The following is a 113545-nucleotide window of genomic DNA, read 5'->3' as shown; positions in this document are numbered from 1 at the left end:
ACACCTGCGGTGCGACCTTCTGCGGCACCACCGATCAGCAACCCGCGCCCGCCGCGCTCTGGGATCCCTGTGGGATATCCGACGCCGATATCAGCGCGCAGGGATTCCGCGCCGACAGCAAGACGGCGCTGAGCGGATCCGATGGCGTGAAGGACAAGAACTGCCGCTGGCAGTCCGCCACGGGCAAGCTCGAATTGACGGTCGTCTCGACCCGGATGACCCTGTATGGATTCCAAGAGGTCGGGAAGTACGTGGATTTCAGCACGCTGACGGTCGGTGGTCGAGCGGCTCACCAATTCCGTGCGAGCCAGGACAGCAACAAGATCGGATGCTATGTCGGCTTCGAGGTGTCAGGGGGCTTCGTCGCGTTCGTCACGCGAAATCTACAGCCCGACGCACCCGAGGAACCGTGCGCCGCGGCGCGGCGTATCAGCGGTGCTCTGGTCGGGTACGTGCCCTGAGCACCGTGCCGGAGAGCGGTCGACGCTGACTGGAATACGTTGCGCGGCAACGGCAGTCTGCTGACCTCCTGCGGAGGCCGCGCCGCGGAACGCGTTCGATGATGCTCGGCTGCGGACAAGGAACGCAGCCGAGCGTCATCGCGTAGTGTCGCGGTCGAACCGAACTGCCCTGCCGGACCGGCGGGCAGTGCCCTCGAACCGAGATCGAGGCGGTGTACGCGGCTCAGGCCACCGCGGCGCCGAACCACTTCGGGAGTACGCCGAGCAACTCGCGCTGGTCGGCGCCGACCCACGCCACGTGACCGTCCGGGCGCAACAGCGCCGCGGGCACGTCGAGTTCGGCACTGACGTCCACGAGATGGTCCACCCGATCGGCCCACCCCGCCACCGAGAGCATGCCGGTCCGGTCGAGCAGCAGACCGCGGCCGTGCCGCACGGCCTCGTAGAGCCGACCATGTTTCAGGTCCAGATCCCGCAGATGCCGTCCGACCATCGGGTGCTCGTCGCCGAAGTCGTACCGGACCCCGATCGCGGTGATCTTCTCGATCAGGTACCTATTGACCTCCTCGAAGTCCATCAGTTCCGCCAGCAGACGGCGCAGCGCGCGCACGCCCGGTCCGGCGGACAGCAGTTCCATCTGCGCCCGGGTGTTGTCCAGCACGTCGGCGGCCACCGGACGGCGTTCGGCGTCATAGCTGTCGAGCAGGCCCTCGGGCGCCCATCCATCGAGTTCGGCGGCGAGCTTCCAGCCGAGGTTGAACGCGTCCTGGATGCCCAGGTTCAGCCCTTGGCCCCCGGTCGGCGGATGGACGTGCGCCGCGTCGCCCGCCAACAGCACCCGGCCGACCCGATAGCGTTCGGCCAGTCGCGTGGCATCACCGAACCGCGACAGCCAGCGCGGCGAATGCGCACCGAAATCGGTGCCCGCGTACGCCCGCAGCTGTTGTCGGAACTCCTCGAGGGTCGGCGGCGTGCGGTCCTCGGTCACGCCCTCGGCCGGCACGATCACCCGGTACATCCCGTTGCCGAGATGGCCAACCCCGAAGCGCTTCTGGGTCTGACGGACCTCACCCACCACGGCGGCCACCGTCTCCGGGGACTCGGTCAGCGCCATCTCTCCCAACAGCGTCTGAACCCTGGTCGGTTCACCCGGAAAGGCGATGCCCGCGAGTTTGCGCACCGTGCTGCGCCCGCCGTCGCACCCGACCAGATAGCGCGAACGCAGCCGAGTGCCGTCGGCCGACTCCACACTCACCCCGTCGTCGTCCTGACTCAGGCCGACCACCTCGCAGCCGCGCCGAATCTCCACCCCCGCCTCGGTCGCATGCTCTGTCAACAGGCGCTCGGTGACGGTCTGCGGGATGCCGAGCACGTAGTCGTGCGCGCTGTCCAACCCCTGCGGCCACGGCTTGTCCACGGCCGCGAAGAACCCGCCCACTCGGAACTGCTTCCCCGACTCGAGGAACCGCTCCAGCAACCCGCGCTGATCCATGATCTCGATACTGCGCATATGCAGACCGAGCGCCCGAACGTACTCGGTCGGCTCCGCGTCCCGCTCCATCACGAGCACCCGCACCCCGTGTAACCGCAATTCCGACGCCAACATCAATCCCGTCGGTCCGCCGCCGGCAATGATCACATCGAGCATGAAACCCCAATCCGACACAGTTGTTCTCCACCGCGGCCGCGCACACGCGATCTCACGCAGAATCCCGCGAGACCCGTCCACGCGTTTCCGCGGGTTCTGGTTACGGCAGGAGATTGTGCAGCACGCCCGGGGTCTTGCCGCAAGGCCCCGTATGCGTTATAAGTTGAAGTGGGAGGGAATGCATCACCGCTTTTCAGGGAGTCTGGCAGCTTTTTCAGGGAGTCTGGCAAGTTGACGGTCGGGCCACCCGACCAAGCCAACGGTGTAAATGGTTGGTTTGTAGTTACTTTCGGGCTGCCGGACAAGCGTCCGTCGAAGGTGATCTCGAAGGCGTTCATGGCGGCCTTTCACCCTTTGGACCAGCGTTTCCGAGGCGTGCCTTTGCCTCGGCCACGTTACGGGCGGATCGGTCGAACTTCGGCAGGGTCGTGGTCAGCACGACCATGCCGATCGGTGACCGCGGCGAGCGCGTCGTCCAGGCCGGTGCGGTTCTTCCGGGTGGTGCCGGAGAACCCTTTGTCGATGAAGATCCGCTGGCGCGGCATCCCAAGGGCCGGCAGCTGGTCGGTCTGGATCTCGACATCCTGCTCGTCGGTGGAACAGCGGCGATATCCGACGCGGAATGGCTCGCCCATACCCAGGGTGTTCAATATAAGGAGAGTGCACCGTTCCCGGAACACTCTTTCGGAACACCGGTGACCTGGGCGGGAATCGCGCATCGTGGTGTTCCGGTGGCGGATCGGCCTACGGAACACCTCCGAGGACTGCACCTACTGAGCACGGCGCTGTTGACCGCGAACGCATACCGGGCAAATGGCGGACGCGGTGTGGTCAGCGGCTTCGTCGTGCGGTGTGTGCTGCGGCAGGGACGATCGCCAAGGCGAGCACACCGCCGGCGAGCGCCAGCGTGGGGTAGCTGGTGGCGGCGACCATGAGTCCGGACCCCATGCCGCCGGTGGCGCCGGCGATAGCGATGGAGACGTCCACCGCCCCTTGGGTTCTGGCTCGCGTGGCCAGGGGCACGGTGTCGGTGATGATGGCGGTCCCCGCGACGAGACCGAGGTTCCAGCCCATCCCGAGCAGCGCCAGCGCCAGCGCGAGCAGGGCAATGGAGTCACCGGGCGCGAGGCCCGCGAGCACTCCGGCGGCCAGCAGTGTCACTCCGGAGGAGGCGGCGACGGGCAGGCGGCCGTAGCGGTCGACGAGCCAGCCGGTCAGCGGGGAGGGGAGATACATGGCGCCGACGTGGACGGCGATCACCAGCCCGGCAGCGGCGGTGCCGTGCCCATGGTGGAGCATGTGGACCGGTGTCATGGTCATGATCGCCACCATGACCAACTGCGTCAGCGCCATCACGAACCCGCCCACGGCGATGCCCGTGCTCGACATCTCGGTCTCCGGGAGCTCGGTCGTGGCTGAGGTGGCAACGGGATCGGTCGAGCCCAGCTCGCGCGCCAGGAGCAGCGGGTCCGGGCGTAGCCACACCGCCAGCACCAGCGCCGCCAGGGCGTAGGCCGCTGCGGCGAGCAGGAACGGCCCGGCCAGGTAGGGGATGCCAAGGACGTGAGCGAGGCTGCCCGTCGGCGCGGCGAGGTTGGGGCCCACGACACCGCCGAGGGTGGTGGCCACCAGGACGATGGACACGGCGCGGCCGCGATGGGAGGCGGTGGCCAGATCGGCCCCGGCATAACGGGCTTGCAGATTCGTGGCGGTGCCGGCGCCGTAGACGAACAACGCGATGAACAGCAGGATCGGGTTGTCGGCGACGGCGGCGGCGATGACGCCGAGACTGCCGACCGCGCCGGTGAGGTATCCGGCGGCCAGCCCGGGGCGACGGCCCCGAGACTGCGACAGCCGGCCCACGGCGACGGCCGCGAGCGCGGAGCCGGCGGTGAACAGCGCGCTGGGCAGCCCGGCCAGGCTGGTGGAGCCGAGCATGTCCTGGGCGAGCAGCGCGCCGACGGTGATCCCGGCGGCCAGTCCCGCGCCGCTGAGGATCTGTGCGGACATCAGCACGGTCAGGACGCGGCGCTGCGCGTGTGCGATATCGGGGAAAGAGGAGTCGGCGATGCTGGAGGCGCTATGGGTCACGGAGGCGTTCTTTCCTGGCAGAGAGGAGCCCGGGCGCACCCCTCGCGGGGCGGCCCGGATGGTTGATCACGAGCGAACGTTCCAGCGGGCCAACCAGTCTCGCTCCTGTTGCTGTTTCTCCTGGTGGTAGGCGGGTGACGGTTCACGCAGGCTCACCTGCGGCGCGGGCGGGGCCAGGAAGTTGCCTTCGCCCTTGGCCGCGAGGCCGCCGCCGAGTTCCACGTAGCAGGCGCCCTCACCGGTGAAGCGAGTTTCGGGGGCGTCGTAGCCGAGATAGCGGGCCACCTGGTGCGCGGCCACCTCGCCTTCGGCTTCGGCGAAGACCGCCGCCTTGGGCAGCGGTTTGCCGTTGGGCAACAGCAGCGCGGTGCTGTCCCCGACGGCGAACACCCCCGGCGAGGTGGCGGCCAGGGTCGCGGGATCGACGGGAATCCAGCCGCCCGGGCCGAGCCCTGTCGAGGCGACGGCCGCGCCCGGCGCGTGGGGCGGCACGACCGCGAGCAGATCGAAGGATTCGAGGGTGCCATCGGCGAATTCGACCGACCGCGCCTGCGCGTCGATGCCGGTGGCGGACTTGCCGCCGTGGAATCCGATGCCCTGGGCGGCCATCATGTCCACCAGCGCGGTGCCGACCGCTGGACCGGCCACTGGCATCGGCAGCGGATCCGGGGTGAAGACGTCGACGCGCACCGCGCCGCCGGTGAACTTCTCCCCGAGCTGGTCGGCGATCAGGAATGCCGCTTCGAACGGCGCGGCCGGGCACTTGAACGGGACCGCCGCCACCAGCACCAGTACCCGACCGGACGTGAGTTCCTCGACCTGGCGGTGCAGGGCGGCAGCACCGTCGACACTGTAGAACTGGCCCGCCACCCTGGCGTCGAGTGCCTGGATCAGGCCCGGCAAGCGGGAGGTGTCCAGGCTCGCACCCAGGGCGATCACGAGGGCATCGTAGCCGAGGGTTCCGGCCTGCCCGCAGTCGATGGTCCGGGCTTGCAGGTCGATGCGTTCGACATCGCCCGTGAGCAGGTCGACACCGAGCAGGGCGGCCGCGGTGGGGCGCACGGTGGTCTGCTCGGGGGTGCGCCGGCCACGCAGCACCCACAGCAACGACAACCCGAGGCTGCCGGTGAAGGAGCGGTCGACCAGGACGATCCGATCGTCGGCGGGAAGGACTTTGCGCAGTTCGGCGGCGGCGGTCAATCCACCCACACCCGCGCCGAGCACGGCGACGGTTTTGCTCATGGCTTCTGGTTTCCTCTGCTGCTCGAAGGAGGTTGTCAGACGTTGATGACCTGGTCGGCCCAGGCGGTCCATTCGGCCAGCTCCACCATCGAGGAGCGGTGCGCGCCGTCGATGAGCTGGTCGGAACTCATGCCGCGAGCGTCCATGCACGCGCCGCAGTTGCCGATCTCGCCACCGTTCTTGGTGAGCGCGGTGGTCATCTTGGCCAGGTTGTAGAAGCCGTTGGGCACCTTCTGCCCGGCGGTGACGGAGATGACCGCGTCGGCGAAGTTGAACACCTTCACCGCGTGCCCGGCGTCGAGCATCTGCCGGGCCCAGCGGATGCCGTTGTAGGTGCGTTCGGTGCCGTAGGGCGGGTCGTGCAGGACGAAGAGGTAGTTCACGTGTTCTCCCTGATCGGTTGCCACCATTGGGGGCGGGCAAGCGGGCGGCGAATACAATCGCCGGATCTAACGTTGTTCTAAGGAACTATGGAATAAGCTATTCCAAAGAGTATTGGAGAAGCAAGCGTGAGTGAGCCGACCGGCCGCAAGGCGGCCCTATTCGACGAGATCGCCCGCGTCGGCAAGGCGTTGGGCAACGGGCGCAGGTTGCAGATCCTCGACCTGCTCGCCCAAGGTGAGCGCACCGTCGAGGCCATCGCCACCGCGACCGGCATGAACCTGACCACCGCGTCAGCGAACCTGCAATCGCTCAAGTCCGGCGGCCTGGTGGAAGCCCGCCGCGAGGGCACCCGCCAGATCTATCGCCTTGCCGGAACCGATGTCGCTCGCCTGTTCGCGCTGGTGCAGACCGTCGCCGAAGCACACCTGGCCGATGTCGCCGTGGTCGCGGCGGCCGTGCTGGGTGCACCCGAGGACGCCATCACCCGCGACGAGCTCATCCGCCGTCGCGACGCCGGACAGATCACCCTCATCGACGTACGCCCCCACGAGGAGTACGAGGCCGGCCACATCCCCGGCGCCATCAGCATTCCGCTCGCCGAACTGGCTACCCGGCTCACCGAGCTGCCCGCCGACCGCGACATCGTCGCCTACTGTCGCGGCGCCTACTGCGTGATGGCACCCGACGCGATCCACATCGCCCAGCAGTCGGGGCGAGAGGTCAAACGCCTCGACGAAGGCATGCTGGAATGGTCCTTGGCCGGTCTGCCCGTGGAGCGGGTCTCGCAAGGCGCTTCCCCCGCGATCCCATAAGCCGTGTGGGACGGGGCATCACCGCTTTTCAGGGTCGACAGGTGCGCGGTGTCTATCGCGCTGTTGTCGAAAATCGTTGAATCCGGCCTGTACCGGGAGGCGGGGGTTTCGGCGAGATCGTCACGCCCTCGGGTCAGCTCGCCGGGGTTGTGACAAGCGGTGCGATCACGCGACGAGCCAAGTCGCGGGCCACGGAGTCGTCATCGAGATCGGTTGTGGGCAGCAGCATGTAGCCGACTGTGAGGCGGATGATCGCGTCGGCTCGCAGGTCCGGGTCGCCGGGCGGCAGTGTGCCCTCTTCCTGGCCTGCCCGAATGCGTGCGGCGATGAACCGGCGGCCGATTTCGAGGGCGGAGGGGGTGCCCGCGGTGAGCATGTCGAGGAATTCGGCACTGCGGACGGAGTCGGGTTCGTCGGTGAGCAGTCGCCGGCGCAAACGCAGGCAGGCGACGAACGCCTCGGCGATGCGTTCGGTGGGATCGGTGACGGTCAGGAACGTCGTGGTGATCTCGGCGAGGAAGGTGCGCAGCGTATAGGCGACGGCGGCCTCGAACAGCGCGTCCTTTCCGCCGTACTTGCGGAAGAGGGTGGCGCGGCTGACGCCCGACGAGGTGGCCACATCGTCCATGGTCGCGGCGCGGGTACCGCGTTCGCTCAGTACGCGCAGCGCTGATTCGTAGATCCGGGCGACATCGGGTCCGACGGTCGCGGGTGCGACGACCTTCGCCACCGCGCGTCCGAAAATGCTCGTCATCGTGGCGGAAGGGCGCGGCATCCGACCATTGTGGCACTTGAGACTCATTTGTTACTAATAGTCTCATGGATGAGGGAGGCAGCACCCGGCCACGGTCGGCGCCGAGCGAGCCGGAGACCGTTCCCCTCGGGCCGGACTCGGTGGCCTGGAAGGTTTTCGGAGACCTGACGTTCGTACTCGGCGCTTCTCGCAGGTTGTTGATCGATGTGGCGCACCCGGTGGTCGCGGCGGGAGTGCGCGAGCACTCGGTGTTCGAAGCCGATCCGTACGGTCGTGCCGAGCGCACTCTGGACATGATCATGGGCGTCGTTTACGGCAGACGGGAAGCCTTGGTCACCGCCCGGCGGTTGCGTGAACTACACAAGCCCTTCCAAGGTCGCCATCCCGACGGATCGCGTTGGAGCGCACTGAATCCGGCGGCGTTCCACTGGGTGCACGCGAGCCTGGTGCACGGTGTCTACACCCAGCAGCAGGTACTCGGGCGCGGCTGGCGGTCCGGTGAGGCCGAACAGTTCTACCGGGAGATGCGCGGGGTGGGGCGGCTCTACGGTGTGCGCGAGCAGGATATGCCCGCCGACTGGGCCGCATTTCGCGAATGGTTCGAGCGGATGAGCGCCACGACGCTGGAACGTTCCGACATCACCGATCGGGTACTCGCCGTGGTCGCGAAGCCGAAACCGCCACCGATGATCCCCGTCCTCAACCGGCCTCTCATCTGGAACCACACGTTCGGTCCGGTCGCCGGTGCGGTGCTGACGCTGATCACCGCCGGTCTGCTGCCGCCGGACCTGCGCGATCTGCTGGGAGTGCGATGGGGCCGCGGCCGCCGGATTGCGTTCGGCGCGGTGGCCGCGTTGTCGCGCACCGTGATACCGCGCCTACCGAGATTCGCGCGATTGGTCCCGCAAGCGCGTCGAGCCGTGCGCCAGGCAGAGCGCGACGCCGGCCCGACAGGCGTTCGCGCCGGCACGGAGCACAGGTGAGCGGCAGGCAGGTCGCCTCGGGATTTGTCGAGGAACTGACCGTCATCAGCGTCGACGGCACTCGGCTGCACGTGGAGATCCACGGCCGCGCGGACGCGCCGACGATCGTGCTCACCCACGGCGTGCTGTGCGCGCTCGGCTTCTGGCGCCATCAGATCGCCGCGCTGAGCACCGACTACCGCGTGGTGGCATTCGATCATCGCGGACACGGGCGTCGGTGACGTCGCGCGGAACTCGCGGCCGGTCCCGCTGGGATCCGCAGCGAGTGGACCGGGGCAGCGGAGCCCGCGGCTACGGCCGCGGAGGGAATCGCGTGATCGGTGTCGGTCGGGCTGACAGGCTGCGGAGTGGTTTTGTCCTGTTCGTCTGGCTGAGGTTCGCCGACGGTGGCGGAGCGGGCGTGCATCAAAGCCCATAGCGCGACCCGGCCCCGGAATCCTGAAGCTGGCCCCAGCCCCAAAGTAAGGCCGCCTCAAGCCATCCAGGTTCGTGGCTACCTGGCTGAACAGGGCTTCATGTACCAGGTGACACGACCGTCAACGGCACTCGTATCAGGTCGATTCGGCCGCGCGGGTGCGGGTGGCGGTCGGTGTCTCGCCGGTGTGCCTGCGGTAGATGCGCCGGAAGGCCGCCGGATCGGCGTAACCCACCGCGCCCGCGATCACGTCGACGGGTTCGCGCGTGGTCGTGAGTAGGGTGGCCGCCTGCCCGACCCGGAGGCGATGAACGTACTGGGTGGGTGAGACGCCCACGCGGTCGCGGATGCGGCGGGTCAGAGTGCGCGGAGAAACCGCTGCGACACTGGCCAATTCGTCCAGCGATAGTTGCCGGTGCAGATTGGCGTGCACGTGCTGTTGCACGGCGCGCAGCACCGGGTCGGTGGCCCGTAGATGCTCGAGCACCATGTAGCGCGACTGCGACATGCGGGCATCGAGCACCAGGTAGTGAGCTACCTGCTCGGTCAGTGCACCGCCGCCGAGGCGGGCGACCAGCGCCAGCAGCAGATCTGTGTGGGCGAAAGCCGCACCGGCGGTGAGTATTGCGCCGCTGTCGACCACCATGCGATCGGAGTGCACGGTGACATCGGGGAAGCGGCGGGCCAACAGCGGCGCCAGCCACCAAGTAGTGGTGGCGGCCCGGCCCGAGAGCAGCCCCGAGGCCGCGAGCACGAAGACAGCCGAGCAGGAGGCAGCTACCGTAGCGCCGGAATCAGCGGCTCGCCGGATGATTTCGACGGCCTGCATGGTCTGGGGTCGGGTCAGCAGTTCCTCGACACGCGCTTCGCTGGACGCGGACGGCCCCGGCAGCACCAGAATATCGCCGGGTTCGAACTCCGCCGCGCCGAGCGGGGTTTCGGTATCGACGCTGATCAGCCGCCCACCGCTGGATCGGACCGGCAGCCCATCGAGTGATGCGACGCGCTGCCGCAGCCGCCCGCCCGTCGTGTCGCCGGCGATCCCGGCTGCCGTGTCGACGATGTCGATACCGAGGCCGAGTGCACCTTCGAGCACACCGTCCAGCGCGAGGTGGGTAATCATGTGGCGATATTAGACCGAAGAGTGGCGATCTTGCCAATGGCGGTGTGCTGACCTGCTGCGGCAGGGTTTGGGGTGTGCAGCAATCTCTCCCGCAGGATTCTCTCGACGACGACCTCGCCGATTTCGCACCCCGGTCGATCACGCTCGACGGAGTAGCCCGTACGGTGTACGTCAGCGGCATCGGACCGGCGGTCATCGTCATGGCGGAAATGCCCGGCATCAGTCCCGATGTGGCTCGCTTCGCCCGCTGGGTGCGCGACGCCGGGCTCACCGTCTACCTGCCGTCACTGTTCGGCCGCGACGGTGCCTATCCGGAGGCAGAGGCCGGCGTGGAAGTCTTCGAACGAGCCTGTGTCAGCGCGGAATTCCGGGCCTTCGGCGCGGGCAAGTCCAGCCCGGTCGCGGTGTGGCTGCGTGCGCTGGCAGCCCTGGCCCATCGCGAATGCGGCGGTCTCGGCGTCGGCGCGCTGGGTATGTGCTTCACCGGGAATTTCGCGCTCACCATGATGCTCGAGCCCGCGATGCTGGCGCCGGTGCTGTGCCAGCCGTCGCTGCCACTGGATGAGCCTGGCGGACTAGAGATTTCGCCTGGTGAGCTCGCGGCCGTGCGGGAGCGACTCGATCGCGATGATCTCGTGGTGCGCGCCTATCGCTTCGAGGGCGACCGCTTCTGCACCGCGCAGCGTTTCGCCGCCTACGCCGCAGCGCTGGGTCCGCGTTTCGAGCCGCGAGTGCTGCCAGCCGACGCGGCGAATCCCTCTCCGCCGCCGTTTTTCTCGCAGATCGTCGGCTGCCCGCACAGTGTGGTCACCGCGCATCTGGTCGATACGGCGGGGGAGCCGACCGCCGCGGCCCGCGACGAGATCCTGGCCTTTCTCGTGGACCGGCTGACTGCGGACGTCCCGTTGCAGTGACATAGCGTCCACTGCTGGTCCAGCTTCGCGGCCACTTCCGACGTACAGGAATTCTCTAGCCCGCAACACGTTCTCGGCTCAGGTCCAGGCGTGTTGTCCATGTCGAGCCGGAATCGGCCATAAGGGTTGATACTCGACCAGAACAACGGCGACATCGCCCGGCGTTCGTTGTCGCCGATCAGGTCGTGGAATTCCGGATTCTTCAGGACGGCTTGGAGCAGAAGGGTATTGATGTGCACCATCGCCGATTGCAGCAGGTGCAGCGCCGGCATCGAGACCTCGGCGTGTTCGCGGTCGGCGCCGGTGAGCTGGGAGTCCTTGCCGTAGAACACGACGGTGTTGGCGGAGTTCCAGTTCTCCACCACCTGCAACCCGCTGTTGATCTCCCGTCTGAGCTCTTCCGATGCGAGGAAGGCCAGCTTCAGGATTCCCGGGCCCAACCGCGGCAATCGCGACTTCAGACGGATGCGGCCGCTCTGCGGAGGGCGTCGAGACTGTTCTCGGGTGAGGTGTTGAAGCAGAACCGGATTCCCGGCGCCGCGCCGATGATGACATTGACAATGCGCTCGAACAGCAGGGTGTGCTCGGGGAAGGCCCGCACCGCGCCGCCCACCATGACGAGGTCGAACGGCTGGTTCGCCAGCAGATCGCGGATTTCGGTTTCGGCCTCCGCGGGCGACGCGTGGACCATACACGTCGTGACATCGAATTCGGTGTTCTGTAGAGCGGCGTTGGCGACCTCGACTCTGGCGGTGAGTCGTGCCTCGTCCAGATCGGGAAAACGGCTGTAGTCCATGGCTTGTGGATGCAATCCGATGGTCAGTGCCCGCAGGCGTGCGGCTGGACGGAGGACGGTCTATCCCTCGACGACAGTGTTCGAGCCATGGTGCTGCTCATGCCGCGGCTGGTCGGCCGCGCGAAACGCCTGCCGGTCCCCGAAGCGCTGCGTTCGTTCGATTTGGCGCCGCGCCACCTGTCGTTGTTGACGTACGTGCTGCTCGACGGACCGCTCACGGTGAACGAGCTGGCGAGGCGACTGGAGGTGGCGCCCACCACCGTGAGCCTGATGATCGGCGACCTCAGCCGACAAGGAGTACTCGACCGCCGGACCGACGACAGCGACCGGCGGCGAACCCTCGTCGCTATCGCCGATTCACAACGAACGGCGGTAGCGGCCTGGCTCGGCGGCGCGGATCGGGGATGGCGCGCCGCGCTGGGCCCGCTGACCGCCGAGCAGCGCGCCTTGGTCATAACAACACTTCGCGCCTATGAGGAAGCCGTCTCTACCCGCTGAGGTCGGCCGTTGCGCCATCCACCGCGTCGTCACCAATAGGGGTAACCGACTGGCAGGGGCCGGTATTCAGGTAGTCGGTGTAGGGGTGCGGCCAGTCGGGCAGGATCGTGTCATGGGGATGGACAAAACGCGCATGCTTCGGGGCGCGGAGTTGCTCGGCGCCATCGGCGAGGGCTCGTGGATCATGCCGAGGTTCCAGTGTGACTACGGCCATCTGATCAGGATGGGCCGCAACAGTTTCCTGAACTACGACGCGATCGTGATGGACTGCGCTCCTGTCGTCATCGGCCGATGATGTGTCGATCGGTCCGCGTGCGCAGTTGCTGACCGCTCTGCATCCGATGGATAAACGCAGGCTCAACTCGGCGATACTTCTCAATTGGACGCCAACCCCCGGAACTCCGACAGCAGCCCCAGTGTGAAGCCGATGAGCACCGTCAAGCCAGTGAGGGCCAGGCCGACGATATTGCCGCGCTTGACCCGCTCGATACGTCCGGCCTGGTCGAGCCCCTCCTCCTTCGCCGACGGCATGAGGAACAGCACGATCAGGCCGAGGCAGCCGCCCGCGAGGATCCAGGCGAACACCGAGAAGCCGCGCTGGTAGGCCAGCACGCCCATGATCACCATGATTACGATCGGAATGACAATAGACACCGGAGTTTCCCTCTGACAACACAATCCGGTCCGAATCGCCGGATTTCCCGGCCAAGCTTAGCCGGCACCTCGTACCCGAGTTTTCGGGTACGAAAGCTCTTCGGTTGTCTCGGTAATGATCATTACTGAGACACTGCCAAGCTCGTTCGGCTCGGACTGTTCAGCGCACGAAGGTGGAGGAGTGGTCGGCGAGGTCGAGCAGGGGTTGGGGGAGGATGCCGAGGACTACGGTGGCGGCGGCGGTGCCCGCGACGACCATCGAGGTGAGGATGGGGGTGCGGACGGTGGGAGCGTCGGCCGGGGGATCGGTGAAGAACATCAGGACTATCACGCGGATGTAGAAGAACGCGGCGATGGCACTACAGATCACACCGACGATCACCAGGTAGGCGACGCCGGCATGCGCCGCGGCCTCGAATACGGCGAATTTGGCGACGAAGCCGCCTGTGAGCGGTATTCCGGCGAAGGAGAGCAGGAAGAGGGCGAACAAGGTCGCGAGCAGGGGGTTGGTGCGGCCGAGGCCGGCCAAGTCGGCGAGGCCGGTGGCTTCGCCGCCGTCGGCGGAGCGGACAAGTGACACCGCGGCGAAGGCGCCGACGGTGCCGAGGCCGTAGATGACGAGGTAGAACAGGACCGCGCCCACGCTCGAATCGTCGGCCGCGGTCAAGCCGGTGAGCAGGAAGCCCGCGTGGGCCACCGAGGAATACGCGAGCATGCGTTTCACGTCGGTCTGGGTGACCGCCATGACCGCGCCTGCCACCATGGTGGCGATGGCGATGGCGGCGAGGACGGGCCGCCAGTCGTCGCGCAATCCGGGGACGGCGACGTGCAGCACGCGCAACAGTGCGCCGACCGCCGCTATCTTGGTGGCCGCGGCCATGAACGCGGTCACCGATGTCGGCGCGCCCTGGTAGACGTCCGGCACCCAGGATTGGAACGGCACCGCTCCGATCTTGAACAGCAGACCGACCGCGAGCATGGCGACCCCGAGCAGTCCGAGGGTGGAATCGGTGGGCCGGTCGGTGATAGCGGCGCCGATTCCGCCGAGCGCCACGGTGCCCGCCTGACCGTAGAGCAGGGCGACGCCGTAGAGGAAGAACGCCGAGGAGAACGCGCCGAGCAGGAAGTATTTCAGCGCCGCCTCCTGGGACAGCAGCCGCTTGCGGCGCGCGAGTCCGCACAGCAGGTACAGCGGCAGCGACAGCACCTCGAGCGCGACGAACATCGTCAGCAGATCGTTGGAGGCCGGGAACAGCAGCAGTCCGCCGACCGCGAGCATGGTCAGCGGGAAGACCTCGGTGGTGGCGACGCCGGCGCGCACCGCGGCGGCTTCGTCGGCGCTGCCGGGCACGGCCGCGGCCTGCGGGGTGAACGCGTCCACACCGCGTCCGACGGTCGCGGCGGCCAGACTCCACGTGCCGGGCCCGGACCGCGCCTGCGGGCGAGGCTCCACACCGCGTTCGGCCATGAACAGCAGGGCCAGAATAGTGACGACCAGGATGGCGCCCTGGAGGAACAGCGTCACACCGTCCACGGCCACGGCACCGGAGACCGCGCTCGCCGACGTGCCCGCCAACGAGATGACCGCCACCAGCGCCGCTGCCGAGCCGAGCAGCGCAAGCAGCACCTGCACGCCGTAACGCGGTCCCTTCGGCACGAACGCCTCGACCAGCACACCGGCCACGGCCACGCCGAAGACGATGAGCAGGGGGGAGAGGATGCCGTATTCGATACTCGGCGCGGGTACGGCGGCGGCGAGTACGGTCCCGTGTTCGGAGAGAAGGGAATTCACTTATGCCGTCCTTGTCGGAGTGACCCGGGTCGTGTCGCCCGGCAGCGGGTGGCGAATCATCGGTTTCCCTGCCTTTCGGCCGCGCCCGCCTCGGGCAGGGTCGGCACCGACGGTTCGGGATCGTGTTTTCCGATGGTGGTGAGGGTCTGGCCAACGGCCGGATCGATGAGGTCAAGCACGGGTTTCGGATAGACGCCGAGGAAGATCAGCGCGCCGATGAGCGGGACGACCACCGCCAACTCGCGCGGCACCAGATCGTAGAGGCGGTCGTTGCCCTCGCGCACGGGTCCGGTCATCATCCGCTGGTACAGCCACAGCACATACAGCGCCGCGAGGACCAAGGCGACCACGGCGATGGCCGCGGCCCACCGGTAGCGGGTGAATGTGCCGATCAGAACGAGGAATTCGCTGACGAAGGGCGCGAGTCCGGGCAGTGACAGCGTGGCCAGGCCCGCGATGAGGAAGGTGCCCGCCAGCACCGGCGCGACCTTCTGCACCCCGCCGTATTCGGCGATCATCCGCGTGCCGCGGCGCGAGACCAGGAATCCGGCGACCAGGAACAGCGCGGCGGTGGAGATGCCGTGGTTGACCATGTAGAGGGTCGCGCCGGTCTGGCCCTGACTGGTCATCGCGAAGATGCCGAGGATGATGAATCCGAAGTGCGAGATCGAGGTGTAGGCGATGAGCCGCATGACGTCGGTCTGGCCGATCGCCAGCAGCGCGCCGTAGACGATGCCGATGACCGCGAGCGTCACGACCAGGGGCGCGTAGGTGCTCGACGCGTCCGGGAACAGCAGCAGACAGTAGCGCAGCATGCCGAAGGTGCCGACCTTGTCGACCACCGCCATCATCAGCACCGCACTCGCCGGGGTCGCGGCGACGGCGGCATCGGGCAGCCAGGTGTGCAGCGGCCACAGCGGCGCTTTCACCGCGAAGGCGAACATGAACCCGAGGAACAGGGCGTTGAGTACCGCCGGGGCCGCGCCGAGTTGACCGGAGTTGGCCGCGACCATGACCGTGCGCAGGTCGAATGTGCCGCTGCCGTGCGCGCCGAGTTCCTCGCGCGCGGTGAGCACGTACAGGCCGATGACCGCCGCCAACATGATGAGACCGCCGAACAGGTTGTACAGCAGGAATTTCACCGCGGCGCGTGAGCGTTGCCTGCGCAGTGCCGCGTCGCCGACGCGGGGGCCGAATCCGCCGATGAGGAAGTACATCGGGATCAGCATCGCCTCGAAGAACACGTAGAACAGCAGGATGTCGAGTGAGACGAACGAGATCAGCACCATCGCCTCTACCAGCAGGATCAGCGCGACGTAGACGTGGGCGTGCCGGGTGGGGCGCGCACCGGGGACGGTGAAGGTCGGCCGTTCGTCGTGCCAGCCCGCCAGGATGAGCAGCGGCGTCAGCGCCGCGGTGAGCAGCACAAGGACCAGCGCGATGCCGTCGACGCCGAGGGTGTAGCCGGCACCGAAAGCCGGTATCCACGAACGGGATTCGATGAATTGGAACTGGTCGCCGCCGGGCTGGAAGCGCACCGCGATGACGATGCCGACCACCAGCACCGCCGCCGCGAAGCCGAGGGCCACCGCCCGCGCCACTGTGCGCTGCCTGGCCGGCACCAGCATGACGGCCACCGCGCCCGCCACCGGCAGCGCCCACAGCATCGTCAACCAGGGAAAGTCACTCACCAGAGCCTCACTGCCAGCAGGGCGGCGACCACCAGGGCCGCGCCGGTCAACATGGACAGGGCGTAGGACCGCACGAATCCGGTCTGAACCCGGCGGATGCGGGCCGATAGCCCGCCGATCAGTGCCGCGGTGCCGTTGACGACGCCGTCGATACCGCGGTTGTCCAGGAATACCAGCGAACGGGTCAGGTGCTGCCCGGGTCGCATGAACACGCCCTCGTTGACCGCGTCGCCGTAGAGGTCGCGCCGGGCCGCCGCGGTCAGCGGACGCACCGATTGTGGTGCGGTCTCCGGTATGTCGCGCTGCGCGTACTGGTAGTAGGCGACCGCGACGCCGACCGCGACCACGAGCAACGCGAGTGCGGTGACCACGCCCGCGGGCAGCACCTCCTCGGCGTGGTGCTCGCCGACGACCGGCGCCAGCCAGTTCACCAGCGAGGAGCCGAGTACGAACAGCAGCCCGGAGGCGACCGACCCGATGGCGAGCAGGATCATCGGGCCCGTCATGATCGCGGGCGCCTCGTGCGGGTGGGCGTCGTCCTTCCAGCGGCGACGGCCGAAGAAGGTCATCAGCATGACCCGTGTCATGTAGAAGGCGGTGAGACCCGCGCCGAACAGGGTCACCGCGCCGAGTGCGACACCGGCGCCGCCGCCCTGGTCGAAGGCCGTCTCGATGATCTTGTCCTTGGAGAAGAATCCGGCGAACGGCGGGACGCCGATGATGGCGAGATACCCCAGACCGAAGGTGATGTAGGTCAGGGGCAGTACCGTGCGCAGTCCGCCGTAGCGGCGCATATCGGTCTCCTCGTCCATGGCGTGCATGACCGAGCCCGCGCCGAGGAACAGCCCGGCCTTGAAGAAACCGTGCGTGAGCAGGTGCATGATCGCGAAGGCGTAGCCGGCCGGGCCGAGTCCAGCGGCGAGCACCATGTAGCCGATCTGGCTCATGGTGGAGGCGGCTAGCGCCTTCTTGATGTCGTCCTTGGCGCAGCCGATGATCGCGCCGAACAGCAGTGTCACCGCGCCGACCAGCACCACCGCGAAACGGGCGTCGGGCGCGAGGTCGAAGATCGGATTCGAGCGGGCGATGAGGTAGACGCCCGCGGTGACCATGGTGGCCGCGTGGATGAGGGCCGACACCGGTGTCGGGCCCTCCATCGCGTCCCCGAGCCAGGATTGCAGCGGCACCTGGGCGGATTTGCCGCACGCGGCCAACAGCAGCAGCAGTCCGATCGCGGTGAGCGTGCCCTCGCCCGCGCGCGGCGCGGCGTCGAAGACCGGACCGAAGCCGACGGAACCGAAGGTGGCGAACATGACCATCATGGCCAGCGCCAGACCCATATCGCCTACGCGGTTGACGACGAACGCCTTCTTCGCCGCCGTGGCCGCCGACGGCTTGTGGTACCAGAAGCCGATGAGCAGGTAGGAGGCGAGACCCACGCCCTCCCAGCCCAGATACAGCACCAGGTAGTTGTTGGCCAGGACCAGCAGCAGCATGGCGGCGAGGAACAGGTTGAGGTAGGCGAAGAAGCGCCGCCGGGCCGGGTCGTCGGCCATGTAGCCGACCGAATAGATATGGATGAGCGTGCCGACGCCGGTGATCAGCAGCGCGAAACAGACGGACAGCTGGTCGAGTTGGAGGCCGAAGTCCACCCGCAGGCCCGCGACCGGCACCCAGCCGAACATGTCCAGGTGCACCGCGCGTCGGTCCTCGGCGCGCGCGAGCATGGCGGCGAACGCCCACACCGCGACCCCGAAGGAGGCCAGCGCCATCAGGCAGCCCAGCCAGTGACCCCAGCGGTCTCCGACGCGCCCGACCAACATCAGCACGACCGCGCCCGCGAGCGGAAGGGCGGGCAGCAGCCACAGCGTTGCGGTATCCACGTCAGAACTTCAGCAGGTTGGCGTCGTCGACCGAGGTCGAGCGGCGGGCACGGAAGATGGTCATGATGATGGCCAGACCGACCACGACCTCGGCCGCGGCGACCACCATGGTGAAGAAGGCGAAGACCTGACCGTCCAGATTCGCGTGCATCCTGGCGAAGGTGACGAAGGCGAGGTTCACCGCGTTGAGCATCAACTCGATGCACATGAACACCACGATGGCGTTGCGGCGCAACAGCACTCCCGCCGCCCCGATGGTGAAGAGCAGGGCGGACAGGAACAGGTAGTTCTCGGGATTCACCGGTTGCCTTCCTCGTCGGTGGATTCGGGGGCCTCGGTCGCGGAACGGACCGAGATGACGGCCGCCTCGGTCAGCGCCCGGTTGCGGCGGTGGCGCAGGATGGTGCTCACCGACAGCTCCTCGAACGATCCGTCGGGCAGGCGCGCCGGGATGTCGACCGCGTTGTGGCGCGCGTAGACGCCGGGGGTGGGCAGCGGGGTGGCGCGGCCGCCGCCTTCGCGGAATCGGCGCCGCGACATCTCCCGCTGATCCACCCGTGACCCGAACCGTTCGCGGTGCGCGAGCACCATCGCGCCGATGGTGGCGGTGATGAGCAGCGCGCCGGTGAGTTCGAAGGCCCACACGTAGCGGACGAAGATCAGCTCGGCCAGCTCGCCTATGACGTCGCGGCCGGGGAATCCGGTGGCGGGGAAGGTGATCGCGGAGTCGCGCACGCCGTTGGCGATTCCGGTCATGAGCAGCAGTCCGAACCCGACGCCGATGGCGCACGCGGCAGACCGCTGGCCGCGCAGAGTCTCCTTCAGCGACTCGGCGGAGTCGACGCCGACGAGCATGAGGACGAACAGGAACAACATCATGACCGCGCCGGTGTAGACGACGATCTGTACGACGCCGAGGAACAGCGCGTCCTGGGCGATGTAGAACGCGGCGAGGGTGATCATGGTGGCGGCCAGGCACAGCGCCGAATGCACGGCCTTGGGGGCGAAGACCATACCGAGCGCGCCGAGCACGGCGACCGGGGCGAGTATCCAGAACTGCACGGCCTCGGCGGTGGAGGTCGACATCAGCGGCTCGGCGGCGAGGAGTGCGGTCACCGGGCACCTCCTTCGGAGCCCGCGGTCGCAGGCTGTCTGCCGGTGTCCGCGGTGATCGTGCCGCGGTAGTAGTCGCCTTCGCTGGTGCCGGGGATCATGGCGTGCGGCGGTGGTGTCATACCGGATTCCAGCGGGGCGAGCAGGCGGTCCTTCTCGTAGATGAGGTCGGCGCGGTTGTCGTCGGTGAGTTCGTAGTCGTTGGTCATGGTCAGCGCCCTGGTGGGGCACGCCTCGATGCACAGGCCGCAGCCGATGCAGCGCAGGTAGTTGATCTGGTAGACCCGGCCGTAGCGTTCACCGGGGGAGAAGCGCTCCTCCTCGGTGTTGTCCGCGCCTTCGACGAAGATGGCGTCGGCGGGACAGGCCCACGCGCACAGTTCGCAGCCGATGCACTTCTCGAGGCCGTCCGGGTAGCGGTTGAGCTGATGACGGCCGTGGTAGCGGGCGGCCGTCGGCACCTTCTGTTCAGGATAGGACTCGGTGTTGGGCTTCTTGAACATGGTCAGCGCGGTGACCGCGAAACCGGACAGCGGTTCCAGCAGCCCGGACCGCGCGGCGCGGTCGGGGCGGTGTTCGGGCAGCGGCGGGGTCGGGAATCCGAGGAAGACCGGCGAGGACGAGGGCGCCGCCGCGGTCTCCTCGACCGGCGGTGGCGCGCCGGTGGCGCGTCCCGCGCGCAGGAACCGCCACAGCAGCAGCCCGGACAGCAGCAGACCGCCGACGACCAGCGCGGGGGTCTCGATGCGCACACCCTCGGCGTCGAGCACGCGGGCGCCCGCGACCAGCATCACCCACAGCAGCGATACCGGGATCAGCACCTTCCAGCCCAGCGCCATGAACTGGTCGTAGCGCAGGCGGGGCAGGGTGCCGCGCAGCCAGATGAACACGAACAGGAACATCCACACCTTGGCGATGAACCACAGCAGGCCCCACCAGCCGGTATTGGCGCCCGACCACATGTTGATCGGCCACGGCGCGTGCCAGCCGCCGAGGAACAGGGTGGTGGCGAGCGCGGAAACCGTTGCCATGTTGATGTATTCGGCGAGCATGAACATGGCGAACTTCAGCGAGGAGTACTCGGTGTGGAAGCCGCCGACGAGTTCGCCTTCGGCCTCGGGCAGGTCGAACGGGGCGCGGTTGGTCTCGCCGACCATGGACACGCAGTAGATGAGGAACGAGGGCAGCAGCAGGAAGACGAACCAGGTGCCGTACTGGGCCGAGACGATGCCAGAGGTCGCCATGGTGCCCGCGTGCAGGAAGACCGCGGCGAAGCACAGGGCCATGGCGATCTCGTAGGAGATGACCTGCGCGGTCGAGCGCAGGCCGCCCAGCAGCGGATAGGTGGATCCGGAGGCCCAGCCCGCCAGCACGATGCCGTAGACGCCGATGGAGGTGATGGCGAGGATGTAGAGCACCGCGACCGGCAGATCGGTGAGTTGGAGCGCGGTGGTGTGCCCGGCGATGGAGACCGCACCGCCGAACGGGATGACCGCGAAGGCCATATAGGCCGGGATGACCGCGATGACCGGGGCCATGATGTAGATCGGCTTGTCGACGATCGCGGGGACGATGTCCTCCTTGAGCGCCATCTTCACACCGTCGGCGACCGCCTGCAGCGACCCGCGCGGCCCGACCCGGTTGGGGCCGATGCGCATCTGCATGCGCGCCACGATCTTTCGTTCCGCCACCACCGCTACCATCGGGGTGATCAGCAGGAATACGAAGATCGCCAGGGCTTTGACGACGACGAGCCACAGCGGATCGTGTCCGAACAGGGCCAGCGGGTCGGCGCCGGAATTCGTCTGCGCCAGGGTCACGGCGAGCTCATTCATGGCGATGCTCCTTCATCCTCTCGTCGGCGCGCCGGATACGGACGACGCCGCCGGGCTGGACGGCGAGTTGTTCGAGGACGGCGCAGTCGGGGGAGTTCAGCGGCAGCCACACGACCCGATCGGGCATATCGGTGATCATGAGCGGCAATGTGATCGAACCGCGCCGGGTGGCGACGGTGATGGCGTCGTTGTCGTCGGCCCCGATCTCGGCGGCGGTGTGCACCGAAAGGCGCACCACCGGCGGGCGCGCCACTCCCGCGAGGTTGGGTTCCCCGTCCTGCATGCGCCCGCGGTCGAGCAGCATCCGCCACGATGCCAGCAGCGCGGTGCCCTGTTCGGGTCGGGGCACGGGATGGGCGCGGTGGTCGGGGGTTTCGGCGCGTCGTCCCTTCCAGATGCCGAGTTCGGCGAGTTCCGCGCGCGCGGCGGCGGCGTCGGGCAGGCCGAGACGGATGTCCATCTCCTCCGAGATGGCGTGCAGGACACGGTGATCGGAGAGTTTGGCGGCTTCGCGGCGAACCGTGGACGCACCGAGTGCGGCGGCGAAGCGTCGCGGTCTGCCCTCCCAGGTGCGGAAGGTGCCTTCCTTCTCCATGGCCGAGGCGACCGGAAACACGACATCGGCGCGTTCGGTGACCGGACTGCGGCGCAGTTCGAGTCCGACGACGAAGCGGGCGGCGTCGATGGCCGACAGCGCGGCGCCGGGGTCGGGCAGGTCGGCGAGGTCGACGCCGCCGATGACCAGGGCCCCGAGCCCGGGTGCGGCGTCGAGGATGGCACCGGTGTCGCGGCCCGCCGTGCCGGGCAGTTCGGGCACGTTCCACAGGGTGCGGACCTCATGGCGGGCCGAGGCGTCATCGATGGGACGTCCGCCCGGCAACAGTCCGGGCAGCGCGCCCGCCTCGATCGCCCCGCGCTCACCGGCCCGGCGCGGCACCCACACCAGTTCCGCGCCGGTGGCGTCGGCCAGCCGGGCGGCCGCGGCCAGTGCGCCCGGGATGCCCGCGAGTCGTTCGCCGACCATGATCACCGCGCCCGGCCGCCGCAGCAGCCGGGCGGCGGTGGCGGCGCCGCCGGTGTCCGGCGGCACGTCGGTGTTGAGCGCCTCGAGGACATAGGGTTCGGCGCCCGGCACCGCGGTCAGCAGGTGACCCGACATTCGTTCCAGGCCGCGGGTGGCGAAGGGCGCGATGGAGTAGACCGGCACACGGTGTTTGCGGGCGGCCTTGCGCAACCGCAGGTAGACGATCGGCGACTCCTCCTCCGGTTCGAATCCGGCGAGCAGCACGATCGGGGAGTGGTCGAGCGCGTCGTAGTCGACGGTGACGCCGCGGCCCGCCACCCGCGCGGCCAGGAATTCGGCCTCCTCGGCGGAGTGGATACGGGCGCGGAAGTCGACGTCGTTGGTGCCGAGCGCGACTCGCGCGAACTTGGCGTAGGCGTAGGCGTCCTCCTCGGTGACCCGTCCGCCGACCAGTACGCCCGCGTTACCGAAGGCCGCGGCCAGTCCCTCGGCGGCGGCGGCCAGCGCCTCCGACCACGAGGCCGGATGCAGTGTGCCGTCCCAGCCGCGCACCAGCGGGGTGGTGATGCGGTCGGGTTCGGTGGCGTAGGCGAAGGCCAAGCGCCCCTTGTCACAGTTCCATTCCTCGTTGACCTGCGGATCGTCGCCTGCCAAGCGCCGCAACACCTTTCCGCGGCGGTGGTCGGTGCGCTGGGCGCAGCCCGATGCGCAGTGCTCGCAGACGCCGGGACTCGAGACCAGGTCGAACGGGCGGGCGCGGAACCGGTAGCTGGTGCTGGTGAGCGCGCCCACCGGGCAGATCTGCACGGCATTGCCGGAGAAGTAGGAGTCGAAGGGTTCGGCCTGTGCGGTGCCGACCTGTTCCAGGGCGCCGCGGTCCATCAATTCGATGAACGGGTCACCGGCGACCTGCTGGGAGAACCGGGTGCACCGCGCGCACAGCACACACCGTTCCCGGTCCAGCAGCACGGCCGTTGACAGCGGAATCGGTTTCGGATAAGTGCGTTTCACGCCCTCGAAGCGGGTCTCCGGGCGGCCGGAGGACATGGCCTGGTTCTGGAGCGGACATTCGCCGCCCTTGTCGCAGACCGGGCAGTCCAGTGGGTGGTTGATGAGTAGCAACTCCATCACCCCCTCCTGTGCGCGTTCGGCGACCGCGGAGGTCAGCTGGGTCCGCACCACCATGCCCTCGGCGACGGTCTGGGTGCAGGAGGCGACCGGTTTGCGCTGACCCTCGATATCGACCAGACACTGGCGGCAGGCGCCGACCGGATCGAGCAGTGGATGGTCGCAGAAGCGCGGGATCTGGATACCGACGAGTTCGGCGGCGCGGATGACGAGGGTGCCCGGGGGCACGCTCACCTCGGCGCCGTCGATGGTGAGCGTCACCATGTCGGACGGGACGGCCGTGCGCGCCGCGGGTTCGTCCGACGCCGGTCGGGAGTCGCTGCGCGGTACGGGATTCATCGTGCGCCTCCTACTGTCTGCGCCGGTTGCCGCGGTTCGGCCCACGCGGTCGACTTCGCGGGATCGAAGGGACAGCCCCCCAACCGCAGATGATCGAGGTACTCCTCGCGGAAGTACTTCAGTGAGGACAGGATCGGGCTGGCCGCGCCGTCGCCGAGCGCGCAGAACGACTTGCCGTTGATGCTGTCGCTGATGTCGAGCAGTTTGTCCGTATCCGATTCGGTGCCGCGCCCGGCCTCGATCCGCTTCAGCAGCTGGACGAGCCAGTAGGTGCCTTCGCGACACGGCGTGCATTTGCCGCAGGATTCGTGGGCGTAGAACTCGGTCCAGCGCAGGACCGCGCGCACGACGCAGGTGGTCTCGTCGAAGATCTGCAAAGCCTTGGTGCCCAACATGGAACCCGCGGCGGCGACGCCCTCGTAGTCGAGTGGGACATCGAGGTGTTCCTCGGTGAACAGTGGTGTGGACGATCCGCCCGGGGTCCAGAACTTCACCCGGTGACCCGCGCGCACGCCTCCCGCGTAACCGAGCAGTTCGCGCAGGGTGACCCCGAGCGGCGCCTCGTACTGGCCAGGTCGGGTCACGTGCCCGGACAGCGAATACAGTGTGAAGCCCGGCGACTTCTCACTGCCCATGCCGCGGAACCAATCCGTGCCGTTGCGGATGATCGGCCCGACGCTGGCGATGGATTCGACATTGTTCACCACCGTCGGGCACGCGTAGAGTCCGGCGACGGCCGGGAACGGCGGACGCAGTCGCGGCTGACCGCGCCTGCCCTCGAGCGAGTCGAGCAGCGCGGTCTCCTCGCCGCAGATATAGGCGCCCGCGCCCGCGTGCACGATGAGTTCGAGGTCGTATCCGTAGCCGAGGATGTCGCGTCCGAGCAGTCCGGCCTCGTAGGCTTGGGCGACCGCGGCCTGCATGCGCCGCAGCACCGGTACGACCTCACCGCGCAGATAGATGAACGCCGTCTCGGCGCGAATGGCGTACGCCGCGATGATCACGCCCTCGATGAGGGTGTGCGGGCTGGCCAGCATGAGCGGAATGTCCTTGCAGGTCCCTGGTTCCGACTCGTCGGCGTTGACCACCAGGTAGTGCGGTTTCACGCTGCCGTCGGGTCCCGGACCCTGCGGAATGAATCCCCACTTCATGCCGGTGGGGAAGCCCGCGCCGCCGCGACCGCGCAATCCTGCGTCCTTGATCAGCTGGATGATCCGGTCCGGTTCCATGCGCAGCGCGGTGCGCACCGCGAGATAACCGTTGCGGCGGCGATAGCTGTCGATCGTCCAGGACTGCGGATCGTCCCAGTGTTCGGTGAGTACTGGTGTGAGTGTCATCGCGTCACCTCCGCGTCCGGGTCGGGGGCCGACATACCGAGTTCGCGCGCGACGTGCAGTCCGGCCAATGACGCCGGACCGGCGGCCCCGTCCAACGCGCCGGGGCGTTCGTCCGGGAACCCGGCGAGGATGCGCGCGGTCTCCTTGAACGTGCACAGCGGCGCGCCGCGCGTCGGGCTCACCCGCTGACCCGCCCGCAGCGCGTCGACGACGGCGCGAATGGATTCGGGGGTCTGATTGTCGAAGAACTCCCAATTGATCATGACGACCGGCGCGAAATCGCACGCCGCGTTGCATTCGACGTGTTCGAGGGTGATCGAACCGTCGGCCGTGGTCTCACCGTGCCGGATGCCGAGATGTTCCTCGAGCGCGGCCAGAATGGCGTCGCCGCCCATGACCGCGCACAAGGTATTGGTGCAGACCCCGACGTGGTAGTCGCCGGTCGGGGTGCGACGGAACATGGAGTAGAAGGTGGCGACCGCGGTCACCTCCGCGCCGGTCAGCTCGAGCAGATCCGCGCAGAATTCGATGCCGGTGCCGGTGACGTGCCCCTCCTCGGCCTGCACCAGGTGCAGCAGCGGCAGCAGCGCCGAACGCGGATGCGGGTAGCGCGCGATGATCCGCTCGGCATCGGCCTCGAGGCGGGCGCGCACGAACGGCGGATACGGTTCGGGCCGCGCGCTGAGTTTGAGCAGGATCTCGGTCACCGGTCGACACCACCCATCACCGGGTCGATGCTGGCGACGGAGGCGATGACGTCGGCGACCATGCCGCCCTCGCACATCGCCGCCACCGCTTGCAGATTCGTGAACGAAGGGTCGCGATAGTGCACGCGGAACGGCCGGGTGCCGCCGTCGCTCACCATATGGACGCCGAGCTCGCCGCGCGGAGACTCCACCGCCGTGTACACCTGTCCCGCGGGCACCCTGATGCCCTCGGTGACCAGCTTGAAGTGGTGGATCAGGCCCTCCATCGAAGTGCCCATGATGCGGCCGATATGGGCGGGGGAGTTGCCCAGGCCGTCGGGGCCCAGCCGCAGGTCCGCGGGCCAGGCGATCTTCTTGTCGTCGATCATGACCGGACCCGGGCGCAGCTTGTCCAGGCATTGCTCGACGATCTTGAGCGATTCCTTCATCTCCTCCACTCGGATCAGATAGCGGCCGTAGCAGTCGCAGCCCTCGGTGGTGGGAATGTCGAATTCGTAGCTCTCGTAACCGCAATACGGCTGCGCCTTGCGCAAGTCGTGCGGCAGACCGGTGGCGCGCAGCACCGGTCCGGTGATGCCGAGCGCCATGCAACCGGTGAGGTCCAGATAGCCGACGTCCTGGGTGCGCGCCTTCCATATGGGGTTCTGGGAGAGCAGATGTTCCATGTCGCGCAGCCGTTTCGGCATGAGCGCGAGCAGTTCGCGCACCTTCGGCACGCCGTCGTCGGGCAGGTCCTGGGCCAGTCCGCCGGGGCGAACGAAGGCGTGGTTCATGCGCAGGCCGGTGATGGTCTCGAAGACGTCGAGAATCAGCTCCCGTTCCCGGAATCCGAACAGCATCGGGGTGAGCGCGCCCATCTCCATGCCGCCGGTGGCCAGCGCCACCAGATGCGAGGAGATACGGTTGAGCTCCATGAGCATGACGCGGATGACGGTGGCGCGCTCCGGAATCCGGTCGGTGATGTCGAGCAGCTTCTCGACCCCGAGGCAGTATGCGGTCTCGTTGAAGAACGGCGAGAGGTAGTCCATGCGGGTCACGAAGGTGACCCCCTGCATCCAGGTGCGGAATTCGAGATTCTTCTCGATGCCGGTGTGCAGGTAGCCGATGCCGCAGCGGGCCTCGGTCACGGTCTCGCCCTCGATCTCGAGGATGAGCCGCAGCACGCCGTGCGTGGACGGGTGTTGCGGACCCATATTGACGACGATGCGTTCCTCGCCCGCGCCGCCGAGCACCTCGCTCACCTGGTCCCAGTCCTGTCCGGCGACGGTGACCACAAGGGGTTCGGACCCGGAATCACGCACGCCGGGCCTGGTGTGGATGTCGTTCACTAGCTGTACGCCCTCCGCTCGTCGGGCGGCGGAATGCGCGCGCCCTTGTATTCGACCGGGATCCCGCCGAGCGGGTAGTCCTTGCGCTGGGGATGGCCGCGCCAGTCGTCGGGCATCGTGATGCGCGTCAGCGACGGGTGTCCGTCGAAGAGGATGCCGAAGAAGTCGTAGGTCTCGCGTTCGTGCCAATCGGTGGTCGGGTACACGGCATACAACGACGGGATGTGCGGATCGTCGTCGGGCGCGCAGACCTCGAGGCGCAGTCTGCGATTGTGTGTGATGGACATCAACGGATACACCGCGTGCAGTTCGCGGCCCGCGTCGTCGGGATAGTGCACCCCGCTCACGCCGAGGCACAGTTCGAAGCGCAGCGCCGGATCGTCGCGCAGGGCGCGGGCCACCGCGACCAGATGTTCGCGACGCACATGCAGGGTGAGTTCGCCTCGGAACACGACGACCTTCTCGATCGCCCGCGCGAGGGTGATGGCCTGGGCGGTCAGTGCCGCGCGCAATGCTTCGGCGATCGCGTCGAAGTAGCCGCCGTAGGGGGCCGGGGCGCCGCCGGGCATGGTGACCGGGCGGACGAGTCTGCCGTAGCCGGAGGTGTCGCCGGTGCCGGAGATGCCGAACATGCCGCGCCGGACGCCGATGATCTCGTCACCGTGTTCGCCGGGGTGGTCGGGCGGCAGCGTGCCTTCCGGTCCCGCGGTCGCCGCGGCGTCGATCTCCGAGTCCGAGGGTCGGGTGTCGGTATTGTCGGGGGTGTCGAAGGTCATCGCAGCAGACCCTCCATCCTGATGGTCGGCGTCGCGGCGAGGGCGGCCTGTTCCGCGGCGCGCACGGCCTGTTCGCGGTTGACGCCGAGCGGCATCTCCTGAATCTTCGCGTGCAGTGCCAGAATCGCGTGGAGCAGCATCTCCGGTCGCGGCGGACAGCCGGGCAGGTAGATGTCAACGGGCACGACGTGGTCGACGCCCTGGACGATGGCGTAGTTGTTGAACATGCCGCCCGAGGAGGCGCACACGCCCATCGCCAGCACCCATTTGGGCTCGGTCATCTGGTCGTAGACCTGGCGCAGTACCGGTGCCATCTTCTGGCTGACCCGTCCGGCGACGATCATCAGATCCGCCTGGCGCGGTGAGGCGCGGAACGCCTCCATGCCGAAGCGCGCGATGTCGAAACGGCCCGCGCCGGTGGCCATCATCTCGATGGCGCAGCAGGCGAGACCGAATGTCGCGGGCCACAGCGAGCCTTTGCGCAGATATCCGGCGAAATCCTCCACCGTGCTCAGCAGGAAGCCACTGGGCAATTTTTCTTCGAGACCCATCCGTCTACTTCTCACTCTCGAAACGTGGGGCCGGGGAACCGATTCGGATATCAGTCCCAGCTGAGACCGCCCCGGCGCCATTCATAGGCGTAGGCCACCGAGACGTTGAAGATGAACAGGGCCATCGCCGCGAAACCGAACACACCGAGCGAATCGAAATGCACCGCCCACGGGTAGAGGAACACGATCTCGATATCGAAGATGATGAACAGCATCGCGGTGAGGTAGTACTTCACCGGAAAACGTTGTCCGGTAACGTTTCCCGGTCCGCCGGCCACGGCGTGCGGTGTCGGCTCGATACCGCATTCGTATGCCTCGAGCTTGGCGCGGTTGAAGCGCTTCGGGCCGATCAGCGAGGCCATGAGCACCGAGAACACGGCGAATGCGGCGGCGATCGCACCGAGGACGAGAGTGGGGAACTCCATGTTCACAACTGCGCTTGCCTCCTTACGAGCGAACCCCTCGTGCGCCGGGGGGCGGCTGACGGCTGATGCGACTTCGAGGCCGTTGTCCGCCTTGGCCGGACGCGCCCCTCGGCCTCGCTCCGCGCGGCGTGAGTCAGCGGAATCCGGGCATGCGAATTCATACCGGGCTCGCACTCGTGTGAGCTACAGCACAGCTTACCGCCGACCTTGTGACCGGAGACTTCTTTCACCGGTGGTCTTTGATCGAATTCGCGACTGAGATTCATGACTGAAACGTGGGTAATCGCTCATCGTCGTCACGTGACGGACATGGGCGTACCCGGCGGACGATCCGTTCCGATCATTCCTGATATGAGATACCGATCGGCTATCAACGAGGGTGGACTCGCGACGACTCGGCACACTCCCGATGCGCACCGCGCGAGCATTCGTGACAAGTTCTCATCGGTCGGCCGCGCGCGATCGACGCAACGCCAAGCCGTCGGTAATGCGCAATCGCTATTGATCAGGCGGCTATGTGGGAGCGCAGAAGATCGACCACCGCGGCGGTGAGCCGGATCGGATCGATGGGATGGGCCACCGCGGCCTCGGCGCGCGACCAGTTCGCCAGCCAGGCGTCGTCGGGACGACCGGTCAGCACCAGCACGGGCGGGCACTCGGCGATCTCGTCCTTGAGCTGCTTGGCGATTCCGAGTCCGCCCGCGGGCGTCGACTCGCCGTCGAGGATCGCCAGATCGATACCGCCCGAGTCCATGTGCTCGATCACGACCGGGGCCGTGGCGACTTCGACGTATTCCAGCGCCGGTAGTTCGGGATGCGGGTGTTTGCCCAACGCCAGTATCACCTGACGCCGGGTATCGGCGTCATTGCTGTAGACCAGCACCCGCAGCGCGGTGGAACGATTCGACTCGGCCACGGTGGGATGGTACGTCGGAGATGCGCCGGCCCGTGGCATGTTGGCGCAGAACCATTCGCGCGTCGGCCGCGCCGGACCTCCTCGGCGACGTCACGGTGTCCACCGTCGACCGGCGCGCAAGTGGCGAAACCTCAAGTCGATGCCGCCTCCGAAACACGAAGCCCGCCAATCCTTCCGAAGCCGGCGGGGGATCGTCTCGGCTGGGTGGGCGAGTGAGTGTCACGCCGACGGTGTGCTGTCGCCGGCGGACAGGGTGTGCCGGGCGGCCTCCACGGCGTTGTCGGCGAAGCGTTCGTAGTAGCGGCCGAGCAGGGTGGCGTCCACGGCGATCGCGATGTCCTGATCGCGATCGGTGGCGAGGATGGTGGCGAGGAGTTGTTCGTGGAGGCGGTCGACGGTGTCGTCCTGTGCGTCGAGGGCGCCGGCGGCGCCGGTGTCGTGGGACTCCAGCACCTCGGCGGCGCTGGTGGCGATCGCGACCGTGGCGGCGCCGAGGCGTTCGATCAGCGGCCGAGCCGCTTCGGGGACGGCGGCGGCGGGGTGCCTGCGGCGGGCGAGCTCGGCGATATGGGCGGCCAGCGCGGCCATGCGACGCAGGTTCGCGACCACTCGCAGAGCGGTCACGATCTCGCGGAGTTCGGCGGCGACGGGGAATTGCAGCGCCAGCAGTCGCAGGGCTTCCTGTTCGCATTCATAGCTCATGGCCTCGACGTCGCGGCCGATATCGATCGCCCGTTCGGCCTGCTCGAGGTCGGTGTCCAGCAGTGATCGGGTGGCGGTGGCGATCACGGCCCGGTCGCGCAGACATATCGTGTGCAACATCGCGACCAGTTGCGCGACCTCGTCCCGGTACCGGCCGCGCAACCGGCGCACGCGCCGCCCTTCGGGTTCATCGGGGTGCGAATACGGTTCCCGGGGGCGGTCGTGGTCCTGCCACGACAGGTCGCGCCAGGACTCGGTGATCGGCATGCCGCCGTCGAGCAGACGTTCCCGGACCCGGGCCAGGTCGGTTTCACGGGGCAGCTCGTGGGTGATGTGGGCGATCGCGACCGCGGCGTCGACCCGATTCGCGGGCAGGACACCGTGGGCGGCCAGTTCGGTGACCACCTGCTCGACCTCCGCCGGCGTGAGCCGACGGCCGAGGACCGCGAGCAAGGGCAGATAATCCTGGTCGGGAACACCGGCCGGGTAGCCGGCGCGCAACCAGGCGGCGATACGCGCCACGAACCGCGACAGCGCCATCCGCGCTACTCGGTTCCCGGTCGACCAGCCGCGGCACGCCGCGAGGTGATCACCTCAGCCATACCTGAGAGCGTATGCCGGAAGCACGCGCGACGCAGCCCAGGGACACGCCGGCGGATGACGCGCCGGATCCAGGGGGTCGCCGAAGGGGCCATTGGGATACCCGGCGACAGATCGGGGCGCGATTCACCCGGAACGGATGACGCTGCGTCGATCGCGCGATTCGTACTCTGATAACCCCGTCACAGCACGACCACTGTCCGACGGCAAGGCTTTGTTCGACAACCCCGCACGCATCCGCGAGCAGCCCCGGACGCCCTGGTCCACCTGGACGTCGACGGTGCCGTAACCGCCTGCTAGGCCAGCTCTGGCCCGGATCGAGAACGCAACACACATCGCAACGGCGACCGTCCGCGGTCGACCACCTCGACCACCAGACCGGAAAGACATCACGATGAATCGACAACTCCGCACCGCCATCGCCATCGATGACCGGCCCGCGCAGGTGGACGAATACGCCGCCGACCGTCTCGTCCGAATCCCGGCCCGCGACCGCGCCGCGGGCACTCAGATCTACTTCCGCGGCCCCGACAACGAGAAACTTCCCCTCGAATACGACATGACATTCCTGCTGTACTGGAACCCGAGCGGCAGCGGCTGGTTCCACCCCGTCGGTCTCTGGGACAACAGGGACGCGGGTCCGCACGACGACCTCACCAAGGACGCCATCCTCCAGTGGCGCATCCGCCCGCCCCGGCACGTGGGCGATCCCGCGCACACCGACAGCTACATGTACTTTCCCCTGCAAACCGGACTCGCCACCTGGTCGTGGCGCACGGTGACCCAGCGCAGAGGCGCCGACTACTACCTGTCGGTGGTTCCGGCCGATACTTCGAACTCCTGGCGAACCCGCGGCATCCGCCTGGCCGAGCGCTACGACGACGAGATCCGCTTCGCCCTCTATCTCGATTTCGCCGACAAGATCAACTCCTGGATTTCCGACGAGCACAACACCGGCAGTATTCGCATGGAGAACTCCCTCGACCACCGTGCCTCGCTGGTCGCGGTCCGCTACGGAACCGACCCCGACGATCCGTTCGGACCGCGGACCCGGTTCCTGAAACGCGGCTGGGACGACCTCCTCGGATGAATCCGAATTCGCCGGCGAACCACGAATACCGATCGGCCACGGCCGACGGCACCGCACCGGACAGTGTGCGGCGGTCCGGGCCGCGTTCAGGTCGGCGGACGCTGGAAAGCGTCGTCACCGACGACCGCGGCATCGAGCAGGTGGGTGAGGAACAGCCGGGTCGTCGGCGTTGGCGTCCTGGTGGTGATGGCATGCCAGGGTCGGTCGAGCGGCGTCCCGTCCACCTCGAGTAGGCACAGGGCCCCGGAGTCGAGGTCACCGACGATGGCGTCGCTGTGGATGAGGGTGATCCCGAGTCCGGCGCGGGCGGCGGCGAGTACCGCGCCGTGCGAGCCGAGGGTGAGGGTCGGCGGCGTGATGTCCAAGTGGTCCAACAGATCAAGAGTCGCATCACGGGTACCCGAGCCGCGACCTCGCAGCAACCACGTGCTGTGCAGCGGATCGCGGCCGTGACCGGGCGCGCCGACCACCACCAGGCGGCTCGGTCGCCGCGCCATGGTGACCAGGCCCGCGTCGCGCGGAGGACGCCCGGCGATGACGAGATCCGTTTCGTGGTGCTGCAATTCGAGGAACAGTGCGTCGCGGGGATGTACCGACAGGCTCAGCTCGACATCGGGATACCGCTCCCGGAACGAGGCCAGCGGCCGTAGGAGTACGTATTCGCCCGCGGTGGCGACCACGCCGATGCGTAGGCGCCCGGTTTCGGCGCGGCGCACGGCGGCCCGCGCCTCCTGCATCAACCCGAGGATGCTGCGGCAGTACTCGGCGTAGACGCGCCCCGCTTCGGTGAGGGTGATCCCGCGACCCGCCTTGGCGATGAGTTTCGCGCCGAGCTGACGCTCGATATGCGCCACGGCCGCCGAGACCGCGGCCTCGGTGACGTGCAATCGAGTCGCGGCGCGACGGATGCTGCCCTGGCGGGCGACGACCAGGAACGTTTCCATCCGAGTGGCGCTCACGTTACCCATTACTCGACGGTAACAAACTTGACGAAATGGTTGAGCTTCGCCAGGAACAATCAAATTGTTTGTGCTGGTGGAGCCCGTCATCCTGGAAATCCCAAGGCGCACAACGGCGCCCGGTGGGCTACCGCCAGGAGGAACGATGGCCGAAGAGAACGGACGCGACCGGTGGGATCCGGGTGTCCAGTCCTACGCGTCGATGGGCTACTACGCGCCGGATTATCGCCCCTCCGACACCGACGTGCTGGCCGTGTTCCGGGTCACCCCGCAACCTGGGGTCGACCCCATCGAGGCCGCCGCGGCGGTCGCGGGTGAATCCTCCACCGCCACTTGGACGGTGGTGTGGACCGACCGGCTCACGGCGCATTCGCGGTATCAGGCCAAGTGTTATCGGATCGACGAGGTGCCCGGCAGGCCGGGGGAGTACTTCGCCTACATCGCCTACGACCTCGACCTGTTCGAGGAGGGGTCGATCACCAATCTGACCTCCTCGGTCATCGGCAACGTCTTCGGCTTCAAACCGCTGCTGGCGCTGCGGCTCGAGGATATGCGCATTCCGGTGGCATATGTGAAGACCTTCCAAGGCCCGCCGCACGGCACGGTCATGGAGCGCGAGTACCTCAACAAGTACGGCAGGCCGCTGCTCGGCGCGACGATCAAGCCGAAACTGGGTCTGTCGGCGCGCAACTACGGTCGCGTGGTCTACGAGGCGTGCAGGGGCGGACTCGATTTCACCAAGGACGACGAGAACATCAATTCCCAGCCGTTCATGCGCTGGCGCGACCGATATCTGTTCGCGATGGAGGGCGTGAACCGGGCGATGGCGGAAACCGGTGAGATCAAGGGGCACTACCTCAATGTCACCGCCGCCTCGATGGAGGACATGTACGAACGGGCCGAATTCGCCAGAGAACTCGGCAGTGTCGTGATCATGATGGACCTCACCGTCGGCTACACCGCCATGCAGTCCATGTCGCACTGGGCGCGGCGCAACGGCGTCCTGCTGCATCTGCACCGCGCGGGGCATTCGACCTTCACCCGGCAGAAGACACACGGGGTGAGTTTCCGCGTGCTGGCCAAATGGTGCCGCCTGATCGGCGTCGACCATCTGCACGCGGGCACCGTGGTCGGCAAGCTCGAGGGCGATCCGGCGACCACCCGCGGGTTCTACGACACGTTGCGCGAGAACCACATACCGGTCAATCCGGCCAACGGCATCTTCTTCGACCAGGACTGGGCGAGTCTGCCGGGCGTCATGCCGGTCGCCTCGGGCGGTATCCACGCCGGGCAGATGCACCAACTGCTCGACCTGTTCGGCGACGACGTCATCCTGCAATTCGGCGGCGGCACCATCGGGCATCCGCTCGGCATAGCGGCGGGGGCCGAGGCGAATCGGGTCGCGCTCGAGGCGGTGGTCAAGGCGCGCAACGAAGGTCGGGATCTGCTGCGGGAGGGGCCGGATGTGCTGCGGCAGGCCGCGACACTGTCCCGTCCGCTCGACCTCGCCCTGTCCACCTGGGGCGATGTGACCTTCGACTACACCTCCACCGACGCACCCGACGCGGTGCCCACCGCGACCCGCTGACAGGACCCGCCATGTATCTGCGCCACGGAACCTTCTCCTACCTGCCGGATCTCACCGACGCCGAGATCGCCGCCCAGGTGCGCTACGCCCTGCTCAACAGCTGGCCGGTCTCCATCGAGTACACCGACGACCCACACCCCCGCAACGCCTACTGGGAGATGTGGGGCCTGCCGTTGTTCGACCTGGACGAACCCGACGGCGTACTCGCCGAGATCAATGGTTGCCGCGCCGCGTTCCCGCGGCATTACGTGCGGGTGCTGGCATACGACGCCCGCTACGGTCGCCAGAGCACCGCGTTGAGTTTCCTGGTCCAGCGCCCCGCCGACGAGCCGGGATTCCTGCTGGTGCGGACCGAGGGATCGGACCGGCGGCAGAGCTACGGCCTGCATGCCTATGCCACCGATCTACGCCAGGGATTACGGTATGACCGCTGAGCACAATGGATTCCGCCTGTATCGGCCCGGCGCCGACGCGCCTCGGCCGGTGCGGGTCGAGGAGGAACGCGCACCGGAGATCCTCGACGCGGACGCGGTGCTCGACCTGTCCACCGATATCGCCGGTGCCGACGTCGCAGGCACACTGACCCGGCTGGACTCCGAACTCGTCGGCCTGGCGAACGTCAAACGGCGAGTGCGCGAGATCGCCGCACTGCTCCTGGTCGACCGGGCGCGCGAACGGTTCGGCCTGGCCGCCGCGCGCCCCACCATGCACATGAGTTTCACCGGCGGCCCCGGCACCGGCAAGACGACTGTCGCGCTGCGGATGGCCCAGATGCTGCACGCGCTCGGCTACATTCGCAAACCCAAGGTGCACACGGTGACCCGCGACGATCTGGTCGGCCAGTACATCGGGCACACCGCGCCCAAGACCAAGGAGGCGCTGGCCCGCGCGGCGGGCGGGGTGCTGTTCATCGACGAGGCGTACTACCTGTTCCGGCCGGAGAACGAGCGCGACTACGGCCAGGAGGTCATCGAGATCCTGTTGCAGGAGATGGAAAGCGAACGCGCCAGTCTGGTGGTGATCTTCGCGGGCTACCCGGATCGCATGGACCGGTTCTTCTCCGCGAATCCGGGCCTGTCCTCGCGGGTGGCGCACCACCTGGAGTTCGACGACTACACCCACGCCGAACTGCTCGCCATCGCCGAACTCATGGTGGCCGAACAGAACTACAGATTCGACGACGAGGCGCGGACGGCGTTCTCCGACTACCTGACCCTGCGCATGGCCCGGCCGCGGTTCTCCAATGCCCGCAGCGTGCGCAACGCCATCGAGCGGTGCAGGCTGCGGCAGGCCAAACGGCTGGTCGACCTCGGCCGTCCGCTCGGTCGCGACGATCTGATCACGTTGACCGCGAGCGATATTCGTGGCAGCACCGTCTTCACCGACCGCGGCTCGGACGCGGAGGCCGCCGCGCCGGCCTGAGGAGATCGAGACATATGCCGCTGGGAATCAAGACCCTCACCCGCTACACGATCGAGGAAGAACACCGCCACCCCGGCTCATCCGGCGAGTTCTCGGCGCTGGTGAACGTGCTCGCGACGGCGACGAAGATCATCGCCAACCGGGTCACCCGCGGAGCCATCGTCGGGTCCTACGATCCGGACGAATCCGAGGCCGAGGCGGACCCGACCGCCCATCGCAGACTCGACGCGGTCGCCAACGAGGTGATGCTGTCGCAGACCCGCTGGACCGGACATCTCGCGGGTCTGCTGTCGGAGCAGATGCCCGCGGTGACACCGGTACCCGAGACTCATCGGCGCGGCAAGTATCTGCTGGCCTTCGACCCGCTCGACGGGTCGAGCAATATCGACGTCAACCTGCCCGTCGGCACCATCTTCAGTGTGCTGCGGGCGGGCGCGGCGGCGGGTCGCGAACTCGTCGACACGGACTTCCTACAACCCGGCGTCGAGCAGGTGTGCGCGGGTTTCACCCTCTACGGACCCGCCACCATGCTGGTGCTCACCACCGGCGACGGTGTCGACGGATTCACCCTCGATCGTGAGATCGGCGCGTTCGTGCTCACCCATCCGCGTATGCGGATTCCGCAGGACACTTCGGGTTTCGCCATCAACGCCGCCAACGACCGGTTCTGGGACCGTCCGGTGCGGCGCTACGTCCACGAATGTCTGGACGGCGTCGACGGCCCGCGCGGGCGCTATTTCAATATGCGCTGGGTCGCGTCACTGGTCGCCGACACCTTCCACATCCTGACCCGGGGCGGGGTGTACCTGTACCCGTACGACAGCCGCCCACCCACGCGACAGGGTCGGGTGGCGTTGCTGTACGGGGCCAATCCGATCGCCTTCATCGTGGAACAGGCGGGCGGGGCGGCCACCACCGGCACCGAGCGGGTACTCGACCTGACGCCGGATTCGGTGCACCAGCGGGTCCCGTTGATCTTCGGATCGCGCACCGAGGTCGAGCGCATAGAGCGCTATCACCGGGAACCCGAGGAGGGCCCGGGATTCGACCGGTCGCTGTTCGGCAGTCGATCGCTGTTCCGGCCCGCGGGCCACTGAGGAGATGTCATGTCGGTGAAACATCCCGTCGTCGCGATCACCGGGTCCTCCGGCGCCGGAACGACCAGTGTCACCCGCACATTCCAGGAGATCTTCCGCCGCGAAGGCATCAATGCCGCCATCGTCGAGGGCGATTCCTTCCACCGCTACGACCGCGACGCGATGAAACTCGCGCTGGCCGAGGCCGAGCAGAGCAACAATCGCACCTTCTCCCATTTCGGCGAGGAGGCGAATCTGCTGAAAGAATTGGAGAACCTGTTCCGCGACTACGGCGAGACCGGCGTGGGATCGGTGCGCAAATATCTGCACAACGAGGCCGAGGCCGAACGCTACGGGCAGCGCGCGGGCACCTTCACCCCGTGGGAGGATCTCGCGCCCGGCAGCGATCTGCTGTTCTACGAGGGACTGCACGGCGCGGCGATCACCGAAAGCGTGAATGTCGCGCAGCACGCCGATCTGCTGGTCGGCGTGGTGCCGATCGTGAATCTGGAGTGGATTCAGAAGGTCATCCGCGACAAGACTGAACGCGGGTATTCCAGTGAGGCCGTGATCGATACGATCCTGCGGCGTATGCCGGACTACGTGAAATACATCTGCCCGCAGTTCTCGCACACCTATGTCAATTTCCAGCGGGTGCCGACCGTGGATACCTCCAATCCGTTCATCGCCCGGTCGATTCCGACCGCGGACGAGAGTTTCGTGGTCATCCGTTTCGCCGATCCGAAGGTGATCGATTTCCCCTATCTGCTGTCGATGCTGCACGACTCGTTCATGTCACGGCCCAATTGCATCGTGGTGCCGGGCGGGAAGATGGATCTGGCCATGCAGCTCATCTTCACGCCGTTGATCCTGCGGCTGATGGACAAGCGTCCCGCGCGCTCGCGCTGACGTGACCGGGGCAACGTCGCGATGGCGGAGCGGCTCGGCGTACAGTGACCTAAGTTAATCGTCATTCGCATGACGATCTCCGGTACGGCAAAGGAGAACCCATGACTTCCGCGGTCATCGTCGACGCCATTCGAACCCCTTCCGGCAAGGGCAAACCCGGTGGCGGACTGTCCGATGTACATCCGGCGACGTTGCTGTCCGGTGTGCTGAAGGCGCTGGTCGAGCGCAACGACCTGGATCCGGCGCTGGTCGACGATGTGATCGGCGGCTGCGTCACCCAGAGCGGTGAGCAGGCGCACAACATCTCCCGCACCGCCGTCCTCGCGGCGGGTTTCCCGGATTCGGTGCCCGCCACCACGGTCGACCGCCAGTGCGGATCCAGCCAGCAGGCCGCGCATTTCGCCGCGCAGGGTGTCCTCTCGGGCGCCTACGACATCGCCATCGCCTGCGGCGTCGAGTCCATGAGCCGCACGCCGATGTTCTCCAACGCCCAGGGCAAGGACGCCAACCGCGCACCGCTCGCGCACCGCTTCCCGGACGGTCTCATCGGTCAGGGCATCGCCGCCGAGATCATCACCCAGCGGTGGAAGCTGGACCGCGAGACTCTCGACGCCTTCGCCGCGCGCTCGCACCGGCTGGCCGCCGAGACCGCGGCCGCGGGCGGTTTCGACGGCGAACTCGTCGCGGCGGGCGCCCTGACCGCCGACGAGACCATCCGACCGACGACCACCCCCGGGGGTCTGGCCGGATTGCGTCCCGCCTTCGCCGACGACGAGATCAAGGCCCGCTTCCCCGAGATCGAATGGTCCATCACGCCGGGCAATTCCTCGCCGCTGACCGACGGCGCGTCCGCGGCGCTCATCATGAGCGAGGAGAAGGCGAACCAGCTCGGTCTGCGTCCCCGCGCGCGATTCCACTCCTTCGCGGTGACCGGTGACGATCCGCTGCTGATGTTGACCGCCGTCATCCCCGCGACCCGCAAGGCGCTGACGCGGGTCGGGCTGTCCATCGAGGATATCGACGCCTACGAAGTGAACGAGGCATTCGCTCCGGTGCCGCTGGTGTGGCAGCGGGATCTCAATGCCGATCCGGCCAAACTCAATCCGCGCGGCGGCGCGATCGCACTCGGGCATCCGCTCGGCGCGTCCGGCACCCGCATTCTGGCGACCCTCGTCAACCACCTCGAGCAGACCGGAGGGCGGTTCGGCTTGCAGACCATGTGCGAGGCGGGCGGTCTGGCCAACGCCACCATCATCGAACGGCTGTGAACCTCCCGGCGCCGGTCAATCCGGCAGCAGGGGCACCGAAAGGCCCTCGCCGCGATTGATCAGCGCGGCCCGGGTGACCGCGCCGGAACCGAAGCGGCGGCGCAGGTCGTCGAGGGTGGCGTGCGCGCGATGCCGACCGAGATGGGCAGTCCCACCTGCGCGCGGACCTCGGCGCGCAGTCGCCGGGCGATGTCGATGGGCTCGCCTGCCAACCGTCGCAGGCCGCCGACATCGAGGAATGCCTCATCGATGGAGATGCCCTCGACCACGGGCGTCGTGTCGTGGAAAACCTCGAACACCGCCTTGCTGGCCTCGGAGTAGGCCGACATGCGCGGCGGCACCGCGATGGCGTGCGGGCACAGGCGCAGTGCGCGCGCACCGTTCATGGGGGTGCGGATGCCGTATGCCTTGGCCTCGTAGCTGGCCGCGAGCACGACCCCGCCGCCGACGATTACGGGACGACCGCGTAGCCGCGGATCGTCACGCTCCTCGACCGAGGCGTAGAAGGAGTCCGGATCGGCGTGCAGGATCGACGCCTCCTCTCGCATGGTGATCCGAGCGCGTTCGCGGCGTTCGGTGCGATCCGGCCCGGAGGGCGGCCGATCGGAGTCGCTAGCCTGGTCGGCCGGTGCGCCGAACCGCGCGGCGGCGGTCTGGCGGCGGCTATCGGACACGAACATATGTTCGCATAGCTCGCCGACAAGTGCCCGCGAACGAAGAATCTACGAGGTGACTACGTAGCAATCCGTGCCAACCGGTACCCTGGAACGCCAGAGTCGGACCAGTGGTGAGGGAGTCGGGACGGTGCGTGGATTCGGAGACCTGGAGGCGGTCATCATGGACCGCATCTGGGATCGGGACGCGGAGACCACGTCGGTCCGCGAAATCTTCGAAGAACTCTCGGCCGAGCGTGACATCGCGTACACGACGGTGATGTCGACCATGGACAATCTGCACCGCAAGGGCTGGCTGGCGCGGGAACGCGCGGGCAAGGCATACCGCTACTGGCCCACCCTCACCCGCGAGGAACACAGCGCGCGGCTCATGCTCGAAGCGCTCGGGTCCGGTGGACGTTCGGATCTGGTGCTGAGTCACTTCGTCGACCGGATCAGCGCCGAGGAATCGGCCGGATTGCGCGCGGCGCTGCGCAGGCTCACCGCACGCAAGACCCCCGAGGCGCCGTGAACGTCGCCCTCGGCCTCATGGTGTATGGCACCGTGCTCGCTGTTTTCGGCCCGGCGGTGCTGCGGCGGCTGACCCGACGCGGTGTCGCACCCCGTCTCGGAGTGGCCGCGTGGCTGGTCGCCATCGCGGGCGCGCTCGGCGGTTGGGGTCTGGCCGCGGGCATGCTCGTGACCGAATTCGCCGCTGTCCGACGCCATCCCAGCGACGCGACCGAGGTGGTGACCTTCGTCGTCTCCGCGCTGGTCACCGTCGGCGTCGTGGCGGTGGTACTGCACATCGCGCGGGTCGCGGTCCACCTGCGCCGTCACACCCACGCGCACGGCAGGGCGGTCCGCATGGTCGGGCGACAGGTTCCCGGCCTGGGCGCGGTGGTGCTGGACTCGCCGGAACCGCAGGCGTACTGCGTATCGGGACGGCCCGACACGATCGTCGTCACCAGCGCGGCGCTGCGGGTGCTTACCCGCGAACAACTCGACTCCGTGCTTGCCCACGAACGCGCGCACCTGCGCGGTCGGCACGCACTGCTGACCGGCATGCTGCGCAGTGTGGCGACCGCGTTGCCCGGGGTGCCGCTGCTCGCCGAAGGCGAAGTCGAGGTCGCGCGGCTGCTCGAGATGTGCGCCGACGACCGCGCCGCGCGCGCCCACGGTTGCGCACCGCTGTTGGGCGGACTGCTCGCCCTGCTCGGCGCGGGTGCACCCGCTCCCGCCGGAGTGTTGAGCGCCGCGGGCACCGCCGTGCTTGCCCGCGCGGAACGGCTCGTGGAACCGGTCGGACCGGTGCGGCGGGTCACCAATCGGACGGCCCTGATCGGGGTGATCGCGGCGACGGTGATCGGGCTGTCCGAGATCACCCTCGGCATCCTGTTCTGTAGCGCGTCTGCGCGCTGACCGGAAGGTTCGACGGTTGCGACTCACCTGGGACCAGGTCCTCGCCTGGCGACTCGACCGCCATTTCGTGAGCACACCCGCGGCCTCCGTCGTCGACGTCGCGGCCCGGCTGTGCGGTGTGCAGGCACAGGTCACGTCCGCGGCCGAGACCGCCGTCGCGCTGCGCAGCGCCGCACCGGAATCCGGTGCCCTGGTCCGTGAGCTGGCCGCCGGGACGCTGGTGAAGACCTGGTCGATGCGCGGAACCCTGCACGCGCTCACGCCCGCGGCGGCGGCCGCGTTCCTGCCGCTCATCGCCTCCGCGCGCATCTGGGAGAAGGCGGTCTGGCAGCGCAATTTCGGTGCGACGCCGCAAGAGGTCGCCGCACTGGCCGAGGCCGTATCCGAACTGCTGGCCGAGGCGGTGCTGACCCGAGACGAACTGGTCGAGGCCCTGGCCGCGGACAGTCGATTCCACGGCATGGGCGAACAACTGCGCTCGGGATGGGGCGCGTTGCTGAAGCCGCTGGCGTGGCAGGGGGTTCTGTGTCACGGTCCGGCGCAAGGCAATCGGGCGACCTTCACGAGTCCGGCGCATCTGGTCCCCGGCTGGCGCGAACTACCCGACGCCGAATCCGCCGCGCGGCCTGCGATCATGGCCTATCTGGCCGCGTACGGCCCGGCCACCCCGGAAGCCTTCGACAACTGGCTCAGCCGCAAGAGCCTGCGTGCAACCCAGGTTCGCCGGTGGTTCGCCGACATCGGCGACGAACTCACCGAAGTCGATATCGAAGGCCGCCGCGCGCGCATCGCCACCGCGCACGCCGACGAACTCGCCGCGACACCGGCGCGCCCGTCGGTCCACCTCCTCGGCCCCTTCGACCAATACATCCTCGGCCCCGGCACTTCCGACACCGCCCTACTCCCCACCGCCCACCGCTCGAAAGTGAGCCGCACCGCCGGTTGGATATCCCCGCTGGTCCTGCTCGACGGCCGCGTCGCGGGCACCTGGGAATTGGCCGACAACGAAGTCGTCGTCACCGCATTCGACGACACGAAGATCCCCACGGACCTGCTCGACAGCGCGGTCGCCCGAGTCGCGGGCGCACTGCACATGCCCGATCTCGCCGTTCGCATCGCTTGAACCGCGCCGCGCTCCGGTGCCGGTGGGCGCGGTCACGTGACCGGAATTCGCCGGGGCGCGGACGAATGCGTGTGCCCCGCCGACGAGACGGCGCTTCCGTTCGACGACCGGAAGCGCCGCGAGTTGGGGGTAGTGGTGTATCCGGCCGGGATCCGGCGCTAACGCGGTGATTAAGAGATAACCCCTGAGTTCAGGGGTTATCTCTTACTGGGCCCTCGCTGTCCGGGCGCGGGCGAGCCTGCCAGTCCGGACCCCTATGCCGACACCGCCGTAGTGTCCTCGACCCTTGCAGCCGCGCAGCCGACTGCCCCACCGAAGTCGTGTTTCCCGTTCAACTCCTGACCGCAACACCGAGCGCGAGTCAGTACGCCGTGATGCCGTGGTTGGTCTTGCTCTACGCAGAGCCGGATCATTCGCGAGTTTCTCGTGGCGGGATGATCGCGACCACGATCCGGTTACCGATGGGGTAGGTGTGCTGTTCACGCCACCGGTCGGAATCGAGGAAGACGTCGAGTCGGGTGATAAGGGCATCGGATCCGGTTGTCGTATCCGCTTCCATCGTCGTCATGGGCAGCAGATAGGTCGGCGCGGTAGCCGGTTCGTCCAGCTTCCACTGAAACGTGAGAACTACCGCTGCCCCCACGCATGTGACGGATACATCGGTCATGTGGATCCATGGCGTGCGCCCGGCCGCAGGGCTTCCTGGTGGTTGCGTATACCAGCCTGCCGAAGAGGCTTCCTCGGCCACCGTGGCATCCGGGGACGGCAGCGCAGCCGCCTCCCGCAGATAGCCTTTCAAGGCCTGAGCGATCCCTTGCACCCACGCTGGCGATTCGTCGGGTCGCAGTGACATCAGCCCAGTGTCTCATTGACCCAGTCAGGGCAGAATCCTTCGCCTGCCTCGCTTCCGGTTTTGCAGTAGGCAGTGATCAAGCCCATCGCGTACTCGTCGAGGTGGCCCTCCTCGGCCTGTGGGCTTTCCTGGGTTCGCACGAACGCCCGAATGTAGGGCTGGCCGTTGACCTTGAATTGCGCTTGGTACTCGAAACGCCCGGCGATCGGAGTTTTCACCGAGACGTTGACGATTTTGCCGATAGCGTCGAGATCCATGTGATGGTCGATGAGTGCGTGCATCCATCCGAATGCGCCATGGCCGGGCGTCGCGGCCGAGTCGGAGCGTCCTGTCCGCGCCACCACAACCTTGCCGTAGGCGTCACGCCAGGCATCTTCGCAGTGGAATGGCGAACCTGGGTGCACGGTTTCCGGCGGGCAGTCTGTGGTGACCGCGGGACCGGGGGTGATGTTGACTTCGCCTGGTCCAGGACCGGAGGTGGGCACGACGAACCACTGGCCTTCGCTGGTCCCTTGTGCAGGCCCCCAGAAGATGATTCCGCCCTCGAACCTGTTCATGCGCGTGCCGTGGACAGCGAGTTCGGGTGGTGTATCGATTTCGTCGGAAAGTGGGTAGCCGAAGGATCCTGCTTCGGCACCCAGCTGGTTCCAACGATCGCGGATCGCGCCGGAGACGTAGTAGGCCTCGTTGAAGTGCCAATAGATGGCGCCGTGATCGAACTCCTGACGACGCCCGGCATTGGCGCTGGGGATCTCGTCGGTCGTCGGATATCCGAGCACACCGGCTTCCCAGCCGTTGCGCTGCCACGCGGCGAAGAAGTGGTTCACCACTGGGTGCGCTCCACCCCACGAGGACCAATAGATCGGCCCGTTTTGGAATACAGAGCGTTTGCCGATGCCATCAGGGTTGGTCAGTTCGTCGCTGGTCGGCCACAGCAGGAAGCTGTTCGGCCCACCCAACTCGTTGTATTTGTCGCGGATCGCCCCGCACACCTCGTACGGTGCCGGCCAGTACACCTGACAATCGGCTGCGGCGAAGGACGACACCCGCGGCTGCGCCTCGGTTCCCTCGGCCAGGAGCGTGGCTTCCATCGTCTCGGCCTTGTCGGCCTGCTCTTTGGTGAAGCCCTGCGGGACCTCTTCGCAGTCCGACCGCATCTGTCCCGGTATGACCGACTTCCTCGGGTTCTTCGTCGGTGTCCACCGATCCGGTTTCGCCTTACGATCCACGGGCCGAATACTTCTGGCACGTCTGAGCTGTGTCCGGATCGCGTCGATCCCGACACCGATGTCGTTCATCGAGGCCGCCAACGCGCGCAGTTCTGCGGGAGCTACCTGCACTTCTGTCCCCTCTCGCCGATTCGGGAAACAACAGCCGGTCTAAAGGAATCGAAAACTACTGTTCATCAGCAGATTTCGGAATCATCATCGACTCGGGAACCCCTCGGTCACACTGTTGCTCATGAAGGGTTGGACGCGACCCCGACCTGATCGGTTCCCCGCAATGATTCCCTTTAGCTATGACATGGAGCACATGGGAGTAGGTGGAACCGAATCGTGCCCACCACCGTCGAAGGGTGGTGAAAGGTTCAATCTCGGACCTCTCGCTACAGCGGAGCATGCCGCCGAACCATGGGGGGATTCATTGAGGAGATCCGTAATTCTTGCTGCCCTGGCACTGGCCGCGATGACCCCGACGGTCGCCGCGGGAGCCGCCCAGGCGGCGCCGAAGGTCGACTGCGTCTACAGCGAACACATCGTCGGGCAACCGAACATGCACTACATCTGCACCACCTATTACGACGACGGCACGGTGGAGGTCTTCTACGCACCGGGCCCCGCCGGCGAGCGCTGATCCTAGACGCCGCCTGGTGGCGAGGGGGAGTCCGACCTCGACGGACTCTCCCCCCAGGAGCTGCGCGAACAACGCGGCTGAACAAGGTCGTTCCACGGCGCGAGAACTCCGGTGCGAACGCCGAGTACGACCTCGACCAGACCTGAGGTCGGGAGGGGGCAACTCCCGACCTCAGGAGCTGCGCGAACTGCGTGGCCGAACAGTTTCAACAACTGACGATTGGAGCTCAACATGACTCTTCGCAAGCTGATCTCTGCCAGCGCGATTCTACTGGCCGTCGGCGGTGCGGGCCTGACGACTTTCGGCGTCGGCGTCGCGCAGGCGAGTCCGGCGGTCCATACGCAGCTGCCCTGCGTGGCAGTCGGTGTCGAGACCTACTCCGACGGCTCGGTCTGGGCCGTGGAGGACTGCGGCGGGCTCATCATCCGCACCCAGGTGGGCTAGTCTCGGCCTGATCACCCGATGAACAGCCTCCGCGTATCGACTCGCGCGCAACGCGGAGGCTGTTCGTCGGATCGACACCAGCTTTGTTCTCGTCCGCTATCGAAGGGCCGACCGGTGATTACCAAAATCCAAGTCATTGGCGAAGCGACCGATGAAGCGTCCATGAGTCGCTACAGCCAGCTCGTCGACGACGCTCATAAACCCCCCACCCTGGGCAGCCTCCTCGAGAAGTACGGTGTGGAAGGCAGCGAGGGCATGGAGATCGAACTCCTCGACGGCTTCCAGGTGAAACAGCGGTTCTCGCTGGCGCCGTTTGCTCACCTCGACCCGAGCGCCTACATCAAGATCCAGTTCATCAGCGGCCCGGTCGAGCGCGAGTTCCCCGATCTCAACCCCGGCGCCTTCCTGCTGAAGGAGTACCTGGTCGCCGGACCCGAAGACTGAACACCGGCCGCGAACCAAGGATGACCGCGGTGGAAACCCCTCCCAGAGCACTCCTTCTCCGACCGGCGTCGCCGGGGGATGGAAGCCGAACGCGCCCGCTCTGACCAGCAGCTACGCCATAAACGCCCCGAAATTCGGCCGATACTACGGCGGCCCCGATGGCCGCTGGGGCCGAACATGACTGTGCGGCGCGCCCTCATCGGGTACACGCCGCACAGTCATCCGCGGTTGGGACTATCCCTTGCCAGCCCCGTTGTTCGTCGGGTCGACGAGGATGTAGCCGTTGCCCGGCTTGCTGGTCGGGGGCAGCTTGCGGCCCTTGACACCGGTGACTTCGTCACCGGTGTGTCCGCCGCGCGGACCGACCTCTTCGTACTGTCCGGAGTGCGGCGCCTTGTTTCCGGGCTTGAGCGGGGTGTTCGAGGAAATCCTGTGCCGCCTTTGCTTGATTTCGGCCAGATCCGACCGCGGTCGGTCCTCTGGCCCAGTTGGCGCAGGGCGGAGACCCGGCCAGTGATGGTGTGGCTGGGCGGCGGCGTCATCGTCTTCCCTGCACGCTGCATCAGCTACGCCATTCCCGGCTCACGCACGCTGCGGAGCAGGGTGCGTCGACCCCGGTGCTGATGAAGTTGTCCGGGCACACCTCGGTGCGCAGCCCGACCTGCCGAAATACTTCGGATTCGGGCGGGCGTGGTGGGTCCGGACCGGCACCACGAACCGGATCCCGTCCACCGAGGCGACCAAGCCGCCGCCCCACAACCGCGCCAGGCCGATGTCGGCCTGGGCGTCCACGAGCACGGCGTTGGCCGCGGCGAGGGTGTCGAACCGCAGATCATGCTGGTCGACGTGGTGGAGTCGGTCGCGGGTCAGCGCCTCCACTCCGGGGGAGGCAACCGGTTTGAAGCCGACGTTCATCGCGTGCGCGCACAGCACCGCGGCCACCGACAACCCCAGATCACCGACGCGGGCCGGGTTGCCCGACACGTGGGTGAACGCCTCGATGAACCCCAGGTGCCACGACATCACCTCCAACACCAGCTCCGGCAGATCCAGCCGCGGCAGCATCGCCTCCACCCGTACCCGCAGGTCGATCAGCGACGGCGGATCCGGGGTCGCGGTCAACGCGGCGACATGCAGTTTCCCGTCGGCGTCCACGCTGGCCGGGACATCATCACCGAGGCCGGCGGCCAGCTCGCGGTAGGCGGCGTCGAGCGCGGCGGCGTGACCGGCCAGCAGCGGGTGCGGGTTGTCGGGCAGCCCGAGCGCGTTCATGCCCGCCTCGCGGGCCTGCTCCCACACCACCCCCGACAGCAGATGCGCTCGCGGATCCCGCCACTTCGACGAATGCTCGGCGAAGATGTTGCGGTGCTTGAGATTCCGATGGAACTGCTCCAGCAGGCACAGGGTGTAGGCGGCGCGGTCCACCGTTTCGGCGGGGCGATCGGGCGGGTAGACCAGGCGCTGCCAGCCACCAGAGACCAGGTCGTGGTTCACCCGGCGCGCGTCCAGCCACCGAGCGGGCACCCCACGCGGGCGGGACTCGGTCAAAAGGTCCGCCAGCGTGTACATCGCCGCGAGCAGCGGGCGGGCGTCACTGATAGCACCGAACTCGACCGCACGCATCAACGAGGGCAAAAACGTCCGCACTGTGGCCACCCGACCAGCCAACTCCTCAAGCTTCTGCCCGTCCAGTTGCGCATCCGCCGCCAGCACCAGGTCATCGACGGTGGACAACGCCGCCCGCTGCTCGGCGCGGGTGACGGTGTTCTCGATCAGGTTCCACACCAGCTCCAGCGACAATCCCGGTGACGTGTCGGTCATCTCCAGCAGCACCCGCACCGCCGCCGCGAGCTTGCCCGCGCTCTTCGACACCCGCGGATACCGGCGCAGTTTCTCCTCAGCCGCCTGCCGCTCCGCCTTCGACATCAGATCGTGACCATCACCTGGTCGAATCCAGCACGTCATCGGTGGCACGAGCCCGCAAGGTGAACACCGTCGCGATCAGAACCGCCAGCAAATGCTCACGCTGCATCCGCCGCAACTGCCCGATCCGCCCCGACATCCCATGCGCGGCCAACCCCAGAACACGACGCGGCGGGACCGCGGCCACATCCACCGTGACTGGCACCAACGCGTTCACATCCCGCAACCGGCCGACCGCGGACAGCAGCCCCTCGGACGACACCTTGAACACCCCGCGCCGCAGGCGTTCCAGGTCGATCACCCTGCGCCGGCCCTCCTCACGCGCAGTCAATATCCCGGTCAGAGCGCGGGCGGTGACCAGGTCCAGCTGGCCTGCCAGCTGCGCCCACAATCGTTCGTCGGCCCCCTGACGGCCTTGCGCGACAAGACGTTCCAGGGTCGTCACACCCTGCGGCAGCAAGGCGCGCCGGTTCCGCAGCCAGGCCACCGCACCGTCGAAAATCGCTTTCGGGCCATCCCCGGTCATCCATGCCTGGTCCGAGATCCACGCCGCGAGTTCACCTTCGACCTCGCCGAAGGCGACCAGCCCGCACTCGCGCCCGATCTCCCAGGCATGCTCGAGGCGGGTCTTGTCCCGGTCGGTGAAGGACTTCACGCACGCCGGATCGGCGATATCGAGCTGCTCGGCGAGATACGCCACCAGCTCGGCGGGAACCTCCAGCGGGTCCGGCAGGAACATGCCCAGGTGACGGACAGTGACCAGTTGGAGCGCGAACCCCAACCGGTTCGAATCGCGCCGGCGGGCCGCGATCAGCCGGCGGTCCTCTTCATCCAGGTGGAAGAACCGTTCCAGCTCGACCCGAGACAACAACCCGAACCAGCCATACCCGCCGCTCACCGCACCCTCATCACGCACAGGTGCACATGAAACCACCAGCGCCGCAGCACCGCTCACGGTTCCGGCCAACCTGTCCGAATCGTCTTAGCGCCGGATCCCGGGCGGTTACACCACTACCCCCGAGTTCCCGCGTCAGACGGTGGCCGGATCCGGTTGAGGTGCGTCGTGTCTCGGCATGCGCGCACCGAGTCCGACGAGTCCGGCGACCACGGCGACGGCGGCCGCGACATACCAGGTGCGTTGGAAGGCGCTGAGCGTTTCGTCCGGGCCGGCGGGGGAGCCGAGCGTGGCCACCACGACGGCGACGCCGATGGCGAGACCGATCTGCCGGGTCATGCTCAGCACGGCCGATCCGGTGGCGAAGCGTTGCGGCGGCAGCCCGCTGGTGCCCGCGGCGAAGGCGGTCGGCAGGGTGAGCCCGACACCGAGTCCGGTGACGAGCATGCCGCCGAGGATGCCCCCGAGGTAGTCGGGTCGCAGGGTGACGGCGGTGGCCCACCACACCACACCCGCGGCGAAGGCGATACCGCCCGCGGCGATGACCGAGCCCGCGCCGATCCGGGCGATGAGCCGTCCGGCCAGTACCGCGACGACCGGCACGACCAGCGGGCCCGGTGCGATGGCGAGTCCGGTGCGCAGGGCCGACCAGCCCCACACGTCCTGACCCCACAGCACGATCGTCAGCAGCATGCCCGCGAAGGCGATCTGGAAGAACACCGAATTGGCCGCCATGAGACCGAAATTCGGGGCGCGCAGCAGCGCCGGGTCGAGAACGGGGCTGTGGTGGCGAGCCGAGGAGATCGCGAAGCCGATCGCGCAGATCACCGCGGCCGCGAACGAGACGAGCACCCCGGCGGAGGTCCATCCCCAGTCCGAACCCTTGACGAGTCCGAGGACGAGAGCGGCGACCGAGCCGATGAACAATGCCGTGCCGAACAGGTCCGGCAGCGGGCCGCCGTCACCGCGTGGATCGGGCAGTCGCCGCAGTCCGATCACGGCGGCGACCAGGCCGATGGGCACGTTGACCAAGAACACCCACCGCCAGTCGATGCTGACCAGCAGACCTCCGATGACCGGCCCGAGGGCGGCGCCGAGTCCGCCGAAGGCGACCCACAAGCGCACCGCGGCGTCGCGGGGGCGTCGCGGTGAGGACGAGGCCGAGTGAGGCCGGGGTAAGCATGGCGGCACCGATGGCCTGCACCACTCGGAAGCCGACCAGCGACAGCACATTCCACGCGAGCGCGCACAGCGCGGAACCGACGACGAAGGCGATGAGCCCGAGCAGGAACATGGTGCGATTGCCCGCCCGGTCGCCGAGTCGGCCCGCCGGGACCAACAGTGCGGCGAAGACGATGGCGTATGCATTGAGCACCCAGGACAGCGCGGACAGGTCGGCGGCCCCGAAGTCGCGCGCCACCTGCGGCAGCGCGACATTGACGATGAACAGGTCGAGGCTCGACAGCAGCACCCCGACCGAGACGATGGCGAGCACGACCCGGTGGTCGACGGACTTCGCCCGCGCTGCGACAACGGTATTCACGATGACTTCTCCGTATCAGCCGAGAACTCGGCGGCTCTGACGGGCTGTGGCGAGTAGACGGCCTCGCTCGTCCCAGATATCGGTCTCGTCCACCGACCAGCCGGAGGCGGTGCCGATATTGGCCGTGCGGACCAGGGCGCGGCGACCGAGCGGGTCGAAGTCGTCGCGGTGCAGATACATCGACAGGTTCACGGTCGGCACCGCGACGGGGGCGGTGAGGGTCGGGAAGATCGCGGGCGGCAGCGCGTCAGCGAGGACGGCCAGTGCCGGTGCGTCGACGGGCAGAGCGGGGACCAAGCCGATCCACGCGGTCATCCACGGTTCCGCGGAACCGGTCAGCGGCAGCGGCCCGGCCGCCGGGCGGATCTCGAAGTGCGCTCCCACCGGCACGATCTGCGGCGGGAGCTGGAAGGTCTCGCAACCTTCGGGTGCGGGCACCGCGGGCGCGAGCCGGGCGGAACGGTCCGGGACGACGGTGGCGGCGGTACGGCCGAGTGTGACCGCGGCGGTGGCGATCGCCTGCTCGTCCTGGGTGAGGCGCACGTCCACCACGTGGGTGGAGCGCCCGACCGGATGGTGCTCGGCACGCAAGGTGACCGCTCCGTCGCGCGGTCGCCCTAGGAAACGCAGGTCGAGGGCGCGCACCGGCACGTCGCTGACGGTGCGCGCGGCGACCTCGACGGCCAGCGCGGCGATAACCCCGCCGTGCGGACCGGTCCAACCGCGCCAGGTGTGATCCACCGTCGCCCGCCAGTGGTGCGCGCCGACCTCGGCGAGATCGAAGACCGCCGCGAACGACGTAGTGAGTTGCATCATGAAACGCACTGTAGCCGAGTGAGTTTTTTCAAGCAACCTACTAGTCTGGAGTTATGCGACGGACCAGCTTCGAGGACATGAACTGCTCGCTTGCCCAATGCCTGGAGGTGGTCGGGGAGTGGTGGACGCTGTTGATCGTGCGCGACGCCCTCTTCGGCGTGACCCGCTTCGACGACTTCCGCGAGCGCTTGGGCATCGCACGCAATGTGCTCACCCAGCGCCTGGAGAGCCTCGTCGAGCATGGCGTCATGACCAAGGAGCCCTACCAGGGCAATCCGGTGCGTTACGACTACCGACTCACAGCCAAGGGGCGGTCGCTGTGGGAAGTGGTCACGGTCATGCGCCAGTGGGGTGATCGCTGGGCCGCGCCCGACGGCCCGCCCGTGCAGACCGTGCATGGCCGGTGCGGCCAGATCGCGACCATCGAACCGGTCTGCTCGGCCTGCGGTGAGCGTGTACGCGGCGGTGATCTGATGCCCGTGTACGGCCCGGGGGCCAAGAGCGACAAGCTCATTCCCGAACGGACGCCCGGCGCGCGGTCGCGATAGGCTGCGCCGGTGGCACAGCAGCGGGTTCTCATCGACACGGTCGCGTGGGTGCGCGTCGAGGACGGCCGGATACTCTGCGCTCGCCCGCGCGGCAAGGACGTCTTCTACATACCCGGCGGGAAACGCGAAGGTGCCGAGACGGATCTGGAGACCCTGCTGCGCGAGGTCACCGAGGAACTCACCGTGACCCTGCGTACGGACACCGTCGCCCATGTCGGCACCTACGAGGCCGAGGAGGCCGCGACGGGACCGACGGTCCGCATGAGCTGCTACACCGCCGAATACGACGGAACCCTGACCGCGAGCAGCGAGATCGACGAGGTCGCGTGGTTCACCTACGCCGATCGCGACGCCGTGCCGCCGGTGGACCGCCTGCTGTTCGACGACCTCGCCGCCGCCGGTGTGCTGCGCTGACCTGACCGTCCGGCGGTCTGTTGTAACCATCCAGTAGCGACACGCCGAATCCCGCACTGCGCGCGCGCCGATTTGTTGCAGACTGTGTAGCGGCCCGCCGCCGCGTCGTGTTGTGAGAGCGCGCCGCGACGGGCCGACATCCGAAACGAGGAGGATCGATGACCGCGGGTGGCTACGAACCGGTTCCTGGACAGACGACGAGCGCGCGAGCGGCGGGGATCGGAGGGCGGGCCGTCGCCCGATTCATCGACTGGATCATCGCCGGCATCGTCGGCGCGATCCTGTTCTGGCTGCTGAACAAGGGAACGGATCTGCCCGACTGGGTCTCGGTCCTGCCCGGCGCCGGATTCGGATTCCTGTACTTCGTGTTCTTCGAGGTGCTGACAGGTTCGACACCGGGCAAGAAGATCCTCGACCTGCACGTGCTGGGTTCCGACGGCTCCGGGAAGCCGAACATCAAGGATTCGGCGTTTCGCAACGCCTACATGCTGCTGAACCTGATTCCCTGGGTAGGCGGCCTGCTGTGGTTCATCGCCGCCATCGCCATCGCGGTCACCGTGAGCTCGAGCCCCACCAAACAGGGTTGGCACGACCGGTTCGCGGGCGGCACCCAGGTCGTCAAGGACTGACCCACCGCGCGAGCCGAGTCGCTCGCCGTCGCAATGAGACTGACCGCGGGCTGTCCGGTGTATTCGGGGCCCGCGGTGTCCTGCGGTGTCCTGCGCCGAGGTGTATGGCGTCGAAATCCGGGGCTGTCGCTGGAGGTGGTGGACGTTCGGCCGGACCGACGGCCCGTCCTGACCCGCACAGAGACCCGCGAGCCCTCATCGACCACTTCGCGGCGACAACCCCGAAAACACCGCAGCAGCGGGCACATTCACCGGACAGACCCTGGCGGCGCGATCGCTGTCAGACGTAGGTGTAGGGCAGCGCGTTGCTGGTGCCGTCCAACTCCACGGTGACGGTGACGTCCACCGTGCCCGTCCCCGTCGGGGAGATGGCCGTGATCTGGGTGTCGGAATCGATGGTGAATGTGGTCGCCTGGGTACCGAACCGCACGGTCAACGGACCGACGTTGCTGAACCCGGAGCCGGTGATCACCACGGAGGTGAAGACCGTCGCGGGGCCGGAAGAAGGTGTGAGGGAGGTGAGTACAGCTGCCATGGCGGACTCCGAGCCGAAGAAGAGTTGAAAGGGTTACCGTGCAACGGATGTCGATAATGCTGCGGCAACCGCTACTTATCCAGTAAGCCTCCGGTGGCGGTACTTCGGCAACGGATCCACAGTCCGTTTTCGTCCGGTTTCGACCACCGATGTCCCGGCCCGGCCGAGGGGATCGCGGTCACTGATGGTTTCCTTTCGTTCGGTTGCCTGCCCGATGGATCGTTGTCGACAACGCCGCGACCGCGGCGAGCTGGATCATCGCGACCACGACGATCAGCGCGGGGATCGAGAGTTGATACAGCAGCCCGGTCAACGCGCCGCCGAGCGCGGTGGCGGCACCGATGATCGCGGCGTAGAGGCCGTAGGCGGTGGCGCGGCGCGCCGGTGCGACGAGGTCGGCGACCACGGCTTTGAGTGTGGATTCCTGTACCCCGACCGCCGCGCCCCACACCAGGGCGCCGAGCACCGCCAACATCGGAGTGTCGGTGAATGCCAGCGCCGGGACGAGTGCGGACAGGATCGGCAGGGCGAGCAGGACTTTCGCGCCGATTCGGTCGTAGGCCCAGCCGATGGTCAGTGCCGCGGCCGCGTCGGCCGCCATCGCGGCCGCGTAGATCACCGGCACCGCGGCCGCGGGCGTCAGTTCGCGAGTGACGAGGTGGAACGAGAGGACACCGAAGGTGGCGAAACCGACCATCGTGGCCGCGGAGAACCCGGCATAAACCCAAAACGACGACGGCAGCGACCGCAACCACCGGCCGGCGCCGCCGGTATCGCCGCGTGGCGACCGATCGGCGGGGAGCGGGTCGGGTTCGTAGCGGGCGGGGTCGGGTACGCGCGCACGCAGCCACACCAGCATCGCGATCACCAGCGCGCCGGGCAGGGCCAGGATGCCGAGGGCAGGTCCGAAGTTCCCGCCGGTCACGGCCAGGACCCCGGCGACGGCCAGCGGGCCGATCAGGGCACCGATCTGATCGAGGGCCTCGTGCACGGCGAACCCGCGACCGCGCCCGGTGGCCGCGGTCGCATGGGAGAGCAGAGTGTCTTTGGCGGGGCTGCGCACGGCTTTGCCGACGCGTTCGGCGATCACCAGCGTGCACGCGACCCACAATGTGGCGGCGATGCCGAGCAGCGGCACCGTGATCACGGTCAACGCGTATCCGGCGATGGTCCATGCCCAGAACCTGCGGGTGCGGTCGGCCATCGGACCCGAGACCAGGCGCAGGGTCAGCGCGGCGGCCTCGCCGATGCCGGTGACGACACCGATGACGAACGCGCTCGCGCCCAGAGACGCCAGCAGCGGCCCGGTGATCGAGCGTGCGCCTTCGTAGACGACGTCGGCGAGCAGGCTGATCGCGCCGAACGCGAACACGAACCGCCACGCGGTCATCGGCGGCCGGAGATGGGTATCGCTCATCGCCTTTCCTCACCATGCGGCCGCGGACGGCCGCTAGTACGGTCGATGCCAAGGTGCTCAACGCGTTGGCATCGGCGGCCCGCGACAGCGACCCTGTCGCGGTGATCAGCACCGTCACCCAAGGGAACTGCGAGACCCGCGCGACCGGGTCAACCCGTCGGCGACGTAACGTGCCGCCGCACCGACACTACCGGCCATCGCGACCACAACACCGTCGTCGCGGTCTCTCCCCGCGCCGCGACACCGGCGCCGATACCAGCCGCGGTCGCGACAATGCCCGCGATGACCCCGCCCAGGGCATAGCCGATCGCCGAGCACGGGTGATGGGCCGGCAGCAGGTCGGGTCCATCGCCACGTTCCCCGAACCCGGGTCGGCGGCACGATCGACATCCGCCGCAAGACGAACCCGGCCACGTACGCGGTCGCGTACGTGGCCGGGTTCGGCGTCGCGCGTCAGGTTGTGACGGGTTCGCGTCCGGCGCGCTCGATGAGGTGCTGGACGAGGACCAGCAGCACGTTCTTGCAGGACTCGCGGCTGCGGGCGTCGCAGAGCAGCACCGGGGTGATGGGGTCGAGGTCGAGCGCCTCGCGGACCTCGTCGATGGTGTAGCGCGGGGCGCCGTCGAAGCAGTTCACACCGACCATGAAGGGCAGTCCGCGACGCTCGAAGAAATCCACCGCGGCAAAGGAATTGGTCAGGCGCCTGGTGTCGGCGAGTACCACCGCCCCCAGCGCGCCGCGGGACAGTTCGTCCCACAGGAACCAGAATCGGTCCTGGCCGGGGGTGCCGAACAGGTAGAGCACCAGGTCGCGGTCGATGGTGATGCGACCGAAATCCAGTGCCACCGTGGTGGTGTGCTTCTGCTCGACGCCGGACAGGTCATCGACGCCGGTGCTGACCTCGGTGATGAGTTCCTCGGTTCGCAGCGGCGCGATCTCGCTTATCGCCGAGACCATCGTGGTCTTGCCGACGCCGAAGCCGCCCGCGATGAGGATCTTGACCGAGGCGGCCAAGTGCGGTCCGCCGTTCGGGTCGTGGGCCGGGTCAAAGTTTTCTGATGCCATCCAGTACCGCTCGCAATACGTTGAGATCACCGGGTCCTGCGTCCGACTGAACCGGTGATCGGAAAATCAAATGGCCCCCGCCGATCAGGTCGCCGACGAGGATCTTGGTCACTGCCAAGGGGAGTTTCAGGTTGGCGGCCACCTCGGCGACCGTCTGGGGTACGGTACACAGCCGCACGATCTCCGCGTACTCGGGCTCGGTGCGCCGCAGGGCCGGTGCGTTGTCCGCGAGGACGACCACCGTCAGGATGTCCAGGTCCTGTCCGGCGCCCATCGTGCGGCCCCGGGTCAGCGCGTACGGCCGGACCAGAGGTCCCGCCGCCTCATCGAACCATGGCTCACCCCGACGTGTCATGGCAGTCGCGCGGGAGTGGAGAGGTAGGTACCGACGCGCTGCACGGTGACATTCATTTCGTAGGCGACCATCCCGAGGTTGGCCGTTTCCGATGCCTGCAACGCGATGCAGGCGTTGTCGCCGGCCGAGGTCACGAACAACACGGCGCGATCGAGTTCGATCACCGCCTGACGGACGCCGCCGCCGTCGAATCGACTGCCTGCGCTGCGCGCGAGACCGTACAGCGTGGAGGACATGGCTGCGAAATGCTCGGCGTCCTCGCGGCTCATCGCGGTGGAACGGCCGAGTAGCAGGCCGTCGGTGGACAACACCACAGCGTGGCGAACCCCGGCAAGCCGGTCTACCAAGTCGTCCAACAGCCAGTTGAGATCACCGGTTTTGGGAGCGGTCACCGTCGCCTTCCTGTTCCTGTTCGTCGGAGAGCTGCGCGCGGCGGCCCTGCCGGGTTCCATTCTCGATGGCGGACATCAAATCTCGGGCCTGTTCGGCGGAACGTTCTCGCTCGGTGATCTTTTCGCTGCCCGTCGAGTCCTTCGCCAACTCCGGCGCGAGGTTGGCCTGTCGCCTGCGGCGGGGCAGCAGCGGTCTGCCGTCGGGACCGGTCGTCGGCTCGGCGGGGGCCACCGCGGTCTCGGCGGCCCGGGTTGGGGCGGGTCCCGGCTCCTGGTACCGCGGACGTGTCACCGGCGGTGCGATGTGGTCGATGGGCACGACGGCGGGCGGCGCCTCGAGCGCGGGCGGCGACGCGGTGAGCACCGCCGAGGTCGTCTCGGTCGCGGCCGACGGCGCGGAGGAGCTGTCCAGGGGCAGAGCCGACTGGCCGTTCTGCCCGCGGGACAGTTGTGTTGGCTCGGCGCCGGTGGTGTTCGCCAGCAGCGCGGTCGGCAGCAGGACGATGGCGCGGACGCCGCCGTAGTCGGAGTCGGTCAGTCGGACCGAGACGTTGTTGCGCAGTGCCAGCTGCGCGACGACGAAAATACCGAGGCGGGAATCCTCGGAGAGGGTGGCGACACCGAAATCCGGCGGATTGCGCAGCATCTCGTTGGTGCGGGCCAGCTCGTCGGCGGACATCCCCATACCCTGATCGGTGATTTCGATGACCACGCCCTTGCCTACCACATTGCCCGAGACCTCGACCTTCGACTGTGGCGGAGAGAACGAGCTGGCATTGTCGACCAATTCCGCGAGCAGGTGCACGAGGTCGGCGACAACGGTGCCGATGATATAGGCCTCGGGCACCCGGCCGACCCGGACCCGCGCGTAGTCGAGGGTTTCGCCGACCGCGGAGCGAACCAGGTCGAGCAGCGGCACCGGCAACCGCCACTGCCTGCCCGGCCGTCCACCGCCGAGGATGATGAGGTTCTCGGCATTGCGGCGCTCGCGGGTGGCCAGATGGTCGAGGCGGAACAGGGTTTCGAGCAGGGCCGGATCCTCCTGCCTGCTCTCGGCCTCGTCGAGGATCTCGAGCTGGCGGTGCACCACGATCTGGCTGCGATGGGCGATATTGAGGAAGACCGCCTTGACGCCTTCGCGAGTCCTGGCCTCACGGACGGCGCCTTCCACGGCTGCGGTGTGCGCGCGCTGAAATGCCCTGGCCACCTGGCCGATCTCGTCGCGGCCGTAGTCGAGCTGCGGGGATTCCGCGGCGGGATCGACGGTCTCGCCTTCGCGCAGTCGCCGCATCATGTCGGGCAGCCGTTCGTCGGCCAGCGCCAGCGTCTCGCGACGCAAGCGCCGCAGCCTTCGGATGACCCGGTTGGCCAGCAGTACGGCGACGACGAACGCGGCGATGCTGACCAACAGCACCGCCGCGCCCGCCCACGCGGAGTTGTCGGCATTGCGACTGCCGATGGACTTCGCGAGATGGTGGGCGTCGACGTTCTGGACGGTCCAGACGTCGAGGACGGTGTCGTTGAGCTGAGTGACGGCCTGCTGCCATTCGGCGGTGCCGAGGGGCAGCGGCGGCAGCGCGGACTGTCGCGCGCCCGCTGCGGTGCCCGCGACCCGCTGCACGATGGCGGTCTCCATGCCGCTGACCTGTTGCCAGGCCGGACCGCGCATGAGCGCTTCCAGGCGGGCGTGCTGACCGAATTCGGTGTCGCCGGCCAGATTGGCGATTTGGGCGTGGTATAGGCCCATCTGGTACTGGAACTCTTCGATCGGCACGGGGAACGGCGCCTCGGTGGCGATCATGGCCCGCGCGATCGCATTGCTGCGGGAGAGCGCTTCGCTGGCGTAGAGCAGGGTGCGCGCGTCACCGAGTTGGACCGACGCCTCGGAATCGGGCGCGGTCCGCTGGGTCAGGCGCCCGCCGGAGAGCGCGACGTCGGCGAGGCGGTTGTAGAGCTGATACGCCTCGTTGGCGCCGAGGACGCCCGCGTCGATCGCGGCCCTGGCCTTGGCCATGTCGTCGAGCAGGTTCACGTTGACGTCGTAGTCGGGTTGGATGTCGACCAGGCCGAGGTCGATCAGCGGCTTGGAGGCCGAGGTGATCGTGCGCAGCGCCGTGTCCAGTCGGGTGCGCGCGGCACCCAGCGCGGAATTGACGGTGTCGTCGCCCGCGTATCGGATGAGGGTGAGTTGCCGCTCGAGTTGGAGGGCGCGCACCATCTCGGCGGAGGGGTCGATGAGCTGCTGCATTGCCGCGGCCCAGTTCTCGGCGTGCTTACCGCGCTTGACCAATAGGCCCGAGGCGCCGACGCCCACGACGAGGAGAACCAGGCTCGGGACCAGCGCGATCGCGAGTATTCGGGCACGGACACCGGGCCTCGCTGTGAACATCGGACCAAAATATCGTATGAAGTCCCGGTTTGCGGCACTGTTTCGGGGAATAGTTCCGAATTGACAACGCGCGTAACAATATGCAGTCTGTAAACCCCTACGGCCGGCCGGCTCGGTCTGCGTCGAGCCGGCCGGCCCGGGGAGACGATGAAGTCGAACAACGCAGCGAATTCGACTCATCGCCGGGCCTCAGGTGAGCGGATCCGCTCCGGTGCGCGGCGGGGGCGCCGCGTCGAGTACCGCGTTCTCCTCGTCGGTCAGCAGTCGCGACCGGATGAGGAATCGGACACCGTCGGGCGCCTCCAGCGAGAAACCGCTGCCGCGCCCTTCGACGACATCCACCGTGAGGTGTGTATGTTTCCACCACCGGAACTGTTCGCCGTCCATCCAGAATTCGGTGTGCCACGGCAGGTGACCGAGCAGCACATCGCCGCCGCCGACGCGGAACTCCCCGGTCGGGAAGCACATCGGGGAACTGCCGTCACAGCAGCCGCCGGATTGGTGGAACAGGACGGGGCCGTTGTCTTCGATGAGGCGGCGTAGCACCGCCCGTGCCGCGTCGGTCATGTCGACGCGACCGACTCTGTTACGCATCAGAACGCTCCGCGTCTGCATCAGAAGAATCCGAGCTTGTTCGGGGAATAGCTGACGAGCAGATTCTTGGTCTGCTGATAGTGGTCGAGCATCATCTTGTGGTTCTCGCGGCCGATGCCGGATTTCTTGTATCCGCCGAACGCGGCGTGCGCGGGATAGGCGTGATAGCAGTTGGTCCAGACCCGGCCCGCCTTGATGGCCCGGCCGAGACGATAGGCGGTGTTCACGTCCCGCGTCCACACGCCCGCGCCGAGTCCGTAGAGGGTGTCGTTGGCGATACGGACCGCTTCCTCGACGGTGTCGAATCGGGTCACCGACACCACCGGCCCGAATATCTCCTCCTGGAATATCCGCATCGTATTGGCGCCCTCGAAGATCGTGGGCTGGATGTAGTAGCCGCCCGGCAGTCCGTCCACCTTGCGTACTTCCCCTCCGGTGAGCACGCGGGCGCCTTCCTGTCTGCCGAGATCGATGTAGGACAGGATCTTCTCGTATTGGTCGTTGCTCGCCTGCGCTCCGATCATGGTCGTGTCGTCGAGTGGGTTCCCGCCTCTGATGGCCTTGGTGCGTTCCACGCAGCGGGCCATGAATTCGTCGTAGATGGCGGAGTGGACGAGGGCGCGGGAGGGGCAGGTGCAGACTTCGCCTTGGTTGAGGGCGAACATGACGAAGCCCTCGATGGCCTTGTCGAGGTATTCGTCGTCGTGTGCGGTGATGTCGGGCAGGAAGATATTGGGGCTCTTGCCGCCGAGTTCGAGGGTGACCGGGATGATGTTCTCGCCTGCGTATTGCATGATCAGTCGGCCGGTGGTGGTTTCGCCGGTGAAGGCGATCTTGGCGACCCGGGGGCTGGAGGCGAGGGGTTTGCCCGCTTCGATGCCGAATCCGTTGACGATGTTCAGGACGCCGGGTGGCAGCAGGTCGGCGATGAGTTCGACGACGAGGAGTATGGAGGCGGGGGTTTGTTCGGCGGGTTTGAGGACGACGCAATTGCCCGCGGCGAGGGCGGGGGCGAGTTTCCAGGCCGCCATGAGGATAGGGAAGTTCCAGGGGATGATCTGGCCGACGACGCCGAGTGGTTCGTGGAAGTGGTAGGCGACGGTATCCGCGTCGATCTGTGAGATGCCGCCCTCCTGCGCGCGGATGGCGCCGGCGAAGTAGCGGAAGTGATCGACGGCCAAGGGCAGGTCCGCGGCGAGGGTTTCCCGGATCGGTTTGCCGTTGTCCCAGGTCTCGGCGACGGCAAGCGGCTCGAGGCTGTTCTCGATGCGATCGGCGATCTTGTTGAGTATGTTGGCGCGTTCGGTGGTGGAGGTGCGACCCCAGGAGTCGGCGGCGCGGTGCGCGGCCTCGAGGGCCATGTCGATGTCGGCGGCGGTGGAACGAGCCACCGCGCAGAAGGTCTCGCCGTCCACGGGGGAGGGATTGTCGAAGTAGCGTCCTTCGATGGGAGCCGCCCAGTCGCCGCCGATGAAATTGTCGTACCGCGCCGCGAAGGCGACGATGGCCGAATCCGACCCTGGTTTGGCGTAGATCATGGGGCTGGCTCCTCGCGGAATCTCCTGTCGGGGGCAACTATCGCCGCCGAAGGTTGGCGCGAGGTAGGTGTGGGGCCGGGTGATGGGCCCGCGGTCCGCCATCAGGTCCGCAGCGCGGCGTGCAATCGCGCGGCGACCATCGCCCTGCGCGAATCCTCGGGCGGCAGCAAACGCAGGGCGTGTTCGTGGACCGCCACATCACCGGGCGCCTTCTCCCCGAAGGTCACCGCGTGTTCGGGGCGGTCGCTGGCCAGCACCGCGGTGCGCACTCCGACATCGAGGTAGTCGCGCCACTCGGCGACTCCCGGCGTATCCGAATCGGGCAGCAGCGGCCCGCGATACAGCCACACCGCCGAACTCGTGTCACCGGATTCGATGGCGGCCAACAGTTCCACCGCGTCACAGGCCAGCGGTCCGGTGAGGGCGTAGCGGCGGTTGGCGATCTCGCCGCCGGTGGCCCGGCGCAGATGGGAGACATCGGCTTTGAGGGTGCTCGGCGACACCGGACGGTCACCGTAGACCGCCGCGTGCAACTGGTCGGGGGTGTACCCGTCGGGTGCGAGCGCGAGCAGCGCCAGGATCTCGAGTTGACGCGGCGGCAGCGGCACCGGCCTGCCGTCGCGCGACAATCGGGCGGTGCCGAGACATTCGAGGCGAATGCCCGGCGCGGGTTGCGGCCCGGTGGTGCGCAGGAGAGCTTCTGCGGCGACGACCAGTGCGCGCACCGAGGTCATGATGGCCGGATGCGAGCGTTCCCAGCGGCTCGACAGGTCGATCACGCCGACCTGCCGGCCGTCCGGTCCGTGCACCGGCGCGGAGTAACACACCCAGCCGTGTAGCGCGGCGACGAGATGTTCGGCGGAAAAGACCGTAACCGCTCGGTCGGTATGTAGTGCGAGCGATAAACCGTTGGTGCCCATATGGGATTCGTCCCAGCGACCGCCCGGGGCGAAGTTCACCGACTCGCCCTCGCGCCGGATCGCGCGGTCACCGCACATCCACACGATGGTGCCGTTGACGTCGGTCACCGCCGCGACGAACCCGGCATCCTCGGCGATACCGCGCAGCTGGTCACCGAGTTGGCGGATCGGATCGCGCAGCGGGGATTCGGCCCAGCGGTCGGATACGTCGTCGAGTCCCGGCGCCACCGTGCGGGCGGGATCGACGGTATGCAGCGACCGTTGCCAGGATTGCGCGACCTCGTTGCGTAGCAGGGGAGTCGCCGGGGTCAGCCGTGACGCGGTGTGCGCCGCGTTGGCCCATCGGACCCATTCCCTTTCCAGTTCTTTCCGCTGCTGGGTGAGGGTGCGAACAGGTGCCACCTCGAATTACCCCGTCGTTCGTGCGTTCAGTTGTCGGTGGGCGGCCCGGGACCCGGCGTGCGTTCCGTTCCCGAAGCCGCGTCGTGAGCGCGCTCCTCGCCGTCGCGTACTTACACGGATCGATATTCTCATCATGGCGTACCCGCGCAATTCGCGTCACCTCATTTCGCCACGAAAATCCCCGCGACATCGGCGTTCTTGATCGGGGTATCGGCATTGCGCTGCGCACCGCACATGAGGTCGACGGTCACGATGGTCGCATCGACCACGGTGCCCGCGGGTTCGGATTCGGTGCCGGTCTGCTGTTTGACGAACTTTGTGATCGTCACGCGTTTGGTGTCGGGATCCTGCTTGACGTATTCGCTGCAAGGGGTGTCACCGCCCTGGTTCAGCGCCCGTTCGATATCCGTGCATCCGGTCAGCAAGAGGGCGAGCGCCACCGTGGCCAGTCCCGTTCGTGCCATCGTGGCGTCCATCCCGCGCTCCTGTTCGTTCCGGGCGGCATCATGTGGGCCGATGCGCCGACACGAGCGTAGGGCGCGACGCGCCCGGTCCGCACACGAGGTCGCCCGTGCGTTCTCAGGACAGGTAGGCGCGCAGCGGCACGTCGAGTTCGGCGGTGGTCAGCGAGCCGTGATGCCCGACCATGGCCGATTGCAGCGGTTCGATTCCGGTACGCACGACACCGCGCGACCCGCCCGCGGCCACCACCAGATCACCGATGCGGTGTGCGATCTCCGGGGTCACGACCGGGCCGAACCAACCGCGGGCGATGGCCTCGGTCCGCGACGCCACCTCGAAATCCGCGCCGAGCACGGCGCGCCAGGCCGCCGCGACGTCGGTGTGCGCGCCGTCGGCGGTGTAGACATGGCGGGCCCGCGGTTCGCCGCCGAGATGTGTCACACCCTCACGCAGGGTGTCGAGGTGGTCGTAGTCGACCGCCTCGGTCAGTTCGACCATGCCGTGATCGGCGGTGACCAACAGCGCCGCGTCCGGGGGTAGGTGGGCGGCGATCGTGGCGGCGAGCCGGTCGACGTGTTCGAGCTCGAGCATCCAGGCGTCCGAGGAGGGGCCGCGCACGTGCCCGGTGGTGTCCAGGTCGCCGTGGTAGGCGTAGACGAGTGAGCGGTTACCCGCACGCAGGGCGGTGACCACTCCGTCGACCAGATCGCCCACCGACAGACTCGGGCGGAACTCGCAGCCGCGCAGCACGGCCCGGGTCAGTCCCGAACCTGCCTGATAGGAGGGCGCGACCTGGCTGACGGCGATCCCGTCGGCCGCGGCGCGCTCGAAAGCCGTTGCGGTGGATTGGAATCGCTCCGGAACGAGTTCGCGCAGCAGATCCACCGACGGACCCTCGCCGTGTAGACGCCAGCGCAGGGTGTTCACCAGCCGGTCCTGGCCTGGCACCTGGATCAGGTAGCCGACGATGCCGTGCTGTCCCGGCGGCACGCCGACGCCGAGGGAACTGAGGCTCGTGGCGGTGGTACTCGGGAATCCGGCCGTGATCGTGCGCGGCGCGAGTCCGGTGAGGAATGGGGCGGCCTGCGCTCCCGCGGTGAGCGCCTCGGCGCCGAGACCGTCGACCAGCAGCACACACACCCGTCGCGCGGTGAGGCCGAGACCGAGACGGTCCACTTCGCCCGGCACCCCGAGACACGCCAGGACGGAGGGGATCACATCGGACAGGGAGCCCGTCCCGTAGCGGGGCGCGTCGAACACCTCTCCAGCGTGCCAAGCCCGCAGACGGGCGGCAAGGAAATTCAGGCTTGCCCGGTCTCGAACCGGCTGATCTTGCCGTCATGCACCATGAAACGCCAATTGGTGCGCATCGAGCCCCAACGCGAATTGGTGTAGTCGGCGACGAAGGCGGTGCCGCCGTCGTCGACGGAATCGATGCTCATGCGCCCGTTGCTGTCGAAGACCTCCGAGTCGGTCCACTGGGCGAGATTGCGTTCCACGCCGTCATCGGACATGGTCGCGTCATCGGTGAGCAGACCGTAGAAGCGGTCTCGGTCGTGCTCGTTGAGCGCGGTCACGAACTGTTCGACGACCGGATTCAGCGGTGCGGTCATAGCGGTCGCTCCTTTCGAATGTGTCACGCGAGCGGAAGCAACTGTCCGGCATCCACTGTAGGTCGCCGTCGGCGCGACGACCTCGCGCCACGCGTCAGCGACCGGGGCCGATGAGCTCCTTGAGGGTGCCCATGATGTCGTCGACCAGTTCCGGGGTGGTCGTGCCGAGCTGGGCGCTGCGTTTGTCGAGCTGCCCGTCCAGCCACAGCGCGGCCACACCGTGGCCGATACTCCACCAGGTCACGCCGAGGATTTCGGCCTTGTCGGCGGGCAGCAATCCCGCGGCCACCGAATCCGCGATGGCGTCGGCGAGGATGGCGAAGGCGGCGTCGCCCGCCACGACGGTGTCCGCGTGCTTCTCCGGTTGGGACAGTTCCGGGCGGAACATCAGACGGAAGTGGCCGCTGTGTTCGCGGGCGAAGCGCACATAGGCCGCGGCCATGGCCGCGAGGGTGTCCATCGGCGTCGCGGCGGTGGCGTCCCTGGCCGCGGCCAGTTCGGTGGTCAGCAGTTGGAAACCCTGGGTGGACAGCGCCGCGAGCAGGGCGGCGCGGTCGGCGAAGTGGTGGTAGGGCGCGCCGGTGCTGACCCCTGCCTCGCGGGCTACCCGCCGCAGGCTGACCGCGGCGATGCCCTCCGATTCGATCAGGCGCAGGCACGCGTCGAGCAATGCGTCGCGCAGGGCGCCGTGGTGGTAGGTCGTGCGCTTCACCATCCGAGCGTATGCGACCGTCGGCCGCAGGCAGCACGCTGGACAGATAATCTATGCGATGCTTAGATTATCTGAGCGAAGCTCAAATCGAGTGTCGCACCTTCGACACGAAACGAGTAGGCATATGAGCACACGAGTACTCGTCACCGGCGCAACGGGATTCGTCGCGGGCCACTGCATCGCCGAACTGCTCGAACACGGTTACGCCGTGCGCGCCACCGTTCGCGACCTCGGCAGAACCGAAAGCAGGGCGCATCTGACGGCACTGGCCCGTCGCCTCGACGCCGAACTGGATTTCGTCGCCGCCGATCTGGAGCGCGACGCGGGCTGGGCCGAGGCCGTCGCCGGCTGCGCGTACGTCATGCACGTGGCCTCGCCGTTCCCCGCCGCCCTGCCCGCCGACGAGAACGAACTCATCACCCCCGCGGTCGAGGGCACCCTGCGCGTGCTGCGCGCCGCGGCCGCCGACCCGGGCGTCACCCGAGTGGTGCTGACCTCGTCGGTGGCCGCCATCGCCTACGGCCACGATGTCGACGACGTCCGCACCGAAGCGGATTGGTCGGTGGTCGACCGGATCGCGCCGTATCAGAAGAGCAAGACCCTCGCCGAACGCGCCGCGTGGAAGTTCGCCGAGAACCTGCCCGAGGGGCAGAGCCTGGAACTGGCCGTGGTCAATCCGGGTATGGTGCTCGGCCCCGTCCAGTCCGCCACGGTCACCAGCACCTCGCACGAACCCATCCGCCGCCTGCTGGTCCGCGACGCCCCCGGATCACCGCGCACCGCGTGGGCGCCGGTGGATGTCCGCGACCTGGCCGTGGCCCACCGCCTGGCGATGGAGACCCCGGCCGCGGCGGGCAACCGCTACATCTGCGCGGGTTCGCCGGTGTGGATGGGCGAGATGGCGCGGACACTGGCGGCCGAATACAACCGGCGCGGGTTCCGGGTCACGACCCGGGTGCTGCCGGACTGGCTGATCCGCGCGGTCGCCCTCACCGACCGTGGACTGCGGCTGGTGGTGCCGACTCTCGGCCGCGCCGAATCCGTCAGTGCCGACAAGGCAAAGCGTGAACTGGGCTGGACCATGCGCCCGCTCGAGGAGTCCATTCTCGACACCGCCGAGAGTCTCATCGAACACGGCGTCGTGCCCGCACCGCGCAACCGGAAGCGGGTCGGCGCGTCGAAGACGTTGCGGTAGCGGGTCATTGAGCCCGTGCGCACACCACATCCGGCCGTGCGGGTCTTCGCGGTGACGGTCACACAATCGCGTCGCGCCGATCGCGCGTCGGGTGGCGCCCACGCGAGCGGTTGGGTAGACAAGTAACGTGACTGCACAGCGTGTGTTTCGTTTCGGCGTCAATATGGTGGTCCCCAAATCCCGCGGTGAATGGGTCGAGAAGTGCCGCAGGGCAGAGGAACTCGGTTTCGACGTCATCGGCGTCGCCGACCATCTCGGTATGCCCGCGCCGTTCCCGGCGCTGATCCTCGGGGCCGAGGCCACCGAGCGGGTTCGCCTCAACACCTTCGTGCTGAACACCCCGTTCTACAATCCGGTCCTGCTCGCCCGAGAGGTCGCGACCGCCGACCAATTCACCGATGGCCGTATCGAATTGGGCCTCGGGGCGGGCTACGTGAAGACGGAGTTCGAGGCCGCGGGCATCCCGTTCGAGAGCGGCGGACGTCGCGTGGCGCGGGTCGAGGAAACCATCGCCACCCTGAAGGGACTCCTCGCCGACCCCGACCACCGACCCCAACCCGTCCAGCGCCCCACTCCGCCGCTCCTGGTAGCGGGATGGGGCGATCGCCTGCTGTCGGTGGCGGCCGAACATGCCGATATCGTCGCCTTCACCGGAGCGGCGACCGGCGCCGACGGCGCACTACAGCTCGCCGACGCCGACGGCATGTCCGAGCGCGTGGCCTTCGCACGTGGCAAACTCGGCCCCCGTGCCGACGAGGTCGAATTCAACCTGCTGATCCAGCGCGTGGTCCCGCACGACGAACTCGCGGCCTTCACCGCCGACTTCGCCCCGCTGTTGCCGCCGGATCTGCGCGACCACGCCGACAAACTGCCCATCCTGCTCGTCGGCGGACCCGAGGAGATCGCCGACCGCGTCCGCGACCTGCGCGCCCGGTACGGCTTCACCTACATCACCGTTCTCGAGACCAGCATGGAAACCTTCGCCCCGGCCATCTCCCTGTTGCGGGATTAGCCGAGGTCCCGGCCGTCGCGAGGCACACGCGGTCGTGCCGGAGAAGCGAGTGCCTGCGCTCCCGCGCCTGCCGGGCTCATCCCACACCTCGGCTGCCGGGACCGGCGGGCTCGGGCGTCGCGGCGAGCCCGGCGAGGGCGGGCGGTAGCGGCTCCCGGTGCAGCACACCGAGACGCTGGGTGGCGCGGGTGAGCGCGACGTAGAGTTGGGCCGCACCGCGCGGACCGTCGGCCAGTATCCGTTCCGGTTCCACCACCAGGACCGCATCGTATTCGAGACCCTTGGTCTCGGAGGCGGCCACCGCACCCGGGACATCGGGCGGTCCGATGACGACGCTGGTCCCCGCACGGTCGGCTTCCTCACGCACGAAATCCGCTATGGCGGAGGAGATTTCGTTCGCATCGACCTGTCGTGACCAGGGCGGTACACCGCAGGCGCGCACCGATTCCGGCGCTTCGACCTCGGGGGCGAATTCGGCGAGCACCGAGGCCGCGACGGCCATGATCTCCGCGGGGGTGCGGTAGTTCACGCTCAGCGACCGGTAGACCCAGCGACCGGGCACATACGGCCGCATGACCTGCTCCCACGATCGGGGCCCGGCCGCCGACCGCCGTTGGGCCAGATCGCCGACCACCGTGAAGGAGCGACCCGGGCAGCGCCGCATGAGCACCCGCCAGTCCATCTCGGACAGCTCCTGCGCCTCGTCGACCACGATGTGGCGGTATGTCCAATCCCGGTCGGCCGCAGCGCGTTCGGCGAGTTCGCGGGTGTCGCGCTCGAGGAAGCGTTCGGCCAGATCCTCGGCGTAGAGCAGATCGGTGGCCAGTAGGTGATCCTCGTCGTCCATGAGGTCCGCGCGGTCGACCATGAGGTCGAGTACGCCCGCCGCGTACGCGGCCTCGGCCGCACGCGCCTGTTCGGCCGAATCGTCCTGTCCCGGTGCGCGTCCGAGCAGATCCACGAGTTCGTCCAGCAGCGGCACATCCGATACCGTCCACGCCGCGCCGTCGGCCCGCGCCAGCGCCGGATCGGCTCCGGCCGCGCGCAGTCTCTCGGGAGAGGTGTAGAGCTCGGCCAACAGGGTCTGGGGTGTGAGGATCGGCCAGAGTCGGTCGAGTGCGGCGGTGAAGTCGCGATGGTCCGCGAGTTCGGCTGACAGATCGCCGCGCAACTGCTCCCATGCCTCGCGGTCGTCGCGGGTCAGCCAGCCGCGTCCGATCCGTGCGATGGCCCGCTCGGTGAGCACGTAGGTGACGATATCGGTGAAGACCGCGCGTGCCTCGTTGTGTGGCTGTCCGCTCGCTCGCGCCTCCTCCCTGGCCCATTCGGCGGTCTCGGCGTCGATCCGCACCGTGACATCGGCCAGTTCGATCGAGATCGTCGATTCCGGCAGCCGTTGGCGATCGGCGATGGCAGCGGCGAGCACGTCGAGGATGGCGAGCGAACCCTTGATCCGCGTGGCGCGCGGGGCGTCCTCGGCGGTGACGTGCAGTCCGGGCACGAAATCGCCGGTGGTCATGAACACCACGGTGGACTCGCCCAGCGACGGCAACACCCGACCGATGTGACGCAGGAATGCCGGATTGGGCCCGACCACCAGCACGCCGTGGCGCTCCATGCGTTCGCGCTGGGTGTAGAGCAGGTAGGCGACCCGGTGCAACGCCACGACGGTCTTGCCGGTACCGGGTCCGCCCTCGATCACCAGCACGCCGGGGTGCTCGAGCCGGATGATCTCGTCCTGTTCGGCCTGGATCGTCGCCACGATGTCGCGCATGCCCGCGCCGCGGGGCGCGTCGATGGCGGCGAGCAGGGCCGCGTCCCCGCGCTCGCCGGCGCCGGGACGGCCGAACACCTCGTCGGTGAAATCGACCACCGTGCGTCCTCGGGTGTGGAAATGGCGGCGTCGACGCATGTTCTCCGCACTCGCCGCGGTCGCGGTGTAGAACGGGCGCGCGACGGGCGCTCGCCAGTCCACCAGCAGCGGTTCGAATTCGTCGGCCTCGTCGAACAGTCCGATCCGGCCGATATATGTGCGCTGACCCGACACGGCGTCCAAGCGGCCGAAGCACAGTCCGTTGTCGGCCACGTCCAGCCGCTTGACCTCCCGGCCCAGCGTGCGCACCTCGACATCGCGGTCGACGGCGCTGCTGCTGTGGCTGCGCAGCGCCGCACGGTATTTCTCGTTCGCTCGCGCGCGCTCGGCGTCGAGGCGTGCGTAGAGCCCGGCCACGTGGTCGCGCTCGGCGCGCAACTCCTCCTCGTACCCCTGATCCGCCACCGGACCCTCACCTCCCTCGGCACGACGATTCGGCACGGTCGCCGATGGCTCGCGCCCCATAGGCATCTCCCTGTTCGCGCTGGTAGTGGTTCCGGCCAGCGATTGTGCGCCATTCCCCCGGCCTTGCCGCAAGCCCCCGGGTGCGCTATACAGTGAAAAGGGAACGAATTCCGAGACTTCCCGATTCGTATTTCCCCATTCCGCCCCACGAGGGCGTTTCCACGGGAGCCGACGGCGCGCCGGGCAGGATCTCGGCGGCCGTACTACGGATGTCGCCCGGGTTGCGCTTCGTCGCCAGGAGACCGTCACCGCGACCGACGTCGCGTGCCGGGGTTCCGGTGGTAATCGCCGTAAAGACGCGACCGGTCGCCGCGAGTTGTTCGACGTGTTCGTGCCTTGGCATCCGACTGTGGCCGTTTCGAACCGCGCTCTATGCAGTGGGGCTCAGGCGTTCGCCGGGCTTCCGAAGGACGCCCGGCCGAGTCGGAAACGAAGGGCTGTAGGGCATTGCGTGTCATGAGCTGTCGACAACCTCTGCCTTGGCCCTTGCCGTTTGGATCCGAACGATCGTCAATGACAGCCGGTAGTAGAGCATTGTTATTTCGATATGTAGTAGTTATGCTACATATGATCTAATGGCAATGACAGGGAGGGAACCATGACAGTAGGGGAGGGCATAGTGCTCAGCGTCGAGAAGCTACGTATGCGGTACGGCGGCACCGATGTCCTGCACGATGTGACGTTCCGGGCGCACCGCGGGGAGGTCCTGGTTCTGCTGGGGCCGAACGGCGCGGGCAAGACCACCACCATCGAAATCTTGGAGGGATTCCGGACTCGATCGGCCGGTGAGGTCGCCGTGCTCGGCGTCGATCCCGCGCACGGCGACGAGAAATGGCGGTCACGTGTCGGGGTTGTCTTGCAGTCGTGGCGGGACCATGGCAAGTGGAGAGTCCGTGAACTGCTCTCCTACCTGGGCTCATTTTACGCCCCATACAGTTCCAATGATGTCCAACGCCCCTGGGACGCAGACGAACTCATCGCGTTGGTGGGACTCGACGAACAGACGAACGTCAAGATCAGCGCATTGTCCGGTGGTCAGCGGCGCCGAATGGACGTGGCGATCGGAATTGTCGGTCGCCCCGAAATTCTCTTTCTGGATGAACCGACCGCGGGCTTCGATCCCGAAGCGCGGCGCGAATTCCACGACTTGGTGCATCGGCTCGCCGACGAACAGCAGACCACCATCTTGTTGACCACGCACGATCTCGACGAGGCGGAGAAGCTCGCGGATCGGATTCTCATCCTGGCCGGCGGGCGTATCGTCGCGGACGGCTCGGCCGACGAGCTGTCTCGACGTGTTGCCACCGACTCCGAGGTGCGCTGGACGGTGGGCGGGCAGCGTTTCGTGGACACGACCGCCGAGTCGACCAAGTTCGTCTATGAGTTGTTCAAGCAGCACGGTGAGCAGGTCGGCGGCCTGGAGGTGCGACGGGCTTCGCTGGAAGAGACGTACATGACGCTGGTTCGCCGGTACGAGTCCGGCCGTAGTGAGGTCGAGGTGCACACGCTGGAGGAGATCACCCTATGAATCCAACCATTGTCGCGATACGGGCCGGCGTGGCCCGCGCTTGGATCGAGTTGCGTCAATCATTCACCAACGCAACAGATTTGATAAATCTGCTCTTATTCCCGGTCCTAATTCTGATCGCGTTGTTCTTCATGCGCGACGGGTCGTTCCACCAGACCGGGCTGAAGCTCGGCGCGTTGGCGTTGCCAGGCGTGCTGGGCAGCATGATCGTGTTCAACGGTTTGTACGGGATCGCGAACTACTTGGTCCTGGACCGCGAGGACGGTACCTTGCTGCGCGCCAAGGTGACACCCAACGGCATGGTGGGCTTCTTCATCGGCAAGATCGGCCTGAGTGCGGGTCAGGTGCTGGTTCAGGTGGTGTTACTGCTGGTCGTGGGCGCGTGGATCGTCGGCGGGATGTCGATCGACACCGTTGGGCACTGGCTGACCTTCACATGGGTGATCGCTCTCGGACTGCTCGCGGTGCTACCGCTGGGCGCAGTCCTCGGCGCAATCCTCGAAGGCCCCCGCGCAACCTTCTTCCTGACCATGCCCCTGATGGGACTCGTGGGAATTTCAGGGATCTACTACCCGATCACCGCACTGCCCGGCTGGTTGCAGGACGTGGCCCAGGTGTTCCCGATGTATTGGGTCGGACTCGGCATGCGCTCGGCACTGCTACCCGCCGATACGGCGACGATCGAGATCGACCACTCGTGGCGACATCCGGAAACCGCCGCCGTCCTGGGAGTTTGGGCAGTGGTCGGGCTGCTGATCGCGCCCACCGTGTTACGCCGGATGGCCCGCCACGAATCCGGGGCGAAGGTCGCGACCCGCCGCGAGAAGGCGCTGCACAGTGCCTACTGAGGCCATCTACAACCGCATCGCGATGCTGCGCGCGGAACGCGGTATATCGCGGCGGGAACTGGCCGAAGCACTAGGGGTGCACTATCAAACGGTCGGCTACCTCGAGCGCGGTGAGTACAGCCCGAGCCTGCATCTCGCGTTGAGGCTGGCGGCCTACTTCGAGGTCACGGTAGAGGTCATCTTCTCCACCGAGCCTTTCCCGCGACTCGGCTCCGCCACCGAGTCTGCCTGAGCGAACGATTGGTCGAGACCGGTACACCCGGTCTCGATCGCGAGCTACCACAACAGCATCCAGCCCGTCGTCGGCGACCTGTCACAGGTCCTGACCTTTCAGGGCGCGGCACACTGAGCAGATACCGAGCGAGGTTCATCGCCCGGGCCAATGCCACTGCGGCCGGTCCAGAATGCCTTGATCGCGGACGAGGGTTTCCTCGTCGGGTTTGAACAGTTCGACAATACTCGAGGTGTTCGGATCGGCCGCACTGGTCAGCGCGTCGATGACTTCATCGGCGTGCGACACGACGATGAGCTGGGTGTCACCGGCCACCGCGGCGATCAGATGCCCCAGCGGCGCGAACAGGTCCGGATGCAGACTGGTCTCCGGCTCGTTGAAGACCAGCAACTCCGGCGGGCGCGGGGTCAGCATCGCGGCGACCAGCAACAGATACCGCCAACGTGCCGTCGGACAGTTCCGCCGCACCCAGCGGACGCAGCAGACCCCTTTGCTGCCAACGCAACTCGAACAGGCCCCTGCTGTCATCGACATCGACACTGCTGCCGGGGAACGCGTCATCGATCGCGTCGTCGAATCGATCGGCATCGCCGATCTCACGGATGGTCTGGATCGCGGCCGCCAGATCCGCGCCGTCCGCGGCCAACACCGGCGTGCGGGTTCCGATCCGAGCGGAACGGGCGGGTGCGTCGATGTCGGTGCGGAAATGATCGTAGAACCGCCACCCGCGCATCCGGTCGCGCAATGCCCACAGTTCCGGCGCGGTGGCAGGGTCGCTGAATTCGGAGAGCATGCTGTCGTAGGGCGCGATCGCGACGCTGCCGGACACTTTCGCCCTGTTTCGGATCAAGACCCGTCCGCCCGCCCGCTCGACCAGAGTCGTGCTGGGACGCGGGACCGGGCCTGCCCACACGGTCTCGGACTTGATCTCCGGATCCAGACCGAACATCGTCCGCATCTCGGCGGGACCGTCGATGAGGCCGCCTGGAACACCGAGATCGATGGCGTATCCGAACTCGTCACCGCCGAAACCCAGCCGCAACGCCACCGGCGTGCGCGACAGGCCTGCTCGGCCCTGCCGCACACTGCGAACACCCTCGCTCGGTCCCGCCCACAAAGTGGAGGGCAATCCGCCCTCCCGAGCCAAGGCTCCCACCGCACCGTTACGCGCGACCTGCGCCAGCAGCCGCAACGACCGGTACAGGCTGGACTTCCCCGCCCCGTTCGCACCGGTGATCACCGTCAACTCGCTCAACGGCACCACCACATCACGCAACGACCGGTAGTTGGCCACACCCAGTGTCCGCAGCATCGACTCTTCCTCCCTCACGCCGCACTCATTGGCAGCCCTACTCGGAGAACCCTCGCTGCAACGAGCCGCACCGCCAGCCAGAGGTCATTAAATGTGATTTACGTCACATTATATCGGGCATTCTGTCGGTCGGACCTGGCATGGTGGCCGGTATGTCTACCTCCGATTCCGTCCTCGGCCGCACCGACTCCACCACGGTGACCGAGGATCAGGTGATCCGGGTGCTCGGCGCTCGCGAACACAATTTGCGCAATGTCTCGCTCGAGATCCCCAAGAACAAGATCACCGTATTCACCGGGGTGTCCGGGTCCGGGAAGTCCTCCATCGTCTTCGACACCATCGCCGTGGAATCCCAGCGCCAGCTCTACGCCACCTTCCCGGCCTTCGTCCTGAATTTCCTGCCGCGTTACGAACGCCCGCACGCGGAGGCCATCGAAGGACTCAACGCGCCGGTCGTCATCGATCAGCAGCCCGTGGGCGGCGGACCGCGTTCCACGGTAGGCACCATGACCGATATCTATTCGATGGTGCGGGCGATCTTCGCGCGCTTCGGAACGCCCTCGGCGGGATTCGTCTACAACTATTCGTTCAATGTCCCGCAGGGTATGTGCCCGGACTGCGACGGTCTCGGCGTCACCGTGCGCGCCGATCCCGACCGGCTGGTGGATCGCGACCGCTCGCTCAACGAAGGCGCTATCCTGCTGCCCGGCTACGCCCCCGGCGGCGGCGAATGGCAACTCTACGGCCGCTCGGGTCGCTTCGACCCCGACAAGAAACTGCGCGATTACACCGACGAGGAATTCCACGATTTGCTCCACGGCTCCGGCGGCAAGGTCGAACTGACCTTCGCCAAGGGCACCTGGAAGGCCGACTACGAGGGTCTGGCCGCGAAATTCACACGCACCCGCCTGCGACGGGACACCTCGACGCTCAGCGCGAAGACCCGCGAGCAGATGCAGCAATTCCTTACCGAAGGGATCTGCGCGAGCTGCCGGGGCGCGCGACTCAATGCGGCGGCGCTGGCCACGAAGATCGGTGAACGCAATATCGCGGACTGGTCCGCACTCCAGATCACCGACCTGATCGCGGTGCTCGACGAGATCACCGACCCGGCCGCGCTCAATCTGACCGACGCCATACGCGTCGCCCTGCGGCGAGTCGCCGATATCGGACTCGGGTATCTCAGTCTGGACCGTGCGACCTCGACCCTCTCCGGCGGCGAAGGCCAGCGCCTGAAAATGATCAAACACCTGTCCAGCACACTGGTCGGACTGACCTACATCTTCGACGAACCGAGCGTCGGTCTGCACCCGCGAGATGTGGGCAGGCTCAACACACTGTTGCGGGCATTGCGCGACAAGGGCAACACGGTCCTGGTGGTCGAACACGATCCCGATGTCATCGGCATCGCCGACCACGTCATCGACGTCGGTCCGCGCGCGGGGATGCACGGTGGCGAGATCGTGTTCCAGGGCAGCTTCGCCGATCTGCGCGCCGCCGATACCCCGACCGGCGCGGGTCTGCGGCGGACGTTCCGGGTGAAGGATTCCTTCCGCGTGGCGACGGGGGAGATGCGTATCGAACACGCCGACGTGCACAATCTCCGGGACGTGAGCGTGGGCATTCCGACGGGCGTGCTCACCTCGGTCACCGGTGTCGCCGGGTCGGGAAAGAGCAGTCTGATCCGGGATGTGTTCGTGCGCAGACATCCCGAGGTGATCTTCGTCGATCAGTCGGCCATCGCGGCGTCGTCACGGTCCACGCCCGCCACCTATCTGGGGCTCATGGACCCCATTCGCAAACTCTTCGCCAAGGCGACGGGGCAATCGCCGGGATTGTTCAGCTTCAATTCCGACGGAGCGTGCGCCCAGTGCGAAGGACGCGGCGTGATCATCACCGAGGTCGCGTACATGGACCCGGTGACCACGCACTGCGATGCCTGCGACGGGCGCCGTTTCTCCGACGCTGTCCTCGAACACCGACTGCGCGGCAGATCCATTGCCGAGGTGCTGGCCATGTCGGCCGAAGAGGCGCTGGAATTCTTCACCGAGAAGGCGCTGAACACGAAACTGCGCACCATGAACGAGGTCGGATTGGATTATCTGAGCCTCGGCCAGGCCATGAGCACCCTGTCCGGCGGCGAACGCCAGCGCATCAAGCTCGCGACCCAATTGCAGAACACCGGAACGGTTTACGTGCTGGACGAGCCGACCACCGGACTGCACATGTCCGATGTCGACACCCTGCTCGCCCTGTTGGACACGCTCGTCGATCGCGGCAACACGGTGATCGTCATCGAACACAACCTGGATGTCGTCGCTCATTCGGACTGGGTCATCGATCTCGGCCCCGACGGCGGACGCGACGGCGGCGAAATCGTGTTCACCGGAACGCCCGCCGCGCTGCTCGACCATCCGACATCGCTGACCGGGGAGTATCTGCGCCGCTACAAGGCGAGCTGAATTCAGCGCGGTCCCGCGTCGGCCAGCCAGCGCGGGAATCCGAGGAGGTCGGCGAGGACCACATCCGCGCCGGCCTCCCGCAGTTGCTCGGCATCGCACGGTCCGGTGACCACGCCGACCGCGACAACCTCGGCCGCGCGGGCGCCGACCATATCGCCAGCGTGGTCACCGACGAAGACCGACGCCCCGTGCGCACGCAGGGCGTCCGCCTTACCCGCCGACCACACATCCCCCACGAGTCGATCGACCTTCCAGCCCAGCGCGTCGACGTGCAATTGCGCGTGCGGCTGGTGTTTTCCCGTGACCACCAGCACCTGCCCGCCGCGATCGTGTACGGCCTCCAGCGCTGCCTCGGCCCCCGCCATCGGCGCGATCTCCGGCACGATCGAGGGATACAGTTCGCGATAGCGGGCCACCAGTGCCGGAATCAGGTCGGTGGGCACGCCGACCTCGGTGAGCAGATTCACCAACGGCGGTCCGAGCCGGGCCGCGAACTTCTGCCCGTCCAGGGGTAATCCGAATTCGGCGCCGACCAGGTCTATCGCCCTCGCGACACCGGGCCGCGAATCGATCAGCGTCATATCCAGGTCGAAACCCACCGTGAACGTCACCGATCGACCCTATCCCCGTTTCCCGCGACACACATATCGCGCCGGATTCACCCCGCCCGATCGCGGCGCCACACGGAGTTGTTCGAGGACGGTGGCCCGTGAGGTGCTGTCGGGACCACCGCCTTGCCGCCGACGTACCCGACCGCGACGACGGTACGTCACCGGCGTGGAATCCGATCGGACTACCGCGAGCCGGAAGTGCGGGCCGACCGTACGGCCCGCGCGTCTACGCATGTGGGTGTCGGTGGGGGTGGGTAGCGTCTTGGCCGTGGAAACTGGGGAACGTATCCGAGAGCTCGCGGACCGCATCGTGGCGTTGCGCGACGCCTACTACCGGGGCTCGCCACTGGTCGCCGACGCCGAGTACGACGCGATCGAGGACGAATTGGCTGAGCTGATCGCCGCGCGCCCGGATCTGGCGCCGGATCCGAATCCGTTGGAGCAGGTCGGTGCGCCCGCGGAGCTGCACGCCCCGGTTCGGCATTCGCGTCCGATGCTGTCATTGGAGAAGGCGACCAAGCCCGAGCAGGTGACGGCGTTCTTCGAACGTTTTCCGGGGCAGTCGGTGGTGGTGATGCCAAAGCTCGACGGGTTGTCACTGGCCCTGGTCTTCGAGGATGGACGATTCGCGCGTGCGGTGACCCGCGGTGACGGCACCACCGGTGACGACGTGACCATGCTGGTGCGGGCATTGGTGGACGGCGTTCCCGACCGGATCGATGTGCCGGGGCGGGTGGAGGTGCGAGGTGAGGCGGTGATGCTGCGGTCGACCTTCCTCGCATACAACACCGCCCATGCGGACAAGCCGCTGATCAATCCGCGCAATGCCGCGGCGGGCACGCTGCGGGCGAAGGACCCGGCAACGGTCGCCGAACGCCGGTTGCGGTTCTTCGGATTCGACCTGGACACCTCCGACGGTGGCGCCGCGGTCGGCTTGGAGGAGGGGCTGCGGGCGGTGGGCGTCGCGGGTGCGCAGATGCGGCTGTGCGCAGATGCCGAGCAAGCGCGGGCGGCGATCACCGCCATCGAGCGAGGCCGTGACGAGCTGGACTACGACCTCGACGGCGCGGTGCTGCGGTTGGCCGACCGTGACGCCTACGCGGCGGCCGGGACCAGGTCGAACTCGCCACGGGGCGCGCTGGCGTTCAAGTTCGCCGCCGAGGAGAAGACCACGCTGCTGCGCGAGGTGATCTGGGATGTCGGCAAGACCGGCAAGATCGTCCCGGTGGCGTGGCTGGAACCGGTGTTCGTGGGCGGCACGACGGTGACGAAGGCGACGCTGGCCAACCAGGAGGTGATCCGCGCCCGTGACATCAAGGTCGGTGACACCGTGTTGGTGCGCCGCGCGGGTGATGTGATCCCGTTCGTGGCGGGCGTGCTCGACGCCGCCGCACGCACGGGCGAGGAACTCGATATCGTGGCGCCTACCGCCTGTCCGTCGTGCGCCCAGCCGGTGACCGAGCAGGGCAACAGCCGAGAATTGTTCTGCACCAACGTCTCCTGTCCCGCGCAGACGGTGCGCAGGCTCATCCACTGGGCGTCGCGGGCGGCGGCCGACATCGATGCCATCGGCCCGGTGTGGATCGAGCGTCTCGCCGAGGCGGGCATTCTGGAGTGCCCGTCGGATTTCTATACCTTGACCAACGAGCGTCTGCTCGAGTTCGACCGCATCGGCGAGGTCTCGGCCGCGCGCATGATCGACTCCATCGATGCCAGTCGCGGGGTCGGATTGCGGCGTGCGCTGATCGGCCTGGCGATCCCGATGGCCTCCGACGGCACGGCCGCCCGCCTGGCACGCGCGGGCTTCGGCTCGCTGGAAGAAGTCGCCGACGCGGGTGAGCAACGCCTCGTGGCGGTGGAGGATATCGGACCCAAGGTCGCCGCCTCCCTGGTCGAGCACCTCACTCGTCTGCGCCCGGAGCTGGAGCGGTTGCGTGCGGCGGGTGTGTCACTGGACGTGCGCGAGGAAGACCTTCCCCCGGTGATCGCCGCGGGTGCGCCGCTGGAAGGCAAGACCGTGGTGATCACCGGCGCGATCAGCGACCCGCGCTCCGGGGAGAAGGTGGCGCGCCCGACATTCCAGCGCCTGTGCGAGAAAGCGGGCGCCACGGCGGCGTCCTCGGTCTCGGCGAACACCGACATGCTCATCACGGGCGCCGGGGTCGGTGACAGCAAGCTGGCCAAGGCGGAGAAGCTCGGCGTCGAGGTCGTCGACCAAGGCGAAGTCTGGAACCTGCTGATCACCGCCAAGATCGTCTGATCAAGGCGCCGGACGCAATTGGTGGTGTTGTCGGCGGATTTCAATTGTCATGGGAGGGAGGGGCCCGCAGGCGCGAAGTCGTCACATTCGGTCACTTGCCGACCCGCGCCTGCGACCACGGCCGCAGCAGGTTCTCCTCGGTGGAAGGGCCCACCCGCCACTCGGCGATCCACGGACCGGTGCCCTCGCTCTGGTCGATCACGCCCTCCTCAAGCCACCGGAAGCGACCGTCGAGCACGTCGTGGGCCGCGCGCGTGTCCTCGTCGTCGGTGTTGTCCCACAACGAGTCGAACAGCCCGCGCACCCGAATTCGCGCCTGACGGCAGAAAACATCGGCCAGTTCCTGGGCGGCCTTCCCTTCCGGCGCGCCGTCGGCGCGCTCGGCCTGCGCCCGTACGCAGGCCGCCGACATCGCGAAAAGTTCCGCGCCGATATCGACGAGGCGACCCAGGAACACTTGTCGATACTCGAGCTTCGCTTGCCAGCGCGCCATTCCGTACATCAGTGCGCGGGCCTGTTTGCGGGCCATCCGCTCGACGAAACGCATATGTTGCGCCAGCGGCCCGAATTCACTGAACGCGGCCGGCACTGCGCCGGATCCGACGGCCAGCTGCGGGAACCATTTCGCGTAGAAGCCGCTTGCGCCCACCGCCGCCTTGACCTTCTCCTTGAACTCCGCGTGCCGGTCGACGAGTGCTCCGGCGGCCGCCATATGCGCGTCGGCCATCTCGCGGGCGATGAGCAGTCGCATGATCTCACTCGAGCCTTCGAAGATCCGGTTGATCCGCAGATCGCGGACCAACTGCTCGGCGCCGACTGCACGTTCTCCCCGCGCCCGCAGCGACGCCGCCGTCTCGTATCCGCGACCGCCACGAATCTGCACGAGTTCGTCGGAGATCCGGCAGCCCATCTCCGAAGCCCACAGTTTGGCGAGTGCCGCCTCGATACGGATGTCGTTGCGGTTCTCGTCGCACATGGTCGCCGAGAGGTCGAGCACCGCGTCCAAGGCGTAGGTCGTCGCCGCGATATAGGCCACTTTGGCCGCCACCGCGGCGTGCTCGCCGACCGGTCGTCCCCACTGCACGCGCACGGAACTCCATTCGCGTGCGATCTTCAGCGACCACTTGGCCGCCGCGCTGCACAGCGCCGGAATCGCGAGGCGACCGGCATTGAGCGTGGTGAGCGCGATCTTCAACCCGTCGCCTTCGCGGCCGATCAGATTCTGCCGGGGTACGCGGACGTTGTGCATGCGGGTCACGCCGTTCTCGAGGCCGCGCAGGCCCATGAACGAATTGCGCCGCTCTACCGTGACGCCTTCGCTGTCGGCTTCGACGACGAAGGCGGAGATCCCGCCGCGGCGCCCGTCGCTCTTCGGCACCCGTGCCATCACCACCAGCAGTTCCGCGACCACGCCGTTGGTGGTCCACAGTTTGACGCCGTTGAGCTCGTAGGCTTCGCCGTCGGCGGTGGGGGTCGCGGTGGTGGCCATCCGGGCCGGGTCGGAGCCGACATCGGGCTCGGTGAGTAGGAACGCGCTTATCGCGCCTTGTGCGCAACGCGGTAGGAATCTGCGCTTCTGCTCCGGGGTGCCCGCCAATTTCAGCGGTTCCGGGACGCCGATCGACTGGTGCGCGGACAGCAGCGCGCCCAAACTCGGGTGCACCGAGCCGACGAGCATCAGAGCCTTGTTGTAGCCGACCTGGGAAAGGCCCTGTCCGCCGTATTCCTCGGGAATCTTCAGGCCGAAGCAACCGAGTTCGGCGAGGCCGCGCACGTATTCGTCCGGTATGCGGTCCTGCGCCTCGATCACGCTGCCGTCGAGGGTTTCGCAATAGGCCCGGAGCCGAATCAGATAAGCGTCGGTCTTGGCGGTGTCTTCCGTACTTGGCCGCGGAAACGGATGGATCAGGTCCACCCGGAAGCGGCCGAGGAACAACTCCTTGGCGAAGGACGGTTTGGACCAGGTGGTCTCGCGAGATTCCTCGACCAGCTGGCGGGCCTGTTCCTCGGTGGCATCGACTTTCCCGGCAATGGACATAAGCCCTCCTCGAATAGTGACGACGATCACAGTCGGGCGCAAGGGCTATGTTACTCGGCGGTACAGCACACCGGTGCGGAACTGCTCCTGCTCACGAAATGCAAGTGGTGGGACGAATCCCGGCGGAATCGGCCGGACACAACTACCTGATCCTCGACGCACAAGGACCGAGTCGCCGCGGACCGCCCGTTCCGCTCGGCGGACACCGCCACCGCGGCATGAATGTGCAGGTCTTCGCGAAATGTGAGGGTGACATGACCCGGGCATCGGAAGCGTTGCCCGGCAGCGTGCACGACACCGGAGCGGCATGGATCTGGCAGATATTCCGCGAACTCGAACACGCAGGTCCGATCGCGTTGGCCGACGAAAGGGATATCACGGCGCGGACTGGGCTCTCACCCCTACCCGGGCAAGGACGAACCCGCCGCCGGAGAATGGTCGACTATCGGTGAGAGTCGAAAAGTAGCGGCCCGGCGAGCGAGGCCCCCGCACCTCACGTCGCCGGAGGGTTCTGACGTGGTTTGGACCGGTGCTCAGAAACAGAAGACGACGCTGCCGAATGGCACGCAGATAGTCACCGATCCGGTCTGATTCACCCCCGGGAGGTTGGACGAGGGTGTGGCGGCAGAGGCCATCGGTGCGGCTATGGTGCCGAGGGACAGGGTAATGGCGGTTACGGCGGCCGCTCTCTTGAGTTTGGTAGACATCGGGAATCCTTCGTTCGAATCAGCTACTTCCTGGAAAACTTGCGCTACTCAGTGTTCGCTGTGAACAGGCGAGACTCCAGACATGAAAAGATCAAGTCCGGGCGGAGGACGTCTCATCGCCATTACAAGACGGAATTCGCGCCGTTACACGAGACATGTTCCGTATCCGTACGTGACGTTCGCAACGCGGGGCCGCCGCCGCTCCCGCGGAACTTTCGGTTCGCCGTGACGTCTCGGTAACCATGACCATCGGCACGTCACCGTGCCGGAATCATCGGTCCTCGCGAAGCCGGTCTCGCCAGAGGCGAAGCAGACATGACGGGCGACGTGGTCGCTACCCTTCAGGCGCGGCGCACGCCCGCGATCCACCCGACAGAAAGGCCGCCGCGCATGGCATCGGACCCGAACTCCCGCCTGCTCGCATTCGTGCGCCGCACCGCCGAGACGGTGCCCGCCTACCGGGCCTTCCTGGACGAGCGCGGGATCGACCCGGCGGGGATCGTCGACGCCGCGAAGTTCGCGAGCCTGCCGCTGGTTACCAAGGACAATTACCACCGCCGCTATCCGCTGCCGCAGCGCTGCCGCGACGGACAACTCACCGGATGCGACGTGATCGCGGTTTCCTCCGGCTCGACGGGCATACCGACCTATTGGCCGCGCGCGACCGAGGACGAGACCGCCGCGACCGCGCGGTTGCGTCAGGTGCTTCGTGACGGTTTCGCCGCCGAGCAGCGGCGTACCCTCGCCGTGGTGTGCTTTCCGCTCGGCACCTGGGTCGGCGGAATCTTCACGCTCAACTGCCTGCGTCGCCTCACCGCCGAATTCCCGGCGACCGTCATCGCCCCGGGCAACAACAAGACCGAAATCCTGCGCGTGGTCCCCGAACTCGGCGAATTCTTCGATCAGGTGGCGCTTTTCGGCTATCCGCCATTCCTCAAGGACGTCATCGACTCCGGCGCACGCGAGGGGGTGGACTGGTCACGTCTGGCGGTGAAGATGGTATTGGCCGGTGAGGTCATCAGCGAACACTGGCGCGACCTCATGGCGGCGCGCACGGGAGCCGATCCCGTGCGCGATATCGCCGCCCTCTACGGCACCGCCGACGCGGGCATACTCGGCAATGAGACACCGCTGAGCGTGAGCGTGCGGCGGTTCCTGGCCGAGCGCCCCGTGCTCGCGCGCGATGTGTTCGGCAGCGAGCGGCTGCCCACCCTGCTGCAATACGATCCCGAGGATCGGTTCTTCGAAACCGTCGACGGCACATTGGTATTCACCGCGGATTCCGGTGTGCCGCTCGTCCGGTACCACATCGCCGACGACGGTGGTGTGCTGGCGTACGAGACCGTGATCGAGCGCTGCCGCGCCGCCGGATTCGAGCCCGCTCCCGGGCCGGACCTGCCATTCGTCTATGTTTTCGGCCGCGCACTCCACGCGGTTTCCATCTTCGGCGCGAATGTGTTTCCCGAGACGGTGACGATCGGTCTCGAGCGCGACCCGATCAGCGCGTGGGTGACCGGCAAATTCGTCCTGGAGGCGGGGGAGGACGCCGAACACGACAGACGCCTGCGCGTGACGGTGGAACTCTGCCCCGACCAGAGCGGGAACGCGGAGCGGGCACGGACCGTGGCGGCGGCCATTCGTGACGAATTGGTCCGGCGCAACAGCGAGTACGCGAACTACGTTCCGGTCGACCGGCATCTGCCCGATGTCGAACTGCGCCCGGCCGGCGATCCCGAGTACTTCCCGATCGGTGTGAAGCATCGTTACACCCGGTGAGTCGATCCTCGATTCCGGTGTGCGGACGCGACGTTGCCGTCCCGGGCGACGGATCGGACACCGCGCGGCGGTGATTCACGTGGAACTGCGAATGCAGTCACTGCCCGTTCCCGTCGATCGACGGGAACGGTTGCGGGCGAACGCATTCCGGACTTCGTTGCAGGCCGTGCCGATTCGCATCGCGCGCTGACGCGCCGCGTCGTCAGCCCCGAGCGAGCTCCTGCGGGAATGAATGGTGCTCGTGGGCGATCACCCAGCGACCCTGTTCGCGGCGCAGACCGAAGCTCAGGCGCAGCCGCTGCGACGGGTCGCGGGCGAAATCCTCCGCGGTCCCGCACAGGAGCAGGGCGTGGGCGAAAGCGACGTCGCCGCCGACCTCCACCTCGAGGGAGACTATGTCGAAGGTCGCTCCCGTTGCCTGCCATTCGAAGAACGCGGGCCACACCGCGCGGTAGGCGTCGACACCGCGGACGCCCTCGTGCGGCGGCGGCACATCGAACATCACGATATCGTCGCTGTGGTTCGCGATCGTGCCGTCGATATCGCCCGCGTGCACGGCGGCAGCCCAGCGTTCGATCAGGATCCTGATCTGTTTCTCATCATCCGACATACAGGCTGTCCCCTTTCGTCTGCGGTCGCCGAGCCGACGGCGGACCGAAGCTTTCCGAAGAGACTGCCGAAAACCGCTCGATCACGCAATGGGAAGTATCTGCGAAAAGCGGATTCCACCGCAGAGGGGTGCCGCCGCCGAATCGCAGGGGCGTGCGCGGGAAGCGGTTCCGCGAAAGGTCGATTCGGGCGCAGGGGCCGGGTGAGCTCGGAAGACCCGAGCCGACCGGGCCCCACCCGTCCCGGATCGTCGCGAGAATGCTTCTGCGCGCGAGTGTTCCGCGTCGTCTTCGTGGTCGCTCGACAGGCATCGCCGCGCTCTCACTCGTCATCGGACAACCGCCGGGCGCATGCCGGAGGCGGGCCGCGCCGGCGGGCGAGCCCGGACCCCGCCGTCGGGTTACTGTCGCCGCAGGCCGAGGAGGGATTCGGCGAGGGTTTGGATCTGGCCGACGTATTCGGCGAATACGGCGGGGGCGTCGCAGAGGCGGTCGAGGCTGCCCCGCGTGAGGGTGTAACCGACGGCTTCGGCGACGATGCGCGGGGGAACCACCGCCGTGACGGTGCCGAGGTCGAGTTGGCGTTCGAGATAGCGGGTGAAGCGGCGGATCGGGCGTTGCGCGATCTCTTCCGCGAGGGGGGCCAGGCGCGGGTCGACGGCGCCGCGTTCCTCGATCAGGCGCAGTAACGGTCCGGCGGCGCGGATGGCGGCGGCGAAGGATTCTATGGTTGTGCGCAACATGGTTCGCGGTTCGTCGGGCTCGACATCGGGTTCCTGGGCGGTGAGGAAATCGTCGCGCACGCGGGTGGCGAGGGCGTGGAAGATCTCTTCCTTGGAGGCGAAGTACACATACAACGTGGCCCGGGAGACGCCGGCCTCGGCGGTGATGGCGGCGACAGTGGTGTTCGAGTAGCCGCGCTCGGCGAAGACGCGAGCCGCCGCGTCGAGCAGTGCGCGATATCGGTCGGTCTGCGACCGTTCGCGCGCGCCGCGGACCGCCCAGGTGGAGTGGGTCACGAAGCCCATCGTGGTTGACGTTGACGTCAATGTCAACGAGACTTCGGGGTATGCGTGTCGCAGTGGTGAACCGAGGAGAGATCGCGGTCCGGGTGCTCCGGGCAGCGCGCGAATACGGTTACGAGACCCTGGCCGTCCACACCGACGACGAACCGGACGCCGCGCATCTGCGGCTCGCCGACGACACCGTGCAGCTACCCGGCCGCGGCGCCGCGGCCTATCTGGACGTGACCGCGGTGGTGGCCGCGGCGCGGAAGGCGGGCGTCGGCACCCTGGTCCATCCAGGATACGGATTCCTCAGCGAGAGCGCGGATCTGGCGGCCGGGTGCGCGGCCGCGGAGCTGGTCTTCGTCGGTCCGGCGCCCGATGTGCTGCGGGTGTTCGGTGACAAGATCGCCGCACGAGCCGCTGCCAAACTGGCGGGCGCACCCGTCTTGCCCGCGACCGCGGCGGGCGGCGATTTCGAGGAGATCGCGGCACTGCTCGGGCGTTATCCCGACGGCGTGATGGTCAAGGCCGCGGCCGGTGGCGGCGGGCGCGGTATGCGCGTGGTCCGCGACCCGGCCGAACTGCGGGCCGCCTACGACCGTTGCCGCGCCGAGGCGCTGGCCGGATTCGGCGATGACACCGTCTACGCCGAGGCCCTGGTACCCGCCGCCCGACATATCGAGGTGCAGATCGTGGCGGACGGCCGCAATGCGCTCGCGGTGGGCGACCGCGATTGCAGTGTGCAGCGCCGACATCAGAAACTGGTCGAGATCGCGCCCGCGCCTGCGCTGAGCGAGTCGGTGCGCGAGCGATTGCACCGCGACGCGGTGGCCGTCGCGGAATCGGTGCGATGCCGGGGCGTGGTCACGGTGGAATTCCTGGTCAGCGGCGAGAATGCCTGGTTCCTCGAGGTCAATCCACGATTGCAGGTCGAGCACACCGTCACCGAGGAGGTCACCGGACTGGATCTGGTCGGCCTGCAATTCGGTCTGGCGCGGGGACGCAACCTCACCGAACTCGGGCTCACCGGCGCCGACGACGATCAGCCCGCGCCCGCGCCGCGCCGCTGCGCGGTGCAGGCCCGAGTCAATGCCGAAATCCTCACCGCCGGTGGGGAAGTGCTGCCCGCCGGCGGCATTCTCACCCAATTCGCCGCGCCCACCGGCGCCGGCGTGCGGGTCGACACCGCCGCCCATCCGGGTATGCGTCAAGGTACCGCCTTCGACTCGCTGCTGGCGAAGATCGTCGCCGCGGGCCCAACGCATCGCGCCGCGCTGCGCCGATGTTCGGACGCGCTTGCCGAAACCGTCGTCACCGGCGTCGACACCAACCTGCACCTGCTCCGCGCGATACTCGCCGAACTGTCCGAATCCGCCGACCGGTCCGACATGCCCGCGATCACCACCTCGTGGTTCGAGTCGCGATTCACCGAACTGCTGGCCGCGGCGGCCGATCTCGGCGGCAACGCCGCGGCGGATCTCGGCGGCACCGCCGCCGGGCACAGCGGGTCCGGCCCGACGGCCGACCCCGCGCTCGCCGAGCACGAACGCGCCGAGCGCTCCCCGATGGGCGCCACCGTGGTCACGCTCGCCGCGCCGGGCACGCTCGTCGCTGCGGGGGCCGAGGTCGCGGTGCTCGAGGCGATGAAGATGCAGCACGTGGTGCGCTCGGCGGAGTCGTTGCGGATCGTGCGGCATCTGGTCGCGCCCGGTGACACCGTCGACCCGCACGCGCCGCTGCTGATCTGGGAGCCCGCCGAATTCGACAGCGCCGAAGCCGATTCGACCGCCGTCGACCTCGACGCGATCCGTCCCGACCTCGCCGAGGTGCGCGACCGACATGCGGGCACTCTCGATCCGGCCCGCACCGACGCCGTCGCCAGACGCCACCGCCTCGGCCGCCGCACGGCACGGGAGAACATCGCCGATCTGGTGGATGCGGACAGCTTCGTCGAATACGGCGGGCTCGCGGTCGCCGCGCAGCGTGCGCGCCGCGGATTGGACGATCTGATCGCCAACACCCCCGCCGACGGGCTCGTCGCCGGCGTTGCCACGGTGAACGCCGAACGGTTCGGCCCCGACGCGAGTCGCGCGGTGGTCCTGTCCTACGACTACAGCGTCCTGGCGGGCACCCAGGGTATGCGCAATCACCTCAAGACCGACCGCATGCTGGAGATGGCGCACGAACAGCGACTTCCGGTCGTGTTCTTCACCGAAGGCGGCGGCGGGCGTCCCGGTGACACCGACCATCCCGGCATCTCCGGACTCGATGTCACCACCTTCCGCGCCATGGGCGCGCTCTCGGGCCGGGTCCCGCTCATCGGCATCGTCTCGGGACGCTGTTTCGCGGGCAATGCCGCACTGCTCGGCATGTGCGACGTGGTGATCGCGACGCCGGAGGCGAATATCGGCATGGGCGGTCCGGCCATGATCGAGGGCGGCGGGCTCGGGGTCTACCGCCCGGAGGACATCGGCCCCGTCGAGGTCCAGCGCCGCAACGGCGTCGTGCACATCGTGGCCGCCGACGAGGCCGAGGCCGTCGATATCGCCCGCCGCTGTCTCGGCTACTTCCAGGGGCCGGTGGACGGCTGGACCGCGCCCGACCCCCGGGTGGCCCGGCACGTGGTGCCCGAAGACCGCCTGCGCGCCTTCGATATTCGCGCCGCCATCGAATCGGTCGCCGATCTCGGTTCGGTGCTCGAGCTGCGCCGGGACTGGGGTATCGGCATCGTGACCGCGCTGGTGCGGATCGAGGGCCGCCCCTTCGGTCTGATCGCCAACGACTGCCACCACCTCGGCGGCGCCATCGACGCTCCCGCCGCCGACAAGTTGAGCGTGTTCCTCCGCATGTGCGACGCGCATCGATTGCCGATCGTCTCCCTCTGCGACACACCGGGTTTCATGGTCGGACCGGAGGCCGAGAAACAGGCCACGGTAACCAAGTTCAGCCGTCTGTTCATCGACGCGGCGGCCATGACGGTCCCGTGGGGCACGGTCATCCTGCGCAAGGGCTATGGACTCGGCGCACAGGCCATGGCGGCCGGGTCGTTCCGCGCTCCCCGTTTCGTCATCGCGTGGCCGACCGGCGAGATCGGCGGTATGGGTCTCGAAGGCGCCGTGCGGCTCGGGTTCGCGAAAGAACTGGCCGCGATCGAGGATACGGACCAGCGTGCGGCGGCCTTCGACAACCTGGTGGCCGCCGCCTACGCACACGGAAAGGCGCTCACCGCCGCCACCGTGCTCGAACTCGACGACGTCATCGACCCCGCCGACACTCGCCGTTGGCTGCGAACCCTGCGCTGATCACGGTCTGGGCGATGCCGTCGCCGTCGCCGGAGGGGATCACCTTCTCGATGGCCCCGGTCAGCGTGGACATCACCTTGTCGAGATAACTCATGGGTTGCTCCTCGAGCCCGAATCGTGCGTCCGCCGCGATCGGCCGTGCACCAGGTCGGCGAGCCGCTTCAAGGACTCGCGATTGCGCGGAATCAGCGGCAGCCCCTGGACGGCGGTGGGCAGCACCCGTCCCGGTCCCGCGCTGACCTTCTCCGACAGCCGGATCTCGGTGCTGTCGAGCGGGTCCGGCCGCACGTCGATGCGTATCCAGGCCGCGCCGACCGGCCAGGACCGCGCGTGCAGTTCCAGTGATCGCGGTGCGTCGATGTCGATGACCTCTGTGGTGTCGTTCAGGGTGAACGGCCACGGTCCGACGCTGTGGTGCAGGCGCGCGCCCGGATGGGGCCAGGTGTCGTCGACCTCGCGCATGTGGGAGGCTCCGACGACCCACAGCGGGTAGAGCCAGCCGTCGGACAGCACGTCGAATACGTCCTCGGGCGAGGCCTGCACGGTGATGGCGACTTCCACGGCTCCGTCGTTGCCGTCGGCTTCCGTTGACATGGGTCCTGCACCTCCTCGATGGTGGGGATCGGGCTTCGCCGCGCGTCCTACCCCCGACCCGCGGGCCCAAACTCGGTATCCGTGCGAGAGGCGGGGATGCCGTCCGCGCCGCGGGCACGGCGGCGGCGCGGACTCGAGTGAGTCTCGGTGGTGTCACCGGGGATTCTCGGACCCGCCGAGCCCGCACGGCGGCACCGGGATCAGTCGGAGATCGCGTCGACTCCGCCGACGAACGGCAGTTCGGCGATGCGGGCGGCGGCCCGCCGCGTCGCGCCGATGGTGACCGGACTCGGAAAGTTCCCGTGGATGATCATGGCGCCGACCAACTTCAGTCGGTGCGCGAATACGGACTGCGCGAGATCGCCGATTCGCGCGGAACTCGAAGAGAACTGGACTCGATACACGGTCGCATCGTCGTTCACGGATTCCGCCTCTCACTCGACCTGACTTCGTTCTTTCGCCGTCAAGCAGTTCGATCAGCGGCACATGTGGCCCTTCTGTGCCGTTTCGAGCGACTTCGCGTTCGCGAGCTCACATCGATGGGCCAGGATTCGAGCATCGCAGCACGCCGCGCCGGTGTCAGTACATTGAGCGAACTGTTATCCGGGCCGAGGAGCCGAATAGCGAAGAGTTGCCGTGGATTCGGCCGATGTCCGATACGGTGCGTCGACCCGACACGTCAATGAAATCACCTGGTCAGCGTCCGGCGCCGTAGCCTGCGCCCCCGGCGGGGGGGTCTGTGTGATTCGGTCGGTGACCGGTTGCCCTGCGGCTGCGCGATCGTCATCCAGTCGCAATAATTCCTCGGTGTTCGATTATGAGGCGACGAATCCGGCTGCGAAGGGCGGCTTCTCACGGCGCACCGGGAAGTTCTGGTTCTGGTTCGCCGACCAACGGTGGCAGTGGTCCGACGAAGTCGCCGCCCTGCACGGCTACGCTCCCGGTCAAGTGGAACCGACCACTCGGCTGTTGCTGACGCACAAGCATCCCGACGACCGTGCCGAGGTCGCCGACACGCTGAGCCGCGTCGTGGAGACCGGTCTGCCCTTCAGCAGCCGCCATCGCATCATCGACACGAGCGGCGCCACCCGCCACGTCCTCGTCGTCGGCGACCAACTCCACGACCCCGACGGCGCCCTCGTCGGCACCACCGGCTACTACATCGACGTCACCGACACCATCGCGGCCGAACAGGCCATCGTCGTGGACGAACAGTTGCCGGAGCTGGTCGCGGCGCGCGCGGCCATCGAGCAGGCCAAAGGGGCGTTGATGCTGGCCTACGGTATCGGCGCCGACCAGGCGTTCAGTCTGCTGGTGTGGCGGTCCCAGGATACCAATGTCCGGGTGCGGGTGCTGGCCGAGAAACTGGTCGCCGCCCTGAGTCACCTCGAGGGCGCGACGGCGCAGGTTCGAACCAGATTCGACCACCTGCTGCTCACCGTGCACGAGTAGGGTGGGCGCGGTCGGTCACCCGATCGGCGGCGGTGGTCGTGGCGGGCGCGTACGAGATCGCGCTGGTGAATCCGAGGTGGCGGATTCGCACACACGCCACCGGGCAGACCACGTCGACGCGGCAGCGAATGCGAAGACGCGCGAAGTGCTCGAGGCAGCGCGTCGAACACTCGCTTGTCGCCCTGGTCGCGGGCGCGGGTATGGGTCTGCACCAGCTCACCGGGTCCGCGGTCTGGGACGCATTCGGGTCGATACTGGTGGGCCTGCTACTCGGCACGATCGCGGTGGTGCTGATCGATCGAAGCCGGCGATTCCTGACCGGCGAACCCGGCTCGCCGGAACTGCGCGCCGCCGCCATCGCCCGAATCGAGCGCATGCCCGCGGTGGCGTCGGTGCGATTCGTCCGACTGGAATACGTCGGGCCCCGAAAACTCTTCCTCGTCGCGAGCGTCGACCTGGTCGGCGACCCGGCGGAATCCGGTGTCGCGGTCAGACTCCGTGAACTCGAGCGGGAACTGGAAAGCGACCCCTTCATCGCCGACGCCGTCCTCACCGTCGCCGAAGCCGTCTGAACGCGATACAGCGATACACCGTCACCGAGCCGCCGCGTCGGAGAGACCGTCGCCCGTGCGCCCGGTGATGACCGGTACGAGCGACGACGCGGTGAGAGCGACGGTTCGGTCGCTGTCGTGTGCCAGATCCCGGACGACGTCCAGCGCCAGAGTTCCCGGCAATTCGGCGAGCGCTTGGGTCACCCGTAACCGTGCCGCGGGGTTCGCGTCAGGCGCGGCGAGCTCGTCGACGAGCGCGGTCATGATCCGGTCGGCGTGATCGGGATCCAGCGCAAGCGCTCCCAGTACCTCGGCGGCCTCGACGTCGTTGACCCCGTCGACCACCATCGCGACGAGCAGCGGTGCGGCCGTGATCGCGCCGTAGGCACCGCAGGCCAACGCGGCGTGCGCGCGCACGGTCGCGTCGGGGTCGCCGAGTGCGTCGGACAGTGCCGCGGCGGCCTCGTCGCCGGGAATCTCGGCGATCGCCGAGACCGCGCGTCGCCGTACCGTGACGTCGTCGGAACGCAGTCCCGCGCGCACGCTCGCGACGCCCTCGGCGCCTGACCTTGCCAGTGCCCAGCGCAAGGCGCCCGCCACATTCGGATCGGATTCGCTCAGGATCGCCGCGGCCAGCAGATCGGTGGGCACCGGCACGTCCTCGACGGGTGTCAACACCGTCTGCTGGCGGCGCGCTGGATCGGAGGAATTGAGCCCGCGCAGGAGTTCGGTGATGCGCAGCGCGCTCTGCCACTCCGAGGACGCCGACGCGCGGACGGCCCGGAGCCGCTCCAGGAGCTCCTGTTCGCGCTCGATCCGCTCTTCGGTTCGCCGGATGAGGTCACCGATCAGCGCGGACGGTGTGAACGCCGGATCCTCGAGCGCGCGGGCGACCTGACGCAGCGACAACCCGAGTGAACGCAGACTCTCCACGTGGAATATCCGGCGAATGTCCTCGGTGGAGTACTCACGGTAGCCCGCGACGGTCCGGCCCGTCGGCCGCACCAGGCCGATCGCGTCGTAGTGACGCAGCATTCGGGCGCTCACACCCGAATGCCGTGCCACGTCACCGATCAGCACGCCGACCGCTCCGCCCGCGGGCCGAGCGCGGCGACACGTCTCGCCGCCGCGACGGCCGATTCGAATTCGGCGTCCGGGTCGAGCAGGAGCCGCTCGGTGGCCGACGCGTGCGCGCGCACCGCCTCGTCGTCACTGGCCGTCGCGGCCCGTATGACCGGGACGGAAACGTCCGCCAATGCGACGAGCGCCCGGCTCAGACTCAGCCGCATCTCCCGGTCGCCGCGACCGAGTTGGGTGGCCAGTTCCTCGGCCAGCGCCCTCCTGTCGTCATCGGGCACGAGGATGACGGCGGCCCGCCACGCGCTTCGCGCGACATCGTCGTCGGCATCGCACAGCAGCGCACGGCTGATCGCGGGCCATACCCCGCGGTCACCGATCTTGGACAAGGTATGCAGTGCCTGACTGCGGGCCTGGGGCAGGTCGGAACGAAGCTCCGCGCGGAGTCCGGGCACGGTGAGCCTCGCGGGCATACGGACGAGGGCCCACGTGAGCATGTCGCGCACGAAGAAGTCCGGTTCGATCGCGCATCGTGCCAAGAGCGCGTCGATGAGATCGGGATCGGCCCGGGTGCCGATCGCCAATGCGGCCCGCAGCCGAGTCGAGGCGTCCGCCGCGGCCAACGCGTCACGCGAGCGAGCGTCGGATGAATCGCTGTGTGTCGAATCGATGGTGCTCACCTCCTGCGCCAAGTGAAGACCTTGTCACGATGTCAAGGTCAAGCGCCGCCGTCCCGCGCCCCTCGGCCGCCGCGCCGGTGACGGCACACGGTGCGAATGCGCAGATGACGAATGACACCCGGATCGAGGTCTTCTCCATCCTGTGTTGCCATCGGGATGCGGGGAGACTGTTCGCTACGCCTGTCACGCACCCGCGAGGCCGGGTCGCATTGTCGAGCCCCGCCCGCGACGCGCACCAGAACACCCTGTGGCAGCGGGCACGAAGGGAGCCGAACGATGGACCGCAGGCAAACTCATCTGTCCCAGTCCGACCTGTTCTCCTGGAACATGGAGCGTGACCCGGCCCTACGTTCGACGATCGTCACGGTGCTGTTGCTCGACGTCGACCCCGACTGGGATCGTCTGGTGCGCACGATCGATCGCGGCACTCGGGTCGTGCCGAAATTGCGCGACCGGTTGGTCGGCGTGCCGTTCGGTCTCACCCCGCCGCGGTGGGAAGCCGATCCGCATTTCGATTTGCACTGGCACGTGCGTCACGCGGCGCTGCCGCGCTCCTCGAACCTGTCGGCGGTCCTCGAATTCGCCCGCACCGAGGCCATGACCGCCTTCGACCCGATCCGCCCGCTCTGGCGGACGACCCTGCTGAGCGGCCTGGAGAACGATGCGAGCGCCTTGGTCCTGACGCTGCACCACAGCCTCACCGACGGCATCGGCGGCATACGGATCGCCGGCGAGATCCTCGACCTGGACCGGGCGGGTACCGAGCGAACCCATCCGCCGCCGCCGCGGACCGACGGCGGCGGGCCGCTGCGCGATATCGCGTTGTGGAACTTGGTCGTCGGCGCGGACCTACTCCGGGCGGGCGTGACGGCCACACCGGGGATGGTGTGGAATACCGTCGCGCATCCGGTGCGCACCGTGCGGGACGGTTCCGCGCTGATCGCCTCGATGGTCCGCATGGTCCGTCCGATCACCGACACACTCTCGCCGGTGATGACCGCGCGGAGCACCTGCCGTGAACTGGCGGTACTCGACGTGCCCGTCGAGCCGCTGCACCGGGCCGCCCGCAGCGTCGGGGTCACGATGAACGACGTCTTCCTCGCCGCCGTCATCATCGGACTGCGCACCTATCACCGCAGGCACGGGGCGCGGGTCGACCGCCTGCGCGTGACCATGCCGATGAGTCTGCGCAGGCCGGAGGACCCGCTCGGCGGAAACAAGATCACCCTGACTCGTTTCGCGCTGCCTGCCGACATACCCGAAACCGGTGACCTGGTCCGCGCCCTGCACGAGGTCATCGGCGCGTGGCGCCGGGAACCTGCGATTCCGTTCTCCAACGCTCTCGCGGCCGCCCTCAACCGGTTGCCGGTCGGGCCGGTCACCCGCATGTTGGAGCATGTCGACTTCGTCGCGTCGAACGTGCCCGGATCGCCGGTTCCGCTCTATCTCGCCGGTGCGCGGATCGACCGCATGTACGCGTTCGGTCCGACCATCGGCACGGCCGTCAACGTGACGCTGACCTCTCATGTCGACGCCTGCTGCCTCGCGATCAACGCGGACACCGCCGCTATTCCCGACGTGGGACTGTTGAGCGAGAGTTTCGCCGAGGGCTTCGACAGGGTGCTCGCCCTCGCCGACGTCCAGCACGCGCGTCCCGGGACCGGCGAGGTCGATGCCTCGGCGGGCGGTCGATCGGTGCGCGGCTCCGACCGGCTCTCGAGATAGAGCAGCAACCGTACGGTGAGCGACGCGACGCTGACGCGGCTGTGATCACGCCGGTCGGCGGCCGAGGTGACCGAGCGCTCGGCCGCCGACTGTGCCGATGCCGATGCCCACGCGTGTGCGGCCATCGGCGCGCGGCCGGTCGGCGGTCGAGTCTGGCGAAGTGGCGACGGGAGATGGTTGCCCGGGAGTAGCGTCGACACCGGGGTCCCCCGACGAACCGAGAACCGTGATGCACGAAATGGCTATCACCCAGAGTGTCGTCGACGCGGTATGCGAGCACGCGGCGGGGCGGACGGTGCACAGCGTGACCGTAGAGGTGGGCATGTTGTGCGCGGTGGTTCCCGATGCCATGCGCTTCTGTTTCGATCTCGCCGCGGAGGGCACCGTGGCCGACGGCGCCCGACTCGACATCGTGGAATTGCCGGGCTCGGCGCACTGCCGCGGCTGTGGCGCGGACAGTCCGCTGACCGATCTCATCGTGTTGTGCCGGCACTGCGGCAGCGCCGACGTCGCGGTGGTGTCGGGGCTCGATCTCCGAATCCGATCGATGGAGGTGAGTACAGCGTGTGCGCAACCTGTGGATGCGGAAACGACACCGCGGTGATCACGATCTCCGGTGACCGCCCGCACGAACACGGCGCCCATCAGCACGGCGCCCATCAGCACGACGGTCATGAACATGACGGCGGGCACGACCATGTGCATCCGCACGATCACGAGCACGCACACCAGGCGACCGAGACGGTCTCCTTGGAGCAGAAGGTGCTCGCCAAGAACGACGAAGCGGCCCGGCATATCCGCAATCGGCTGGAGCGCTCGAACATTCTGGCACTCAATATCACCAGTTCGCCGGGTGCGGGTAAGACCACGCTGCTCGAGCGCACGATCCGCGACCTGGCCGAGATCCCGATCGCGGTCATCGAGGGCGATCAGGAGACGGTGCTCGACGCGGAGCGCATCCGTGCGACCGGACGGCCGGTGGTGCAGGTGAACACCGGCGCGGGGTGCCACCTGGATGCCGAGATGATGGGCCGTGCCCTCGACGCGCTCATGCCCGAGCCCGCCACCCTGCTCCTGATCGAGAATGTCGGAAATCTGGTCTGTCCGGCACTGTTCGATCTGGGCGAGCGCGGCAAGGTCGTGGTGATCTCGGTGACCGAGGGCGACGACAAACCGCTGAAATACCCGCACATGTTCGCCGCCGCGCGATTGGTGCTGATCAACAAGACCGATCTGCTGCCGTATGTCGATTTCAATCCACTGCGGTTCCGGGAGTATGCCGATTCGGTGAATCCCGGTATCGAGATCATTCCGGTCTCGGCGGTAACGGGTGCGGGACTATCCCTCTGGTACGACTGGCTGCGCCGAGAACGGCGGGCAAGCAAGTCGACAGCTATTGATGATCTTTCGCGCCAGACTTAAACTGACGTGATCAGTATCACATGCGGTGACAATTCCGGCTTCAGGAAGTGGCTGTTATGCCCACACAGGAAGCAGTAAAGGCCGAAGACACCTTGATCCACGTGCTCTGGATCAACGCGGGCCTCAGTTGCGACGGTGACTCGGTGGCGCTGACGGCGGCCACCCAGCCGAGTATCGAGGAGATCGCACTGGGCGCGCTCCCCGGACTACCGAAAATCGCTGTCCACTGGCCGCTCATCGATTTCGAATGCGGCCCGACCGGGGGAGCCGACGACTTCCTCGAATGGTTCTTCAAAGCCGATCGCGGTGAACTCGAACCCTTCGTCCTCGTCGTCGAGGGTTCGATTCCCAATGAGAAACTCCATGAAGAGGGGTATTGGTGCGGATTCGGCAACGATCCGGCGACCGGACAGCCGATGACCACGAGCGCCTGGCTGGACCGCTTGACGCCCAAGGCGACCGCGGTCGTCGCCGTCGGCACCTGCGCCACCTACGGCGGTATACACGCGATGGCGGGCAATCCCACCGGCGCGATGGGCGTCCCGGACTATCTCGGCTGGGAATGGCGCAGTAAGGCGGGGATTCCGATCGTCTGCGTGCCCGGGTGCCCGATCCACCCGGACAACCTGTCCGAAACTCTCACCTATCTGCTCTATATGGCGACCGGACAGGCGCCGATGATTCCCCTGGACGAATCGCTGCGGCCGAAATGGCTGTTCGGCGCGACCGTTCACGAAGGCTGCGACCGGGCGGGCTACTACGAGGAAGGCGATTTCGCCACCGAGTACGGGTCACCGAAATGCATTGTGAAACTGGGCTGTTGGGGTCCGGTCGTGAAATGCAATGTGCCCAAGCGCGGCTGGATCAACGGCGTCGGCGGTTGCCCGAATGTCGGCGGCATCTGCATCGGATGCACCATGCCCGGATTCCCGGACAAGTTCATGCCGTTCATGGACGAGCCGCCGGGCGGGAAACTCTCGTCCACCGCGTCCGGTCTCTACGGTTCGGTGATCCGCAGTCTGCGGCACATCACCGGGCGCACCGTCGACAAGGAGCCGCGTTGGCGGCACAAGGGCGAGCGGCTGGAATCCGGCGCGACTCGAACCTGGTAGGAGGATCTTCGATGACTGCCATCATCCCCCAGCCGTCGCACAAGAAGATCGATCCGGACACCCTCGTCGAGATGGCCTGGGATCCGATCACCCGCATTGTGGGCAGCCTGGGCATCTACACGAAAATCGATTTCGAGAACCGCGAGGTCGTCGAATGTCACAGCACTTCGTCGATCTTCCGCGGCTATTCGATCTTCATGAAGGGCAAGGACCCGCGCGACGCCCATTTCATCACCAGCCGCATCTGCGGAATCTGCGGTGACAACCACGCGACCTGCTCCTGTTACTGCCAGAACATGGCATACGGCGTGCGGCCGCCGCATCTGGGCGAGTGGATCGTCAATCTCGGCGAGGCCGCCGAATACATGTTCGACCACAACATCTTTCAGGAGAACCTGGTCGGCGTCGACTTCTGCGAGAAGATGGTCTCGGAGACCAATCCTGGCGTGCTCGCGCGGGCCGAGAAGACGCCCGCGCCGCAGTCCGCCGCCCACGGCTATCGCACCGTCGCCGACATCATGCGCGCGCTCAATCCCTTCACCGGCGACTTCTACCGCGAGGCGCTACAGGTCAGCCGATACACGCGCGAGATGTTCTGCCTCATGGAGGGCAGGCATGTGCATCCGTCGACGCTGTATCCCGGCGGTGTCGGCACGGTCGCGACCATCCAATTGATGACCGACTACATGACCCGGCTCATGCGGTATGTCGAATTCATGAAGAAGGTCGTGCCCATGCACGACGACCTGTTCGACTTCTTCTACGAGGCGCTGCCCGGCTACGAGCAGGTCGGTCTGCGCCGCACCCTGCTCGGCTGCTGGGGTACGTTCCAGGATCCCGAGGCCTGCAATTTCGCGTACAAGGATATGGAGGAGTGGGGTCGCAAGATGTTCGTGACCCCTGGGGTCGTCGTCGACGGCCGCCTGGTCACCACCTCCTTGCTCGATATCAATCTCGGTATGCGAATCCTGTTGGGCAGTTCGTATTACGAGGACTGGACAGACCAGGAGATGTTCGTGACCCACGATCCGCTTGGCAATCCGGTCGACCGGCGGCACCCGTGGAATCAGCACACCAATCCCAAACCGCAGAAGCGGGATATGGACGACAAGTACAGCTGGGTGATGTCGCCGCGCTGGTTCGACGGCGAGGACCATCTGGCGCTGGATACCGGCGGCGGTCCGCTGGCGCGGCTGTGGTCGACGGCGCTGGCCGGACTGGTCGATATCGGCTATGTGAAGTCCACCGGGCACAGCGTGCAGATCAACCTGCCCAAGACCGCGCTCGCGGGTCCGGTGTCGTTCGAATGGAAGATCCCGGAATTCGGCAGCAACACCATCGAGCGCGATCGCGCCCGCACCTATTTCCAGGCGTACGCCGCGGCGAGCGCACTGCACTTCGCCGAGCAGGCGCTGGTGGAGATCCGGGCGGGCCGCACCGCGACCTGGGAGCCGTTCGGGGTGCCCGACGAGGGGATCGGCTGCGGATTCACCGAGGCCGTGCGCGGCGTGCTGTCGCATCACATGGTGATCCGCGACGGCAAGATCGCGAACTATCATCCGTATCCGCCGACACCGTGGAACGCCAGTCCGCGCGACAGCCTCGGCACGCCGGGTCCGTACGAGGACGCCGTGCAGGGACAGCCGATCTTCGAGGAGAACGATCGGGAGAACTTCAAGGGCATCGACATCATGCGAACCGTGCGCAGTTTCGATCCCTGTCTGCCGTGCGGGGTGCACATGTACCTCGGCAAGGGCAAGACGCTCGACGCTCTGCACACCCCGACCCAGACGGCGACCCCGGAGTAGCCGATGGCCGAACTCCGATGGGACCCCGACGGCGCGGTCGAGGACGAGGATCATTGGCGCGGTGCGGGTGAGCGCATCGAGACCCTGCTCGACGCGAGTTCGGTGTCCGGGTCGGTGGCGCGCGAACGCGCCGAACATCTGATCCGGGAGGTCGCCGACCTGTACGGCGCGGGTCTGCGCCGCATCCTCGACCTGGTCGAGCCGGAAACCGTGGAGGCACTGGCCCGCGACGACCTCGTCGCGAGTCTGTTGCTGGTGCACGGACTGCATCCGCACGACACCCGCACCCGGGTGCGCGCCGCCCTCGACGGCGTTCGCCCCTATCTCGGCTCGCACGGCGGCGACGTGGCCCTGCTCGACGTGGCCGACGGGGTCGTCCGCCTGGAGTTGTCGGGCAACTGCAAGGGCTGTCCGTCCTCGGCGGTGACCCTCGAGTTGGCGGTGGAGGAAGCGGTGCGCGCCGCCGCGCCCGAGATCGAGTCGATCGAGGTCGCCACCGCGCCGAGCGAGCACGGACCGATACCGGCCGACACGCTGTTCGCCCGGGTGCGTCATCCCGAACCATCGGCGGGCAGTTGGATCGCGGTGCCCGAACTCGCCGACCTCGCACCGGGCGAGGTCGGCGGATTCGCGGTGGCGGGCGTCGATGTGCTCGCCTGCCGCGTCGGTGACAGCGTGCTGGTCTATCGCGACCGCTGCGGCGCATGCGACCGGTCACTGGCGGGCGCCGCGCTGCACCGGACGGACGAGCGGTCCGCGGTGCTGCGCTGCCCGGTGTGCCGGGCGGAGTTCGACGCGGTGCGGGCCGGAGCGCGTATCGACGGCGAGGGGCATCTGGAACCGTTGCCGGTGTTGGTGCGAGCCGGGGAACTGTCGGTCGCGGTGCCCGCGGAGGTGACCGGTTGACCTCGCCGCTACGGGTACTGCGCAGGATCACCGCCGACCGGACCCCGGCCGCGCGGCCGGGGGAACGGTGCGAGATGTGCGCGGAACCCCTCGACGACCGGCATCGCCACGTCGTCGACGTCGAAGGCCGGCAACTGATGTGCGTGTGTCGGGGCTGCTATCTGCTGTTCACCGACCACCGGGCCGCATTGCGCTACCGCGCGGTCTTCGACCGCTATCGGGCGTTCCCGGAATTCACCATCGCCCAGGCGGAATGGGACGCGCTCGACATCCCGGTCGGGTTGGCGTTCTTCTTCGTCAATTCCGCCCTCGACCGGACGGTGGCGCTGTATCCCGGCCCCGCGGGAGCCACCGAATCCGAACTCCCGCTGGAGAAGTGGCGTGCCCTGCTCGACGCCCATCCCGAACTCGACGTGCTGATCCCGGATGTCGAGGCGCTCATGATCCGGGTGCCCGAACGCGGTACCGCGCACGCGGCGTGCGTGCTGGTGCCGGTCGACGCCTGCTACGAATTCGTCGGCCGCATGCGCATGCTGTGGCGCGGATTCGACGGCGGCGCAGACGTGCACCGCTATATCGACGAGTTCTTCGCCGTCGCCCGTGCCCGCGCCGACAAGGGCGACGCCCGATGAGTCCGGCGTACGCGACCACCTTCGCGGTCCTCGGACTCGCCCCGCAGCCCTATGCGGTGACGCCGATACTGTCCGCGCGTGTCGGCATCGCCACCGTCGGCGAGGAGCCGGTGCACGCGGTGGTCCTGCGCGCTCAGGTGCGCATCGAACCACATCGCCGCCGCTACACCGACGAGGAGGGTGCGGGCCTGGTCGATCTGTTCGGGCCGCGGGAACGCTGGCGCGACACCCAGCGCTCGTTCCTGTGGATGCAGTGCGCCACCACCGTGCCGGGATTCAGCGGCGGCGCCGAGGTTGATCTGCCGATGCCGTGCACCTACGACTTCGAGGTGAGCGCGTCGAAATATCTGCACGCGCTGCGCGACGGCGAGGTGCCGCTGCTGTTCTTGTTCAGCGGCACCGTATTCACCAGGGGCGCGGGCGGATTCACCGTGCAGCAGATTCCCTGGGATCGCGAGGACCGCTACGATATGCCGGTCTCGGTGTGGCGCGAGCTCGTCGCCGCACACTTCCCGGACTCGGGCTGGCTGCGCCTGAACCGGTCCACGCTCGACGCGCTGACCGCCTACAAATCCGGCCACGGCATGCTCGATTTCGACGCCGCGGTGGACCGGTTGCTGACCGAGGCCGCGGCGACGGGAGAGACACGGTGACACGGGCGGGCGGCGAGACCGTCGCGGCGCGGGCCAGGGCACGCGCGGTCGCCGACGCTGTGCTCTACGAGGGGTATCTGCTCTATCCGTATCGGGCGAACGCGCGCAAGAACCGGTCGCGCTGGCAATTCGGGGTGCTCGGTCCGTCCGGGGCGGCCGACGCGGGTCTGGGGGAGGACGCCCGACTGCGCGCCCAGTGTCCGCTCGACGCCGCCGACGACGCGACCCTCACCCTCACCGTCCGGTTCCTACAGCTCCAGCGCCGCTCGCTCGAGGATGTCGACGGTGTGCCGTGTGCCGAGCTGACGGTGGACGGCCGATCCTGGATCGGCTGGGACGAGGCGGTGGAATGCGAGATCACCGTCGGGCCGATGCCGTTGACCGGGCGTTCGGAGCCGCTGTCGGTCTCCGGCGGCACCGAGGTCGAGGAGATCACCGCGGCGGACGGCTCCCGCGCGGGTCGCGTGGTGCGCACCCGTATGCCGCTGACCGCCGAACTGGTCGTGTCAGTCGAACCCCGGTACGGATTGCGGCGGGTGTCGGTGACGGTCGGCAATGTCGGACCGGAGGCGACCGACAAGGACGACGCCGTCGCGAGATCGCTCATCGGCGCGCACGTGATCGCGGAAGTCACCGGCGGACAGTTCGTTTCGCTCATCGACCCGCCGGAACAGGCCGCGCCCGCCGTCGCCGACTGCGCGCAGCATCGGTGTTTCCCGGTACTCGCGGGGCCGCCCGGCGAATACCGGCTGATGCTGATCTCACCGATCATCCTCTACGACCATCCCGAGATCGCCGCCGAGAGCGAGATGCCGCTCTACGACTCCACCGAGATCGACGAGATCCTCACCCTGCGCATCCTGACCATGACCGACGCGGAGAAGGCGCAGGCACGCGCCACCGATGAGCGCGCCGCCCGGATCATCGACCGGTGCGAGGCGATGGGACCGGAGTCGCTGGCGCGGCTGCACGGCGCGCTGCGCGATCCGCGCCCGCCCGGGCTGATCCCCGAGGTGCCCGACGGGCTCGACTGGTGGGACCCCGATGCGGACCGCGCGGTGCGCCCGGAATCGGATGCGGTGGCCGTCGCCGGGGTTCGGGTGGCCCGCGGCAGCCGGGTCCGGCTGCGTCCCGCGCGCCGCGCCGACGCGCACGACCTGTTCTACGACGGCATGGCCGCGCGGGTCGTCTCGGTGCACGAGGACGTCGACGGCGAGGCCCATATCGGCGTGGTCGTCGAGGACGACCCCGCCGCCGAACTGCACGAATGGTACGGCCGCTATCTGTACTTCGCACCCGAGGAAATCGAGCCGCTCGACGGCACCGAGTAGAGAGGTAGGTCCGCCATGGAAACCGTTGGGGTGATAGCGATCTGTGTGGTGGTGGCAGGTGCGGTGGCAGGGCTGATCATGGGTCTGCGGTCGATACCGGACTTCCGGCGGTACCTGCGGATTCGCCGCATGTGAGATGACGACCCGGGTACTGGTCGCCGGGATCGGCAATATCTTCCTCGGCGACGACGGCTTCGGCCCCGAGGTGATGCGGCGGATGCCGCCGCATCACGACGAACGCGTGCGCGCGGTCGACTACGGCATCCGCGGTATGCACCTGGCCTACGACCTGCTCGACCCCTGGGCGGCGCTGGTGCTGGTCGACGCGCTGCCGAATCGGGGCGCGCCGGGCACGCTCGCGGTGTTCCGGGCCGACCCGGACTGCGCCGCGGCGGATCTGGACGCGCACGCCATGGATCCGGCGGCGGTGTTCGCCGGGGTGCGCGCCCTCGGCGGTGCGGTGCCGCCGACGGTCGTGGTCGGCTGTCAGGTCGCCTCGGTGCGCGAGGGCATCGGACTGTCGGGACCGGTCGCCGCGGCGGTGGAGCCCGCGGTCGCGGCCGTCGACGGCGTCGTCGCCGACCTGCTCGCCGCGGGGATGCGGGCGCCCACCGGACCGGAGGTGTGAACGATGTGTCTGGGTATTCCGGGACTCGTGGTCGAGATCCCCGACGGCTACCACGATCAGGTCGCGCTGGTCGATGTGTCCGGCACGCGACGCAAGGTGAATATCGGCCTGCTCGAGGACGATCCGGCTCGGCCGGGCGACTGGGTCATCATCCACATGGGTTTCGCCGTGGACAAGACCGACGAGGCGGGCGCGGCGGCCGCGCTGGAGGGGCTGCGACTACTCGGACCGGGCGGGTCGCCGTGAACGGGGCGCGACCGCGGCGCAGGCTGGTGGTGCGCGGGGTGGTGCAGGGCGTCGGCATGCGGCCGTTCGTCTACACCACCGCCGCCGAACTCGCGCTCACCGGCCGCGTCGGCAACGACAGCGGCGGTGTGACCATCGAGATCGAAGGCGCGGCGAGCGCTCTCGACGAGTTCGCGCGGCGGCTGCGTGACTGTCCGCCGCCGCTGGCGGTGATCGAGGCGATCGAGGCGACCGATATCGCGCCGCGCGGCGGCACCGGATTCCACATCGCCGACACCACCCGCGACGGCGGCGGCCGCACCCTCGCCTCACCCGACATGGCGATCTGCGCGGACTGCGCCGCCGAACTGCGCGATCCCGCCGATCGGCGCTATCGACACCCGTTCGTGAACTGCACCAACTGCGGCCCGCGGTTCACGATCATCGCGAGTCTGCCCTACGATCGGGAGCGCACCTCGATGGCGGATTTCCCGATGTGCGCGCGCTGCGCCGCCGAATACGCCGATCCCGCCGATCGCCGCTTCCACGCCCAACCGGTCTGCTGCCCCGACTGCGGTCCGCGGCTGGCCTATCACGGTCCCGGCCGCGGCGATCCGTTGGCCGCCGCACGGGATCTGTTGCGCGAGGGCGGAATTCTCGCCGTCAAAGGTGTCGGGGGCTACCACTTGGCCTGCGATGCGGCCGACGAGTCGGCCGTGGCGCGGCTGCGCGCCCGTAAACGCCGCGGGGACAAGCCTTTCGCGGTGATGGCGCCCGACCTCGCCACGGCCCGCACCCTGGTCACGGTCGACGCCGCCGCGGCGGCCCTGTTGAGCGGTCCGCAGCGGCCCATCGTACTGCTCGCCCGCACCGGGTCGGCGGTGGCCGACTCGGTGGCGCCGCGCAATCCGTACCTGGGCGTAATGCTCGCCTATACCCCCCTGCACCTGCTGCTGTTCGGGCTGCCCGGTGACGAACCGGGGCCGCGCACGCTGGTCATGACCTCGGGCAATCTGGGCGGCGAACCGATCTGTTACGAGGACGCCGACGCGCGGGCGCGGCTCGCCGGGCTCGCGGACGGACTGCTGGCCCACGATCGGCGCATCCTCGTCCCGTGCGACGATTCGGTGGTACGGCTGGTCGACGGTCACGAGGTCCCGGTGCGGCGCTCGCGCGGCTACGCGCCCCTGCCGCTGGCCCTGCCCGTCGCGATGCCGCCGACCCTCGCGGTGGGCGCGGATCTGAAGAACACCTGCGCGGTGGGCGAGGGCCGGTACGCGTGGCTGAGCCAGCACATCGGCGATATGGACGATCTGGCGACCCTGCGCGCGTTCGGTGCGGCGACCGATCACCTGTCGGCCCTGACCGGTGTGCGCCCGACCCAGCTGATCGCCGACGCCCACCCCCGCTACCGGTCCACCACTTGGGCGCGCGCGCACGCGGGCGCGCGTCCGGTGCGCACCGTCCAACACCATCACGCCCATATCGCCGCCGTCATGGGCGAACACGGACTCGGCCCGACCGACACCGTGCTCGGTATCGCCTTCGACGGCACCGGATTCGGCCCCGACGGCGCGATCTGGGGCGGTGAGGTGCTCGCGGCCGGATACAAGGGCTTCCGCCGCTTGGCCCACCTCCGCTACGTCCCGCTGGCGGGCGGTGACATGAGCGTGCGGCGACCGTATCGGATGGCGCTCGCGCACCTGTGGGCCGCGGGCGTGGGCTGGTCGGAGGCGATCGCCTCGGTGCGGGCCTGCCCGCCGCGGGAGCGCTCGGTGCTCGACCATCAGTTCCGCACAGGACTCGGGTGCGCGCCGACATCGAGCATGGGTCGACTGTTCGACGCGGTGGCCTCGCTGGCCGGTGTGTGCCAGCGTGTCGACTACGAGGCGCAGGCCGCGATCGAACTCGAAGGACTCTCGAGCGCGACGGTTTCCGATTCCGGGCGCTACCGTTTCGCGCTGGACAGCTCGACCGATCCTGCGACCGTCGATCCCGCGCCGGTCATCGCCGCCGTGGTCGCCGATGCCACGGCGGGAGTGCCCGCGGGTGTCGTCGGCGCGCGATTCCACCGGGCGGTGGCCGATCTCGTGGTCGACCTCGCCGACCGATTCGCCGAGGGGACCAGCGCGCTCGCCCTCTCCGGCGGCGTGTTCCAGAACGCACTACTGCTGTCGTTGGCCACGGCACTGCTGCGTGACAAGGGTTTTCCCGTGATCAGCCACCGCAGACTGCCGCCCAACGACGGTGGGCTGGCATTCGGGCAACTGCTCGCGGGCACCGCGGGATGACAGGAAGGAGACAAAGATGTGCCTGGCGGTTCCGGGAAAGGTGATCAGTCTCGAACAGCGTGAGGGCACGCTGATGTCGGTGGTCGACTTCGGCGGCGTGCACAAGGACGTGTGCCTGGAATACATCCCCGACGCACAGGTCGGCGACTACGTGGTGGTCCACGTCGGGTTCGCCATCCAACGACTCGACGAGGAATCCGCGCGCAGGACCCTCGCCGAATTCGAACATCTCGGCGTGCTGAAGGAGGAATTCGGCGACGGATTCGCCTTGGCCGCCGAACAGGCCGGACTGCCCGACCCCACGGCGCCACCCGCCGCGGGGGCCGACGACGAGCGGAGGTGAGGTCATGAAGTACCTCGACGAATTCAGCGATCCGCATCTGGCGAGGAAACTCGTCGACCAGATACACGCGGCGACCGACCGCCGCTGGTCCATCATGGAAGTCTGCGGTGGTCAGACGCATTCGATCATCCGCCACGGCATCGACCAATTGTTGCCCGACCGGATCGAGATGATCCACGGACCCGGCTGCCCGGTGTGCGTCACCCCGCTCGAGGTGATCGACAAGGCGCTCGAGATCGCCGCCCGACCCGGGGTGATCTTCTGTTCCTTCGGTGACATGCTGCGGGTGCCCGGCAGCGAGCGGGACCTGTTCCGGGTCAAGAGCGAGGGCGGCGATGTGCGCGTGGTGTACTCCCCGCTGGACGCGCTCACCATCGCCAAACAGAATACGGACCGGCAGGTGGTGTTCTTCGGCATCGGATTCGAGACCACCGCGCCCGCCAATGCCATGACCGTGTACCAGGCCGAGAGACAGGGCATCGAGAATTTCTCGCTGCTGGTCTCGCACGTGCTGGTGCCGCCCGCGATCGCGGCCATCATGGAATCGCCGAACTGTCGCGTGCAGGGTTTCCTGGCCGCGGGTCACGTGTGCAGCGTGATGGGCACCGGGGAATATCCGCCGCTGGCGCGCAAGTACCGGGTGCCGATGGTGGTGACCGGCTTCGAACCGCTCGACATCCTCGAGGGCATCCGCCGCACGGTGGTCCAGCTCGAGACGGGTCGGCACGAGGTGGAAAACGCCTATCCGCGCGCGGTGCGCGCCGAGGGCAATCCGGCCGCGAAAGCGATGCTGGAGGACGTGTTCGAGGTGACCGACCGCGGCTGGCGCGGCATCGGCACCATCGCGCGCAGCGGATGGCGGCTCGCACCGCGCTATCGCCACTACGACGCCGAATTGCGTTTCGCGGTCGGCGATCTGCACACAGCCGAATCCTCGATCTGCCGTTCCGGCGAAGTCCTGCAAGGGCTCATCAAACCGCACGAATGCGCCGCCTTCGGCAAGCAGTGCACCCCGCGCAATCCACTGGGCGCCACCATGGTGTCCTCCGAGGGCGCGTGCGCCGCCTACTACCTGTACCGGCGACTCGACCTGCCCGCGGAGGTGGCCCATGCGTGAGGACGCCGACGTCTCGCCGACCATCGACATGGATCGGTGGGTGTGCCCGATGCCGCTGCGGGACGCGCCGAATATCGTCATGGGGCACGGCGGCGGCGGGGCGATGTCGGGCGAACTCGTCGAGCACCTGTTCCTTCCCGCCTTCGGCGCCGCCGCCGACGCCGGACTCGGCGATTCGGCGGTCATGGACCTCACCGGGTCCCGGTTGGCCTTCTCCACCGACTCCTTCGTGGTGAAGCCGCTCGTGTTCCCGGGCGGCTCGATCGGGGATCTCGCGGTCAACGGCACCGTCAACGATCTGGCCATGTCGGGTGCGACGCCGTCGGTGCTGTCGACGGCGTTCATCCTCGAGGAGGGGACCGCGCTGGCCGAGATCGCCCGCATCGCCGAGGCCATGGGCACCGCCGCGCTGGCGGCCGGGGTCAAATTGGTCACCGGTGACACCAAGGTGGTCGACGCCGGACACGGCGACGGGATCTTCGTCAACACCGCGGGCATCGGTCCGGTCCCCGAGGGCGTCGATATCCGCCCGCAGCGGGCGAGGCCAGGTGACGTGGTGCTTATCAGCGGCGATATCGGGCTGCACGGTATCGCGGTGCTGAGCTGCCGCGAGGGACTGGAATTCGGGACGGCGGTGTGCAGTGACACCGCGCCGCTGCACGGACTGGTGGCGGCGATGCTCGCCACCGGCGCCGATATCCACGTGCTGCGCGACCCCACCCGCGGCGGGGTCGCGGCGAGTCTCAACGAGATCGCCGGTGTCGCGAAAGTCGGTGTGGCGCTGGACGAGCGCACGCTGCCGGTGCCGGACGCGGTCCGCGACGCGTGCGGTCTGCTCGGGCTCGATCCCATGTATGTCGCCAACGAGGGCAAACTCGTCGCGTTCGTGGCGCCCGCGGATGCCGAGGCGGTGCTCGCGGCCATGCGCGCCCATCCGCTCGGCGTGAAGGCGGCCGCCATCGGGGTCTGCGTGGCCGAACATCCCGGCATGGTGGTGGCGCGCACCGCGCTGGGCGGCACGCGGGTGGTCGACCTGCCCGCGGGCGAACAATTGCCGCGGATCTGCTGACCGGGACGGGATGGTGACGAATGGGTGAGGTGTCGGCGTCACCGGCCGACGAGGGCGCCGAGTTGTTCGCGCGATTCGCCTACGCCCCCAACGACCTCGGCTTTTGCGGTCCGCCCGATTCGGCGGTGCTGCGGGAGGGGTCTGCCGCGCAGATCCGGCGGGCCGCGCGCCGGTTCTCGGGAGTGTGGCCGTACCTGCGGGTGATGGCGCGGATGAGCGCGATCACCGATCCGCTGGACGCGCGGCTCGTGCGCTCGTACTGGCTCGGCGGTGGCGTGGGCGCCGACCTGGACGGCGGCGCGTTCCTGGACGAACTCCTGTCGGTCATCGCCCCGGCCGCCGGAACCTATTGGCGCCATCTCACCGCCGACCTGTCCGTCGAGGCCGCGCCCGATCACGGATTCCACGTCTTCGGGGTGTACCCGTGGACCCGGCTGCTCGACCGTGGAACGGGCGCGCAGCCGCTGCGAATCCTCGAAGGGTGCCGCATCGCGTGGGGAACCGTGTCGGACCGGCACGACGGTGCGTTGACGGTGCGTGCGCGGCGGTTGCTGTGGGACGGGCGACGGCTCGGGTTGTCCGAACCGCGGGCCCGGCGGGTCGCGCTCGAAAGCGGACCGCGACTTGCCGTCGACGCCGACATCGGCGACCGGGTGGCGATCCACTGGGATCGCGTGTGCGGGCGACTGGACGCCGTTCAGGTCGAGGAGCTGGCCGCGGCGACCGAGCACCGCCTCGAGCTGACCAATCGCAGGCGAGGCCGAGCCGTCAGTACTGCTTGCGGTGCGGCACGAACTCCAGCGTCAGCAACGCCGCGGCCGCAGGCACCAGATCGCGACGGCGGATGAGCACGAACCGCTGGTCACCCAGAGCGTGGAATTTGCGGAGGAACCGATACAGCGATTCCAGTCGGATCAGCGGATCGCCCAGATGGACCAGGTGGTAGGCGAGGGTGGCCATGCCGGTGCGGTTCTTGTCGGCGAACAGTTCCGGGAAGGCGGCGAAGGCCAACGAGATCCGCATGATCCCATTGCGTTTGGCATGGTCCACGAGATCGACGATCATGCGCTCGTCGAGGCCGTTGGGCGCGTCCTTGCGCCGCCACGGCACGTCCAGGCTCAGTTCGCTGCCGCGCGCGGACATGCCGTAGCGCTGGAATCCGGCGACCCGACCGCTCTCGTCGCGGGCGAGCACCAACAGCATGCCCGGATTCCGGCCGTTGAGGAGATGGTCGAGAATCATGGAGAAGCCACGATTCTGGCGGCCGCTGCGCCACTCGTCCACGATGTCGAGCAGTTCGGCGCGCAGTGGTTCGGTGAGGGCCGATTCGGCCGTGATCTCGGTGGTGACGCCCGAATTGACGGTGCGGTTCACCGCTTGGCGCAGATTGCGGAAGTCGCGTCCGACCATGGCGAATTTCTCGACCTCGAGCACCACGTCGCGGCCGATGGGGATCGGACGCAGTCCCCGGTGTTCGCCCGCGTGTCGCTGCCACAGCGGCGCTACCTCGGGGCCCGCGCCGAGCACCGCGATGCGCCAGCCCTGTTCGGCGGCGAATTCGGAGAACGCGGTGACCAGCTGCGGGAAGATGGCCCGCGTGCCGATCGGATCGCCTGCCACCACCGCGATTCCGAAGCGGGTGCGGTAACCGATGGCCGCCGAGCAGTCCGCGTCGAAGAAGTAGCTCTTGGTCGAGTGCAGCGCGAACGGGGCGAGCGCATCGCCCTCGGTGCGTCCGACCAGTTCGGCGACGCGATAGCGCAGATCCGGTTGCGGGCGGCTACCCCGTGGCAGCATGAGTACGTATCCGGTCGCGGCGAGGAAGACGAATCCAGCGACCGAATGTCCGGTGCGGTAGGCCACATTGGCGCAGCCGAGGACGAGGACCGCGGCGGCGACGTGCTGAAGGGTGATCGGACGGCACAGATGCAGTCCGCGCACCACGAACAGCGTCGAAATCGACACCGCGACGAACCATCCGCGATGGACGCCCTGATGCGCGGCCTCGTTGGCCGCGTACAGCAGCGCCGCGCACAGCAGCAGCAGCGCGACCGTCAGCACGGGCCTGATCGCGGGTGCGGCCGTGACGGCCATCTGCCGGTGGCCCGCGGTCACGCGCACGGCCGCCTTGCGCTGCTCAGGCATGCCGCCTCCTCGATACACCGGCCGTCATCGTGGCCCTTCCGGACGATCATCCTCTGCACGAGGCTGTGTTATGAGTCATATGGGACAACCACACCGACCGTCAATCCATTTCCGACGCTAACTATCCCGCGAAGCCATCACATGATCGACCTCGCGGACCTGTCGGTGGCAGCCCGTACGGTGGGTTGGCCCATTGCCCGTATCGCTCCCGGGAGAAGAGACGTTGCCTGGTGATCTGGCCGATCTGCCCTACGCCCGTTTCCTGCGCCCGCCCGACGCTCCGTTGACGACCGACGGTGATTACGACTGCGCGCACCTGGACGGTATCGAGATCACCGATGCGGCCGTCGACAACGCGCGCTTCAACGAGTCGGCCTTCACCGGATTCACCATGCACGGCGGCACCATGCGTCACACCCGTTTCACCGACGTGTGGCTGCGCGACGTGCGTTGGATAGGGTCCGAACTGGCCGACACCACCTGGCAGGACGCCGAATTCGTCGCGGGCGCGTTCGCCGGGGTGGACGCGGGCGGCGCGGTCCTGCGCCGGGTTCGGTTCGAGGGCTGCAAACTGGATTCGGTCAATCTGCGCCGCGCCCGACTGCGCGATGTCACCTTCATCGACTGTGTGCTGCGCGACACCGATTTCGGCGGCGCGTCGCTCACGAATGTCACCGCACCCGGTACCCGATTCGAGGGCCTTCTGCTCGAGGGCGCGGCCCTCACCGGCGTCGATCTGCGCGGAGCCGTCACCCTCGATATCGCCGAGGGCCTGCCCGCCCTGCGCGGTGCGACCATCACCCCGCTGCAACTGATCGACCTCGCCCCCGCTTTCGCCCGCGCCGCCGGGATTCGGGTAGCCGAGCAGTGACCGGCTCACGCGGGTGTGAACGTCACCACGAGGACATCGCGGTATCCGGGGCGTTCGGGATGTGTCGGGCGCACCGGTGACACGTCGTGCAGGGTACGGCGGTCGTCGCCCACGAGCAGGTCTCCCGTTTCCCTGAGAGTGGTTCGCAGGACTACGGCGCCGTCCACGTCGTATACCGAACTCTCCCCACCGGTGGCGTTGTCGCGATGTAGCAGCAGCGAGGACACGAGTGTGACGCCGTCGCGGTGTCGGCCCTCGGGCGCGGGGTAGCCGTAGGCGTCCGCGGAGGCGATGACCCGGAACGGGTGGACTTTGACGTCCCAGGTGGCGGCATCGTCGAGCGCCGTCGCCATCGGGCGCAGCAGCCGCAGCACCGACATGAAGACGGGATCGTCGGTGAAGGCGTCGGTCAGTGGCTCGAACCTGCGGTCCGTGCCGATGTAGAGCGGGTTGCTGTCCTGCGGTTGCAGGAAGGTGTCGGTGCGCAGATAGCGGATGTCGGTGGTCGCGGTGGTCAGCGACAGATGTCCGTAACGGCGCAGTCTGCGGGTGCCGCGCGCGAGGGCGTAGCGGTCGGGACTCAGCCGTTCCCAATGGGTGCGGAAACGGTCCAAGTCGTCGGCGGTCGCGCCGAGCAGTGAGCGAGTGATCGCGGCGGGCATGAAGTGGGCGCCGTCGGATACGAGCGCTTGTCCGGCGGCCTGTAGGAACCGATCGCGGGCGGGGGGATGAATCCGGGCGGACATCGCGTGCTCAGTCCCTCGACACGGCGCTGCCCGCTTCGGTCGCCGCGCCGCCCGCGGGCCGAGCGCGCAGGCCGAGGTGTTCGTTCAACCGATCGTCGGCCATTTTCCGCACCTCCTCGCCTCGGTGAGGTCGCTGGGAGCCCTACCCCGGCGCGCGACGTTCAAACCGCGTACTCCCCGCTGTCGATGAGCCGGCCGCACGCGAGCCTCTTGCGTTATCGAATGTCGCGTGTTACATAATCTATGTCCGATGACACAGGTTATCTGACGACCTTTCGACAGAAGATGGAGTGATCACGCAGGAGGCGACCGTGCCGACACACACCGATCCGATCCGTGATCTCGACCGGCGGACGCGGCAGGCGCGCGAGCGAGGAGTCCTTCGTCGAACCGGATCCGCCCGGTATCGAGCCGGATGTCGGGCGTCGACCGGCAGGCAGCGCGACCCGCCCGCCTCCGCCGTCGGTCCGTATGCATGATCACCATCCGACCGAAGCGAGGTGATGCCGGTTTCCCTGTAGCACAACAGATCCCGCATACGCGGGATGATCACGACAATTCGTGTTCGCTTGTCCGAACCGCGGGGTGGGGCCCGACCGACGGCGAGTCGGCCGGGCCGCCCCGTCCGAGCCCGTGAGGTACCGCGATGACCATTCTTCCGGCGCACACCGCCCGCGACCGCGTCGAGCCGAACATGCTCGCCGACGACATCGGCGCAGACACCGCGGCGCACCCGCTCACCGAACGAGTGCGCGCCGCCTTCGACCACGCCGACCTCATCGACCGTGCCCGGATCGTGCCCGACGGCGATGACGACTACTACTGCCTCGCCTACTGACACCTCGGCCGCACACCCGCCTCATCCCCTACAGCAAGGTGTCAGCCGGTCGGCGCGATGGCGAGCCTGCGCCCGATCAACTCACGCCGCCGATTCGGCAAAGCCTCGGCGAGCGCGTGAAATGCCTGTGCGGCAGACGAATCCGCATCGCCGACGACGATGGGCACACCGCGATCGGCGGCCTCGCCGACTCGGGGGTCGAAGGGGATGCGGGCCAGCAGCGGGCAGTCGACGCCGAGGAGTTCGGTTAGCCTGCCCGCGACCGCCGCGCCGCCGCCTTCGCCGAACAGCGCGCGCCGCACACCGTCGGGGCCGTCGTACCAGGACATGTTCTCCACGACGCCCGCGACGCGCTGCTCGGTTCGCGCGGCCGCCGCCCCCGCCCGCTCGGCCACGCGCGCAGCGCTGGCCTGCGGTGTGGTGACCACGAGAAGTTGTGCGGTGGGCAGCATCTGGGCCAGCGATATCGCGATATCGCCGGTGCCGGGCGGCTGGTCGACGAGCAGGACGTCCAGTTCCCCCCAGTCGACATCGGTGAGGAATTGACGCAACGCGCCGTGCAGCATGGGGCCGCGCCAGACGATCGGCGCATTGTCGTGAGCGAACATGCCGACCGACATGACCCGGACTCCCGCGGCGCTCGGCGGTGTCATCGCCGCCGCGGACCGCGTCGGCCCGTCCGTGCAACCGAGCATGTCCGGTATCGAGTGGCCGTGGATGTCGGCGTCGAGCACTCCGACGCGCAGACCGCGCCGGGCGAAGGCTACCGCGAGATTGACAGTGACACTGGACTTTCCGACTCCGCCTTTCCCGGATACCACGCAGAACACCCGGGTCGGCGAATCGGGTTCGGAGAAGGGATTGCTCATGGTGACCTGCCTCTACGGTAAGACGTTCAGCACAG

110 protein-coding genes and 6 pseudogenes (1 of these 116 cut by a window edge) are annotated in these 113545 nt (G+C 67.8%); 53 read left to right on the top strand and 63 right to left on the bottom strand.

Features of this window, described 5'->3' with window-relative positions; translation table 11 throughout:
* Positions 1-461, top strand: partial view of a DUF3558 family protein gene (locus APZ21_RS07720; protein ID WP_162240316.1) — the 3' portion only. The gene continues 337 nt to the left of window position 1, outside the view; 461 of the gene's 798 nt are visible here — the last part of the coding sequence; its start codon lies beyond the left edge, outside the window; its stop codon occupies positions 459-461.
* Positions 462-684: 223 nt separating this feature from the next.
* On the opposite strand, the gene rox is transcribed toward APZ21_RS07720, so the two are convergent.
* The 5 genes from rox to APZ21_RS07695 all read right to left on the bottom strand — a co-directional run bounded on the left by rox (position 685) and on the right by APZ21_RS07695 (position 5825).
* Positions 685-2109 carry a rifampin monooxygenase gene (gene rox, locus APZ21_RS07715; RefSeq protein WP_054812602.1) on the bottom strand — a complete coding sequence of 475 codons (1425 nt, stop codon included), beginning with the start codon at positions 2107-2109 and terminating at the stop codon, positions 685-687.
* Positions 2110-2504: 395 nt separating this feature from the next.
* Positions 2505-2744 (bottom strand): recombinase family protein, encoded by a 240-nt coding sequence (locus APZ21_RS07710; protein ID WP_239476532.1) that lies wholly within the window; start codon positions 2742-2744, stop codon positions 2505-2507.
* A 196-nt stretch (positions 2745-2940) separates the two neighbouring features.
* Complete coding sequence (locus APZ21_RS07705; protein WP_156370848.1) at positions 2941-4119, bottom strand: MFS transporter; 1179 nt, start codon at positions 4117-4119, stop codon at positions 2941-2943.
* Between the two features lie 147 nt (positions 4120-4266).
* Positions 4267-5442 (bottom strand): NAD(P)/FAD-dependent oxidoreductase, encoded by a 1176-nt coding sequence (locus APZ21_RS07700; RefSeq protein ID WP_054812528.1) that lies wholly within the window; start codon positions 5440-5442, stop codon positions 4267-4269.
* A 35-nt stretch (positions 5443-5477) separates the two neighbouring features.
* The gene (locus APZ21_RS07695) at positions 5478-5825 is read right to left on the bottom strand and encodes a DsrE/DsrF/TusD sulfur relay family protein (RefSeq protein WP_054812601.1); all 348 of its coding nucleotides are present in this window, start codon (positions 5823-5825) and stop codon (positions 5478-5480) included.
* A gap of 126 nt (positions 5826-5951) precedes the next feature.
* Between APZ21_RS07695 and APZ21_RS07690 the strand changes: the two genes are divergently transcribed.
* Positions 5952-6638 (top strand): ArsR/SmtB family transcription factor, encoded by a 687-nt coding sequence (locus APZ21_RS07690; RefSeq protein ID WP_054812527.1) that lies wholly within the window; start codon positions 5952-5954, stop codon positions 6636-6638.
* Positions 6639-6771: 133 nt separating this feature from the next.
* Here the strand turns inward: APZ21_RS07690 and APZ21_RS07685 are convergent, their stop codons facing one another.
* Complete coding sequence (locus APZ21_RS07685) at positions 6772-7413, bottom strand: TetR/AcrR family transcriptional regulator (RefSeq protein WP_162240315.1); 642 nt, start codon at positions 7411-7413, stop codon at positions 6772-6774.
* Positions 7414-7457: 44 nt separating this feature from the next.
* Between APZ21_RS07685 and APZ21_RS07680 the strand changes: the two genes are divergently transcribed.
* Both APZ21_RS07680 and APZ21_RS07675 read left to right on the top strand, forming a co-directional pair.
* The gene (locus tag APZ21_RS07680; RefSeq protein ID WP_054812525.1) at positions 7458-8375 is read left to right on the top strand and encodes an oxygenase MpaB family protein; all 918 of its coding nucleotides are present in this window, start codon (positions 7458-7460) and stop codon (positions 8373-8375) included.
* The gene (locus tag APZ21_RS07675) at positions 8372-8596 is read left to right on the top strand and encodes an alpha/beta fold hydrolase (RefSeq protein WP_054812524.1); all 225 of its coding nucleotides are present in this window, start codon (positions 8372-8374) and stop codon (positions 8594-8596) included. The genes APZ21_RS07680 and APZ21_RS07675 overlap by 4 nt, the downstream gene beginning before the upstream one ends.
* Positions 8597-8926: 330 nt before the next feature.
* Here the strand turns inward: APZ21_RS07675 and APZ21_RS07670 are convergent, their stop codons facing one another.
* Positions 8927-9913, bottom strand: coding sequence for a GlxA family transcriptional regulator (locus APZ21_RS07670; protein WP_054812523.1), 987 nt, complete (start codon positions 9911-9913; stop codon positions 8927-8929).
* Positions 9914-9987: 74 nt separating this feature from the next.
* Here APZ21_RS07670 and APZ21_RS07665 point away from each other — a divergent pair, with 74 nt between their 5' ends.
* Positions 9988-10827, top strand: coding sequence for a dienelactone hydrolase family protein (locus APZ21_RS07665; RefSeq protein WP_054812600.1), 840 nt, complete (start codon positions 9988-9990; stop codon positions 10825-10827).
* A gap of 122 nt (positions 10828-10949) precedes the next feature.
* Here the strand turns inward: APZ21_RS07665 and APZ21_RS36280 are convergent.
* Together APZ21_RS36280 and APZ21_RS07655 are read right to left on the bottom strand one after the other, a co-directional pair.
* A pseudogene (locus APZ21_RS36280) lies at positions 10950-11267 on the bottom strand (Tn3 family transposase); the annotation flags it as partial.
* Between the two features lie 17 nt (positions 11268-11284).
* On the bottom strand, positions 11285-11623 hold the full coding sequence (locus tag APZ21_RS07655) for a hypothetical protein (RefSeq protein ID WP_054812521.1): 339 nt from the start codon (positions 11621-11623) through the stop codon (positions 11285-11287).
* Positions 11624-11632: 9 nt separating this feature from the next.
* Between APZ21_RS07655 and APZ21_RS07650 the strand changes: the two genes are divergently transcribed.
* Entirely contained in the window at positions 11633-12121 is a 489-nt protein-coding gene (locus tag APZ21_RS07650; RefSeq protein WP_054812520.1) for a MarR family winged helix-turn-helix transcriptional regulator, read from the top strand.
* Between the two features lie 148 nt (positions 12122-12269).
* A pseudogene (locus APZ21_RS07645) lies at positions 12270-12468 on the top strand (LbetaH domain-containing protein); the annotation flags it as partial.
* Between the two features lie 28 nt (positions 12469-12496).
* Here the strand turns inward: APZ21_RS07645 and APZ21_RS07640 are convergent.
* The 17 genes and pseudogenes from APZ21_RS07640 to APZ21_RS07565 all read right to left on the bottom strand — a co-directional run bounded on the left by APZ21_RS07640 (position 12497) and on the right by APZ21_RS07565 (position 30862).
* Positions 12497-12775, bottom strand: a complete 279-nt coding sequence (locus tag APZ21_RS07640) for a hypothetical protein (RefSeq protein ID WP_156370817.1) — start codon at positions 12773-12775, stop codon at positions 12497-12499.
* A gap of 160 nt (positions 12776-12935) precedes the next feature.
* Positions 12936-14567, bottom strand: coding sequence for an NADH-quinone oxidoreductase subunit NuoN (nuoN, locus tag APZ21_RS07635; protein WP_054812518.1), 1632 nt, complete (start codon positions 14565-14567; stop codon positions 12936-12938).
* Between the two features lie 56 nt (positions 14568-14623).
* Entirely contained in the window at positions 14624-16258 is a 1635-nt protein-coding gene (locus APZ21_RS07630) for an NADH-quinone oxidoreductase subunit M (RefSeq protein ID WP_054812517.1), read from the bottom strand.
* Positions 16255-18081 (bottom strand): NADH-quinone oxidoreductase subunit L, encoded by a 1827-nt coding sequence (gene nuoL, locus APZ21_RS07625; protein ID WP_239476543.1) that lies wholly within the window; start codon positions 18079-18081, stop codon positions 16255-16257. Before nuoL ends, APZ21_RS07630 begins: the two co-directional genes overlap by 4 nt.
* Positions 18082-18142: 61 nt before the next feature.
* Positions 18143-18442, bottom strand: coding sequence for an NADH-quinone oxidoreductase subunit NuoK (gene nuoK, locus APZ21_RS07620; protein WP_036536861.1), 300 nt, complete (start codon positions 18440-18442; stop codon positions 18143-18145).
* Complete coding sequence (locus tag APZ21_RS07615; RefSeq protein ID WP_054812599.1) at positions 18439-19227, bottom strand: NADH-quinone oxidoreductase subunit J; 789 nt, start codon at positions 19225-19227, stop codon at positions 18439-18441. The genes nuoK and APZ21_RS07615 overlap by 4 nt, the downstream gene beginning before the upstream one ends.
* Positions 19228-19253: 26 nt before the next feature.
* Entirely contained in the window at positions 19254-19787 is a 534-nt protein-coding gene (nuoI, locus tag APZ21_RS36275) for an NADH-quinone oxidoreductase subunit NuoI (protein WP_420845271.1), read from the bottom strand.
* Positions 19723-21089, bottom strand: a pseudogene (gene nuoH, locus APZ21_RS07610) (NADH-quinone oxidoreductase subunit NuoH). Before nuoH ends, nuoI begins: the two are co-directional and overlap by 65 nt.
* Positions 21082-23505 (bottom strand): NADH-quinone oxidoreductase subunit G, encoded by a 2424-nt coding sequence (locus APZ21_RS07605; protein ID WP_239476541.1) that lies wholly within the window; start codon positions 23503-23505, stop codon positions 21082-21084. The pseudogene nuoH and the gene APZ21_RS07605 overlap by 8 nt, the downstream one beginning before the upstream one ends.
* Before the next feature lie 71 nt (positions 23506-23576).
* Positions 23577-24917: an NADH-quinone oxidoreductase subunit NuoF gene (gene nuoF / locus APZ21_RS07600; protein ID WP_054812514.1), complete on the bottom strand. Its 1341-nt coding sequence runs from the start codon at positions 24915-24917 to the stop codon at positions 23577-23579.
* Positions 24914-25624, bottom strand: a complete 711-nt coding sequence (gene nuoE, locus APZ21_RS07595) for an NADH-quinone oxidoreductase subunit NuoE (RefSeq protein WP_054812513.1) — start codon at positions 25622-25624, stop codon at positions 24914-24916. The genes nuoF and nuoE overlap by 4 nt, the downstream gene beginning before the upstream one ends.
* Entirely contained in the window at positions 25621-26952 is a 1332-nt protein-coding gene (gene nuoD / locus APZ21_RS07590) for an NADH dehydrogenase (quinone) subunit D (protein WP_371852293.1), read from the bottom strand. The genes nuoE and nuoD overlap by 4 nt, the downstream gene beginning before the upstream one ends.
* Positions 26952-27728 (bottom strand): NADH-quinone oxidoreductase subunit C, encoded by a 777-nt coding sequence (locus tag APZ21_RS07585; RefSeq protein WP_174553571.1) that lies wholly within the window; start codon positions 27726-27728, stop codon positions 26952-26954. Before APZ21_RS07585 ends, nuoD begins: the two co-directional genes overlap by 1 nt.
* Positions 27725-28279, bottom strand: coding sequence for a NuoB/complex I 20 kDa subunit family protein (locus tag APZ21_RS07580; protein ID WP_054812512.1), 555 nt, complete (start codon positions 28277-28279; stop codon positions 27725-27727). Before APZ21_RS07580 ends, APZ21_RS07585 begins: the two co-directional genes overlap by 4 nt.
* A 50-nt stretch (positions 28280-28329) precedes the next feature.
* The gene (locus tag APZ21_RS07575; RefSeq protein WP_371852295.1) at positions 28330-28704 is read right to left on the bottom strand and encodes an NADH-quinone oxidoreductase subunit A; all 375 of its coding nucleotides are present in this window, start codon (positions 28702-28704) and stop codon (positions 28330-28332) included.
* A gap of 505 nt (positions 28705-29209) precedes the next feature.
* Positions 29210-29659 (bottom strand): Rv3143 family two-component system response regulator, encoded by a 450-nt coding sequence (locus APZ21_RS07570; RefSeq protein ID WP_082392911.1) that lies wholly within the window; start codon positions 29657-29659, stop codon positions 29210-29212.
* Between the two features lie 180 nt (positions 29660-29839).
* On the bottom strand, positions 29840-30862 hold the full coding sequence (locus APZ21_RS07565; protein WP_054812509.1) for a DUF3349 domain-containing protein: 1023 nt from the start codon (positions 30860-30862) through the stop codon (positions 29840-29842).
* Between the two features lie 454 nt (positions 30863-31316).
* Between APZ21_RS07565 and APZ21_RS07560 the strand changes: the two genes are divergently transcribed.
* Positions 31317-32012 carry a hypothetical protein gene (locus APZ21_RS07560; protein WP_054812508.1) on the top strand — a complete coding sequence of 232 codons (696 nt, stop codon included), beginning with the start codon at positions 31317-31319 and terminating at the stop codon, positions 32010-32012.
* Positions 32013-32098: 86 nt separating this feature from the next.
* On the opposite strand, the gene APZ21_RS07555 is transcribed toward APZ21_RS07560, so the two are convergent.
* Positions 32099-32980, bottom strand: coding sequence for a LysR family transcriptional regulator (locus APZ21_RS07555; protein WP_239476531.1), 882 nt, complete (start codon positions 32978-32980; stop codon positions 32099-32101).
* Between the two features lie 136 nt (positions 32981-33116).
* On the opposite strand from APZ21_RS07555, the gene APZ21_RS07550 reads away from it, so the two are divergent.
* The 6 genes from APZ21_RS07550 to APZ21_RS07525 all read left to right on the top strand — a co-directional run bounded on the left by APZ21_RS07550 (position 33117) and on the right by APZ21_RS07525 (position 39234).
* Positions 33117-34559, top strand: a complete 1443-nt coding sequence (locus tag APZ21_RS07550; protein ID WP_054812506.1) for a form I ribulose bisphosphate carboxylase large subunit — start codon at positions 33117-33119, stop codon at positions 34557-34559.
* An 11-nt stretch (positions 34560-34570) separates the two neighbouring features.
* Complete coding sequence (locus tag APZ21_RS07545; protein ID WP_054812505.1) at positions 34571-34993, top strand: ribulose bisphosphate carboxylase small subunit; 423 nt, start codon at positions 34571-34573, stop codon at positions 34991-34993.
* Positions 34983-35981, top strand: a complete 999-nt coding sequence (locus APZ21_RS07540) for an AAA family ATPase (protein WP_054812504.1) — start codon at positions 34983-34985, stop codon at positions 35979-35981. The genes APZ21_RS07545 and APZ21_RS07540 overlap by 11 nt, the downstream gene beginning before the upstream one ends.
* A 14-nt stretch (positions 35982-35995) precedes the next feature.
* Positions 35996-37078 (top strand): class 1 fructose-bisphosphatase, encoded by a 1083-nt coding sequence (locus APZ21_RS07535; protein ID WP_054812503.1) that lies wholly within the window; start codon positions 35996-35998, stop codon positions 37076-37078.
* Positions 37079-37087: 9 nt separating this feature from the next.
* Positions 37088-37966, top strand: a complete 879-nt coding sequence (locus APZ21_RS07530) for a phosphoribulokinase (RefSeq protein ID WP_054812502.1) — start codon at positions 37088-37090, stop codon at positions 37964-37966.
* A 101-nt stretch (positions 37967-38067) separates the two neighbouring features.
* Entirely contained in the window at positions 38068-39234 is a 1167-nt protein-coding gene (locus APZ21_RS07525; protein ID WP_054812501.1) for a thiolase family protein, read from the top strand.
* Between the two features lie 119 nt (positions 39235-39353).
* On the opposite strand, the pseudogene APZ21_RS07520 reads toward APZ21_RS07525, so the two are convergent.
* A pseudogene (locus APZ21_RS07520) lies at positions 39354-39782 on the bottom strand (Y-family DNA polymerase); the annotation flags it as partial.
* A 256-nt stretch (positions 39783-40038) separates the two neighbouring features.
* Here APZ21_RS07520 and APZ21_RS07515 point away from each other — a divergent pair.
* The 3 genes from APZ21_RS07515 to APZ21_RS07505 are packed head-to-tail and all read left to right on the top strand — an operon-like array spanning position 40039 to position 42432.
* Complete coding sequence (locus tag APZ21_RS07515) at positions 40039-40419, top strand: BlaI/MecI/CopY family transcriptional regulator (protein WP_275426186.1); 381 nt, start codon at positions 40039-40041, stop codon at positions 40417-40419.
* Positions 40416-41309, top strand: coding sequence for a M56 family metallopeptidase (locus tag APZ21_RS07510; protein WP_054812500.1), 894 nt, complete (start codon positions 40416-40418; stop codon positions 41307-41309). The genes APZ21_RS07515 and APZ21_RS07510 overlap by 4 nt, the downstream gene beginning before the upstream one ends.
* A gap of 16 nt (positions 41310-41325) precedes the next feature.
* Positions 41326-42432 carry a DNA glycosylase AlkZ-like family protein gene (locus APZ21_RS07505; RefSeq protein WP_054812499.1) on the top strand — a complete coding sequence of 369 codons (1107 nt, stop codon included), beginning with the start codon at positions 41326-41328 and terminating at the stop codon, positions 42430-42432.
* A 409-nt stretch (positions 42433-42841) separates the two neighbouring features.
* On the opposite strand, the gene APZ21_RS33810 is transcribed toward APZ21_RS07505, so the two are convergent.
* Together APZ21_RS33810 and APZ21_RS07495 are read right to left on the bottom strand one after the other, a co-directional pair.
* Positions 42842-43285, bottom strand: coding sequence for a hypothetical protein (locus APZ21_RS33810; protein ID WP_156370815.1), 444 nt, complete (start codon positions 43283-43285; stop codon positions 42842-42844).
* Positions 43285-44625, bottom strand: a complete 1341-nt coding sequence (locus APZ21_RS07495) for an LGFP repeat-containing protein (RefSeq protein WP_054812497.1) — start codon at positions 44623-44625, stop codon at positions 43285-43287. Before APZ21_RS07495 ends, APZ21_RS33810 begins: the two co-directional genes overlap by 1 nt.
* Positions 44626-44929: 304 nt before the next feature.
* Here APZ21_RS07495 and APZ21_RS33805 point away from each other — a divergent pair, with 304 nt between their 5' ends.
* From APZ21_RS33805 to APZ21_RS07485, 3 genes are all read left to right on the top strand, one after another.
* The gene (locus APZ21_RS33805; RefSeq protein WP_156370813.1) at positions 44930-45139 is read left to right on the top strand and encodes a hypothetical protein; all 210 of its coding nucleotides are present in this window, start codon (positions 44930-44932) and stop codon (positions 45137-45139) included.
* Between the two features lie 231 nt (positions 45140-45370).
* Entirely contained in the window at positions 45371-45583 is a 213-nt protein-coding gene (locus APZ21_RS07490; protein ID WP_054812496.1) for a hypothetical protein, read from the top strand.
* 114 nt (positions 45584-45697) lie between these two features.
* Positions 45698-46027, top strand: a complete 330-nt coding sequence (locus APZ21_RS07485; RefSeq protein ID WP_054812495.1) for a hypothetical protein — start codon at positions 45698-45700, stop codon at positions 46025-46027.
* Between the two features lie 582 nt (positions 46028-46609).
* On the opposite strand, the gene APZ21_RS07480 is transcribed toward APZ21_RS07485, so the two are convergent.
* The 5 genes and pseudogenes from APZ21_RS07480 to APZ21_RS07465 all read right to left on the bottom strand — a co-directional run bounded on the left by APZ21_RS07480 (position 46610) and on the right by APZ21_RS07465 (position 51204).
* Positions 46610-47953 carry a Tn3 family transposase gene (locus APZ21_RS07480; protein ID WP_054812494.1) on the bottom strand — a complete coding sequence of 448 codons (1344 nt, stop codon included), beginning with the start codon at positions 47951-47953 and terminating at the stop codon, positions 46610-46612.
* 13 nt (positions 47954-47966) lie between these two features.
* Positions 47967-48848, bottom strand: a complete 882-nt coding sequence (locus APZ21_RS07475; RefSeq protein WP_162240314.1) for a DUF4158 domain-containing protein — start codon at positions 48846-48848, stop codon at positions 47967-47969.
* 132 nt (positions 48849-48980) lie between these two features.
* Positions 48981-50078: an MFS transporter gene (locus APZ21_RS35020; protein WP_239476530.1), complete on the bottom strand. Its 1098-nt coding sequence runs from the start codon at positions 50076-50078 to the stop codon at positions 48981-48983.
* Positions 50017-50316, bottom strand: a pseudogene (locus APZ21_RS35505) (MFS transporter); the annotation flags it as partial. The pseudogene APZ21_RS35505 and the gene APZ21_RS35020, both read right to left, overlap by 62 nt.
* 87 nt (positions 50317-50403) lie before the next feature.
* Positions 50404-51204, bottom strand: a complete 801-nt coding sequence (locus APZ21_RS07465) for an acyl-CoA thioesterase (protein WP_054812492.1) — start codon at positions 51202-51204, stop codon at positions 50404-50406.
* A 53-nt stretch (positions 51205-51257) separates the two neighbouring features.
* On the opposite strand from APZ21_RS07465, the gene APZ21_RS07460 reads away from it, so the two are divergent.
* The 3 genes from APZ21_RS07460 (at position 51258) to APZ21_RS07450 (ending at position 52795) form a co-directional block, all read left to right on the top strand.
* On the top strand, positions 51258-51752 hold the full coding sequence (locus APZ21_RS07460) for a winged helix-turn-helix transcriptional regulator (protein WP_054812491.1): 495 nt from the start codon (positions 51258-51260) through the stop codon (positions 51750-51752).
* Between the two features lie 9 nt (positions 51753-51761).
* The gene (locus tag APZ21_RS07455; RefSeq protein WP_054812490.1) at positions 51762-52166 is read left to right on the top strand and encodes an NUDIX hydrolase; all 405 of its coding nucleotides are present in this window, start codon (positions 51762-51764) and stop codon (positions 52164-52166) included.
* Between the two features lie 158 nt (positions 52167-52324).
* Positions 52325-52795 carry an RDD family protein gene (locus tag APZ21_RS07450; RefSeq protein ID WP_054812489.1) on the top strand — a complete coding sequence of 157 codons (471 nt, stop codon included), beginning with the start codon at positions 52325-52327 and terminating at the stop codon, positions 52793-52795.
* A gap of 280 nt (positions 52796-53075) precedes the next feature.
* On the opposite strand, the gene APZ21_RS07445 is transcribed toward APZ21_RS07450, so the two are convergent.
* The 13 genes from APZ21_RS07445 to APZ21_RS07385 all read right to left on the bottom strand — a co-directional run bounded on the left by APZ21_RS07445 (position 53076) and on the right by APZ21_RS07385 (position 65192).
* The gene (locus APZ21_RS07445) at positions 53076-53330 is read right to left on the bottom strand and encodes an IPT/TIG domain-containing protein (protein ID WP_063125095.1); all 255 of its coding nucleotides are present in this window, start codon (positions 53328-53330) and stop codon (positions 53076-53078) included.
* Positions 53331-53508: 178 nt separating this feature from the next.
* Positions 53509-54747: an MFS transporter gene (locus tag APZ21_RS07440; protein ID WP_054812487.1), complete on the bottom strand. Its 1239-nt coding sequence runs from the start codon at positions 54745-54747 to the stop codon at positions 53509-53511.
* Between the two features lie 453 nt (positions 54748-55200).
* A complete protein-coding gene (locus tag APZ21_RS07435; RefSeq protein WP_054812486.1) occupies positions 55201-55812 on the bottom strand; it encodes a GTP-binding protein in 612 nt (203 codons plus the stop codon).
* Entirely contained in the window at positions 55793-56167 is a 375-nt protein-coding gene (locus APZ21_RS07430; protein ID WP_054812485.1) for a DUF742 domain-containing protein, read from the bottom strand. The genes APZ21_RS07435 and APZ21_RS07430 overlap by 20 nt, the downstream gene beginning before the upstream one ends.
* On the bottom strand, positions 56164-56559 hold the full coding sequence (locus APZ21_RS07425; protein WP_054812484.1) for a roadblock/LC7 domain-containing protein: 396 nt from the start codon (positions 56557-56559) through the stop codon (positions 56164-56166). The genes APZ21_RS07430 and APZ21_RS07425 overlap by 4 nt, the downstream gene beginning before the upstream one ends.
* Positions 56537-58948, bottom strand: a complete 2412-nt coding sequence (locus APZ21_RS07420; RefSeq protein ID WP_054812483.1) for a sensor histidine kinase — start codon at positions 58946-58948, stop codon at positions 56537-56539. Before APZ21_RS07420 ends, APZ21_RS07425 begins: the two co-directional genes overlap by 23 nt.
* Positions 58949-59137: 189 nt before the next feature.
* Positions 59138-59542 (bottom strand): DUF779 domain-containing protein, encoded by a 405-nt coding sequence (locus tag APZ21_RS07415; protein WP_054812594.1) that lies wholly within the window; start codon positions 59540-59542, stop codon positions 59138-59140.
* Between the two features lie 20 nt (positions 59543-59562).
* Complete coding sequence (adh, locus tag APZ21_RS07410; RefSeq protein ID WP_054812482.1) at positions 59563-61080, bottom strand: aldehyde dehydrogenase; 1518 nt, start codon at positions 61078-61080, stop codon at positions 59563-59565.
* A 101-nt stretch (positions 61081-61181) separates the two neighbouring features.
* Positions 61182-62402, bottom strand: coding sequence for a transcriptional regulator (locus tag APZ21_RS07405; protein WP_054812481.1), 1221 nt, complete (start codon positions 62400-62402; stop codon positions 61182-61184).
* Between the two features lie 161 nt (positions 62403-62563).
* A complete protein-coding gene (locus APZ21_RS07400; RefSeq protein ID WP_054812480.1) occupies positions 62564-62878 on the bottom strand; it encodes a hypothetical protein in 315 nt (104 codons plus the stop codon).
* Between the two features lie 103 nt (positions 62879-62981).
* A complete protein-coding gene (locus APZ21_RS07395; RefSeq protein WP_174553570.1) occupies positions 62982-64124 on the bottom strand; it encodes an alkaline phosphatase family protein in 1143 nt (380 codons plus the stop codon).
* A gap of 41 nt (positions 64125-64165) precedes the next feature.
* Positions 64166-64477: a nuclear transport factor 2 family protein gene (locus tag APZ21_RS07390; RefSeq protein WP_054812479.1), complete on the bottom strand. Its 312-nt coding sequence runs from the start codon at positions 64475-64477 to the stop codon at positions 64166-64168.
* Positions 64478-64571: 94 nt separating this feature from the next.
* Positions 64572-65192 carry a TetR/AcrR family transcriptional regulator gene (locus tag APZ21_RS07385; protein ID WP_054812478.1) on the bottom strand — a complete coding sequence of 207 codons (621 nt, stop codon included), beginning with the start codon at positions 65190-65192 and terminating at the stop codon, positions 64572-64574.
* A gap of 121 nt (positions 65193-65313) precedes the next feature.
* Between APZ21_RS07385 and APZ21_RS07380 the strand changes: the two genes are divergently transcribed.
* On the top strand, positions 65314-66384 hold the full coding sequence (locus APZ21_RS07380) for an SDR family oxidoreductase (protein WP_054812477.1): 1071 nt from the start codon (positions 65314-65316) through the stop codon (positions 66382-66384).
* 127 nt (positions 66385-66511) lie between these two features.
* Positions 66512-67396, top strand: a complete 885-nt coding sequence (locus APZ21_RS07375; RefSeq protein WP_054812476.1) for an LLM class F420-dependent oxidoreductase — start codon at positions 66512-66514, stop codon at positions 67394-67396.
* Between the two features lie 76 nt (positions 67397-67472).
* On the opposite strand, the gene helR is transcribed toward APZ21_RS07375, so the two are convergent.
* The gene (gene helR / locus APZ21_RS07370) at positions 67473-69674 is read right to left on the bottom strand and encodes an RNA polymerase recycling motor ATPase HelR (RefSeq protein ID WP_174553569.1); all 2202 of its coding nucleotides are present in this window, start codon (positions 69672-69674) and stop codon (positions 67473-67475) included.
* A 658-nt stretch (positions 69675-70332) separates the two neighbouring features.
* On the opposite strand from helR, the gene APZ21_RS07365 reads away from it, so the two are divergent.
* Genes APZ21_RS07365 through APZ21_RS07355 form a run of 3 tightly spaced genes read left to right on the top strand, consistent with a single transcriptional unit; the run spans position 70333 to position 72342 of the window.
* Positions 70333-71262 (top strand): ABC transporter ATP-binding protein, encoded by a 930-nt coding sequence (locus tag APZ21_RS07365; protein ID WP_054812475.1) that lies wholly within the window; start codon positions 70333-70335, stop codon positions 71260-71262.
* 29 nt (positions 71263-71291) lie between these two features.
* Entirely contained in the window at positions 71292-72110 is an 819-nt protein-coding gene (locus APZ21_RS07360) for an ABC transporter permease (protein ID WP_307586852.1), read from the top strand.
* Positions 72100-72342, top strand: coding sequence for a helix-turn-helix transcriptional regulator (locus APZ21_RS07355; protein ID WP_054812473.1), 243 nt, complete (start codon positions 72100-72102; stop codon positions 72340-72342). The genes APZ21_RS07360 and APZ21_RS07355 overlap by 11 nt, the downstream gene beginning before the upstream one ends.
* 135 nt (positions 72343-72477) lie before the next feature.
* On the opposite strand, the pseudogene APZ21_RS07350 reads toward APZ21_RS07355, so the two are convergent.
* Positions 72478-73654, bottom strand: a pseudogene (locus tag APZ21_RS07350) (AAA family ATPase).
* Between the two features lie 152 nt (positions 73655-73806).
* Here APZ21_RS07350 and APZ21_RS07345 point away from each other — a divergent pair.
* Positions 73807-76116: an ATP-binding cassette domain-containing protein gene (locus APZ21_RS07345; RefSeq protein ID WP_054812591.1), complete on the top strand. Its 2310-nt coding sequence runs from the start codon at positions 73807-73809 to the stop codon at positions 76114-76116.
* Between the two features lie 2 nt (positions 76117-76118).
* On the opposite strand, the gene APZ21_RS07340 is transcribed toward APZ21_RS07345, so the two are convergent.
* Entirely contained in the window at positions 76119-76727 is a 609-nt protein-coding gene (locus APZ21_RS07340; protein WP_054812472.1) for an HAD family hydrolase, read from the bottom strand.
* A gap of 268 nt (positions 76728-76995) precedes the next feature.
* Between APZ21_RS07340 and ligA the strand changes: the two genes are divergently transcribed.
* The gene (gene ligA, locus APZ21_RS07335; RefSeq protein WP_082392908.1) at positions 76996-78987 is read left to right on the top strand and encodes an NAD-dependent DNA ligase LigA; all 1992 of its coding nucleotides are present in this window, start codon (positions 76996-76998) and stop codon (positions 78985-78987) included.
* A gap of 91 nt (positions 78988-79078) precedes the next feature.
* Here ligA and APZ21_RS07330 read toward each other — a convergent pair whose 3' ends face one another.
* Together APZ21_RS07330 and APZ21_RS35010 are read right to left on the bottom strand one after the other, a co-directional pair.
* The gene (locus APZ21_RS07330) at positions 79079-81025 is read right to left on the bottom strand and encodes an acyl-CoA dehydrogenase family protein (RefSeq protein WP_054812470.1); all 1947 of its coding nucleotides are present in this window, start codon (positions 81023-81025) and stop codon (positions 79079-79081) included.
* 533 nt (positions 81026-81558) lie between these two features.
* A complete protein-coding gene (locus tag APZ21_RS35010) occupies positions 81559-81732 on the bottom strand; it encodes a hypothetical protein (RefSeq protein WP_169812063.1) in 174 nt (57 codons plus the stop codon).
* Between the two features lie 390 nt (positions 81733-82122).
* On the opposite strand from APZ21_RS35010, the gene APZ21_RS07320 reads away from it, so the two are divergent.
* Complete coding sequence (locus APZ21_RS07320) at positions 82123-83508, top strand: phenylacetate--CoA ligase family protein (protein WP_204249056.1); 1386 nt, start codon at positions 82123-82125, stop codon at positions 83506-83508.
* A 202-nt stretch (positions 83509-83710) separates the two neighbouring features.
* Here the strand turns inward: APZ21_RS07320 and APZ21_RS07315 are convergent, their stop codons facing one another.
* Both APZ21_RS07315 and APZ21_RS07310 read right to left on the bottom strand, forming a co-directional pair.
* Positions 83711-84118, bottom strand: coding sequence for a YybH family protein (locus tag APZ21_RS07315; protein WP_054812467.1), 408 nt, complete (start codon positions 84116-84118; stop codon positions 83711-83713).
* A 399-nt stretch (positions 84119-84517) separates the two neighbouring features.
* Positions 84518-85135: a TetR/AcrR family transcriptional regulator gene (locus APZ21_RS07310; protein ID WP_162240313.1), complete on the bottom strand. Its 618-nt coding sequence runs from the start codon at positions 85133-85135 to the stop codon at positions 84518-84520.
* A 50-nt stretch (positions 85136-85185) separates the two neighbouring features.
* Between APZ21_RS07310 and APZ21_RS07305 the strand changes: the two genes are divergently transcribed.
* Positions 85186-88425, top strand: coding sequence for an acetyl-CoA carboxylase family protein (locus tag APZ21_RS07305; RefSeq protein WP_054812465.1), 3240 nt, complete (start codon positions 85186-85188; stop codon positions 88423-88425).
* Here the strand turns inward: APZ21_RS07305 and APZ21_RS33795 are convergent.
* From APZ21_RS33795 to APZ21_RS07295, 3 genes are all read right to left on the bottom strand, one after another.
* Positions 88379-88519 carry a hypothetical protein gene (locus tag APZ21_RS33795; RefSeq protein WP_156370811.1) on the bottom strand — a complete coding sequence of 47 codons (141 nt, stop codon included), beginning with the start codon at positions 88517-88519 and terminating at the stop codon, positions 88379-88381. The genes APZ21_RS07305 and APZ21_RS33795 overlap by 47 nt on opposite strands.
* A complete protein-coding gene (locus APZ21_RS07300; protein WP_054812464.1) occupies positions 88516-89019 on the bottom strand; it encodes an SRPBCC family protein in 504 nt (167 codons plus the stop codon). The genes APZ21_RS33795 and APZ21_RS07300 overlap by 4 nt, the downstream gene beginning before the upstream one ends.
* A gap of 200 nt (positions 89020-89219) precedes the next feature.
* Entirely contained in the window at positions 89220-89441 is a 222-nt protein-coding gene (locus tag APZ21_RS07295) for a hypothetical protein (RefSeq protein WP_054812463.1), read from the bottom strand.
* Between the two features lie 385 nt (positions 89442-89826).
* Here APZ21_RS07295 and APZ21_RS07290 point away from each other — a divergent pair, with 385 nt between their 5' ends.
* On the top strand, positions 89827-90471 hold the full coding sequence (locus APZ21_RS07290) for a PAS and ANTAR domain-containing protein (RefSeq protein WP_054812462.1): 645 nt from the start codon (positions 89827-89829) through the stop codon (positions 90469-90471).
* A gap of 38 nt (positions 90472-90509) precedes the next feature.
* Positions 90510-91043, top strand: a complete 534-nt coding sequence (locus APZ21_RS07285; RefSeq protein ID WP_156370809.1) for a cation diffusion facilitator family transporter — start codon at positions 90510-90512, stop codon at positions 91041-91043.
* Positions 91044-91064: 21 nt separating this feature from the next.
* Here the strand turns inward: APZ21_RS07285 and APZ21_RS07280 are convergent, their stop codons facing one another.
* Positions 91065-92102 (bottom strand): HEAT repeat domain-containing protein, encoded by a 1038-nt coding sequence (locus APZ21_RS07280; RefSeq protein ID WP_054812460.1) that lies wholly within the window; start codon positions 92100-92102, stop codon positions 91065-91067.
* Complete coding sequence (locus tag APZ21_RS07275; protein ID WP_156370844.1) at positions 92096-92770, bottom strand: HEAT repeat domain-containing protein; 675 nt, start codon at positions 92768-92770, stop codon at positions 92096-92098. Before APZ21_RS07275 ends, APZ21_RS07280 begins: the two co-directional genes overlap by 7 nt.
* Positions 92771-93055: 285 nt before the next feature.
* Here APZ21_RS07275 and APZ21_RS07270 point away from each other — a divergent pair, with 285 nt between their 5' ends.
* The 17 genes from APZ21_RS07270 (at position 93056) to APZ21_RS07195 (ending at position 108889) form a co-directional block, all read left to right on the top strand.
* Complete coding sequence (locus APZ21_RS07270) at positions 93056-94504, top strand: wax ester/triacylglycerol synthase domain-containing protein (RefSeq protein WP_082392907.1); 1449 nt, start codon at positions 93056-93058, stop codon at positions 94502-94504.
* Between the two features lie 229 nt (positions 94505-94733).
* Entirely contained in the window at positions 94734-95108 is a 375-nt protein-coding gene (locus APZ21_RS07265) for a hydrogenase maturation nickel metallochaperone HypA/HybF (protein ID WP_054812458.1), read from the top strand.
* Positions 95069-95926 carry a hydrogenase nickel incorporation protein HypB gene (gene hypB / locus APZ21_RS07260; RefSeq protein ID WP_054812457.1) on the top strand — a complete coding sequence of 286 codons (858 nt, stop codon included), beginning with the start codon at positions 95069-95071 and terminating at the stop codon, positions 95924-95926. The genes APZ21_RS07265 and hypB overlap by 40 nt, the downstream gene beginning before the upstream one ends.
* A gap of 56 nt (positions 95927-95982) precedes the next feature.
* Positions 95983-97038, top strand: a complete 1056-nt coding sequence (locus APZ21_RS07255) for an NADH-quinone oxidoreductase subunit B family protein (RefSeq protein ID WP_054812456.1) — start codon at positions 95983-95985, stop codon at positions 97036-97038.
* Between the two features lie 11 nt (positions 97039-97049).
* On the top strand, positions 97050-98846 hold the full coding sequence (locus APZ21_RS07250; protein WP_054812455.1) for a nickel-dependent hydrogenase large subunit: 1797 nt from the start codon (positions 97050-97052) through the stop codon (positions 98844-98846).
* Between the two features lie 3 nt (positions 98847-98849).
* Positions 98850-99752, top strand: a complete 903-nt coding sequence (locus tag APZ21_RS07245) for a NifU family protein (RefSeq protein WP_054812454.1) — start codon at positions 98850-98852, stop codon at positions 99750-99752.
* On the top strand, positions 99749-100384 hold the full coding sequence (locus APZ21_RS07240; protein WP_054812453.1) for a DUF5947 family protein: 636 nt from the start codon (positions 99749-99751) through the stop codon (positions 100382-100384). The genes APZ21_RS07245 and APZ21_RS07240 overlap by 4 nt, the downstream gene beginning before the upstream one ends.
* Positions 100381-101037, top strand: a complete 657-nt coding sequence (locus tag APZ21_RS07235; protein ID WP_054812452.1) for a DUF6084 family protein — start codon at positions 100381-100383, stop codon at positions 101035-101037. Before APZ21_RS07240 ends, APZ21_RS07235 begins: the two co-directional genes overlap by 4 nt.
* Entirely contained in the window at positions 101034-102368 is a 1335-nt protein-coding gene (locus APZ21_RS07230; RefSeq protein ID WP_054812451.1) for a hypothetical protein, read from the top strand. Before APZ21_RS07235 ends, APZ21_RS07230 begins: the two co-directional genes overlap by 4 nt.
* 15 nt (positions 102369-102383) lie before the next feature.
* Complete coding sequence (locus APZ21_RS36270; protein ID WP_371852292.1) at positions 102384-102503, top strand: DUF6893 family small protein; 120 nt, start codon at positions 102384-102386, stop codon at positions 102501-102503.
* 1 nt (position 102504) lies between these two features.
* A complete protein-coding gene (locus APZ21_RS07225; protein WP_054812450.1) occupies positions 102505-102996 on the top strand; it encodes a hydrogenase maturation protease in 492 nt (163 codons plus the stop codon).
* 3 nt (positions 102997-102999) lie between these two features.
* Positions 103000-103242 carry a HypC/HybG/HupF family hydrogenase formation chaperone gene (locus tag APZ21_RS07220; RefSeq protein ID WP_054812449.1) on the top strand — a complete coding sequence of 81 codons (243 nt, stop codon included), beginning with the start codon at positions 103000-103002 and terminating at the stop codon, positions 103240-103242.
* The gene (hypF, locus tag APZ21_RS07215; protein ID WP_082392906.1) at positions 103239-105512 is read left to right on the top strand and encodes a carbamoyltransferase HypF; all 2274 of its coding nucleotides are present in this window, start codon (positions 103239-103241) and stop codon (positions 105510-105512) included. The genes APZ21_RS07220 and hypF overlap by 4 nt, the downstream gene beginning before the upstream one ends.
* A 16-nt stretch (positions 105513-105528) precedes the next feature.
* The gene (locus APZ21_RS07210) at positions 105529-105855 is read left to right on the top strand and encodes a HypC/HybG/HupF family hydrogenase formation chaperone (RefSeq protein WP_054812448.1); all 327 of its coding nucleotides are present in this window, start codon (positions 105529-105531) and stop codon (positions 105853-105855) included.
* Between the two features lie 4 nt (positions 105856-105859).
* Positions 105860-106972, top strand: coding sequence for a hydrogenase formation protein HypD (gene hypD, locus APZ21_RS07205; protein WP_054812447.1), 1113 nt, complete (start codon positions 105860-105862; stop codon positions 106970-106972).
* Positions 106965-108041, top strand: coding sequence for a hydrogenase expression/formation protein HypE (hypE, locus tag APZ21_RS07200; protein ID WP_054812446.1), 1077 nt, complete (start codon positions 106965-106967; stop codon positions 108039-108041). Before hypD ends, hypE begins: the two co-directional genes overlap by 8 nt.
* Before the next feature lie 20 nt (positions 108042-108061).
* Positions 108062-108889: a DUF6390 family protein gene (locus tag APZ21_RS07195; RefSeq protein WP_082392905.1), complete on the top strand. Its 828-nt coding sequence runs from the start codon at positions 108062-108064 to the stop codon at positions 108887-108889.
* Here the strand turns inward: APZ21_RS07195 and APZ21_RS07190 are convergent.
* Positions 108810-110186 carry a bifunctional lysylphosphatidylglycerol flippase/synthetase MprF gene (locus APZ21_RS07190; RefSeq protein WP_082392904.1) on the bottom strand — a complete coding sequence of 459 codons (1377 nt, stop codon included), beginning with the start codon at positions 110184-110186 and terminating at the stop codon, positions 108810-108812. The genes APZ21_RS07195 and APZ21_RS07190 overlap by 80 nt on opposite strands.
* A gap of 223 nt (positions 110187-110409) precedes the next feature.
* On the opposite strand from APZ21_RS07190, the gene APZ21_RS07185 reads away from it, so the two are divergent.
* Complete coding sequence (locus tag APZ21_RS07185) at positions 110410-111057, top strand: pentapeptide repeat-containing protein (RefSeq protein ID WP_054812445.1); 648 nt, start codon at positions 110410-110412, stop codon at positions 111055-111057.
* Positions 111058-111062: 5 nt separating this feature from the next.
* On the opposite strand, the gene APZ21_RS07180 is transcribed toward APZ21_RS07185, so the two are convergent.
* Entirely contained in the window at positions 111063-111803 is a 741-nt protein-coding gene (locus APZ21_RS07180) for a 2OG-Fe dioxygenase family protein (RefSeq protein ID WP_054812444.1), read from the bottom strand.
* 646 nt (positions 111804-112449) lie between these two features.
* On the opposite strand from APZ21_RS07180, the gene APZ21_RS07175 reads away from it, so the two are divergent.
* Positions 112450-112641 carry a hypothetical protein gene (locus APZ21_RS07175; RefSeq protein ID WP_054812443.1) on the top strand — a complete coding sequence of 64 codons (192 nt, stop codon included), beginning with the start codon at positions 112450-112452 and terminating at the stop codon, positions 112639-112641.
* Between the two features lie 41 nt (positions 112642-112682).
* On the opposite strand, the gene APZ21_RS07170 is transcribed toward APZ21_RS07175, so the two are convergent.
* On the bottom strand, positions 112683-113510 hold the full coding sequence (locus APZ21_RS07170) for an Mrp/NBP35 family ATP-binding protein (protein ID WP_054812442.1): 828 nt from the start codon (positions 113508-113510) through the stop codon (positions 112683-112685).
* Positions 113511-113545 lie beyond the last annotated feature (35 nt).

Origin of the sequence: Nocardia arizonensis (genome assembly GCF_001310275.1) — a bacterium.
Lineage (GTDB): Bacteria > Actinomycetota > Actinomycetes > Mycobacteriales > Mycobacteriaceae > Nocardia > Nocardia arizonensis.
This window is presented reverse-complemented; position numbering and strand designations above follow the sequence as displayed.

What these genes read in the sequence shown, in the direction of transcription:
- APZ21_RS07555 (WP_239476531.1), bottom strand. Translation starts at nt 32,980, where the DNA reads ATGGGTAACGTGAGCGCCACTCGGATGGAAACGTTCCTGGTCGTCGCC.
- APZ21_RS07195 (WP_082392905.1), top strand. Translation starts at nt 108,062, where the DNA reads ATGGGTGAGGTGTCGGCGTCACCGGCCGACGAGGGCGCCGAGTTGTTC.
- APZ21_RS07565 (WP_054812509.1), bottom strand. Translation starts at nt 30,862, where the DNA reads ATGGCGCTGTCGCGGTTCGTGGCGCGTATCGCCGCCTGGTTGCGCGCC.
- APZ21_RS07460 (WP_054812491.1), top strand. Translation starts at nt 51,258, where the DNA reads ATGCGACGGACCAGCTTCGAGGACATGAACTGCTCGCTTGCCCAATGC.
- APZ21_RS07560 (WP_054812508.1), top strand. Translation starts at nt 31,317, where the DNA reads ATGAATCGACAACTCCGCACCGCCATCGCCATCGATGACCGGCCCGCG.
- APZ21_RS07400 (WP_054812480.1), bottom strand. Translation starts at nt 62,878, where the DNA reads ATGGACGCCACGATGGCACGAACGGGACTGGCCACGGTGGCGCTCGCC.
- APZ21_RS07440 (WP_054812487.1), bottom strand. Translation starts at nt 54,747, where the DNA reads ATGAGCGATACCCATCTCCGGCCGCCGATGACCGCGTGGCGGTTCGTG.
- APZ21_RS07245 (WP_054812454.1), top strand. Translation starts at nt 98,850, where the DNA reads ATGGCCGAACTCCGATGGGACCCCGACGGCGCGGTCGAGGACGAGGAT.
- APZ21_RS33795 (WP_156370811.1), bottom strand. Translation starts at nt 88,519, where the DNA reads ATGAGTTATCTCGACAAGGTGATGTCCACGCTGACCGGGGCCATCGAG.
- APZ21_RS07585 (WP_174553571.1), bottom strand. Translation starts at nt 27,728, where the DNA reads ATGACCTTCGACACCCCCGACAATACCGACACCCGACCCTCGGACTCG.
- APZ21_RS07235 (WP_054812452.1), top strand. Translation starts at nt 100,381, where the DNA reads ATGAGTCCGGCGTACGCGACCACCTTCGCGGTCCTCGGACTCGCCCCG.
- APZ21_RS07700 (WP_054812528.1), bottom strand. Translation starts at nt 5,442, where the DNA reads ATGAGCAAAACCGTCGCCGTGCTCGGCGCGGGTGTGGGTGGATTGACC.
- adh (WP_054812482.1), bottom strand. Translation starts at nt 61,080, where the DNA reads ATGATCTACGCCAAACCAGGGTCGGATTCGGCCATCGTCGCCTTCGCG.
- APZ21_RS07575 (WP_371852295.1), bottom strand. Translation starts at nt 28,704, where the DNA reads ATGGAGTTCCCCACTCTCGTCCTCGGTGCGATCGCCGCCGCATTCGCC.
- APZ21_RS07705 (WP_156370848.1), bottom strand. Translation starts at nt 4,119, where the DNA reads ATGTCCGCACAGATCCTCAGCGGCGCGGGACTGGCCGCCGGGATCACC.
- APZ21_RS07190 (WP_082392904.1), bottom strand. Translation starts at nt 110,186, where the DNA reads ATGCCTGAGCAGCGCAAGGCGGCCGTGCGCGTGACCGCGGGCCACCGG.
- APZ21_RS07420 (WP_054812483.1), bottom strand. Translation starts at nt 58,948, where the DNA reads ATGTTCACAGCGAGGCCCGGTGTCCGTGCCCGAATACTCGCGATCGCG.
- APZ21_RS07270 (WP_082392907.1), top strand. Translation starts at nt 93,056, where the DNA reads ATGGACCGCAGGCAAACTCATCTGTCCCAGTCCGACCTGTTCTCCTGG.
- APZ21_RS07530 (WP_054812502.1), top strand. Translation starts at nt 37,088, where the DNA reads ATGTCGGTGAAACATCCCGTCGTCGCGATCACCGGGTCCTCCGGCGCC.
- nuoF (WP_054812514.1), bottom strand. Translation starts at nt 24,917, where the DNA reads ATGACACTCACACCAGTACTCACCGAACACTGGGACGATCCGCAGTCC.
- APZ21_RS07535 (WP_054812503.1), top strand. Translation starts at nt 35,996, where the DNA reads ATGCCGCTGGGAATCAAGACCCTCACCCGCTACACGATCGAGGAAGAA.
- APZ21_RS07465 (WP_054812492.1), bottom strand. Translation starts at nt 51,204, where the DNA reads ATGATGCAACTCACTACGTCGTTCGCGGCGGTCTTCGATCTCGCCGAG.
- APZ21_RS07380 (WP_054812477.1), top strand. Translation starts at nt 65,314, where the DNA reads ATGAGCACACGAGTACTCGTCACCGGCGCAACGGGATTCGTCGCGGGC.
- APZ21_RS07670 (WP_054812523.1), bottom strand. Translation starts at nt 9,913, where the DNA reads ATGATTACCCACCTCGCGCTGGACGGTGTGCTCGAAGGTGCACTCGGC.
- APZ21_RS07540 (WP_054812504.1), top strand. Translation starts at nt 34,983, where the DNA reads ATGACCGCTGAGCACAATGGATTCCGCCTGTATCGGCCCGGCGCCGAC.
- APZ21_RS07255 (WP_054812456.1), top strand. Translation starts at nt 95,983, where the DNA reads ATGCCCACACAGGAAGCAGTAAAGGCCGAAGACACCTTGATCCACGTG.
- APZ21_RS07580 (WP_054812512.1), bottom strand. Translation starts at nt 28,279, where the DNA reads ATGGGTCTCGAAGAAAAATTGCCCAGTGGCTTCCTGCTGAGCACGGTG.
- APZ21_RS07570 (WP_082392911.1), bottom strand. Translation starts at nt 29,659, where the DNA reads ATGCCACGGGCCGGCGCATCTCCGACGTACCATCCCACCGTGGCCGAG.
- APZ21_RS07480 (WP_054812494.1), bottom strand. Translation starts at nt 47,953, where the DNA reads ATGTCGAAGGCGGAGCGGCAGGCGGCTGAGGAGAAACTGCGCCGGTAT.
- APZ21_RS07210 (WP_054812448.1), top strand. Translation starts at nt 105,529, where the DNA reads ATGTGCCTGGCGGTTCCGGGAAAGGTGATCAGTCTCGAACAGCGTGAG.
- APZ21_RS07180 (WP_054812444.1), bottom strand. Translation starts at nt 111,803, where the DNA reads ATGTCCGCCCGGATTCATCCCCCCGCCCGCGATCGGTTCCTACAGGCC.
- APZ21_RS07300 (WP_054812464.1), bottom strand. Translation starts at nt 89,019, where the DNA reads ATGTCAACGGAAGCCGACGGCAACGACGGAGCCGTGGAAGTCGCCATC.
- APZ21_RS07615 (WP_054812599.1), bottom strand. Translation starts at nt 19,227, where the DNA reads ATGTCGACCTCCACCGCCGAGGCCGTGCAGTTCTGGATACTCGCCCCG.
- APZ21_RS07430 (WP_054812485.1), bottom strand. Translation starts at nt 56,167, where the DNA reads ATGACACGTCGGGGTGAGCCATGGTTCGATGAGGCGGCGGGACCTCTG.
- APZ21_RS07550 (WP_054812506.1), top strand. Translation starts at nt 33,117, where the DNA reads ATGGCCGAAGAGAACGGACGCGACCGGTGGGATCCGGGTGTCCAGTCC.
- APZ21_RS07365 (WP_054812475.1), top strand. Translation starts at nt 70,333, where the DNA reads ATGACAGTAGGGGAGGGCATAGTGCTCAGCGTCGAGAAGCTACGTATG.
- APZ21_RS07435 (WP_054812486.1), bottom strand. Translation starts at nt 55,812, where the DNA reads ATGGCATCAGAAAACTTTGACCCGGCCCACGACCCGAACGGCGGACCG.
- APZ21_RS07685 (WP_162240315.1), bottom strand. Translation starts at nt 7,413, where the DNA reads ATGCCGCGCCCTTCCGCCACGATGACGAGCATTTTCGGACGCGCGGTG.
- APZ21_RS07655 (WP_054812521.1), bottom strand. Translation starts at nt 11,623, where the DNA reads ATGGACTACAGCCGTTTTCCCGATCTGGACGAGGCACGACTCACCGCC.
- APZ21_RS07545 (WP_054812505.1), top strand. Translation starts at nt 34,571, where the DNA reads ATGTATCTGCGCCACGGAACCTTCTCCTACCTGCCGGATCTCACCGAC.
- APZ21_RS07250 (WP_054812455.1), top strand. Translation starts at nt 97,050, where the DNA reads ATGACTGCCATCATCCCCCAGCCGTCGCACAAGAAGATCGATCCGGAC.
- APZ21_RS36270 (WP_371852292.1), top strand. Translation starts at nt 102,384, where the DNA reads ATGGAAACCGTTGGGGTGATAGCGATCTGTGTGGTGGTGGCAGGTGCG.
- APZ21_RS07490 (WP_054812496.1), top strand. Translation starts at nt 45,371, where the DNA reads ATGACTCTTCGCAAGCTGATCTCTGCCAGCGCGATTCTACTGGCCGTC.
- APZ21_RS07265 (WP_054812458.1), top strand. Translation starts at nt 94,734, where the DNA reads ATGCACGAAATGGCTATCACCCAGAGTGTCGTCGACGCGGTATGCGAG.
- rox (WP_054812602.1), bottom strand. Translation starts at nt 2,109, where the DNA reads ATGCTCGATGTGATCATTGCCGGCGGCGGACCGACGGGATTGATGTTG.
- APZ21_RS07390 (WP_054812479.1), bottom strand. Translation starts at nt 64,477, where the DNA reads ATGACCGCACCGCTGAATCCGGTCGTCGAACAGTTCGTGACCGCGCTC.
- APZ21_RS07450 (WP_054812489.1), top strand. Translation starts at nt 52,325, where the DNA reads ATGACCGCGGGTGGCTACGAACCGGTTCCTGGACAGACGACGAGCGCG.
- APZ21_RS07315 (WP_054812467.1), bottom strand. Translation starts at nt 84,118, where the DNA reads ATGTCGGATGATGAGAAACAGATCAGGATCCTGATCGAACGCTGGGCT.
- APZ21_RS07605 (WP_239476541.1), bottom strand. Translation starts at nt 23,505, where the DNA reads ATGGTGACGCTCACCATCGACGGCGCCGAGGTGAGCGTGCCCCCGGGC.
- APZ21_RS07710 (WP_239476532.1), bottom strand. Translation starts at nt 2,744, where the DNA reads ATGGGCGAGCCATTCCGCGTCGGATATCGCCGCTGTTCCACCGACGAG.
- hypD (WP_054812447.1), top strand. Translation starts at nt 105,860, where the DNA reads ATGAAGTACCTCGACGAATTCAGCGATCCGCATCTGGCGAGGAAACTC.
- APZ21_RS07385 (WP_054812478.1), bottom strand. Translation starts at nt 65,192, where the DNA reads ATGGTGAAGCGCACGACCTACCACCACGGCGCCCTGCGCGACGCATTG.
- APZ21_RS07525 (WP_054812501.1), top strand. Translation starts at nt 38,068, where the DNA reads ATGACTTCCGCGGTCATCGTCGACGCCATTCGAACCCCTTCCGGCAAG.
- APZ21_RS07320 (WP_204249056.1), top strand. Translation starts at nt 82,123, where the DNA reads ATGGCATCGGACCCGAACTCCCGCCTGCTCGCATTCGTGCGCCGCACC.
- APZ21_RS07680 (WP_054812525.1), top strand. Translation starts at nt 7,458, where the DNA reads ATGGATGAGGGAGGCAGCACCCGGCCACGGTCGGCGCCGAGCGAGCCG.
- APZ21_RS07225 (WP_054812450.1), top strand. Translation starts at nt 102,505, where the DNA reads ATGACGACCCGGGTACTGGTCGCCGGGATCGGCAATATCTTCCTCGGC.
- APZ21_RS07305 (WP_054812465.1), top strand. Translation starts at nt 85,186, where the DNA reads ATGCGTGTCGCAGTGGTGAACCGAGGAGAGATCGCGGTCCGGGTGCTC.
- APZ21_RS07345 (WP_054812591.1), top strand. Translation starts at nt 73,807, where the DNA reads ATGTCTACCTCCGATTCCGTCCTCGGCCGCACCGACTCCACCACGGTG.
- APZ21_RS35020 (WP_239476530.1), bottom strand. Translation starts at nt 50,078, where the DNA reads ATGTGCTGTCGCTGGTCGGCTTCCGAGTGGTGCAGGCCATCGGTGCCG.
- nuoL (WP_239476543.1), bottom strand. Translation starts at nt 18,081, where the DNA reads ATGTTGGTCGGGCGCGTCGGAGACCGCTGGGGTCACTGGCTGGGCTGC.
- APZ21_RS07220 (WP_054812449.1), top strand. Translation starts at nt 103,000, where the DNA reads ATGTGTCTGGGTATTCCGGGACTCGTGGTCGAGATCCCCGACGGCTAC.
- APZ21_RS07445 (WP_063125095.1), bottom strand. Translation starts at nt 53,330, where the DNA reads ATGGCAGCTGTACTCACCTCCCTCACACCTTCTTCCGGCCCCGCGACG.
- APZ21_RS07415 (WP_054812594.1), bottom strand. Translation starts at nt 59,542, where the DNA reads ATGCGTAACAGAGTCGGTCGCGTCGACATGACCGACGCGGCACGGGCG.
- APZ21_RS07330 (WP_054812470.1), bottom strand. Translation starts at nt 81,025, where the DNA reads ATGTCCATTGCCGGGAAAGTCGATGCCACCGAGGAACAGGCCCGCCAG.
- APZ21_RS07170 (WP_054812442.1), bottom strand. Translation starts at nt 113,510, where the DNA reads ATGAGCAATCCCTTCTCCGAACCCGATTCGCCGACCCGGGTGTTCTGC.
- APZ21_RS35010 (WP_169812063.1), bottom strand. Translation starts at nt 81,732, where the DNA reads ATGTCTACCAAACTCAAGAGAGCGGCCGCCGTAACCGCCATTACCCTG.
- APZ21_RS33810 (WP_156370815.1), bottom strand. Translation starts at nt 43,285, where the DNA reads ATGTCACTGCGACCCGACGAATCGCCAGCGTGGGTGCAAGGGATCGCT.
- hypE (WP_054812446.1), top strand. Translation starts at nt 106,965, where the DNA reads ATGCGTGAGGACGCCGACGTCTCGCCGACCATCGACATGGATCGGTGG.
- APZ21_RS07650 (WP_054812520.1), top strand. Translation starts at nt 11,633, where the DNA reads ATGCAATCCGATGGTCAGTGCCCGCAGGCGTGCGGCTGGACGGAGGAC.
- APZ21_RS07175 (WP_054812443.1), top strand. Translation starts at nt 112,450, where the DNA reads ATGACCATTCTTCCGGCGCACACCGCCCGCGACCGCGTCGAGCCGAAC.